The 114,208-nt window shown below is 72.9% G+C and carries 101 protein-coding genes, 1 tRNA gene and 1 pseudogene (2 of these 103 only partly in view); 40 read left to right on the top strand and 63 right to left on the bottom strand.

The window, feature by feature from the left end; all coding sequences use genetic code 11:
• The 3 genes from ACN28A_RS20065 to ACN28A_RS20055 all read right to left on the bottom strand — a co-directional run.
• On the bottom strand, positions 1–332 hold the start of the coding sequence (locus ACN28A_RS20065) for an ABC transporter ATP-binding protein (protein WP_421397045.1). The gene continues 1,402 nt to the left of window position 1, outside the view; 332 of the gene's 1,734 nt are visible here — the first part of the coding sequence; the start codon lies at positions 330–332; its stop codon lies beyond the left edge, outside the window.
• A complete protein-coding gene (locus ACN28A_RS20060) occupies positions 329–2,194 on the bottom strand; it encodes an ABC transporter ATP-binding protein (protein WP_421397043.1) in 1,866 nt (621 codons plus the stop codon). Before ACN28A_RS20060 ends, ACN28A_RS20065 begins: the two co-directional genes overlap by 4 nt.
• Before the next feature lie 136 nt (positions 2,195–2,330).
• Entirely contained in the window at positions 2,331–2,930 is a 600-nt protein-coding gene (locus tag ACN28A_RS20055) for a GNAT family N-acetyltransferase (protein ID WP_421397042.1), read from the bottom strand.
• Positions 2,931–3,088: 158 nt separating this feature from the next.
• On the opposite strand from ACN28A_RS20055, the gene ACN28A_RS20050 reads away from it, so the two are divergent.
• Together ACN28A_RS20050 and ACN28A_RS20045 are read left to right on the top strand one after the other, a co-directional pair.
• Complete coding sequence (locus tag ACN28A_RS20050) at positions 3,089–3,730, top strand: hypothetical protein (protein ID WP_421397041.1); 642 nt, start codon at positions 3,089–3,091, stop codon at positions 3,728–3,730.
• Between the two features lie 216 nt (positions 3,731–3,946).
• Positions 3,947–4,570 (top strand): hypothetical protein, encoded by a 624-nt coding sequence (locus ACN28A_RS20045; protein WP_421397039.1) that lies wholly within the window; start codon positions 3,947–3,949, stop codon positions 4,568–4,570.
• Positions 4,571–4,886: 316 nt separating this feature from the next.
• On the opposite strand, the gene ACN28A_RS20040 is transcribed toward ACN28A_RS20045, so the two are convergent.
• Positions 4,887–5,762, bottom strand: coding sequence for a helix-turn-helix domain-containing protein (locus ACN28A_RS20040; RefSeq protein WP_421397038.1), 876 nt, complete (start codon positions 5,760–5,762; stop codon positions 4,887–4,889).
• Positions 5,763–6,181: 419 nt separating this feature from the next.
• On the opposite strand from ACN28A_RS20040, the gene ACN28A_RS20035 reads away from it, so the two are divergent.
• Both ACN28A_RS20035 and ACN28A_RS20030 read left to right on the top strand, forming a co-directional pair.
• Positions 6,182–6,370 (top strand): hypothetical protein, encoded by a 189-nt coding sequence (locus tag ACN28A_RS20035; protein WP_421397036.1) that lies wholly within the window; start codon positions 6,182–6,184, stop codon positions 6,368–6,370.
• 1,006 nt (positions 6,371–7,376) lie between these two features.
• The gene (locus ACN28A_RS20030; RefSeq protein ID WP_421397034.1) at positions 7,377–8,108 is read left to right on the top strand and encodes a cellulose binding domain-containing protein; all 732 of its coding nucleotides are present in this window, start codon (positions 7,377–7,379) and stop codon (positions 8,106–8,108) included.
• A gap of 56 nt (positions 8,109–8,164) precedes the next feature.
• Here the strand turns inward: ACN28A_RS20030 and ACN28A_RS20025 are convergent, their stop codons facing one another.
• The 3 genes and pseudogenes from ACN28A_RS20025 to ACN28A_RS20015 form a co-directional block, all read right to left on the bottom strand.
• The gene (locus ACN28A_RS20025; RefSeq protein ID WP_421404529.1) at positions 8,165–8,986 is read right to left on the bottom strand and encodes an FG-GAP repeat domain-containing protein; all 822 of its coding nucleotides are present in this window, start codon (positions 8,984–8,986) and stop codon (positions 8,165–8,167) included.
• Between the two features lie 27 nt (positions 8,987–9,013).
• Positions 9,014–9,703 (bottom strand): annotated as a pseudogene (locus tag ACN28A_RS20020) (hypothetical protein); the annotation flags it as partial.
• 391 nt (positions 9,704–10,094) lie between these two features.
• Entirely contained in the window at positions 10,095–10,583 is a 489-nt protein-coding gene (locus ACN28A_RS20015) for a cupin domain-containing protein (RefSeq protein ID WP_421397033.1), read from the bottom strand.
• 106 nt (positions 10,584–10,689) lie between these two features.
• Here ACN28A_RS20015 and ACN28A_RS20010 point away from each other — a divergent pair, with 106 nt between their 5' ends.
• From ACN28A_RS20010 to rocD, 4 genes are all read left to right on the top strand, one after another.
• Positions 10,690–11,343 (top strand): TetR/AcrR family transcriptional regulator, encoded by a 654-nt coding sequence (locus ACN28A_RS20010; RefSeq protein ID WP_421397032.1) that lies wholly within the window; start codon positions 10,690–10,692, stop codon positions 11,341–11,343.
• Between the two features lie 198 nt (positions 11,344–11,541).
• Positions 11,542–12,330, top strand: coding sequence for a thrombospondin (locus tag ACN28A_RS20005; protein WP_421397031.1), 789 nt, complete (start codon positions 11,542–11,544; stop codon positions 12,328–12,330).
• Positions 12,331–12,807: 477 nt separating this feature from the next.
• Positions 12,808–13,665: a dimethylargininase gene (gene ddaH / locus ACN28A_RS20000; RefSeq protein WP_421397030.1), complete on the top strand. Its 858-nt coding sequence runs from the start codon at positions 12,808–12,810 to the stop codon at positions 13,663–13,665.
• Entirely contained in the window at positions 13,662–14,957 is a 1,296-nt protein-coding gene (rocD, locus tag ACN28A_RS19995) for an ornithine--oxo-acid transaminase (protein ID WP_421397028.1), read from the top strand. Before ddaH ends, rocD begins: the two co-directional genes overlap by 4 nt.
• Before the next feature lie 44 nt (positions 14,958–15,001).
• Here the strand turns inward: rocD and ACN28A_RS19990 are convergent, their stop codons facing one another.
• Positions 15,002–16,150 carry an FHA domain-containing protein gene (locus tag ACN28A_RS19990; RefSeq protein ID WP_421397027.1) on the bottom strand — a complete coding sequence of 383 codons (1,149 nt, stop codon included), beginning with the start codon at positions 16,148–16,150 and terminating at the stop codon, positions 15,002–15,004.
• Positions 16,147–16,440: a 4a-hydroxytetrahydrobiopterin dehydratase gene (locus tag ACN28A_RS19985; RefSeq protein WP_421397026.1), complete on the bottom strand. Its 294-nt coding sequence runs from the start codon at positions 16,438–16,440 to the stop codon at positions 16,147–16,149. Before ACN28A_RS19985 ends, ACN28A_RS19990 begins: the two co-directional genes overlap by 4 nt.
• Positions 16,441–16,664: 224 nt before the next feature.
• Between ACN28A_RS19985 and ACN28A_RS19980 the strand changes: the two genes are divergently transcribed.
• A complete protein-coding gene (locus ACN28A_RS19980) occupies positions 16,665–17,447 on the top strand; it encodes a hypothetical protein (protein WP_421397025.1) in 783 nt (260 codons plus the stop codon).
• Positions 17,448–17,492: 45 nt separating this feature from the next.
• On the opposite strand, the gene ACN28A_RS19975 is transcribed toward ACN28A_RS19980, so the two are convergent.
• The 5 genes from ACN28A_RS19975 to ACN28A_RS19955 all read right to left on the bottom strand — a co-directional run bounded on the left by ACN28A_RS19975 (position 17,493) and on the right by ACN28A_RS19955 (position 25,084).
• Positions 17,493–18,551 carry a fatty acid desaturase family protein gene (locus tag ACN28A_RS19975; RefSeq protein WP_421397024.1) on the bottom strand — a complete coding sequence of 353 codons (1,059 nt, stop codon included), beginning with the start codon at positions 18,549–18,551 and terminating at the stop codon, positions 17,493–17,495.
• Between the two features lie 186 nt (positions 18,552–18,737).
• Positions 18,738–22,751, bottom strand: coding sequence for an SCO7613 C-terminal domain-containing membrane protein (locus ACN28A_RS19970; protein WP_421397022.1), 4,014 nt, complete (start codon positions 22,749–22,751; stop codon positions 18,738–18,740).
• A gap of 98 nt (positions 22,752–22,849) precedes the next feature.
• Positions 22,850–23,170, bottom strand: a complete 321-nt coding sequence (gene cutA, locus ACN28A_RS19965) for a divalent-cation tolerance protein CutA (RefSeq protein WP_278058693.1) — start codon at positions 23,168–23,170, stop codon at positions 22,850–22,852.
• 10 nt (positions 23,171–23,180) lie between these two features.
• Positions 23,181–24,242 carry a 1-acyl-sn-glycerol-3-phosphate acyltransferase gene (locus ACN28A_RS19960; RefSeq protein WP_421404527.1) on the bottom strand — a complete coding sequence of 354 codons (1,062 nt, stop codon included), beginning with the start codon at positions 24,240–24,242 and terminating at the stop codon, positions 23,181–23,183.
• A 5-nt stretch (positions 24,243–24,247) separates the two neighbouring features.
• Complete coding sequence (locus tag ACN28A_RS19955) at positions 24,248–25,084, bottom strand: patatin-like phospholipase family protein (RefSeq protein ID WP_421404525.1); 837 nt, start codon at positions 25,082–25,084, stop codon at positions 24,248–24,250.
• Between the two features lie 455 nt (positions 25,085–25,539).
• Between ACN28A_RS19955 and ACN28A_RS19950 the strand changes: the two genes are divergently transcribed.
• From ACN28A_RS19950 to ACN28A_RS19935, 4 genes are all read left to right on the top strand, one after another.
• Complete coding sequence (locus ACN28A_RS19950) at positions 25,540–27,498, top strand: protein kinase domain-containing protein (protein ID WP_421397021.1); 1,959 nt, start codon at positions 25,540–25,542, stop codon at positions 27,496–27,498.
• A gap of 194 nt (positions 27,499–27,692) precedes the next feature.
• Positions 27,693–29,045, top strand: coding sequence for a hemolysin family protein (locus ACN28A_RS19945; protein ID WP_421397020.1), 1,353 nt, complete (start codon positions 27,693–27,695; stop codon positions 29,043–29,045).
• Positions 29,042–30,076: a hemolysin family protein gene (locus ACN28A_RS19940; RefSeq protein WP_421397019.1), complete on the top strand. Its 1,035-nt coding sequence runs from the start codon at positions 29,042–29,044 to the stop codon at positions 30,074–30,076. The genes ACN28A_RS19945 and ACN28A_RS19940 overlap by 4 nt, the downstream gene beginning before the upstream one ends.
• A 322-nt stretch (positions 30,077–30,398) precedes the next feature.
• The gene (locus ACN28A_RS19935; protein ID WP_421397017.1) at positions 30,399–31,436 is read left to right on the top strand and encodes a sporulation protein; all 1,038 of its coding nucleotides are present in this window, start codon (positions 30,399–30,401) and stop codon (positions 31,434–31,436) included.
• A gap of 49 nt (positions 31,437–31,485) precedes the next feature.
• Here the strand turns inward: ACN28A_RS19935 and ACN28A_RS19930 are convergent, their stop codons facing one another.
• The 13 genes from ACN28A_RS19930 to ACN28A_RS19870 form a co-directional block, all read right to left on the bottom strand.
• Positions 31,486–32,814 (bottom strand): ABC transporter ATP-binding protein, encoded by a 1,329-nt coding sequence (locus tag ACN28A_RS19930; RefSeq protein WP_421397016.1) that lies wholly within the window; start codon positions 32,812–32,814, stop codon positions 31,486–31,488.
• A 270-nt stretch (positions 32,815–33,084) separates the two neighbouring features.
• Positions 33,085–34,095, bottom strand: coding sequence for a hypothetical protein (locus ACN28A_RS19925; RefSeq protein WP_421397015.1), 1,011 nt, complete (start codon positions 34,093–34,095; stop codon positions 33,085–33,087).
• Between the two features lie 150 nt (positions 34,096–34,245).
• Positions 34,246–34,461 carry a hypothetical protein gene (locus ACN28A_RS19920; protein ID WP_278058683.1) on the bottom strand — a complete coding sequence of 72 codons (216 nt, stop codon included), beginning with the start codon at positions 34,459–34,461 and terminating at the stop codon, positions 34,246–34,248.
• Between the two features lie 9 nt (positions 34,462–34,470).
• Positions 34,471–37,893: a cyclic nucleotide-binding protein gene (locus ACN28A_RS19915; protein WP_421397014.1), complete on the bottom strand. Its 3,423-nt coding sequence runs from the start codon at positions 37,891–37,893 to the stop codon at positions 34,471–34,473.
• A gap of 155 nt (positions 37,894–38,048) precedes the next feature.
• Complete coding sequence (locus ACN28A_RS19910) at positions 38,049–39,107, bottom strand: glycosyltransferase family 4 protein (RefSeq protein WP_421404523.1); 1,059 nt, start codon at positions 39,105–39,107, stop codon at positions 38,049–38,051.
• 129 nt (positions 39,108–39,236) lie between these two features.
• Positions 39,237–39,914 carry a BON domain-containing protein gene (locus ACN28A_RS19905; RefSeq protein WP_421397013.1) on the bottom strand — a complete coding sequence of 226 codons (678 nt, stop codon included), beginning with the start codon at positions 39,912–39,914 and terminating at the stop codon, positions 39,237–39,239.
• A gap of 272 nt (positions 39,915–40,186) precedes the next feature.
• Positions 40,187–41,923 (bottom strand): trypsin-like peptidase domain-containing protein, encoded by a 1,737-nt coding sequence (locus ACN28A_RS19900; RefSeq protein WP_421397012.1) that lies wholly within the window; start codon positions 41,921–41,923, stop codon positions 40,187–40,189.
• 62 nt (positions 41,924–41,985) lie between these two features.
• Complete coding sequence (locus ACN28A_RS19895) at positions 41,986–43,599, bottom strand: HAMP domain-containing sensor histidine kinase (protein ID WP_421397011.1); 1,614 nt, start codon at positions 43,597–43,599, stop codon at positions 41,986–41,988.
• The gene (locus ACN28A_RS19890) at positions 43,596–44,300 is read right to left on the bottom strand and encodes a response regulator transcription factor (RefSeq protein WP_421397010.1); all 705 of its coding nucleotides are present in this window, start codon (positions 44,298–44,300) and stop codon (positions 43,596–43,598) included. Before ACN28A_RS19890 ends, ACN28A_RS19895 begins: the two co-directional genes overlap by 4 nt.
• Positions 44,301–44,371: 71 nt before the next feature.
• Positions 44,372–45,205 carry a PadR family transcriptional regulator gene (locus tag ACN28A_RS19885; RefSeq protein WP_421397009.1) on the bottom strand — a complete coding sequence of 278 codons (834 nt, stop codon included), beginning with the start codon at positions 45,203–45,205 and terminating at the stop codon, positions 44,372–44,374.
• On the bottom strand, positions 45,205–46,011 hold the full coding sequence (locus ACN28A_RS19880) for a DUF4097 family beta strand repeat-containing protein (RefSeq protein WP_421397008.1): 807 nt from the start codon (positions 46,009–46,011) through the stop codon (positions 45,205–45,207). The genes ACN28A_RS19885 and ACN28A_RS19880 overlap by 1 nt, the downstream gene beginning before the upstream one ends.
• Positions 46,012–46,213: 202 nt before the next feature.
• Positions 46,214–47,194, bottom strand: coding sequence for a lysophospholipid acyltransferase family protein (locus ACN28A_RS19875; RefSeq protein ID WP_421397007.1), 981 nt, complete (start codon positions 47,192–47,194; stop codon positions 46,214–46,216).
• Positions 47,195–47,262: 68 nt separating this feature from the next.
• Positions 47,263–48,066, bottom strand: a complete 804-nt coding sequence (locus tag ACN28A_RS19870; protein WP_421397006.1) for a GNAT family N-acetyltransferase — start codon at positions 48,064–48,066, stop codon at positions 47,263–47,265.
• Between the two features lie 298 nt (positions 48,067–48,364).
• On the opposite strand from ACN28A_RS19870, the gene ACN28A_RS19865 reads away from it, so the two are divergent.
• The 4 genes from ACN28A_RS19865 (at position 48,365) to ACN28A_RS19850 (ending at position 54,619) form a co-directional block, all read left to right on the top strand.
• Positions 48,365–49,303, top strand: a complete 939-nt coding sequence (locus tag ACN28A_RS19865; protein ID WP_421397005.1) for an ABC transporter ATP-binding protein — start codon at positions 48,365–48,367, stop codon at positions 49,301–49,303.
• Positions 49,300–50,127: an ABC transporter permease subunit gene (locus tag ACN28A_RS19860; protein WP_421397004.1), complete on the top strand. Its 828-nt coding sequence runs from the start codon at positions 49,300–49,302 to the stop codon at positions 50,125–50,127. Before ACN28A_RS19865 ends, ACN28A_RS19860 begins: the two co-directional genes overlap by 4 nt.
• A 313-nt stretch (positions 50,128–50,440) precedes the next feature.
• A complete protein-coding gene (locus ACN28A_RS19855; protein ID WP_421397003.1) occupies positions 50,441–54,346 on the top strand; it encodes a multifunctional oxoglutarate decarboxylase/oxoglutarate dehydrogenase thiamine pyrophosphate-binding subunit/dihydrolipoyllysine-residue succinyltransferase subunit in 3,906 nt (1,301 codons plus the stop codon).
• Between the two features lie 93 nt (positions 54,347–54,439).
• Positions 54,440–54,619 carry a DUF6104 family protein gene (locus tag ACN28A_RS19850; protein ID WP_203859024.1) on the top strand — a complete coding sequence of 60 codons (180 nt, stop codon included), beginning with the start codon at positions 54,440–54,442 and terminating at the stop codon, positions 54,617–54,619.
• Positions 54,620–54,629: 10 nt separating this feature from the next.
• Here the strand turns inward: ACN28A_RS19850 and ACN28A_RS19845 are convergent, their stop codons facing one another.
• The 3 genes from ACN28A_RS19845 to ACN28A_RS19835 are packed head-to-tail and all read right to left on the bottom strand — an operon-like array spanning position 54,630 to position 56,525.
• On the bottom strand, positions 54,630–54,818 hold the full coding sequence (locus tag ACN28A_RS19845) for a hypothetical protein (protein WP_421397002.1): 189 nt from the start codon (positions 54,816–54,818) through the stop codon (positions 54,630–54,632).
• Positions 54,811–55,239: a hypothetical protein gene (locus tag ACN28A_RS19840; RefSeq protein WP_421397001.1), complete on the bottom strand. Its 429-nt coding sequence runs from the start codon at positions 55,237–55,239 to the stop codon at positions 54,811–54,813. The genes ACN28A_RS19845 and ACN28A_RS19840 overlap by 8 nt, the downstream gene beginning before the upstream one ends.
• Positions 55,240–55,292: 53 nt before the next feature.
• The gene (locus ACN28A_RS19835) at positions 55,293–56,525 is read right to left on the bottom strand and encodes a helix-turn-helix domain-containing protein (RefSeq protein WP_421404521.1); all 1,233 of its coding nucleotides are present in this window, start codon (positions 56,523–56,525) and stop codon (positions 55,293–55,295) included.
• Positions 56,526–56,986: 461 nt separating this feature from the next.
• Here ACN28A_RS19835 and ACN28A_RS19830 point away from each other — a divergent pair, with 461 nt between their 5' ends.
• Complete coding sequence (locus ACN28A_RS19830) at positions 56,987–57,604, top strand: GNAT family N-acetyltransferase (protein ID WP_421397000.1); 618 nt, start codon at positions 56,987–56,989, stop codon at positions 57,602–57,604.
• A 24-nt stretch (positions 57,605–57,628) separates the two neighbouring features.
• Here ACN28A_RS19830 and ACN28A_RS19825 read toward each other — a convergent pair whose 3' ends face one another.
• The gene (locus ACN28A_RS19825; protein WP_421396999.1) at positions 57,629–57,799 is read right to left on the bottom strand and encodes a hypothetical protein; all 171 of its coding nucleotides are present in this window, start codon (positions 57,797–57,799) and stop codon (positions 57,629–57,631) included.
• Positions 57,800–57,924: 125 nt separating this feature from the next.
• Between ACN28A_RS19825 and ACN28A_RS19820 the strand changes: the two genes are divergently transcribed.
• The 3 genes from ACN28A_RS19820 (at position 57,925) to ACN28A_RS19810 (ending at position 62,562) form a co-directional block, all read left to right on the top strand.
• Positions 57,925–60,246 (top strand): MMPL family transporter, encoded by a 2,322-nt coding sequence (locus tag ACN28A_RS19820; RefSeq protein ID WP_421396998.1) that lies wholly within the window; start codon positions 57,925–57,927, stop codon positions 60,244–60,246.
• A 135-nt stretch (positions 60,247–60,381) separates the two neighbouring features.
• The gene (locus ACN28A_RS19815) at positions 60,382–61,356 is read left to right on the top strand and encodes an alpha/beta hydrolase family protein (RefSeq protein ID WP_421396997.1); all 975 of its coding nucleotides are present in this window, start codon (positions 60,382–60,384) and stop codon (positions 61,354–61,356) included.
• Positions 61,357–61,563: 207 nt separating this feature from the next.
• Positions 61,564–62,562, top strand: a complete 999-nt coding sequence (locus ACN28A_RS19810; protein WP_421396996.1) for an alpha/beta hydrolase family protein — start codon at positions 61,564–61,566, stop codon at positions 62,560–62,562.
• Between the two features lie 93 nt (positions 62,563–62,655).
• Here the strand turns inward: ACN28A_RS19810 and ACN28A_RS19805 are convergent, their stop codons facing one another.
• The 4 genes from ACN28A_RS19805 to ACN28A_RS19790 all read right to left on the bottom strand — a co-directional run bounded on the left by ACN28A_RS19805 (position 62,656) and on the right by ACN28A_RS19790 (position 67,155).
• Positions 62,656–64,011, bottom strand: a complete 1,356-nt coding sequence (locus ACN28A_RS19805; protein ID WP_421396995.1) for a hypothetical protein — start codon at positions 64,009–64,011, stop codon at positions 62,656–62,658.
• Positions 64,012–64,317: 306 nt separating this feature from the next.
• Entirely contained in the window at positions 64,318–65,271 is a 954-nt protein-coding gene (locus ACN28A_RS19800) for a zinc-binding dehydrogenase (RefSeq protein ID WP_421396994.1), read from the bottom strand.
• A gap of 121 nt (positions 65,272–65,392) precedes the next feature.
• Positions 65,393–66,619, bottom strand: a complete 1,227-nt coding sequence (locus ACN28A_RS19795; RefSeq protein WP_421396993.1) for an NAD(P)-dependent malic enzyme — start codon at positions 66,617–66,619, stop codon at positions 65,393–65,395.
• 173 nt (positions 66,620–66,792) lie between these two features.
• A complete protein-coding gene (locus tag ACN28A_RS19790) occupies positions 66,793–67,155 on the bottom strand; it encodes a S24 family peptidase (protein WP_421396992.1) in 363 nt (120 codons plus the stop codon).
• An 83-nt stretch (positions 67,156–67,238) separates the two neighbouring features.
• On the opposite strand from ACN28A_RS19790, the gene sodN reads away from it, so the two are divergent.
• Together sodN and ACN28A_RS19780 are read left to right on the top strand one after the other, a co-directional pair.
• Positions 67,239–67,646, top strand: a complete 408-nt coding sequence (gene sodN, locus ACN28A_RS19785; RefSeq protein ID WP_421396991.1) for a superoxide dismutase, Ni — start codon at positions 67,239–67,241, stop codon at positions 67,644–67,646.
• 123 nt (positions 67,647–67,769) lie between these two features.
• Positions 67,770–68,177 carry an anti-sigma regulatory factor gene (locus ACN28A_RS19780; RefSeq protein WP_421396990.1) on the top strand — a complete coding sequence of 136 codons (408 nt, stop codon included), beginning with the start codon at positions 67,770–67,772 and terminating at the stop codon, positions 68,175–68,177.
• A 47-nt stretch (positions 68,178–68,224) separates the two neighbouring features.
• Here the strand turns inward: ACN28A_RS19780 and ACN28A_RS19775 are convergent, their stop codons facing one another.
• Positions 68,225–68,626: a hypothetical protein gene (locus ACN28A_RS19775; RefSeq protein ID WP_421396989.1), complete on the bottom strand. Its 402-nt coding sequence runs from the start codon at positions 68,624–68,626 to the stop codon at positions 68,225–68,227.
• A 41-nt stretch (positions 68,627–68,667) separates the two neighbouring features.
• On the opposite strand from ACN28A_RS19775, the gene ACN28A_RS19770 reads away from it, so the two are divergent.
• Both ACN28A_RS19770 and ACN28A_RS19765 read left to right on the top strand, forming a co-directional pair.
• Positions 68,668–69,621: a diacylglycerol/lipid kinase family protein gene (locus ACN28A_RS19770; protein WP_421396988.1), complete on the top strand. Its 954-nt coding sequence runs from the start codon at positions 68,668–68,670 to the stop codon at positions 69,619–69,621.
• Between the two features lie 429 nt (positions 69,622–70,050).
• Complete coding sequence (locus ACN28A_RS19765) at positions 70,051–70,308, top strand: WhiB family transcriptional regulator (RefSeq protein WP_278058625.1); 258 nt, start codon at positions 70,051–70,053, stop codon at positions 70,306–70,308.
• A gap of 348 nt (positions 70,309–70,656) precedes the next feature.
• Here the strand turns inward: ACN28A_RS19765 and ACN28A_RS19760 are convergent, their stop codons facing one another.
• Genes ACN28A_RS19760 through ACN28A_RS19745 form a run of 4 tightly spaced genes read right to left on the bottom strand, consistent with a single transcriptional unit; the run spans position 70,657 to position 74,259 of the window.
• On the bottom strand, positions 70,657–71,469 hold the full coding sequence (locus tag ACN28A_RS19760; RefSeq protein WP_421396987.1) for a sirohydrochlorin chelatase: 813 nt from the start codon (positions 71,467–71,469) through the stop codon (positions 70,657–70,659).
• On the bottom strand, positions 71,451–72,212 hold the full coding sequence (locus tag ACN28A_RS19755) for a phosphoadenylyl-sulfate reductase (protein ID WP_421396986.1): 762 nt from the start codon (positions 72,210–72,212) through the stop codon (positions 71,451–71,453). The genes ACN28A_RS19760 and ACN28A_RS19755 overlap by 19 nt, the downstream gene beginning before the upstream one ends.
• Positions 72,209–72,406: a hypothetical protein gene (locus ACN28A_RS19750; RefSeq protein ID WP_278066525.1), complete on the bottom strand. Its 198-nt coding sequence runs from the start codon at positions 72,404–72,406 to the stop codon at positions 72,209–72,211. Before ACN28A_RS19750 ends, ACN28A_RS19755 begins: the two co-directional genes overlap by 4 nt.
• Positions 72,403–74,259: a nitrite/sulfite reductase gene (locus ACN28A_RS19745; RefSeq protein ID WP_421396985.1), complete on the bottom strand. Its 1,857-nt coding sequence runs from the start codon at positions 74,257–74,259 to the stop codon at positions 72,403–72,405. Before ACN28A_RS19745 ends, ACN28A_RS19750 begins: the two co-directional genes overlap by 4 nt.
• 411 nt (positions 74,260–74,670) lie before the next feature.
• Here ACN28A_RS19745 and ACN28A_RS19740 point away from each other — a divergent pair, with 411 nt between their 5' ends.
• The gene (locus tag ACN28A_RS19740) at positions 74,671–76,119 is read left to right on the top strand and encodes a glycosyltransferase family 39 protein (protein ID WP_421404519.1); all 1,449 of its coding nucleotides are present in this window, start codon (positions 74,671–74,673) and stop codon (positions 76,117–76,119) included.
• Between the two features lie 153 nt (positions 76,120–76,272).
• Here ACN28A_RS19740 and ACN28A_RS19735 read toward each other — a convergent pair whose 3' ends face one another.
• Positions 76,273–77,793 carry a histidine kinase N-terminal domain-containing protein gene (locus ACN28A_RS19735; protein ID WP_421396984.1) on the bottom strand — a complete coding sequence of 507 codons (1,521 nt, stop codon included), beginning with the start codon at positions 77,791–77,793 and terminating at the stop codon, positions 76,273–76,275.
• 122 nt (positions 77,794–77,915) lie between these two features.
• Positions 77,916–78,950 (bottom strand): SIS domain-containing protein, encoded by a 1,035-nt coding sequence (locus tag ACN28A_RS19730; protein WP_421404517.1) that lies wholly within the window; start codon positions 78,948–78,950, stop codon positions 77,916–77,918.
• Between the two features lie 199 nt (positions 78,951–79,149).
• Here ACN28A_RS19730 and ACN28A_RS19725 point away from each other — a divergent pair, with 199 nt between their 5' ends.
• On the top strand, positions 79,150–80,991 hold the full coding sequence (locus tag ACN28A_RS19725) for a tetratricopeptide repeat protein (protein ID WP_421396983.1): 1,842 nt from the start codon (positions 79,150–79,152) through the stop codon (positions 80,989–80,991).
• A gap of 247 nt (positions 80,992–81,238) precedes the next feature.
• Here ACN28A_RS19725 and ACN28A_RS19720 read toward each other — a convergent pair whose 3' ends face one another.
• The gene (locus ACN28A_RS19720) at positions 81,239–82,828 is read right to left on the bottom strand and encodes an MDR family MFS transporter (protein WP_421396982.1); all 1,590 of its coding nucleotides are present in this window, start codon (positions 82,826–82,828) and stop codon (positions 81,239–81,241) included.
• A 122-nt stretch (positions 82,829–82,950) separates the two neighbouring features.
• On the opposite strand from ACN28A_RS19720, the gene ACN28A_RS19715 reads away from it, so the two are divergent.
• Complete coding sequence (locus tag ACN28A_RS19715; RefSeq protein ID WP_421396981.1) at positions 82,951–83,547, top strand: TetR/AcrR family transcriptional regulator; 597 nt, start codon at positions 82,951–82,953, stop codon at positions 83,545–83,547.
• Between the two features lie 51 nt (positions 83,548–83,598).
• Here the strand turns inward: ACN28A_RS19715 and ACN28A_RS19710 are convergent, their stop codons facing one another.
• Together ACN28A_RS19710 and ACN28A_RS19705 are read right to left on the bottom strand one after the other, a co-directional pair.
• Positions 83,599–84,132 (bottom strand): GNAT family N-acetyltransferase, encoded by a 534-nt coding sequence (locus ACN28A_RS19710; RefSeq protein ID WP_421396980.1) that lies wholly within the window; start codon positions 84,130–84,132, stop codon positions 83,599–83,601.
• A gap of 82 nt (positions 84,133–84,214) precedes the next feature.
• Complete coding sequence (locus ACN28A_RS19705) at positions 84,215–84,430, bottom strand: biotin/lipoyl-binding carrier protein (RefSeq protein ID WP_278058611.1); 216 nt, start codon at positions 84,428–84,430, stop codon at positions 84,215–84,217.
• Positions 84,431–84,698: 268 nt separating this feature from the next.
• Here ACN28A_RS19705 and ACN28A_RS19700 point away from each other — a divergent pair, with 268 nt between their 5' ends.
• Complete coding sequence (locus tag ACN28A_RS19700; RefSeq protein ID WP_369752275.1) at positions 84,699–84,773, top strand: 50S ribosomal protein bL37; 75 nt, start codon at positions 84,699–84,701, stop codon at positions 84,771–84,773.
• A gap of 156 nt (positions 84,774–84,929) precedes the next feature.
• On the opposite strand, the gene rsrA is transcribed toward ACN28A_RS19700, so the two are convergent.
• The 5 genes from rsrA to ACN28A_RS19675 all read right to left on the bottom strand — a co-directional run bounded on the left by rsrA (position 84,930) and on the right by ACN28A_RS19675 (position 88,475).
• On the bottom strand, positions 84,930–85,214 hold the full coding sequence (gene rsrA, locus ACN28A_RS19695; protein ID WP_278058607.1) for a mycothiol system anti-sigma-R factor: 285 nt from the start codon (positions 85,212–85,214) through the stop codon (positions 84,930–84,932).
• 4 nt (positions 85,215–85,218) lie between these two features.
• Positions 85,219–86,049, bottom strand: a complete 831-nt coding sequence (locus ACN28A_RS19690) for a sigma-70 family RNA polymerase sigma factor (RefSeq protein WP_421404514.1) — start codon at positions 86,047–86,049, stop codon at positions 85,219–85,221.
• A 365-nt stretch (positions 86,050–86,414) separates the two neighbouring features.
• Positions 86,415–87,029, bottom strand: a complete 615-nt coding sequence (locus ACN28A_RS19685; protein WP_421396979.1) for an alpha/beta family hydrolase — start codon at positions 87,027–87,029, stop codon at positions 86,415–86,417.
• Between the two features lie 118 nt (positions 87,030–87,147).
• Positions 87,148–87,552: a WhiB family transcriptional regulator gene (locus ACN28A_RS19680; RefSeq protein ID WP_421396978.1), complete on the bottom strand. Its 405-nt coding sequence runs from the start codon at positions 87,550–87,552 to the stop codon at positions 87,148–87,150.
• A 200-nt stretch (positions 87,553–87,752) separates the two neighbouring features.
• Positions 87,753–88,475 carry an SOS response-associated peptidase gene (locus ACN28A_RS19675; protein WP_421396977.1) on the bottom strand — a complete coding sequence of 241 codons (723 nt, stop codon included), beginning with the start codon at positions 88,473–88,475 and terminating at the stop codon, positions 87,753–87,755.
• Between the two features lie 176 nt (positions 88,476–88,651).
• Here ACN28A_RS19675 and aroA point away from each other — a divergent pair, with 176 nt between their 5' ends.
• Together aroA and rsgA are read left to right on the top strand one after the other, a co-directional pair.
• Positions 88,652–89,962 carry a 3-phosphoshikimate 1-carboxyvinyltransferase gene (gene aroA / locus ACN28A_RS19670; protein ID WP_421396976.1) on the top strand — a complete coding sequence of 437 codons (1,311 nt, stop codon included), beginning with the start codon at positions 88,652–88,654 and terminating at the stop codon, positions 89,960–89,962.
• 169 nt (positions 89,963–90,131) lie between these two features.
• Positions 90,132–91,166 (top strand): ribosome small subunit-dependent GTPase A, encoded by a 1,035-nt coding sequence (gene rsgA, locus ACN28A_RS19665; RefSeq protein WP_421396975.1) that lies wholly within the window; start codon positions 90,132–90,134, stop codon positions 91,164–91,166.
• 79 nt (positions 91,167–91,245) lie between these two features.
• Here the strand turns inward: rsgA and ACN28A_RS19660 are convergent, their stop codons facing one another.
• The gene (locus ACN28A_RS19660) at positions 91,246–91,869 is read right to left on the bottom strand and encodes a DUF2087 domain-containing protein (protein ID WP_421396974.1); all 624 of its coding nucleotides are present in this window, start codon (positions 91,867–91,869) and stop codon (positions 91,246–91,248) included.
• Between the two features lie 51 nt (positions 91,870–91,920).
• Between ACN28A_RS19660 and hisN the strand changes: the two genes are divergently transcribed.
• Together hisN and ACN28A_RS19650 are read left to right on the top strand one after the other, a co-directional pair.
• The gene (gene hisN, locus ACN28A_RS19655; RefSeq protein WP_421396973.1) at positions 91,921–92,712 is read left to right on the top strand and encodes a histidinol-phosphatase; all 792 of its coding nucleotides are present in this window, start codon (positions 91,921–91,923) and stop codon (positions 92,710–92,712) included.
• Positions 92,713–92,783: 71 nt separating this feature from the next.
• Positions 92,784–93,746, top strand: a complete 963-nt coding sequence (locus ACN28A_RS19650) for a hypothetical protein (protein WP_421404512.1) — start codon at positions 92,784–92,786, stop codon at positions 93,744–93,746.
• A gap of 67 nt (positions 93,747–93,813) precedes the next feature.
• Here ACN28A_RS19650 and ACN28A_RS19645 read toward each other — a convergent pair whose 3' ends face one another.
• A complete protein-coding gene (locus ACN28A_RS19645; RefSeq protein WP_421396972.1) occupies positions 93,814–95,013 on the bottom strand; it encodes a glycosyltransferase in 1,200 nt (399 codons plus the stop codon).
• A gap of 344 nt (positions 95,014–95,357) precedes the next feature.
• On the opposite strand from ACN28A_RS19645, the gene ACN28A_RS19640 reads away from it, so the two are divergent.
• Positions 95,358–95,927, top strand: coding sequence for a DUF5709 domain-containing protein (locus ACN28A_RS19640; protein ID WP_421396971.1), 570 nt, complete (start codon positions 95,358–95,360; stop codon positions 95,925–95,927).
• A 40-nt stretch (positions 95,928–95,967) separates the two neighbouring features.
• Here ACN28A_RS19640 and ACN28A_RS19635 read toward each other — a convergent pair whose 3' ends face one another.
• Both ACN28A_RS19635 and macS read right to left on the bottom strand, forming a co-directional pair.
• Positions 95,968–96,600, bottom strand: coding sequence for a response regulator (locus ACN28A_RS19635; RefSeq protein WP_421404511.1), 633 nt, complete (start codon positions 96,598–96,600; stop codon positions 95,968–95,970).
• A gap of 143 nt (positions 96,601–96,743) precedes the next feature.
• Positions 96,744–97,937: a MacS family sensor histidine kinase gene (gene macS, locus ACN28A_RS19630; protein ID WP_421396970.1), complete on the bottom strand. Its 1,194-nt coding sequence runs from the start codon at positions 97,935–97,937 to the stop codon at positions 96,744–96,746.
• 132 nt (positions 97,938–98,069) lie between these two features.
• Here macS and ACN28A_RS19625 point away from each other — a divergent pair, with 132 nt between their 5' ends.
• Positions 98,070–98,537, top strand: a complete 468-nt coding sequence (locus ACN28A_RS19625; RefSeq protein ID WP_421396969.1) for an ATP-binding protein — start codon at positions 98,070–98,072, stop codon at positions 98,535–98,537.
• Between the two features lie 120 nt (positions 98,538–98,657).
• Here the strand turns inward: ACN28A_RS19625 and ACN28A_RS19620 are convergent, their stop codons facing one another.
• The 3 genes from ACN28A_RS19620 to ACN28A_RS19610 form a co-directional block, all read right to left on the bottom strand.
• The gene (locus ACN28A_RS19620) at positions 98,658–99,059 is read right to left on the bottom strand and encodes an MmcQ/YjbR family DNA-binding protein (RefSeq protein WP_421396968.1); all 402 of its coding nucleotides are present in this window, start codon (positions 99,057–99,059) and stop codon (positions 98,658–98,660) included.
• Between the two features lie 37 nt (positions 99,060–99,096).
• On the bottom strand, positions 99,097–99,330 hold the full coding sequence (locus ACN28A_RS19615) for a hypothetical protein (RefSeq protein WP_421396967.1): 234 nt from the start codon (positions 99,328–99,330) through the stop codon (positions 99,097–99,099).
• Between the two features lie 157 nt (positions 99,331–99,487).
• On the bottom strand, positions 99,488–100,054 hold the full coding sequence (locus ACN28A_RS19610) for a hypothetical protein (protein WP_421396966.1): 567 nt from the start codon (positions 100,052–100,054) through the stop codon (positions 99,488–99,490).
• Positions 100,055–100,234: 180 nt separating this feature from the next.
• Between ACN28A_RS19610 and ACN28A_RS19605 the strand changes: the two genes are divergently transcribed.
• The 4 genes from ACN28A_RS19605 to ACN28A_RS19590 all read left to right on the top strand — a co-directional run bounded on the left by ACN28A_RS19605 (position 100,235) and on the right by ACN28A_RS19590 (position 108,298).
• Positions 100,235–104,296, top strand: coding sequence for a hypothetical protein (locus ACN28A_RS19605; protein WP_421396965.1), 4,062 nt, complete (start codon positions 100,235–100,237; stop codon positions 104,294–104,296).
• 104 nt (positions 104,297–104,400) lie between these two features.
• Entirely contained in the window at positions 104,401–105,513 is a 1,113-nt protein-coding gene (locus ACN28A_RS19600; RefSeq protein ID WP_421396964.1) for a ricin-type beta-trefoil lectin domain protein, read from the top strand.
• A gap of 113 nt (positions 105,514–105,626) precedes the next feature.
• Positions 105,627–106,823, top strand: a complete 1,197-nt coding sequence (locus ACN28A_RS19595) for a glycosyltransferase family 4 protein (RefSeq protein ID WP_421396963.1) — start codon at positions 105,627–105,629, stop codon at positions 106,821–106,823.
• Positions 106,820–108,298: a glycosyltransferase gene (locus ACN28A_RS19590; RefSeq protein WP_421396962.1), complete on the top strand. Its 1,479-nt coding sequence runs from the start codon at positions 106,820–106,822 to the stop codon at positions 108,296–108,298. The genes ACN28A_RS19595 and ACN28A_RS19590 overlap by 4 nt, the downstream gene beginning before the upstream one ends.
• Here the strand turns inward: ACN28A_RS19590 and ACN28A_RS19585 are convergent.
• A complete protein-coding gene (locus tag ACN28A_RS19585; protein WP_421396961.1) occupies positions 108,279–109,109 on the bottom strand; it encodes a phosphoribosylaminoimidazolesuccinocarboxamide synthase in 831 nt (276 codons plus the stop codon). The genes ACN28A_RS19590 and ACN28A_RS19585 overlap by 20 nt on opposite strands.
• Before the next feature lie 330 nt (positions 109,110–109,439).
• Between ACN28A_RS19585 and ACN28A_RS19580 the strand changes: the two genes are divergently transcribed.
• Positions 109,440–110,777, top strand: a complete 1,338-nt coding sequence (locus tag ACN28A_RS19580; RefSeq protein ID WP_421396960.1) for an ABC transporter substrate-binding protein — start codon at positions 109,440–109,442, stop codon at positions 110,775–110,777.
• Positions 110,778–110,877: 100 nt separating this feature from the next.
• Here the strand turns inward: ACN28A_RS19580 and ACN28A_RS19575 are convergent, their stop codons facing one another.
• From ACN28A_RS19575 to ACN28A_RS19555, 5 genes are all read right to left on the bottom strand, one after another.
• A complete protein-coding gene (locus tag ACN28A_RS19575; RefSeq protein ID WP_421396959.1) occupies positions 110,878–111,129 on the bottom strand; it encodes a hypothetical protein in 252 nt (83 codons plus the stop codon).
• Positions 111,130–111,259: 130 nt separating this feature from the next.
• The gene (locus ACN28A_RS19570) at positions 111,260–111,754 is read right to left on the bottom strand and encodes a DUF1772 domain-containing protein (RefSeq protein WP_421396958.1); all 495 of its coding nucleotides are present in this window, start codon (positions 111,752–111,754) and stop codon (positions 111,260–111,262) included.
• 44 nt (positions 111,755–111,798) lie between these two features.
• Positions 111,799–113,355, bottom strand: coding sequence for a methionine--tRNA ligase (gene metG / locus ACN28A_RS19565; RefSeq protein ID WP_421396957.1), 1,557 nt, complete (start codon positions 113,353–113,355; stop codon positions 111,799–111,801).
• 109 nt (positions 113,356–113,464) lie between these two features.
• Positions 113,465–113,541, bottom strand: a tRNA-Met gene (locus tag ACN28A_RS19560).
• Between the two features lie 105 nt (positions 113,542–113,646).
• Positions 113,647–114,208 carry the 3' end of a UPF0182 family protein gene (locus ACN28A_RS19555; protein ID WP_421396956.1) on the bottom strand. 2,468 nt of this gene lie beyond the right edge of the window, so the window shows 562 of its 3,030 coding nt (coding positions 2,469–3,030); its start codon lies off the right edge, out of view; it ends in the stop codon at positions 113,647–113,649.

Genomic DNA, 114,208 nt, shown 5'->3' with positions numbered 1-114,208 from the left:
GCCAGCGTCCGCCGGACGAACTCCTCGCGGAGCCGGGCCACCGCCCGCTCCCCGAACCGGTGGCCGGCGTACTGCGCATAGCGGAAGAGCACGGTCTGCACGAGTACGCAGCCGACGATCGCCAGCGCCAACCGGTCCACCGTGGCTGTCCCGGCGCCGGCCACCACCCGGTCGACGATGATGCCGAGCAGCCAGGGTGCGGCCAGCCCGGCGACGGTGGCCGCGACGTGCAGTACCAGGATCACCGCCACCGCCCGCCGGTCTCGGCGGATCAGCTCCAGGGTGGCGCGGCGAACGACGGACAACTCCGCCACCGGCAGTCCGGTCGTCACCACAGCGCCTCGGCCGCGTCGGTGCTGGAACTGCCGGCCCGGACCGGCTCGCCGTCCCGGGAGACCAGCGCCCGGTAGTCCGGGTCACGGTCGAGCAGCTCGGCATGGCTGCCAATGCCGACGATCCGCCCGGCCCGCAGGTGCGCCACCTGTTCGGCGTGCCCGAGCAGCAGCGGCGAGGTGGCGAGCAGCACCGTCGTCCGGCCGGCCCGGGCCGCCCGGAGCCGCTGCGCGATCCGCGCCTCGGTGTGCGCGTCCACCGCCGAGGTCGGGTCGACCAGGATCAGCACCTCCGGTTCGACAAGCAGCGCCCGGGCCAGGCGTACCCGCTGCCGCTGGCCGCCGGAGAGCCGGCGGGCCCGGGTGTCGACCGGGGTGTCCAGCCCGTCGGGCAGGGCGTCCAGCACGTCCTCGGCCGAGGCGACCCGCAGGCCGGTGCGCAGCCGCGCGTCGTCCTGCCGCCACCCAGCGTGCAGGATCTCCCGGAGCGTCCCGGCGAACAGGTAGGAGTCGTGGTCGGCGAGCAGGATCCGCTCCCGCACCTCCGGCAGGGCGACCTCGGCCAGCGGCACGCCGCCCCAGGTCACGTCGCTGGGTGCGTACCGGCCGAGCCGGTCGGCAAGCGCGGTCGCCTCGCCCGGATCGGCGGCGGCGACCGCGACCAGCCGGCCGGCCGGCACGGTCAGCCCGGTGGCCGGATCGTGCAGGTCGGCGGGACCGGCCGGAGCGGACCGCCCGGCGGCGGCGCGGTTCCGTCGCCGCCCGACAGCCGAGTCCTCCGGTCCGGTGGCCTCGTCTGGTCCGCCGGCCGCGTCTCGTCCGCCGACGTCGTCTGGTCCGGCGACCTCGTCTCTTCCGACGACGTCGTCCGGGGTCAGGCGGAGCAGGTTGACGATCCGGCGGGCGGCGACCCGGCCCCGGATCAGCTGGTAACTGCCCTCCAGCATGAACCAGACCGGGACGACCAGCACCGCGACGTACCCGTAGACGGCGACGAGCTGCCCGATGGTGATGTCGCCGTGCACGGCCATCCTGGCCGCCAGCCAGACCACCGCGGCGAGGAACCCGGCCGGGACGGCGGCGGTCAGCGCCTCGATCCAGCTGCCGACCGCGCCGACCCGGTAGCCCTCGCCGCGCAGTTCCCGGGACTGGGCCGCGTACCGGCGGGCGAAGAGGTCCCGGCCGCCGACCCCGGCGAGCACCCGCAGCCCGGCGACGATGTCCCCGGCCCGGGTGGTGAGGACTCCCTGCCGATGCCGGTAGCGGGACTCGGCCCGGTCCAGCCGGCGCAGCAGCGGGCCGACCAGCAGGGCGACCGCCGGCACGCCGAGCAGGACGCAGACGGCGAGCTGTGGGGAGATCGACCAGAGGATGACGGCGACGACCGTGTACGCCGCGATCGCGCCGACGCCCGGACCGGTGAGCGTCAACACGTGCGAGGTGTTCGTGATGTCGGAGCCGCCGACGGTGGCGACCTCACCGGCGGCGAGCTTGCGGGGCAGCACCGCACCGATCCGGGTGAGCTGCCGCAGCAGTACGGCGGCGGAGCGGGCGCTGGCGTCCTCCCGGATGAAGGTCATCGTGCGGTGCCGCAGGATGCCGAGCTGGGCCAGCCCGAACCCGGCGACGACGATCGCGGCGACCCAGAACAGCAGGGCACCCGTGTCACCGGTACGCAGTCCGTCGTCGATCGCCCGGGAGACGAGGTACGGCCGCAGCGCCAGCCCGACCATCCAGGCCGTGCCGATCAGGCTGCCCCGCAGCACCCGGACGGGTTGGCTGCGCACCAGCCACCAGATGTACCGCAGCGGCCCCCGGGTGTCCGGCACCCCTGGATCGGGATGCGGGAGCTGCGGCGGCACCCGCCCAGGTTACCGAGCCGGCCATGGCGGCCCCACCCATTTCAGCGCTGGGCGAAGCGTTCCGGCTGAAGACGCCGGGAAGCATGTCGTCCGGACGAAGCTGCGGGTGCCGGCTTCCTCGACCTGCCGGGATGACTCAGAGCCGCAGGCCGAGATAGGTGAGCCGACCGGAGTCGGCGACCTCGACGACGTGGAAGCCGAGCCGGTCGTAGAAGGTCCGGGCCGGGCGGTTCGCGGTGATCATGCCGACGTGCAACCCGGGTACGCCGGCCCGGCGCAACGCGGCGACGAAGGTGTCCATCATGGCCCGGCCGTGCCCGGCGCGCTGGTAGCCGGGGAGCAGGTCGATGTGCAGGTGTGCCGGATAGTCCTCGAGGCCCGGCACGATCATCCGCTCCGGGGTGTGCAGTTCGTACGCCATCGCCTCGTCCCGGGTCACCGGCTCGCCGGCCGGCGCCGGATAGCGCTCGGCGACCCGGGGCAGCCACTCGGCCCGGAACCGCCGGGCGAAGACGCCGGTGTCGGCGGTGCCGAGTACGTAGCCGACGGCCCGTCCGCCGTCGTCCAGCACGAACGCCAGTTCCGGTTCCAGTTCGGCGTACGGCAGGGCGAAGATGTTCGGCAGGATGCCCGGGTCGGCGTACGAGCCGGAGGCGTCCTGCCCCAGGTCGGCGGTACGGATGCAGATGTCGTGCACGGCGTCCCGGTCACCGGGCCGGTACGGGCGGATCTCCATGTGCGGCAACATATCTGCTGGCACCGCTCTCACACCTCCTCCCGGTGCTCGTACCGTGGAGTCCCGGTGCTCGTACCGTGGAGTCCCGGTGCTCGTACCGTGGAGTCGTTCCGCACCGGCCCGTGCCCCGGCGCCCCGACCTCGCGAAAGGCCGACAGATGCACATCCCCGCCCGGTTCAACGGGCCGCCCGGCTCCGGCAACGGCGGTTACTCCGCCGGACTGTTCGCGCACGGCGAGAGCGGCGAGGTGACGCTCCGGATGCCACCGCCGCTGGACACCCCGCTGTCGCTGCTCGGCTGCCAGGTCCGCACCGGCGACGGCGCCGTGGTGGCCGAGGTGGCGCCGGGCGGCGGGATCGACACCGTGGTCCCGCCGATCGGGTACCCGGAGGCGGTCGAGGCCGCCAAGGGTTACCCGGGGTTCGTCGACCATCCGTTCCCGACCTGCTACGTCTGCGGTCCCGAGCGCACCGACGGGTTGGCGATCTTTCCGGGGCGGCTCGCCGACGGCAGCACCGCGGCACCGTGGACCGTCCCGGACGACGTCTCGACCCCGACCGTCTGGGCCGCCCTGGACTGTCCCGGCGGCTGGTCGGTGATCGGCGCCGGCCGACCGTACGTGCTGGGCCGGATCGCCGTGACGTTGGACCGGCTGCCCGCCACCGGTGAGCGGTGCGTGCTGCGTGGTGCCCTCGCCACCGTCGAAGGCCGCAAGGCCCTGGTGCACACCACCCTGTACGGCGCGGACGGCACCGAGCTGGCACGCGCCCGAGCCACCTGGATCGCGCTGTCCGGCTGACCCCGCCCCGGCTCCCGCCCCGCCCGACGGCGAGCGCCGACGGCGAACGTGCTCACCTGGACATCAGGTGCGTTATGCCGCCGTCGTAACGCACCTGATGTCCAGGTGAAGCTGCGGCGGCAACTTGTGGCGGGCGGGCGGGCGGGGGTGGCGGTTGGTGGGGGTGCGTGACGGAACGCGTTTTCGCGAATGGCGGCGCCTTCGTACGCTACGCCGGTGTCTGAGGTGTCGGGGGACTTCGAGATCCACGTGACGACGTACGGGCAGCACGCCGACCGGCTGGCGGGGCTGGCGGCGGAACGCGGGGTGAAGTTCCTGCACATCCTGCTCGACCGTGGCGAGTTCGCCTCGCAGCCGATGCTCACCCTGACCGGCCGGGGCACCCTGACGGAGCAGCACGCCGTGGTGCGGCGGTGGCAACGGGAGCTGCGCGAGGCGGGCATCCATCCGTGCCGGTCGAAGATCGAGGCGGCGCCGTGGTGTGCCGGCGTACCACGGTCCGACGCCGAGGCGGCGACCGAGCCGGCAGGGCGGTATTTCGAGCATCACGTGAAGCTGCTGCTGCCCACCGCGACCGTGCCGGAACTGCTGGCCGTCACCGACCTGGTCAGCCCGCACGGCGCCCGGCTGTCCCGCAACGCCCGGCGAGAGCGGGCCGACGGCGGGCAGGAGAGGTTCGTGACCCAGCGCTGCCACCGGGTCGGGCTCGACACGGCCAGGTCGCGACTCGACGCGCTCGTCGAGGACCTCCGGTCGGCCGGTCACGAGATCGTCACGGTCGAGCAGGAGTACGTGGTCTTCGACAGCGACCTGGCCCACGACCGGGGTTGGCTGACCTGAGGTCCGGCCCCCGCCGGTCGCGGCCGGCCGCCTCTCCGTCGGTGCGCCTCGGCGGGGCGGAACCATCCGGGTACCCGTCGGGATGGGCGCGGAGGTGGAGCGGGTCGACCACGCTCCACCGTCCGCCGTTCCCGGTCCCGGGCAACGGCGGGTCACCGGATCTCGTCCGTCCTGTCGGCTCGACCCGACGCTGGGCCGGCCCGCCGGTCGCCGCTGTCTCCCCACACCGGCGACGTACGGCAGGCTGCCGACTACCGCTTCTCCCTCCCCGTACCGCCGTCCGGCCGGTCCCGGCCGGACGCTGTCCCGACGGGCGTCAGCCGCCGTACTCCTCGGCCACCGTCGTGATCAGCTTGCGGGACAGCTCCTCGGTCAGGCAGATCTCCTCGAAGTCCCGCCAGACCGCGGCGTGCCTGTCCACCTCGTGCGGCTTCTCCAGATAGAGCGCACCGGTGAGGCCGCCGCTGTAGACGATCGGCGGCTCGGTGCGGCGTCCGAGTCCGTCCTTCGGAAACTCCAGGATCGCGAAGCCACCGTTGGCCCGCTCGGCCCGGTAGAGCCCCGCCGAGAACGGCAGCACCCGTACCGAGATGTTCGGCTGCTGGCTCACCGTCACCAGGTGGCGCAGCTGTTCGCCCATCATCTGCCCGCTGCCGGCGGCCCGGCGCAGCACCGCCTCGTCGAGTACGACGTCGAGCTGCGGTGCCGGTCCCCGCCGCCCGTCGAGGATCTCCTGCCGGGACAGTTCGATCCGGACCGCCCGCTCGCGTTCGGCGGGCGCGAGGTCGGGACTGACTACCCGGGAGACCTCGGTCGCGTACGCCGGGGTCTGGAGCAACCCGGGTACGAACTGTGGCTCGTACATCCGGAGATGACTCGCCGCAGCCTCCAGTCCGACGTACGGCTCGAACCACCCGGGGATGGCCTCGCCGTAGCAGTGCCACCAACCCCGGGCCCTGGTTTCCTTCGCCAGTCCGGTCAGAGCCTCGGTCATTTGCGGTGACGCACCGTATATCCGGCACATCGCCTCGACGTCCAGCGAGCGCATGCTGGTCGCCCCGCTCTCGATGCGCCAGATCTTCGGCATCGACCACTCCAACGCCTCGGCCACCACCCTGATGGTGAGCCGGGCATCCTCGCGGAGCTGGCGTAGGTGCCGCCCCAGCTCTCTGCGAGGAACGGTGGAGTCCACCCCTGCCTGCACTTCACTCCCCCTCTCCGGTATTACCTTTTGGATGAACCTTTCATTCGGCTTGTAATGTCCACCGAGCACTCTCCGTGATTCAGGTAATTACAGATCGTTAGAGGGAAATCGTTCAACCAAGACGTAATATTGCATTGTTTCTCGCTCTAGTAAAGCATCGATTCATGGCAGCCGAACCTCTGACGACCGAAGCGGGGGGAACGGAAATGTGGGAGCACGATCCGGCCACTCCGCTCTGGACCTGCACCGGATGCGGCGACGACTGGCCCTGTACGGTCCGAAGACGACAGCTGCGGGCGGAGTTCGCCGGCAGCATCGTCTCACTCAGGTACTACCTGGCCCACCATCTCGTCAACGCCGCCGAGGATCTGCGACACGTTCCCGCCGGTTGGTTACACAATCGTTTCATGGCCTGGACTGACCGGGCCGCCGATCCGCCGCCGTACACCTCGGCGGACATCCTGCTCAACAGCTATCAGCTGGCCGACTCGCACAGCCCCGATCGGTTCGGGAGATGCCCGGTCTGCGGCGATGCCGCCAACTGCTGGGTACGACTCGACCCGAACGGACCCGGCTTTCTCATCCCGGTCCCCTGATGCGTGAGCCACCCCGCCCCGGAATGGTTGTGCAGGTCGGGGCGGCTGCGAGCGTACAGTTCGCGGGTCGGCGGGGACTGTTGTTCCGGGTGTCGAGGGTCAGCGAAAAACCTACCTATCACGGCTGGTGCTGGCTCACCGGCTACAGCTTGGACGAGTACGGCAGGGCGGTTCGACGCCGGGAAATCTACGTCCAGTTGGCCGGCCTGCAACCGGTACGCCCACGGCCCTCCGAGCCGAAGCGGGCCGTCCCGCCGCCAGTGCGAAGGGCCGAGCCGGTCCGGCGTACCGCCCGGAAGCCGAGACCTCTGCCGGCGGCGCTGATCTGAAGTCGCAAATGACGTACCACCGCCCGCCCGGCCCGACTCCGCGGCGGCCGGGTGGACCGGGGAAATGTCGGCGGAAGGAAGCCTTCCACTCGCCTTCGGCTCGTTGCACTCGCCATACCGATACCTACTACGCATGTTCCACGCCGTTTTCTGGTGATCGGCCCGGCCGGCATTGACCGGATCCGTATCACGACGGCGTCCGGTACCCCCGCAAGCGGTACCGGCGGCCGAGGCGGCGGCGCCCGCACGAGGATCCCGGTCGGAAACCATGGGAGGGGGCGACCGGGGTCCCTGCGGCGCGCCGCCGCCCGGCTGGACGCGACCGCCGCCCGGCTGGACGCGACCGCCGGCCCGCTGGAGGCGACCGCCGGCCGGCGGTGACGACGGCCAGCCGGCCGCGGCGACGAACCACCGGCCGCGCTGCGGGGCGGCCGGTTTTGCTGCCGGGTGCGGCTGGCCTTGCTGCGGGTGCGGCCGGCCTTGCTGCGGGGTGCGGCCGGCGACGGGTCGCCGGAGACGACCGGGTCGTCCGGTACGACCGAACCGGCAGCGACCTTCCGGCCGACCGTGACACATGGGAGGCTGTCGATGTTTCGCGCGGGACGGGCACGGGTCAGGCCGCCGACGGGCAACGGCGGCATCCTCCACATGCCCAGTTCCGTCCCGAAGGGAATCCGATGACCGTCCCCTCCGTACGCCGCTGGACCACCGCCGTCGCCGCCCTGGCCCTGGCCGTCACCGCCGGGCTCTCCGCTCCACCCGCACCCGCCCGGGCCGCGGTCGCCTGCGAGGTCGACTTCACCGCCTCCAACTGGAGTGGTGGCTATCTCGGCAACGCCCTGCTCCGCAATCTCGGCGACCTGCCCTGGGAGCGGGTCGTGGTGGAGTTCACCCTCCCCGACGGCCACCAGCTCGCGTCGATCTGGAACTACAACGTGGTGGTCCTCGGCCAGAACGTGCGGGCGGAGAGCGGCCCCGGCCTGGCTCCGGTGCCGCCGGGCGGAACGACAGCGTTCGGCTTCGTCGCCCGGCACAGCGGCAGTTTCCGGCCGCCGACCAACTGGCGGGTCAACGGCGCGACCTGCTCGGTGCGGGGCTCGGCGCCGGCCGTGCTCGCCGATCCGGCGACGGCGACGGTGCCCGAGGGTGCCTCCACCAGCTTCACCGTACGGCTGAGCCACCCGCCGGCCGGGTCCGTCTCCGTGCGGATGACGACGAGCGGTACCGGCACCTGGGCCGTGCCGCCGATGGTGCTCACCTTCTCTCCCACCGACTGGAGTACGCCGAAGGTGTTCAGCGTCTACAGCGGGCAGGACGCCGACGCGGTCGACGACGTCGTCGTCTTCACCCTGGCCGTGCCGGGCTATCTCTCCGACACCGTGACCATTACGCAGTCCGACGACGACTGATCCCGGCAGGCGCCTGCGGGGGTGGGGTTCCCCCCTGCAGGCGCCTGCCGGTTGGGTTACCAGCCGGCTCGGCCGACGAGAATTCGGGTGTCGGGATTGCCGAGGTTGGCCGCCTGGTTGGTGCCGGGGTAGAGCCAGAGTTCGCCGGAGTTGTCGTCTACGACCACGAGGTCGCTGCGGCCGTCGTGGTTGAAGTCACCGCCGGTGAGGTCGTACATCTTGGTCCAGCCGCCGCGGCCGGCTTCGATCCGGGTGGTGACGTTGCCGAGGTTGGCGGGTTGGTTCGTGCCGGGGTAGACCCACAGCTTGCCGGTGCTGGTGTCCACCACGAGCAGGTCGGCCTTGCCGTCGCCATTGAAGTCGCCGCTGCTGGGGTCGTTCATCTTGGTCCAGCCGCCACCACCGGCTTCGACGCGGGTGGTGGCATTGCCGAGGCCGGCGGGTTGGTTCGTGCCCGGGTAGACCCACAGCTTGCCGGTGGTGGAGTCCACCACGAGCAGGTCGGCCTTGCCGTCACCGTTGAAGTCGCCGCTGGTGGGGTCGTTCATCACATGCCAGCCGCCACCACCGGCTTCGATCCGGGTGAGGGGATTGGCGATGCTGCTGAGTTGTCCGTTGTTGGGGTAGACCCACAGCATGCGGGTGCTGGAGTCGATCGCGGCCAGGTCGGTCCTGCCGTCGCCGTTGAAGTCGCCGGCGGCAAGGCCGGTCATCTTGGCCCAGCCGCCACTGCCGAGTTCGACCCGGGCCGCACCGTCGCCGATGTTTGCGCCGGTGGCGTTACCGGGGTAGAGCCACAGCTTGCCGGTGGCGTACTCGACGGCGAGCAGGTCGAGCTTGCCGTCGCCGTTGAAGTCACCCCGCTCCAGCTGGGTCATTCCCTTGATGACCGGCGCCGGGTTGAGCCAGTCGTCGAGACTCTCGCCACGCAGGACGCTGAGCAGCGCCTCCTTGTTCTCGTAGCTTGCCACCTTGTCGCGATCCTCGCTCAGGTGGATGTGCCACAGGTGCGTGTCATCGGAACTGGCGGAGCGGTTGTACCGGAAGTCCCAGCCCTCGACCGAATTGTCGTTGTCGGCCTGGCCGAAGAACTCGCGCCAACCGTCGAGCCGCGGGTCGTTCGAGTTACGGGCGGACGCCAGCAGGCGGTTGGAGTATCGGGCGATGTTCGTGTAGTTCTCGGCCGCCGCCGCCACGTCGTCCGGCAGGTTCTGATCGGCGGTCCGATCCTCGGGGCGCTGGGCTTCGGGGAAGGTCCAGTCGTAGGCGGCGGCCTTGTCCGAGGGGCCGCCCTTGTCCTCGGCGTCCCGGACGGAGTAGTTGTCGGGGGGGTTGGCCGCGCGGGTGTTGTGATAGCCGTTTTTGAAGCCGGCGTAGATACCGCCGTTCAGCGTGCCCGGTTGCAGCTTGAGGAGTTCCTCCATCAACCACCACGACGCTGCGGTCTGCCTCGACGGGTCGGGATTCGGTGCCGCACTCGCGGGCGCGGGTGCCACGGCGATGCCGAGAACGACCACCGACGAGGCGACCGCCAGAGCTCCACGAAGGACTTGACGCACTGCCGTCGGCCGAACGTCTCGCCTAGTTTGGCTCATCATGCTCCTTTGCTGTCGTCAGTAGACCGGAATCCTGCGCTGCCCGGCTTCGAATCGCCTCCAACCTTTCTGCAAGCAGCCTCAGGGCAGCATCGGAGCACTCCGCGACGGAGGGACTACCGATCTCGGCCGCCAACCCGGCGCGTCGGCGGGGCCGAGCCGCTCGATGCCGTGCCGGCCGCCGGGTGCCAGAGGTGTGGTGGATCAACCATCGACGTACACCGATCCCAACGGCTGCCCCGGGAGATTGACCTGCCGAACGGGTGCGGCGGCTCGGCGCCCGGGGCCGGCCCGGTCGAAGTTCAAGTCGAAGTCAGACCGAGGTCGGGGCCGGGGTCAGCCGGGGCCGGGGTCAGCCGGGGCCGGCCGGGTCGGCCGGGTCGGGACGGCGTCAGTGGGTGGGTGGCGGACCGAGCAGTTCGATGCCGTGCCGGGCCGCCGCGTGTCCGAGGGCGGCGGGGTCGACTGGTCCGGGATCGGGCAGTCGCCGCTCCCGGGCCGGCTGGCCGACCTCGGTGGCGAACCGCTCGAAGCCGGCGGGCGCGGTGATCTGCAGGGTACGCAGCGGCTCGTCGGCGCCGACCAGGAAGGTGTGGGCCAGTCCCGCTGGCAGCAGCACGAAGTCTCCCGGCCCGACCGGGAACACCTCACCGGCGCAGCGGAACTCGGCGGTGCCGGAGATGACGTAGAACATCTCGTCCTCGGCGAGATGACGGTGCACCGGCGGCGCGAAGCCGGGCGGGTTCACGAACTCCACGACGGTGACCCGCCCACCCGTCGCCGCGCCGTCCGCCTTCACCGTCACCAGGCTGCCGAGAAACCACAGGTTCTCGCCCTCGGCCTCCCGGCGTACGAACGGACGGATTGCCGCATCGGTCATGGTGCCGCCTCCTTCACGCCTCGCCCGGGCCGCAGCTGAGGTGTGCCGCCGCGGGCGAATTCAACATACCGCTGTCTAGTCAATATGTAGTTAGTATGACCAAGTCATGAGTGCTGTCAACCCCAGGCCCAGAAGGCGCTACCAGTCGCCGGTCCGCGAGGAGGCCGCCCGGCGTACCCGGCAGGCGATCGTCGCCGCCGCCGCCGGGATGTTCGTCGAACGTGGCTACGCGGCGACCTCGCTGGCCGACATCGCCACGGCCGCCGGAGTGGCCCGGCCGACCGTCTTCGCGGCCTTCGGCTCCAAACCGGCACTGCTGCGCCAGGTACTCGACCAGGCGCTCGCCGGTGACGACGCCCCGGTCGCCGTCGCCGACCGGCCCTGGTTCCGGCCTGTCTGGGACGCGACCACCCCGGCCGAACTGCTCGACGCGTACGCCGAGGTGTGCGTACTGATCGGCGGACGGGCCGCCCGGCTGTTCGAGACCGTACGGCGCGCCGCCGACGACGCCCCCGAGGTGGCCGACCTGTGGCAGACGCTCTGCCGAAACCGGCGGGCCGGCGCCACCATGGCGCTCGACCGCGCCGCCACCCTCGGCCCGCTCACCCCCGACCTCGACCGGGACCGCGCGATCGACGTCCTCTGGCTCTACAACGACCCCGCCCACTACGCCACGCTGGTACACGACCGTGGCTGGTCCGAACGGGACTTCGCCGGCTGGCTGGCCGCCACCATGCGCCGCGCCCTGCTGCCCGGCTGACGCGGCGTCCACCGGACAGCGGCACACCGCAGCGCAGCACACCGATCGCAGCGCAGCACCCGCACCGCACGGACCTGCCGGACCCGAGGTGTGGTGGATCAACCATCGGGGTACACCGATCCCAACGCTGCGTAGGCGCCATCGACGAGGCTCCACGCATGGATCAGGAGGTGTGTTGTGGTCAGGATTCCATCACTGATGCGCCACTCGGAGCCGGCGCCGACGCGGGACGAGAACCGCGACGGTCGGGTCGACAGCCGCGACAGCCACGACGACAGCCACGACGGTCGCGTCGACAGCACTGACAGCCGCGCCGAGCGGGCGACCGCCGGCGCCACCACGACCGACGCCGGTACCCGGTCGGCCGCGGACCGGGACGCCGCCGCGCGTACCGGATCGACCGCCACCGCCCGGACCGAGGAGCGGGCCGACGCCGCCCGGACCGACACCAGCCGCAGCGACACCGTCCGGAGCGACGACACGGCGGGACGCCGGCCCGGCACCGCTGTCGCGGAACCGGAGACCGCGTCCCGGACGGCCCCGCCGGTCGCCCCGGCCCCGAAGACCGAGCCCCGGCGGGACGCCGACGGCACGACCGAACCGGAGCGCGGGCTCGGCGAGAGTACGCCGCAGACCGAGCCCGTCGTGGTGGACCGCGGCCCGCGCCCCCGGGCCAGCATGCTCGCCACGCTGAGCCTGGTCCTCGGGGTGTCCGCGGCCGCGTTCGTGCTGGCCGGCGCCCTCGCCGGGTACGGCATCGTGCTCGGCACCCTCGCCCTGCTGCTCGGCGTCAGCGGTGTCTCCGCGACCGCTCGCCGGCACGTCGCCGGCCGCACGGACGCGCTGATCGGCATCGTTCTCGGCGTCGGCGCCGTCGTCGTCGCGGTGCTGGCGATGACCGGCCAGTTCGACTGGCCCACCACCGACGGCGACACCGTCGTGCGGTTCCGCGAGTGGCTTGACTCACAGTTTGTGGCCCGGTTCTGACCGGGTAAGGATCTGCGCGGAGCGGTGGTGCACCGCTCCGGCCCCGCCGGCCGGTGGTGGTTCACCACCTGAGCGCACGTTTTCGGGGGCGGCGAAGATGCCGCCCCCGAAGTGCGTCCGGGGCCGGGCACCGGTCACCGCCCGCCGCCCCGGTGCGTCAGTCACCGCCCGCCGCCCCGGTGCGTCAGCCCGCCGCGGTGCGTATGGCCCCGGTGCCGTCTCCGCCGCCCGAGCCAGGGTTCGTCGTCACCGCTCGGCCGACCGGTCCCCGTCCGCTGGCCGTCCAGGCCGCCGAGGGGTGTGGCGAGAAGGTCACGCAACGGTTCGCCGTCGCCTACCCTCCCAGACGCAACGATCAGCCGCGACAAGCAATTCTCAACGGTGGTTCCCGCCGGTCGGCCCCGCATAGCGTTGGGGTCCGGCGCCAGCCCGCGAGCCGTACGGAGGCCGGGCGCGCCCGATCCCAGGAGCAGGACCATGACGTTGGACGCCACCGCCATCGGCAGGCGTACCCCGGCCGGCCCGGCACAGACCCGGCACTACCTGATGTGCCGGCCGACGTACTTCACCGTCGAGTACGCGATAAATCCCTGGATGGACCCGACGGCCCCGCTCGACAGCGCCCTCGCACTGCGGCAGTGGGAGACGCTGCGGCAGGTCTACCTGGACCTCGGACACACCGTGGACGAGATCGAGCCGCTGCCCGGCCTGCCGGACATGGTGTTCGCGGCGAACGGCGCGACCGTGCTCGACGGTCGGGCGCTGGCGGTGCAGTTCCGCGACCCGGAGCGGGCCGACGAGGCCCCGGCGTACGCCGGCTGGCTGGACCGGGCCGGCTTCGAGGTGCACGAGGCCAAGCACGTCAACGAGGGTGAGGGGGACATCCTGCCGGTCGGTGGGCTGCTGCTCGCCGGCACCGGGTTCCGGACCTCGCACGCCGCGCACGCGCACCTCCAGGAGGTCTTCGGCCGCCCGGTGATCACCCTGCAACTTGTCGACCCGCGCTTCTACCACCTGGACACCGCACTCTGCGTCCTCGACGACGAGACCGTGGCATACCTGCCGGAGGCGTTCTCCCCGGGCAGCCGCGCGGTCCTGCGCCGGCTCTTCCCGGACGCGCTGCTGGCCGGGCCGGCCGACGCCGAGGTGCTGGGCCTGAACGCGGTGAGCGACGGCCGGCACGTCGTACTCCCGGCCCAGGCCACCGGACTGTCGGCGGCGCTGCGTGAGCGCGGGTACGACACAATCGGTGTTGATTTGTCCGAGCTGCGCAAGGCCGGTGGCGGACCGAAGTGCTGCACCCTGGTGCTGCGGGAACGAGAGGCGACCAAGTGATCGTGGACGACATGCTGCGCCCCGGGGAGGCGAACGGCATCCCCGGCACCCCGGAATCGGAAAACGACTCCCGCACCCCCGCTGCGGGGAACGGCTCCCGCACCCCGGAGGCGCTACGCGAGGCGGAGCGGTGGACCGCGCACAACTACCACCCGCTGCCGGTGGTGATCGCCTCGGCCGAGGGCGCCTGGGTGACGGACGTCGACGGCCGGCGCTACCTGGACTGCCTGGCCGGCTATTCGGCACTGAACTTCGGGCACCGGCACCCGACGCTGATCGCCGCCGCGCACGCCCAGCTCGACCGGCTCACCCTGACCAGCAGGGCGTTCGTGCACGACCAGTTCGCCGACTTCTGCCGGGAGCTGGCCCAGCTCTGCGGCAAGGACCTGGTGCTGCCGATGAACACCGGGGCCGAGGCGGTGGAGACCGCGATCAAGGTGTCCCGGAAGTGGGGCTACCGGGTCAAGGGCGTACCCGACGGGCAGGCGACGATCGTGGTCGCCGACGGCAACTTCCACGGGCGGACCACCACCATCGTCAGCTTCTCCACCGACCGGGAGGCCCGGGACGACTTCGGGCCGTACACCCCGGGGTTCCGGATCGTCCCGTACGGCGACCTCGCCGCGCTGGCCCGGGCGGTCGACGAGACGACCGTGGCCGTACTGCTGGAGCCGATCCAGGGCGAGCAGGGCGTCGTGGTGCCGCCCCCGGGCTACCTCACCGGAGTACGCCGGCTCTGCACCGACCGGAACGTGCTGTTCGTGGCCGACGAGATCCAGTCCGGCCTGGGCCGCACCGGCGAGACGTTCGCCTGCGACCACGAGGACGTCACACCGGACATGTACGTCCTCGGCAAGGCGCTCGGCGGCGGGATCGTGCCGGTCTCGGCGGTCGCGGCCGACGGGGACGTGCTCGGCGTACTGCGGCCGGGCGAGCACGGCTCGACCTTCGGCGGCAACCCGCTGGCCTGTGCGGTCGCCACCGAGGTGGTCCGGCTGCTGTGCACCGGCGAGTTCCAGCGCCGCTCGGCCGAGCTGGGCGAGCGGCTGCACGCCGGACTGCACGGCCTGGTCGGCGAGGGCCTGGTGGCGGTACGCGGCCGGGGACTCTGGGCCGGCATCGACATCGACCCGGCGCTGATGACCGGGCGGCAGGCGTGCGAGCGGCTGGCCGAGCGCGGCGTACTGGCCAAGGACACCCACGGCTCGACGATCCGGCTCGCCCCGCCACTGGTCGTCGAGGCACCCGAACTGGACCACGTGCTGGAGCAGCTCGCCGCCGTACTCCGCTGAGCCGACCCGCGGACGGCGGTGAACGGCGGCGAAGCGCGCCGGGATCAGCCGCGGTCGGGGAGCCGGATCGCCATCGTCGGGGCCTCGGCCATCACCGAGGTCGGGTTGGTCATGCCGCCCGAGTTCCAGGTGTTCGACCGCCCCACCTGCACGCCCGGATACAGCTCCACGATGTCGCCGCCGCGCATCACCCGGGACTGCTGGCGGCCCAGCGCGACCCGCTCGGCCTCGTCCATCGACCCATTCGGGCGTACCCCGGAGCCGTTCGTGCTGACGTCCTGCGCCACCAGATCGGCACCGCGCAGCTCGAACCGGACGTGACTGCGGCTGATCCAGCGTCGCGCCTCGTCGTTGAGCCACTGGCCGAGCCGGATCCCGCCGGAGTCGTCCGGCGCCCGGCCGACCACCACCGGCCGCTCTGCGGTCACCACGAACCGGCGCCGCACCATGCCGCCGATCCGGACCGACAGCACCTCCTCGTTCGGCCTCGGCCCGGCGTCGCTGAGCCGCTGGTCGTGCCGCGGGCACATCGGCGTACCGGCGCGGAGCGTCGGCGGTGGCTGGCCACTCGGCTTGCGGTCGATCTCGGCGAGGTCCGCGAAGGCGCCACCGCCGCCGCCACCGCCGAACAGCACGCAACCGGGCTCCTTGCAGCGCCAGGTGCGGGCCAGCAGCTTCCGCCCGGTCGGGGACGGGCCGGTGGCCGGCACGGTGCCCTTCACCCGCTGCGCCAGCACCGGCCCGCCGGCACCGGGCAGCGGGGCCAGCAGCCGGCCCGGCGTGCTCGTCACCCACGGGAAGCGCCCGGACATGCCGTCGAAGCGGCCCCGGCTCAGCACCGGCAGGCCGAGCAGGTCGGCCACCTCCAGCACCCGGTCGCCGGGGTTCACCAGCACCTCGACCAGGCCGTTGTCGGCCCAGCGCCGCAGCACCATCCGCTCGTTGGAGGTGAGGTCGGCGTCGCTGAGCAGCGCCCGGTGCACCACCGCGTATACCGGGACGTTGTCCTCCTCCAGGTGCCGCCCGAGCGCGTCGATGACCATGCCCAGCCGCATGGTGCTGGCCGGCCGGCCGCCGTCGAGGTCCTGGTAGCGGACCACCTCGGCCAGGTCGAGCACCGCGCGTACCAGCGACGGGTCGGTGCTGACCCGGTCCTCGATCGCGTCGAGGACCTTGCTTATCTCGAATCTCACGCCGCTCCCCGGACTATCTCGTCGATCCGCCGCGCCAGCTCGACGTCCCGTCGGGTGACCCCGCCCACCGAGTGGGTCGCACAGCGGAAGGTGGCCGTACGCCACCGGATGTCGATGTCGGGGTGGTGGTCGAGTTCCTCGGCGACCACCGCCACCCGGTCCACCACGCCGATCGCGTCACGGAACGTGGGCAGTTCGACGGTGCGGGCGATGCCGGCCGGGTCGCCGGCCCAGCCGTCCAGCGCCGCCAGCTCGGTCCGCACCGCCTCCGCATCCAGCACCTCTGCCATGGCCAGACCTTACCGCCGGGAATCCCTCCCGTGTTGTCCAACCCGAACGGGTGCGGGCGTACCCGTGACCCTTTGTCTACCGGGCCGACGCGTGAAGCATCGACACGCTTACGATTGGCGTCCCGGTCCGCTCGGTCGACGCCACCGGGCAGCTGTCTCGGCCAGGTCGGCCGTCCCGCCCGCACCGGCTGGTTGCGGGAAGCGTCCGTCGATGAGAGGAAGCCATGCAGGTGCGTACTGGGCGGTCAGCGTTTCAGGTGTTCGTCCTCGCCGCCGCGCTGAGCCTGCCGGTCGCGGCCTGCGGCATCGGCGCCGGCCCGGTCGACCGGGCCGCGCCGCCTGGTCCGGCTACGCCCACGCCGGCCCAGGCCACCCCGGCGGAAAAGCTGGCGGCCGCGGCCGCGAAGACGAACCAGGGCGCTGTCACCGTCATCATGCGGGCTCCGGGAGTCGTGAGCGATACCAGGCTGGACCCGACCGCCAAGAAGGCCACCATGAGCATCAGGATCGAGGGTCCGGGCGAGGAGGTGGTCCGGGCCGACCTGATCCAGATCGACACCGACGTGTACCTGCGGATGCCCGACCTGCCCGGCGCCGCGAGGAAGTGGATGCACGGTCGGCTATCGGAGCTGCCGACCGGCAGCCCGCTGCACCTGTTGCGCGGCGACGACCACAGCGGCGCGGCCGACCTCGCGGACTGCGTCGTCTCGGCAACACGCAAGGGCGGGCACGACTTCGTCGGGATGATGGACCTGACAAGGTCGCGCACCCTCGACCGCAGCGTGCTCGACGATCTCGGCCCGCTGGCCAGAGCGGTCCCGTTCAGCGCTCGCACGAGTATCGGTGGCCATCTGTTCGAGATCAGCCTCGACGTACCGAGTGTGCAGCCGGAGCACGGCAGGATCACCTACGAATACAGCCGGTCAGAGGGGGTGGACGTCGAACGTCCCGCCCCCGCCGACGTCACCGAACTGCCGCGATCGCTGGCCGACAGCTTCGAGGTGTGACCGGCAGCCCCGACAGCGGTCGGCGGTCGGTCGGAGCGGCCCGCCTCAGCGCGCCGCCCCGACCGGCGTCTCCGGCCGGCGCAGCGCGGCGCCGACCTCGTGCAGGTGCCGCAGCGCCTGCCGGTACGAGCTGAACAGCCCGGTCTGCTCGTACGGGATGCCGTGCTCGGCGCAGTACCGCTCGACGATCGGCTGGGCCCGGCGCAGGTTCACCCGGGGCATGCTCGGGAACAGATGGTGCTCGATCTGGTAGTTGAGGCCGCCCAGCGCGAAGTCGACGACCGCCCCGCCCCGGACGTTGCGCGAGGTCAGCACCTGCTTGCGCAGGAAGTCGAGGTCGTCCTCGGCGGTCAGCACCGGCATACCCTTGTGGTTGGGCGCGAACGAGCACCCCATGTAGAGCCCCCAGAGCCCCTGGTGGACGGCGAGGAAGACCAGCGCCTTCCCCGGGGAGAGCACGGTGAACAGCGCACCGAGGTAGCCGACCGCGTGCAGGGCCAGCAGTACCGCCTCGGCCCGGCGGCGCCGGATCGGCGTACCGTCGGTCAGTGCCCGCACGCTGGAGACGTGCAGCGCCAGCCCTTCCAGCAGCAGCATCGGGAAGAACAGGTACGCCTGCCGCTCCGCCAGCCACCGCCCGAAGCCCCGGGTGGCCTGCGCCTGCTCCTCGGTCCAGACCAGCGCGCCCGCCCCGACGTCCGGATCCTCCTCCGAGTGGTTCGGGTTGGCGTGGTGCCGGTTGTGCTTGTCGATCCACCAGCCGTAGCTGAGCCCGACCGCAAGGTTGCCGGCGAGCAGTCCGGCCACCTCGCTGGCCCGCCGGTGCCGGAACATCTGCCGGTGCCCGGCGTCGTGCCCGAGGAAGGCGACCTGGGTGGTGGCTCCGGCCAGGAAGACCGCCACCGCGATCTGCCACCACGAGTCGCCGACGAGGGCGAAGCCGACCCATCCGGCGACGAACAGCCCGACGGTGAGCGCGATCCGGGCCACGTACCAGCCGGTGCGGCGTTCCATCAGACCGGCCGCACTGATCCGTCGAGATAACCGTGAGTAGTCACTTCCTCGACGCGACCCCGGTGCGTCCACGGCAGCGGTTACCGCCATCTGCAAGCTCCCCACGTCGCCCTCTTGCCCGCCGGTCGGCGGCGCTGATCTCCAAGTCTCCGGACGACGCTTGCGCTCAGTAACCCCGACAACCCCCGTATCCGGGGTGGTGGTAGCACCACCACCCCGGACACCGAGGCGACGTCCGCCGTCCTCCCCGCCTCTCCGGCAGGCGGGGCGATGTCGTCAGCTCATCCGGTGCACCGCCGCGCGGAGCCGGCGCAGGTCCCGGCGCCGCCGCTCGTACGTCATCGCCAGGCCGATCAACGCGAAGCCGCCGACCGCCAGGAAGATCCACCGGGGCAGCAGGTCCCAGACGTCGACCATCTCCCGCACGGCCAGTACGGCGAGTACGGCACCGCCGAGCAGCACCGGCGCCTGCCGCCGCCACCGGGCACCGACAAGTACCGCCGCCAGTGCACCGGCACCGAGCAGCAGTCGTCGCCACGGCTGGTCGGCGGCGACGACCACCGAGACCAGGCTCGGCAGCAGTGCGGCACCGAGCCCCGGCCCGTACGCGACCCAGCTGCTCAGCGCCGGCCAGGCCCGCAGGGCCAGCCAGCCGGCCAGCAGCCCGAGCACCGCCGCCGGCAGCGTGTACGCCTCGACCAGCGCCACCCGGGCCGAGGCGAGCAGCAGCCAGGCGGCGACCAGCTCGGCACCACCCGCCGCTGCCGCCCGAGCCCAACGATGCGGCGCCGGTTCGCCCGGACGCAGGGCGCGCAGCCCCAGTGCCACGCCCCAGAGCGTGCAGACCGCCGCCGCGTACCGGATCTCGCCGACGCTCAGCAGCAGCGCGATCGCGGCGGTGACATGACTGGCTGCCTCGACGGCCACCGCCTCGACCCGCCGTTCCGACCACCCGACCACCCACCGCCGACCACCCACCGGCGCCGACCTGCCAGTTGGATCGGTGGTGTCGGCCCGGCCCGACGGGTCAGCCGAAACCGACGCGCCAGCCCTGGCCGACGTGCCAGCCCCGCCCGACGCGCCAGCCCCGCCCGACGTGCCAGCCCCGCCCGACGCGCCAGCCGGGTCCGGGACGCCAGCCGGACCGGGGGTGCCGGGAAGCGGGCCGGCCAGCAGGGCCGCCCCGGCCAGGGCCAGGGCGGCGACGCCGAGCACCGCCAGGGCGGTGAGCCGCAGCGGCAGGTCGGCGGCGACCGCGGCGGTGGCAGCCAGCGAGGCCGTGCCGGCGACCCCGGTCAGCCATCCCGCTACCCGGGCCGCCGAGGTGCCGCCGCGCGCCCCGGCGGCCAGTCCGGCAACGCCGACCAGCGCCAGCCCGGCGAGCGTGCCGGCACGGGTCGGCAGCAGCCCGGCCAGGCCCGCCGCCGCGAAGCCGACCCCCACCGGCACCGGCCAACGCCGCCACCCGACACCACCACCCGACATCACGGCCGACGCGGTGCGGCCCCCTGCCGCCGCGACGGACGCAGTGGTGCCGGCTGCCGCCGCGACGGACACCGCGCTGCCCCCGGCCGCCGCGACGGACGCGACCCCGCCCTCCGGCTCGACGGCGGAGGCTGCGCCACCCCGCGATGCCACGGCGGGGGCGGTGCCGGGCCGCAGCGCCAGCGCGAGCAGGCCGGCGGCCCCGGCGAGCAGGCTGGACGCGGGTACGACCGGCCACGGCGCCCCGGCGACCGCCAGCCCGACCAGTGCCGTCCCGACCGCGAGCGGAGCCGCCGCCACTGCCGCGGCCCGGACCGTCCGCCGGCGTGCCCAGCCGGCGACCGCCGCCGCGACGGTGAGCAGCAGCAGGGTCAGCCCGTCGGCGGTGTCCAGCCGCCAGTCGACCGGACCGGTGCCGACCGGCGCGAGCCCGACCCCGGCCGGTGGGCCCGACCAGATCCGACCCAGCCAGGCGTACGGGGCGACCAGCACGACCAGCACCGCCGGTACCGCCACCACGGCGGCCCGGACCAGCAGCACCGCCCCGGAGACCAGTGCCGGTACCCCGGCTGGGCTGGGCCACTGGTCGGGCCCGGTCGACCGCGCCGGCCGACCCCGGCCCGCCAGCCAGACGCCGAGGGTGAGCAGCAGCGCCCCGGCGGCGTACGGGCCGGCCGGCTCGCCGACCCCGGGCAGTCCCGGTGCCAGGCCGACGGCGAGCGCGACGGTCGACAGCGCGGCGTTGGCGTACGGCCGGTAGTGCGGGGTCGCCCGGCGCACCGGCACCAACCCGGCGGCGAGCAGTACGGCAGCGGCGAGCACGGCCCGCGCCTGCCACCACGACGGCGCCCCGGCGGCGAAGAGGCCGAGCAGGACGGTCGCCGGAGCGGCGAGTACCGCCACGGCCAGCCCGGTCCCGCCGACCACCCGGCGCAGCGCCGTCCCGGCCGGCACCGCCCGACCGTCGACGGCCCGACCACCACCGACGGCCGGAGCAGCGGTGGGGGCCGGAGCCGGGGCAGCAGCGTCGGTGGCCGGAGGGGTGGTGGGAGCGGGCCGGCGGAGGGCGGCGAGTGCGACCGCCACGCCGAGCAGTACCAGTGCGCCGCAGACGGCGGCCGCACCGGCCGGACGGGCCAGGCCGACCAGCAGGGCGTGCCCGGCCAGCGGCACGGCGGCGACGGCCGCCGGCAGCACCGGGCGCCGGCCACGGTGCGGCCAGGCGGCGACCAGCGCGAGGATGCCGGCCGCCACCAGGTCCTGGGTGGCGACCAAGCACCAGGGCAGGGCCAGCCCGGCCGGCGCCGCCAGCACGGTCAGCGTCGCGGCGACGATCGCGACGAGCGACCGGTCCCGCCGCCGGCCCAGCACGGCCAACGCCCCGGCGGCCAGCAGCAGCGCCACCGGAAGCTGCCAGTCGAACGGGCCGGACCGCGCGGTCAGCTCCGCCCGCCAGGCCGGTTGCGAGCGGGCCGCCACGGCGAGCGCGACCACCAGCGCCATCGAGCCGGTCAGCACCGCCAGGGCGCCGGCCACCACCAGCCCGCCGGCCCGGGGACCGAGCCGGATGCCGGCCGGCAGCAGCCGGGCGGTGGCCGTGACGGCGGCGGCGAGCAGTGCGACGATCACGGCGGCCGGGAGGAGCAGCGGCCAGGACGCCTCGGCGGCGGCCCGGACCAGCGCCACCGCCAGCACCACGACGAAGAGGGCCGCCGCGCCGGCTCCGACGGCGGTGCTGCGCAGCCGCACGGCTCCGGCGATCGGCAGCAGGGCCGCCACCAGCAGTGGAACACCGGCGAACACCGCCAGCGGGCCGTCGGTGGTGACCACGGCAAGCGTCCCGCAGAGCGCCGAGGCGAGACCGGCCAGCCCGTACCCGACCCAGGCGACGGACCGGCGGACCACGATCACCGGGTCCGCCGGTCCGTCGCCACCCCGCCCCCGGGTCAGGATGAGGTTGACGGCCGCCAGTCCGGCCAGCGCCACCGTCCAGCCGGCCGCGCCGAAGCCCGCGTCGTAGGCGAGCAGCGGCACGACCGGCTGGAGCAGCAGCAGTCCGGCGAACGCGGGCGCGGCGAGCCGGGTCAGTCGGTGGTAACCCCCCGCCACCACCGCGCCGACCCCGAGCACCAGTGCCGCGTACCGGACCGTCGGCCAGCCGGCCACCCCGAACAGGTCGACGGCCCAGCCGGCGTACCCGTCGAGCACCACCAGGAGCAGGCCGATCGCCGCGAACGTCTCGGCGGTGGCGGTCAGCCCGCGCCGCCGGGCGAGCAGGGGAGCCGCCAGGGCCAGCCCGGTCAGCACCCCGAGGATCAGCGCCCGGCCGCCGACCCCGACAGTCGCCCAGGCGACCACCGTGAAGACGACCGCCGCCGTGCCGACCAGCAGCCCGCCGAGGATGAAGAGCACGTTCTGGACGGTCCGGGTGGAGGCTTCCGGGCGTACCGGTGCGGAAGCCTGCGGACCCGGCGTGCCGGCGGGGCCGGACACTGCCGCCGGTGCGCCGGGGGAGCTCTTCGCCGGGCCCTGCACGGCGGCGGCCGCGGCCGCCCGGACCTGCTCGGCCAGCGCGTCGCGGCGCCGCCGGAGCTGCCACAGGGTGGCATCCAGTCCGAGGTACGCCCGCCGCGCCTGCTCCACCCGCCCGGCCAGCGCGGCGATCTCCGCACCGAGCCGGACCACCTCGGCGGCGGCCGGATCGGGTCCCCGGCCGCAGCCGGGACAGCCGGTCGCCAGGTCGGCACCGGCACCGCACACCGGACAGGGGTACGCGGTCGGGTTCGGGTTCACGGACGCGGTCACGGTGCCATGTTCGTACCCGTGCCCGACCGGTCGGCAGAGTGCGCGTACCTACTCCGGGTTGGGTGTCCGGACCGGCCGGGCGGTCGGTCCGTCCCCGGTCAGGGACGGGTCTGCTCGTGCAGCCAGGTCGAGTAGTCCGGGTTGCCGCCCTGAACCCAGGTCACCAGCACCTCCGGCACCTCGTACGGGTGCGCCGCCCGCACCTGGTCGACCAGCGCCTCCATCCGGTCCGGGGCGGTCTTGAAGACGACGGTCCACTCCCGGGTGGTCTCCATCCGCGACTCCCACCAGTAGGTGCTGTCCACCGGGCCGGTCACCTGGGCGCACGCGGCGAGCCGGCCGGCCACCGCGGCGGCGGCGAGTACGTCGGCGACCGCCCGCGCGTCCACCACCGTGGTCACGATGCAGATCTGGTCCACGCCGCGCACCCTATGCCCGATCGGTGCCGGCCCGGTGCGTATCGACCCAGGCGTCGATCCGGGCCCACCAGTCGAAGAGCCAGTCGATCCGCTCCTGACGGTCCTTCGGCACCTCCTCCGGCGGCACCGACCAGAACCGCATCACGATCCGCTTGTCCATCGGCAGTTCCCGCCACACGTCGGCGACGGTGAGCATCCGGTCCAGCCCGGTGTGCGCGACGAAGATGACCCCTGCGTCGGGAGCGGCGTCCAGCGCGGCGATCACCCCGCCCGGCTGCGGGGCGACGACGTGCCGCATCGCCTCGGCCCGCTCCGCCATGTCGGTGAGGCCCCGGGCCCGGAGCAGATCGATGGCGCGGCGCCGCCGCTTCGGGGTGAAGTTCCCGCCCTCCGGAAAGATCACGAAGGCGTCGTTCTCGTCCAGGTTGCGGGCGAGGTGGCCGATCTGTTCGACCAGGCTCTCCCGGGGCGGCCCGGCCCGCTCGGTCGGCCCGACCCGGGTCCGCCGGCGGTGGTGCGGCGCGATGAACCGGTTGGGCAGCCGGTTGAGGAGTACGTCCACCGCCGGGTCCCACTGGAGGGTGTCCTTCAGCACGATCCTCGGTTCCCGCTTGAACCAGTTGACAAGTGCGTGGATCAGGATGAACGAGTCGCCGGGGCCGGCGTGCCGGCTGAGCACCAGCTCGGGGCGGCCGGGCAGCGCCGTGTCCGGGTCGGTGCCGACGACGTCGATGCGCAGCCGCAGTGTCCACCGGGCCTGCCAGAACAGCGCGGTGAGGAACCAGCCGGCCAGTACGTAGTGGGCGCGCTGGAAACCCGGGGACCGCTTGTGCCAGCCGAACCCCGAGCCGACCCAGAGCCCGAACATCGCCACCAGCGCGGTGGCGTCCCAGACCAGGTAGACGATCCCGACCCAGAGCACCCGCAGCGGGCGCAGATAACCGGGTACCAGCGGCGAGGCGGCCGCGGCGACGATCAGCCACACCGGCAGCGTCGTCACCACCAGCAGGGCGAGCAGCACCGTACCCGGCGCGACCACGACTCGCCGGATCCATCTCGGCGGCAGCGGCAGCGGCATCAGCCGGGGTCCAGGTGTTCGGTGAGGTACCGCCGGGACGCCGTGTACGCCCGGCTGATCCGCCGGCCCACCGCCGCCATGTCCCGGTACGCCCACGGACTGTCGTCCCGGAGGCCCAGCCCGCCGGTCGGCAGCACGTGCACGTCCACGTCGTCCGGCAGCGCCGCCATCTCCCGCGCGAACCGGTGCCGGCGGGCGATCTCGAAGGCCACCTGGGCGATCTCCCACGGCCGGCGCGGCGGGCTGAGCGGCCGTTCGATCCGGCCGACCTGGAGTACGAAGATCTGCCTGGCGCCGAGCTGCACCGCCTCGCCGATCGGGATCGAGTTGACGATCCCGCCGTCGACGAAGTGCTCGCCGTCGATCTGGGCCGGCGGCAGCAGCCCTGGCACGGCCGCCGAGGCGAGCACCGCCGGCACCAGCGGGCCGCTGCGGAACCAGTGCTCGGCGGCCCGCTCGATGCTCGCCGCACAGCACCGGAACGGCACCTTGAGGTCGGCGAAGGTGGTCTGCTCGCCGAGTTCGGCCTCCAGCAGCCGGCGCAGCGGGCGCGGCGAGTGCAGGTGGGTCCGGGCGGCGAACCGGCGCAGCTGCCGGGCGATGGAGTCGCCGTACACCTCGCTCGCCTCCGGCGAGGCCCAGAGCCGGACCAGCCGGTCGGTGACCGCCTCGGACGGGTCGGCCGCGACCAGGGCGCCGTTCACCGCCCCGATCGAGGTGCCGAGCACCAGGTCCGGATAGATGCCGGCCCGGAACAGCGCCCGCAGCATGCCCACCTCGACGGCGCCGAGCACCCCACCGCCGCCGAGCACGAACGCCACCGGACCGCTGACCATGTCGTTCATCCTGGCACGGGTCGCCCACTCCGACCCGGCGGGCCGGCCGCCGTACCGGTCCGGCGGGCCGGCATATCCCGGCCCGGCGGCCGGCCGGCGGGGCAGCGCATCGACGGGGTCCGGGCAGCGGATCGACGCCCGTTCGCGGCAGCGCATCGACAACCGTTCGCGGCAGCGCATCGACGCCCGTTGCAGGCGACGCATCGACGACCGTTCGGCGCACGGACGGTGCCGTCCGACGACACGTGACATTCGCGGCCGGCCACACCCGACATTCCGGCCGGTGGTGCCCGGCGGACGGACCGGTCGGGTCGCCCGGCGGGGATGTCACGAAAAACTGGGCTGTGTCCGGCTGCTGATCCGTCGTTGACAGGAGGTATCCAGTCACGGAGCCTGATACGACCCCCCACACGGCCTGACGCGACCCCCGACTTCCCAGGCAGGTGCGACCGACAATGGCAGCGTTGCAGGCGGGCGGCCTGCTCGCCCGCAGATACCGGCTCATCGACCGGATCGGCGCCGGCGGTATGTCGGTGATCTGGCGGGCCCGCGACGAGGTGCTCGACCGGGTGGTGGCGGTGAAGGTGCTCGCCGCCGCACTCGCCGCCGACGCGAAGTTCCGGGAGATGGTCCGGGAGGAGGCGCGAGCCGCCGCGCAGCTCGTACACCCACACGTCACCGCCGTGCACGACTACGGCGAGACCCTGGGGCCGGACGGCGGGATCACCGCGTTCGTGGTCATGGAGCTGCTGACCGGCGAGGAGCTGAAGGCCGAACTCACCGCCGGTCCGCTCCCCTGGCCGACGGCGGTCGAGATCTGCGCCCAGGTGGCCGAGGCACTGGCCGCCGCACACCGGCTCGGCATAGTGCACCGGGACATCACCCCGGCCAACATCATGATGACCGCGATCGGTGCCAAGGTGCTCGACTTCGGCATCGCCACCCAGGTCGGCGCCCCGGACGAGGACGAGGACGGCGAGACGTTCGGCACCCCGGCGTACGTCGCGCCGGAGCGGCTGGACGGTCTTCCGGCGCAACCGGCGACCGACACGTACTCGCTGGGCGTGCTGCTCTACGAGACGCTGACCGGCCGGGTGCCCTTCCCGGCCGACACCTGGGACGAGCTGACCCGGGCGCTGGCGACGGGAACGGAGCCGACGCTGACCGGCGTACCCGACCTGCCGCCGGCGGTGGCGGACGTCTGCCTGCGCTGCCTGGCCCGCGACCCGGTCGAGCGGCCGACGGCGGCCCAGGTCGGTGAGTTGCTGCGCCAGCAACTCCTGGTCGCCGACCCGCGACGCGCCATGTCGGGCCACACCCGGCCGGGGACGCTGCCGATGCCGATGCCGGCATCCGGCCCCCCGAGATCCGCGGACCGGGCATCGGCGGACCGGGCATCGGCGGACCCGACACCCGTGGGGGCGCCGCGGCCGCAGCCAGCTCCGGCGGGCCCGGAGAACGCGTCCGAAGCCCACCGACGGGACGATGCACCGGCAGGGCCGGGCGGCCGGCCGGCGGCTGCGGGTCTTCCCGCGGCTCCGGCAGCGGGTCCGGCCCCCGCGACGGGTCCGGCTCTCGCCGCAGGTCTGGCTCCGGCGACGGGTGTCGGGCTGGCTGCGGGGGCGGCGACGGGTGCGGGTGTGACGGATCCGTCGGGGCCCTCGGGATCCTCGGGCCCGTCGGCGTGGTCGGCTGCGGCGCGTGGGCCGGCGATCGCGCCACGGGATCGACCCGCGACGGACCCGGACCGGCGGGTGTCGCCGCCCGGTCAAACGCCTCCGGGACGGACCGCGCCGCCACCTGGACCGGGTCCGGAGCCGACCGCGTCGCCGTCCCGGCCGGGGCCGGAGCGGAGTGCGCCGCCGCCCCGGCCGGGCCCGGCCGGCGAGCCACCCCGGGGCGGCCGGGTCCTGCTGGTCGCCGCCGCCGTGCTGGTCGCGCTCACCGCCACCGTCGTGCTCGTCTCCACAATGGGGGACGGGCCGGAATCGCGGCCGAACACCGGACCGACGACCGCCGGACCGGATCAGGTCGAATCCCCTGCTCCGACCGGTACCCCGGCGCCGGGGGTCTCGACCGCCGGGCCACCCGCCAGCACCGCCCCGGGCCGGCAACCGGACGTCCGGGACAACCCCAACATCCCGCCGCCGCCGGTCAGCGAGGTGATGGCCCAGCTCTACCAGATCGTCGACGACGGGGTGGCGACGGACGAGATCCAGGACCACGCGGGAGTGGACCTGCGCAACCATCTCCGCAACCTGCGGGCCGACTCGGGCGGCGCAACGGCGGACCTGGCCGGCCAGGTCTCACTGCTGCGTGACAAGGTCACGGTCCGCCGGGACGAGGGTTCGATCTCACCGGAGTACGCCGAACTGCTCGACGCCGCCCTGCTCCGGCTCGCCAGGGCGGTCTGAGCGCCCAGGCGGCCGCCGAACCCGTCGTCACGAGCACGACGGCGGGCGCTGTCGGGTCGGGGCCGCTCCCAGCATTCTCCCAGCACAGGTCGGTAGGCTCGGCAGGATTATGGACGACCCTCCCTCTCATAGTCCCTGGCCCCTCTGTGCCCTGACCGCCCGTGCGGCGGCCATCGCAGGAGAGGGGCTCACCGATGCATGAGTGGGTCCTGCTGGGGATCGGGCTGGTCCTCACCGTCGGGACCGGCATGTTCGTGGCATCCGAGTTCGCGTTGGTCAATCTCGACCGAGGGGACCTGGAGGCCCGCCGGGCCCGCGGTGAGAAGCGACTGGGTCCGACCATCTCCGCCTTGAAGATCACATCCACTCACCTGTCCAGCGCCCAGCTCGGCATCTCGCTGACCACGCTGCTCACCGGCTACACCTTCGAGCCGGCCGTGAGCGCTCTGCTCGCCGGTCCGCTGCGCGGCGTCGGGGTACCGGAGTCCGTGGTGCCCGGAGTGGGTGCGGTCGCCGGCATCGGGCTGGCGACGCTCTTCTCGATGGTGATCGGTGAGCTGGTGCCGAAGAACTTCGCCCTCGCGGTGCCGCTGCGGACGGCGAAGTTCGTGGTGCCGTTCCAGTCCGCCTTCACCACCGTCCTGAAACCGCTGATCCTGCTCTTCAACAACACCGCCAACGCCGTGATCCGTGCCTTCGGGATCGAGCCCAAGGAGGAGCTGTCCGGTGCGCGCAGCGCCGAGGAACTCAGCTCGCTGCTGCGGCACTCCGCGCGGGCCGGCGTGCTCGATCCGGAGCATGCCACGCTGCTCCACCGGACTCTGCGGTTCTCCGGTCGGGACGCCTCCGACGTGATGACTCCACGGGTGCGCATGACCTCGGTCACCTCCGCCAGCACGGCCGCCGAGATCCTCGAACGGGCGAGCGCCACCGGCGTGTCCCGGTTCCCGGTGATCGGCCGCGACGCCGACGACGTCATAGGCGTCCTGCACGTCAAACACGCGTTCGCGGTACCTCTGGAGAGGCGGTCCGAGGTACTGGCGGGCGACCTCATGGTCGAGCCGATGCGGATTCCGGAGACGATGGGTCTGGACAGGTTGCTGCCGGCCCTGCGCGGCGAAGGGCTGCAGTTCGCCGTGGTCTACGACGAGCACGGCGGTACGGCGGGCATCGTCACCCTCGAGGACCTCGTCGAGGAGATCCTCGGCGAGTTGGAGGACGAGCACGACCGGGCACGGACTCGGGTACTCCGTCGTGGCCGGTCGGTAATCTTCGACGCCTCGCTCCGTCCGGACGAGTTGTTCGACCGGGCCAGGATCGTGATCCCGGAGGACGACGACTACGACACGGTCGCCGGATTCGTGACAGCGCGGCTGGAGCGTATCGCCAGAGTCGGCGACGAGGTCGCCGTCGACGGGGGCCTGCTCCGGGTCGAGCATGTCAGCGGCGTACAGGTCGACCGGCTGCGCTTCCTCCCCGCCGAGAGCGGTGCCTGCCCGGAATCGACCCGACCCGCGGTTGTCCGGGCTGAGGAGGCGGCCCGATGAGCGGGTACCTGCCGGGCATCGTCTGGCTCGTCGTCCTGCTGGTGGTCAACGCGTTCTTCGTCGGTGCGGAGTTCGCAGTCATCTCCGCGCGGCGGTCGCAGATCGAGCCCCGGGCCCAAGCCGGCAGCCGGGCGGCCCGGACCACGCTGTGGGCGATGGAGCACGCCACGCTGATGCTGGCCACCAGCCAGCTCGGCATCACCGTCTGCTCGCTGCTCATCCTGAACGTCTCCGAGCCGGCGATCCACCACCTCCTGGAGATCCCGCTCGCGAAGACCCCGCTCTCGCCCGAGTCGGTCACCGTGCTCGCGTTCGTCATCGCGCTGGTAATGGTGACGTTCCTGCACGTGGTCTTCGGCGAGATGGTGCCGAAGAACATCTCGTTCTCCGTACCGACCGGGGCGGCCCTGGTTCTCGCCCCGCCGCTGGTGTTCGTGGCCCGGCTCCTCAAGCCGGTGATCCGGAGCCTGAATGGGGTCGCGAACAGCATCCTGCGGCTGTTCCGGGTCACGCCCAAGGACGAGGCCAACAGCACCTACACGTTGGACCAGGTGGCGACCATCGTGGCCCAGTCGACCCGGGAGGGCGTGCTCGTCGACGGTTCGGGCACGTTGAGTGCGGCCTTCGAATTCACCGCGAAGACGGTCGGCGACGTGGAGGTGCCGCTCGACGACCTGGTCGTGCTGTCCGCGCGCGTGACACCGGCCGAGATCCAGTCGGCGGTCGCCGAGCACGGGTACTCCCGCTATCTCCTCAGTGACAACGGCGAACCGAGCGGGTACCTGCACATCAAGGACGTCATGGACCTCACCGGCAGCGACTACACCGCCGCCGTGCCGGCCAAGCGGGTACGCCGGCTCGCCTCGGTACGCCGTGGCGACGAACTCGAGGACGCCCTGGGCACGATGCGACGCGGCGGCTCCCATCTGGCGCGGGTACTCGACGGGGCGGGAAACACCAGCGGGGTGATCTTCCTCGAGGACATCGTCGAGGAACTCGTCGGCGAGGTCCAGGACGCAACCACGCGCTGACCGCTGATTGACCGAATTGCCGGTTCCGGTGCGGACCGCCACGACGAGGGGCCTGCGACGGACGACCTGTTCGTGCCCGAGCCTGCTCATCGGCGACGCGATTCATCCTGCGGTCGCGACTGATCTGGGCGTCCGGACCAGTCGCCCCAATCAGGATGAATCACATTCACGCCATGGCTTTGCGTAGTCGAGACACAACTTTCAGCAAGCTCTCAGACCGAATCGCTAGTCTGCTCGTCGACCGAGGGTCCAGAGTGGATTTCCGAGATCATGGCTCCGCTCGACGGACCGCGAGCGATCGTACGTCCCAGGGAGAGAGTGCGTGGTCTTCAAGAAGATGCTGGGTGCCTTCGGCGTCGGTGCGCCCGCGGTCGACACCGTCCTGTCCAACCCCAACACCCGACCCGGGCTGCCGCTCGCCGGGCAGGTGAACCTGACCGGCGGCAGCCACGATGTCGAGATCGACCACGTCTCGGTCGGACTGGTCACCCGGATCGAGATCGACGGCGCGGAAGAGGACTACGACTCCTTCGTCGAGTTCCACCAGCAGGGTGTGTCCGGCGGGCTGCACCTGCGCGAAGGCCAGCAACTCGTCCTGCCCTTCCAGATCGTCATGCCGTGGGAGACCCCCGTCACCGACCTGTACGGCCAGCGCCTGCCCGGCATGACGATGGGCCTGCGCACCGAGGTGTCGATCCGCAGCACGGCGGACAAGGGCGACCTCGACCCCGTGTACGTGTACCCGCTACCGGTGCAGGAGCGGATTCTGGAGGCTTTCGGCGCTCTCGGCTTTCCGTTCAAGGGTGCCGACCTCGAACACGGCCAGATCTACGGCCTACACCAGAGTCTGCCGTTCTACCAGGAGATCGAGTTCTTCGCCGCCCCCCAGTACGCGCACGGGATCAGCGAGGTCGAGCTGACCCTCGTCACCGACCCGCACGGCGTACACGTCGTGCTCGAGTTCGACAAGCGGGCCGGGCTGTTCACCGGCGGGCACGACTCCTACGGCCGCTACCGCATCGACCACACCGAAGCCGAGCACACCGACTGGAGCCGAGTCGTCGACGGCTGGCTGCGCGAAGCCCTCGAACAACACCACGCCCACCGGGGTAGCCTGGGCGGCCACGCCGCCGGCGGCTACCCACCACCGGGGTACGGCCACGACCACGGTTACGCCACCCCGGCCTACGGGCACCACGGCGGCGGGCACGGCCACCACGAGGAGCACCACGACCGGGGTTCGGGCATGGGCGGAGTGCTCGCCGGTGCCGCCGGTGGGGCCGCGCTCGGGTTCGGCGCCGGCATGATCGCCGACGAGGTCTTCGACTTCGGCGGCGACGAGGAAGAAGCCGAGGAGTAGTGACAGAGGGGGGCGCTGGCGCCCCCTTCCGGATGGTCACCGGATCCGGTCAGCCCAACCGGATCCGGTCCCCGGAGCTGTCGAAGAGCAGCAGTTGGTCCAGGTCGACCGCGAGCGTGACCGGCTCGCCGACCCGGGGCAGTACCGGCATCGGTACCCGGACCACCACCTCGCCGGCCTCGGCCGGGGTGTCCCGAAGCTCCGGGTCGTACACCGGATAGAAGCCGTACTCGGTGCGGGCGGTGGCCGGCGGCTGTTCCGGCCGTGAGTGCGGCATCATCCGGGCCAGCCGGTCCCGCACCGGGTGCCCGCTCGGCAGCTCGTCGGCGAGCAGGTCGGAGAGGTGCTGCCCGCTGTCCGGGTGCTCCAGGCGGGCCTGCGCGGACGAGGTCGGAACGGTGTCCGTGGTCACGTGCACCAGCGCCTCGTGACCGAGGTTCTCGACCAGCCGGACCACCCCGCGCAGCACCGGCGCCTGGCCGGACGGCTCCGGCACCGGCCTGAGCGCGTCGGCCCGCAGGGCACAGGTCACCCGCTCGGTGTGCCGTTCGCGCAGCGGGCGTACCCGGGGGTCGTCGGGGGGCAGCTCGATCAGTTGCGATCCGAGGTCGAGCAGTACGCCTCCGTCGGGTGCGTAGATGGCGGCCTGCAAGAGATTGGCCCGGGGCGTGCCGAGGAAGGCCGCCACGAAGAGGGTGTGCGGGTCCCGGTACACCTCGCCGGGCGGGCCGATCTGCTGGAGCCTCCCCCGGCGGAGCACCGCGACCCGGTCGGCCATGGTCATCGCCTCGACCTGGTCGTGCGTCACGTAGAGGGTGGTCATCTCCAGCCGCCGGGCCAGGGCGGCCAACTCGGTACGCAGTTCGGCCCGGAGCCCGGCGTCCACGTTGGAGAGTGGCTCGTCGAGCAGGAAGGCCCGGGACTCCCCGGCCATCGCCCGGGCCATCGCCACCCGCTGCCGCTGCCCGCCGGAGAGCTGCCCCGGCCGGCGGTCCAGCAGGTCGGTGATGCCGAGCTGGTCGGCGATCTCGGCGACCCGGGCGGAGGCGGCGGTCGGGGAGTCCGGGCCGAGGCTCAACGGGAAGCGGATGTTCTCGGCGACAGTCAGATGTGGATAGAGCGCGTAGTCCTGGAAGACCATCGACAGTTGGCGGTGCGGGCCCAGCCCGGCGGTCACCGGCTCGCCGTCGATGAGCACCCGTCCGCTTGTCGGTTCCTCCAGCCCGGCCACCAGCCGCAGGATCGTCGACTTGCCGCAGCCGGTCGGTCCGAGCAGGGTGACGAACTCCCCCGAGCCGACGTCGATGCTCACGTCGTCCACCGCGACGGTGCCGTCGGAGAACACCTTCGTCAGCCGGTCGGTGGCGATGCTGACCACGGCGACCACCTCCTGACGCCATCGTCCGGGGCCGGCGGGGTACGCGCCAGTCCCGTTGCGCCGGACGGCCACGCGCGGTGCGCCGGACGGCCGGACCCGGTGCGCCGGACGGCATAATGTCACGGCCCCCCGTGCTCTGCTGTCCCGGCCGCCGCACGCCTACGGCCGCCGCACGACCATTGCCAATGTACGGCCACGGCCGGTGTACGACCACGGCCGGTGCGTGGGCGCGACCGGGTGTGGGTGCGACGCTGCGCGGCCGTGGCGGGGTCAGTGGGTGCTGCCGGCCGGCGGCGGGTCGACCCGTACCGTCCGGTCCATCCAGCCGTCGCCGTCGTCGTCGTACATCCGCTTCTCGAAGAAGCCGTCCCGGTTCTTGTCGTACTCGCTGATCTCGACCAGCCCGTCGGCGTCCAGGTCGTGCCCGACGAAGTCGGTCCGCCCGTCCCGGTCGAGGTCGACCAGGATGTCCACCCCGCCGTCGGCCCGGCCCCGCAACGTGTGCCTGTCCCAGTCGCCGTCGCCGTCGACGTCGACCCGGGTCCGGTAGCCCTCCGGCACGGCCGGTTCGGCCTCCGGCGCGCCGGGAGCCTCCGCCGGGCCGGAAGGTGGTCCGGCCGGTCCGAAGCCCGCCTCGGCCGGCGTTCCCGGCTCGGGCGCGGAGCCGAACCCGACCTCGGCCGGCGGCCCGAACCCCGGTCCGGGCGCCGATCCGAACCCGGACTCGGCGCCGGCCAGCGCGGCGGCGAGGCCGTCGTCCGGGTCCGCCAGCGCGCCGGCCAGGCCGCCCGCCGGCTGCGCCAGCGCCCCGTCGGTGGCCGCCCCGATCTCCCGGCCGATTTCGTCACCGAGCCCGCTCAGCCCGCCCGCCGGTACGCCGGCGGCGCCCGGTCCGACCGGCGCCGCGCAGCCCGTGGGCACCCCTCCGGCCGTGAGGGACGCGTTCGCCGTGGGCAGCCCTCCGGCCGTCGGCAGCGCGTTCGCCGTGGGCAGCCCTCCGGCCGTGGGCAGCGCGTTCGCCGTGGGGATCTCGCCGGGGGTGGGCAGCGCGCCGGCCAGCCCGGCGAGCGGGCTGAACATGCCGAACAGGCTCGACTGGTTGGCCCGGGTCTCGACGCCGTGCTGACCGCCACCGCTGCCGCCGACCTGGAGCTGGAGCAGCGCCAGCTCGTCGGGGTCGAGCCGGTAGCCGGCCAGGGTGTGCACCGGATCGGCGGCGAGGGCGGCGGCGAACGCCGGATCGCCTACCAACCGTTCGAGTACGTCGTCGAAGTCACTCACGTGTCGCCTCCTCGCACCCGCCGGGGCGTCCCCAGGCTATCCGGGCACCGCCAGCCGGGACATCGGCCCGACGGACCGGACGGCGGCCTCTGCGACGAGCGAGGAAGGACGACGGGGTTCCCGAACGCGACCGACGGCCTGCGGACGGGCTCAGTCCAGTTCCGGCATCGGCACCGGCTGCGGCCGTGGCCGGCAGGTGCCGCACTGGAGGGCATCCTCCACCACCAGCGCCTCGGCCCGGCCGCGCGTCTCGGAGCGGTGCACCTGCAACAGGTACGGGCCGAACCGGGCATGGTCCTCGCAGAGGCCGCGCCCGCAGAACCGGCACCCGCCCCGGGCCGCCTTCGGACAGAACCAACAGAGCACTGCGTCTCCTCACCTGATGGTCACCTGGGTGCAGCCGGCCACCGTGATCGGACTGCCCGCCAGGGTGGACTCGGCCTTCTGGCTGTCCGTCGCGGTGACCCAGACGTTGAGCGTGCCGCCCCGGTTGTCCTGCCCGGGGTACGGCACCGGCCCGACGGTGCCGTAGTAGGCGCCGTCCGGGGACATCCGGGCCGAGCCGCTGGCGAAGCCGCTCCAGTGCACGGTCACCACCAGGGACTGGCCGGCGTCCCGGTCGTCCGAGACGTTCACCACCGCCGTCGTGGTGGTCGGATGCTCGGTGCAGCCGCCGCTCGCGGTCTGCTGGCTCAGTGTGCCGCCCGGATCGCGCTGCCAGGTGATCACCGGTGGCCGGTTGGCCGGCGGGGTGGTCGGGGCGGCGCTGGTGGGCGGGGGTGTGGTGCGCGGCGGGGTCCTCGGCGGGCCGGTGGTCGGGGCGGTTCCCGGGGTGCTGGACGTGCCGGTCGGGGTGCTGCCCGGGGTGGTCGGGGTCGGCCCGGGAGTGCCGGGGGTCGCGCTCACCGACGCCGTCGGGGTCGGCACCGGCAGGCCGGCCGTCGGATCCGGCTCGTCCGGGGTGTGGGTCGGGGACGAGCCGGTACCGTCCGGCGCCGTGCCGCCACCGCAGCCCAGCGGGCGGCGCTGTTCCGGCTGGCGTACTCCGGTGACCCGCACCTCGCCGGTGGAGACCTCGATGCCCCGGGTCCAGGCGGCGTACCGGGCCGCTCCCCGGTTGCCGATCCCGCCGCCGGTCCGGTCCACGAGCAGCGCCAGTGGCTCGAAGGCGCCGCTCGGGCTCCCGGTGTCGGCGATCATCCGGCCGGTGTCCAGGGTCAGCCGGCCGTGCGGGGTGACGGTCCGGCCCCCGTCGCTCCACAGTGGTCCGAGCACGGCCCGGGAGCCGGCGCAGAACGTCACCGTCGCACCGCCCCGGAAGGTCAGTACGGCACGGGACCGGGCCGGTAGCCGGATCTGGTCACCCTCGGAGACGTAGCTCCGCTCCCCCTCGGCCAGCAGCAGGTTCCGGCCGTCCACCGTCGTGTCGACAGGTCCCGCCTCGGCGCTGAGCAGTGCCCGGTCGGCGGGCATCTCCGCCCAGGCCGGGCCGGGGACCAGGTTGGCCGCCGTGCTGAGCAGGGCCAGCAGCAGCAGGAGCAGCACCAGCCACCAGAGCCGGCGCTCGAAACGACGGTCGACGTCGGGGTCCGCCTGCGGCGGAGGCGGTCCGGGCGGGGCGGCCAGCGGCGGATAGCCGCCGTCGGGGTGCACGCCGACCCGGGGCGCGCTGCCCGGCGTGCCGCCGCCGGGCGGAGCGGCCGGCGTCGCGCCGCCCGAGGTGGCGAAGAGCAGCGGCAGGCCGGTGACGGCCGGCAGCGCCCAGACCCGGACCGGCGTACGCGCCGTCGCCACCGTACCCGGTTCGCCCTCTCCGGCCGGGCCGATCAGGGTGCCCCGGCGCAACTGGGTGCCGTCCGGCAGCTCGATCACCCCGGACTCCACCACCACCGCGTCGTTCGGCCCGGCGAGCACGATCGGGTCACCGGCGGCGACCGACGAGACCAGGGCGCCGGAGACCAGCCCCATCCGGTCCTCGGCGCTGAGCCCGCGCAGCGCCGGAGCCTCGGCGAAGAGCCGCTCGGCGGCGGCCCGTTCGCTGGGCGGCGGGCCGGGCAGCGGGCCGACCCCGACGACCACCGCCGGTGCCGGCACCCCCAGCAGCAGGGTTCCGGCGGTGTGCCAGTCGAGGGTGGCCGGGGTGCCGGTGAGCGCGTTGGCCAGCCCGACCACCCCGCCGGGGCCGAGCCGTTGCCGGACCAGCCCGCCCGGGTCGCCCGGCTGCCGGCCCTCCATCGCGCCGTCGACCACCACGAAGACCGTCGACTGCGCGGCACCGGCGAAGACCAGTTGCTGACCTGTGCGCGGACGTACCCAGTGGGCCCGCCGGGCCAGCTCGGCCAGGGTCGCCTCGGGCAGCCGACCCAGCGGCGAGTTGCGCAGCGCGTCCAGCCGGCGGGGCAGGTCCAGTTGCTGTCGCCGCTCCGCCCAGCGGGCACGCAGCCGCCGGAACCGCCGGGCGAGCCAGCCGGCGACCAGGTAGACCAGCGGGGCGGCCAGCCCGGCGACGACCGCCACCAGCAGCAGCCGGGCCGGCCAGCCGGAACGCCACAGCCCGAGTACCAGCCCGGCGACCCGGTCGGTCCAGATCCGCCAGCCGAGGTTGACCGCGACGACCACCCAGAGCAGGGCCAGGGTGCCGTACAGGGCGACGATCCGGCCCTCCCGGTCCAGTTGCGCCCAGCCCGGTGGGCGGCGGCGCAGCCGGGCCAGCAGCCAGGCGAGGCCGCGGGCACGCAGGTTGGGGATCTCCAACCAGTCCATCAGCAGGTAGTAGCCGTCGAGGGCGAGGAACGGGTTCAGGTTGAACAGGGCGTTGAGGTACCAGGCGAAAGCGAGCTTGAACGTCCACGGCGCCGCCTCCGGCACCAGTACGCCGACGAGTTGGGCGAGACCGGCCAGCACCAGTCCGGCCGCCGGACCCGCCGCCGTGGTCAGCATCCGGGCCCGGCGACCGGCCATCCAGACGTCTGTGGTGTCGACGAAGACCGACGGGATGCCGAAGTAGACCAGGAACCCGGCGGCCGGTACCCGCCGACCGGCGTGCTTGGTGGCGAGCGCGTGCCCCAGCTCGTGACAGGCCAGCGCGAGTACGTTCAGCCCGAGCAGCACCGCCGCGCCGGCCGCGTACGAGCCGTCGGTGAGGAAGAGGGACTGGCTGCCGGCCCACCACGTCCAGCCGAAGAGCAGCAGCCCGGCCAGGGCCACCGCGCCGAGCAGCCCGGCGGCGACCCGGGTGAAGAGCAGCCGTCCGCCGGCCCGGTAGACCCGCTCGACCAGCGGGTCCACGTCGGCCACCACCGTGCGCTGCCCCCTGGCGGCGGCGAGCAGCCCCCGGCCGAGCCGCACCGGCCAGGGTCGCCGGTGCACCCGGTCCAGTGGCCGGAACGCGTCCACCGGCAACTCGGCGAGCATCCGGTTGCCGGCCAGGTCCGCGACGACCCGGGTCACCTGCTCCGGGGCGAGCCGGCCGGCGATCCGGGCGAACTCGGCGACCAGCCGGGCGACCGTACGGGTGCCGTCCATCAGCTCGGCGAGCCGCCACTCCTCCGGCGACAGCCGCAGGTAGCAGGCGTTGCCCCCGGAGTCCGGCGAGCGGAGCATCACGTACGGCACGCCGCGCACCGAGACCAGTTCGGCGCGCTCGATGCCGGGACGGAGCACCGGGCGGGCCCGCGCCGGATTCAGCCGTTCGACGACGGCGGTCCACAGTCCACGGTCGGCCGGCCCGACCGGCCTGCCCGGGGCACGACCGGCCAGAGCCTCCCAGACGCTCACCCGGCTCTCGACGACCGCCACCGACCCCTGCCCCTCCGCGTCCTGCCGCGGGATGCAGAGTAAGGCGTCGATCCCACCCTGACGCCCGCGCGTCCACTACCCGACAGGGAGCGTGGCTGACGTCGTACCCGAAATCAAGCGGTGGCCGCGACCGACGCGGTCCGGGCCCGGCGGTCTCACCAGGCGACGGTCGGTGCCGACGCCGGCCGGACCGGGTTCCCGGGTGCCGGCGCGAGCACGGACCGGTAGACCCGCTCGTAGTCGTCGGCCATCCGCTCGGCGGAGAACTCCCGGCGCACGTGCGCCGCGCAGGCCGCCGGGTCCAGCCCGGAAACCTCGCGCAGCGCCGGCCCCAGCTCGGCCGGATCGTCGCAGATCAGGCCGGTCTCGCCGTGCCGGACCAGCTCCGGCACGGCACCCCGGTCCAGCGCCACCACCGGGGTACCGCTGGCCATCGCCTCCACCATCACCATGCCGAACGGCTCCTCCCAGCGGATCGGCATGATCAGGCAGCGGGCGGCGAGCATCAGCCGGACCGTGGCGTCCCGGTCCGGGTTGCGCAGCACGGTCACGTCGGGGCCGAGCATCGGCTCGACGACCTGTTCGAGATAGCGGCGCTCGGACCGCTCGTCGCACTTGCCGGCCAGCACCAGCGGCAGACCGGCCGCCCGGCACGCCTCGATGGCCAGGTCCGGGCCCTTGTCGGCGTCGAACCGGGCCAGCCAGAGCACCGGGCCCATCCCCGGCGACGACTTCGTCACCAGGTTGCCGGTCGAGATTCCGTTGTGCACGGTGGCGACCCAGGGCAGTTCGGGGGCCAGTCTGCGCTGGGTGTGCGAGATGGCGACCAGCCCGACCTTCGGGTCGACGTCGGCGAGCACCTCCCGCAGCTCCCCGGTCGGCTTGCCGTGCACCGTGCTGACGGTCGGCACCGCCCGGTCGGCGACGTACGGGCCGGCGGTGGTGTGGTCGTGCACGATGTCGAACGACTCCGGCGTGATCATCCGGTTGACCCGGGACAGGTGGGCCAGCTCCGGCAGCGTCTCGCCCAGCCGGGAGTGCTGCAACTCCCCGACGGTGGCGACGAAGTGCGCTGCGGTGCCCGTACCGCTGCCCGCGCCGAAGAGGGTCACCTGGTGTCCCTTGGCCACCAGGGCGTCGACCAGGGCCGAGCAGACCTGTTCCAGCCCGCCGTAGCCGGGCGGCGGCAGCTCGTACCAGGGCGGGACGATCATCGCGATGCGCAGCGGGCGTTCCGGCCGCGCCCGATCGGACGGGTCCTGCGCCCGCTCGGACGGGTCCTCAGCCACGGGCTTCGACGGGTCGTCGGTCACGCCAGCGGTCCTCCCCTCGGAGTTGGCCGGTCACGTCGTCAGGCGCAGCCGCAGCTCGACCTCGCCCACCCCGGGCGCGGCCCAGGCCACCCGCTCCGCCTCCTCCCGGGCGAGCCACGACCGCACCTCGCCGGAGAGCACCACCGTCGCACCGGCGACGTCGATCTCGATCAGGTCGGCGTCGACGTCGATCCGCCGGGCGAGCGCGACCCGGATGTCCCGCTTCAGGTCCTCCTCGGAGAGGTCGCCGGCCGGCGTCACGGTGATCAGGTTCGTCACACCGCGTACTCCGGTCAGCCGGCGCAGCGCCCGCTCGGCGGCGCGTTTCTGGTAGCCGCGCTCCACCTCGCCGCGCAGCGTCAACCAGCCGTTGCCGGCGGTCACCTGAATCCGGTCGACCGGCACGAAGGCGTCCCACTCCAGGGCCCGGCTCGCCGCCGTGGCGATGTCGGTGTCGGTGCGCTCGGCGGTGCCCGGCAGGCGTACCTCGATGTCGTTGGCGACCGCCCGGTTGCCCCGGACCCGGTGCGCGATCCGTTCCGCGGCCCACTTCTTCGCGTAGCTGTCCACCCAGCCGGTAAGGGTCACGATGCCGCCGGTGACCGAGACACCCACCTCGCTGGCCCGTACCCGGGCGTCCCAGGCCAGTTCGGCCAGCACGTCCCGCTGGATGTCGGTGTCGCTGCGCGCCATGGTCGCGGTGCTCATCAGCACTCCTCCCCCGGTCCTCCTGGTCGCCGGCCCACGGCCTTCGTCGTCGACGGTGCTGACGAGCGGGAGACCGGGTCCGTGCCGGACCAACCCCGATGTTCGCCCTGGTCCGGGTGAGCCGGGCTCACCCGGACCAGGTGAAGCGGGAAAAGGAGGAGCGGCGGGCGACCTGACCAACCCCCTTGGTCACGTCGCCCGCCGCTCTGGGGAGGAGGCTCTCACTTCCGGTCCGGAAGGGCTACCCGCCAAGCGTACGGTCGTCCTTCTTCTTACGACGTTTCGGCGAGCGTGACGGTTGCCGTCTTTTCGACTCCGTTTCGGGTGTACGTCACCTGCACCTGGTCACCCACCTTGCCGGCCTGTACCGCGCCGACCAGATCGTCCGCGTCGCCGATCTTCTTGTCGCCGAACTGGGTGACCACGTCGCCCTGCTGGAGGCCGGCCTTCGCGGCCGGGCTGCCCGGCACGACCCCGCCGATCAACGCCCCGCCGTTCTCGGCCGGGGTGACCTGGACCCCGAGCGACGGGTGGCTGACCTTCTCGCCGCGCTGGAGCGCCTCGGCGACCGCCCGTGCCTTGTTGCTCGGGATGGCGAAGCCGACGCCGATGTTGCCGTTGCCCTGCCCGCCGGTGAGGATCGCGGTGTTGATCCCGATCACCTCGGCCTTGGTGTTGACGAGCGCGCCGCCGGAGTTGCCGGGGTTAATCGGGGCGTCGGTCTGCAACAGTCCGGCGATCGAGCTGGCGCCACCCTGCTGCGGCTGCTCGAACGGGTTCTCCTGCTCACCCCCGCCACCGGCCCGGATGGTCCGGTCCCGGGCGCTGATGATGCCGGCGGTCACCGAGCCCTGCAGGCCGAGCGGGCTGCCCAGTGCGAGCACCTGGTCGCCGATCTGCATCGCGTCGCTGTCGCCGAACTTCGCCGCGGTCAGCCCGGAGACCCCGTCGACCTTCACCACGGCCAGGTCGCTCTTCGGGTCGGTGCCGACGACCTTCGCCTCGGCGTTCCTGCCGTCGGCGAAGAAGACCTTGACTCTGCCGGCGTCGGCGCTGGCGACCACGTGGTTGTTGGTCAGCACGAAGCCGTCGGCGCTCATCACCACGCCGGAGCCCTCGCTGCTGCTGGTGCTGATCGACACCACGCTGGGCTGCACCTGGGCGGCGATCTTCGGCAGGTCGGCGGCGTTGATCACCGGGGCGGCCGAGTAGGTCCGGTTCGTCACCGTCGGCGAGTTGTCGTCGAGTGCCGTCACGATCGCGCCACCGGCGATGCCGGAACCGAGCATCAGGGCCAGCGCGGCGACGCCGACCGCCACGGCCCGGCCGACCCGGCCGGAACCGGAGGGGCTCGGTGCCGGCGTACCCGGGGTGGCCCAGGGCGGTACCGGGCCGCCGAAGTGCGGCGGCTGCTGCGCCGGTGCGCCGGTGTGCCCCGGCGCCCAGGGCGACTGGGTACGCCCGTCGGTGGGCGCCTGCCACGGGCTGCCGCCGGACTGCCCCGGTACGCCACCGGGCCGGCCGGTCGGCGGAAGGCTGTACGGCTGCCCGGAGGCGGGCGCGGCGGCGTAGGGGTTGCCACCGTAGGGGGTACCGGAGGCCGGCGCGCCGGCGTAGTGCGCACCGGAGGCGGGGGCGCCACCGTAGGGCTGGCCCGCGGCCGGCGCCCCCGCGTACGGCTGGCCGGAGGCCGGCACGCCGCTGTAGGGCTGGCCGGAGGCCGGCACGCCGCTGTAGGGCTGGCCGGAGGCCGGCACGCCGCTGTAGGGCTGGCCGGAGGCCGGCACGCCGCTGTAGGGCTGGCCGGAGGCCGGCACGCCGCTGTAGGGCTGCTCGGCGGTCGGGTCGGTGGAGCTGGCGGGGCTGGCGGCCGGGGTGACCGCGTCGGCGCCGGAGGCGCCGGAGTCGGACTGACCGCGGTCGTCACGCGGCAGCTCGGCGGTGTGGTGCGAGTGCTCGCGGTCGGCGGTCACCGGCCGCCGCTGCGGGTCGGTCTCGAAGTCGTTCATGCCCTTACCTTGCCCCCTCGCTCTGCGACGTACCTGGAGCCCGCCTGGATGTTGGCTGTGAATTACTGTACGTCGATTGATTCGGCGGTCTCCGACTCCTCGGAGACCTCGGGTGCGCGCGGCAGCCGGACCCGGAAGGTCGCGCCGCCGCCCGGGGTGTCAACCACCTCGACGCTGCCGTTATGCCCCGCGACCAGGGCCGCGACGATGGCCAGGCCGAGCCCGGTGCTGACCCCGCCGCCCGCACTGCGGGTCCGCGCCGCGTCCGCCCGGTAGAACCGCTCGAAGACCCGCTCGGCCTGCTCCGCCGAGAGCCCCGGGCCGGTGTCGGCGACCTCGATCACCGCGTCGTCCGGTTCGGCCCGCAGCCGCAGCGTCACGGACGCCTCCGTCGGGGTGTGGTTGAGCGCGTTCGTCATCAGGTTGCCGAGCACCTGCCGCAGCCGGGCGTCGTCGCCGAGTACCACGAGCGAACCGGCGCCCGGCTCGATGTCCAGGCCGATCGCCCGGTCCGGCGCGACCGCCTTGGCGGCCTGCACGGCGTCGCTGGCCAGCACCGGCAGCTCGACCGGGGCCAGGGTGAACGGCCGTTCCCGGTCCAGCCGGGCCAGCAGCAGCAGGTCCTCGACGAGCAGGCCCATCCGGGCCGCCTCGTCCTCGATCCGGCGGATCAGCCGGGCGGTCTCCTCGGGCGGCCCGGCCGCCGCGCCCTGCCGGTAGAGCTCGGCGAAGCCCCGGATGGTGGTCAACGGGGTGCGCAGTTCGTGCGAGGCGTCCGCGATGAACTGCCGCATCCGCTCCTCGGAACGCAGGGCCCGCGACTCCGACGCCTGCGCGGCGAGGGCGGCGTGCCGGGCCGCGGTCGCCGCGCTGCGGGCGTTCGCCTCGGCCGCCCTGGCGGCCGACTCCGAGGCGGCCCGCGCGGTGAAGGCCATCTCGATCTGGCTGAGCATCGTGTTCAGCGCCCGGGAGAGCCGGCCGAGTTCGGTCTTCGCCTCCGCCTCGCCCGGCTCCGGATCGGGTATTCGTCTGGACAGGTCGCCGCCGGCGATGGCCGCCGTGGTCCGCTCGATCTCGACGAGCGGTTTCAGACTGGTACGCACGATCGCCGCGCCCGCCGCGGCCAGGGTGATCAACACCGAGCCGCCGACAAGTACGTCGATCCAGATGAGTTCCTTGACCGCCAGGTCGACGTCGGTCAGGTGCTGCCCGACCGCCAGGTAGGTGCCGCTGGGCCACTGCACGACCATCATCCGCCAGCGGAACCGGTGGTCGGCCGAGGAGACGGTGAAGAAGTCCCCACCGGCGTGCCGCTCGTACCACTCGGGGTCGTCGAGCACGCCGGGCAGGTTGCCCTGGTTCAGCGTCCGGTCGTAGAGCGGGTCGTAGATCCCGGCCTTCCGATCGGCCCGCACGATCAGGTAGTCGGTCGGCAGCGCGCTGCGGCCGGCCGTGACGGCGTCGTAGAGCCGCTGGACCTCTTGCGCGTTCGCGTCGCGGGCGAAACTCGCCAACTGGTCGTCGATCCGGCCGACCAGATAGCTGCGCAGGAAGAAGGCGGTCATCACGCTGATCACCACGAGCGCGGCGGCGACCAGCACGAGTACGGCGGCGACCAGCTTGATCCGCAGCGGCGTGGCGCGGAGCCGCCCCTTCAGCGGCAGGGCGACATTCACGCCGCCGGCTTGCGGAGCACGTAACCCACCCCGCGCAGCGTGTGGATCAGCCGGGGCTGGGTGGTGTCGACCTTGCGCCGCAGGTAGGAGATGTAGGACTCCACGATGTTGTCGTCGCCCCGGAAGTCGTAGTTCCAGACGTGGTCCAGGATCTGCGCCTTGGAGAGCACCCGGTTGGCGTTGAGCATCAGATAGCGCAGCAGCTTGAACTCGGTCGGCGAGAGCTGCACCCGCTTGCCGGCCCGCTGCACCTCGTGGGTCTCCTCGTCCAGCTCCAGGTCGGCGAAGGTGAGCCGGGACGGCGCGTGTTCCCCGGTGGCGGTGCGCCGCAGCACCGCCCGGATCCGGGCGGTCAGCTCCTCCAGGCTGAACGGCTTGGTGACGTAGTCGTCGCCGCCGAGGGTCAGCCCCCGGATCTTGTCGTCGGTGGCGTCCCGGGCGGTGAGGAAGACCACCGGGGTGCGGGTGCCACCCTCGCGGAGCAGCCGGATCACTTCGAAGCCGTCGAGGTCGGGCAGCATGACGTCGAGCACGACCAGGTCGGGTCGGCGCTCCTTCGCCGCGCTGACCGCCGCGCTCCCGCTGGTGGCGGTGGCCACGTCGAAGCCGGCGAACCGCAGGCTGGCGGAGAGCAGCTCGAGAATGTTCGGGTCGTCCTCGACCACGAGTAGCCGGGCCTCGCTCTGCGTTGTCGCTGCCATCTGGACATCATCCGCGCTTCCGCTGCGGCGTGGCTGAGCATCACCTGAAAGTTTTCTGAGAACGGCTGCGGTCAGCGCAGCAGTCGGCGCAACCCGTCCAGCGCCCCGTGCAGCAGCCGGGCCGCCGTACCCAGTTGGGCTTCGGTGAACCGGCCGCTGCGGGCCAGCGCGCGTACCTCGTGCACGAAGAGCAGGAGCTGCCGCTCGAACTCGGCGCTGGGCCCGTCGCCCTGCTCCGCCGACGCACCGCCCGCCGACCCGCCGGAGCCTGACCCGCCGGAGCCTGACCCACCGGCGCCGGGCCAGCCCGCGCCCGGCCAGCCCCCGCCGGGCCAGCCGCCTGCCGGCCGCTCCCCGGGACGTGCCCCCGCCGGCCCGCCGCCGGACGCCGCCCCGCTCCCCGCAGACGCCGGGGAGCCCGCAGAGCCCGGCGGACCCGCCGACCGGCTGCCCTCGGCCGTGCCGGCATCCGGGTACGCCGCACCGGGGCCCGGCCGCCGGTCGCCCAGCCGGCTCTCCCGGACCGCCGCCCGCAACTCCTGTTTCAGGTCCCGCACCGAGCCGCGCACCTCGGAGCGGATCTCACCGGCCAGCTTCGCCAGGTCAGAGACCGAGGTGCGGATCTCCGACTCCAGGCTGGCCACCTCGTCGGCCCGCTGCCGCAGCTCGGCCCGGCCCGCCTCGGTGATCCGGTAGACCTTCCGGCCGCCGACCGCGTCGTGCGCGACAAGCCCCTCCGCCTCCAGCCGGGCCAGCCGGGGATAGATGGTGCCGGCGCTCGGCGCGTACAGGCCGAGGAACCGCTCCTCCAGCAGCCGGATCAGCTCGTAACCGTGCTTCGGCCCGCCGTCGAGGAGCTTGAGCAGATAGAGCCGGAGCCGGCCGTGGCCGAACACCGTCGTCATCAGATGCCACCCGACCGCCGGGCCAGCAGCACGATGCTCCCGGACATGGTGGTGGCGCGCAGACTACCGCCGCCCGCGCCGAGCCTCCCCCGGCGGTCGCTCGACCAGCTCGGCGCGGCACCCGCCTGGAGCTGGGGGAAGTCCGTGGTGATCTTTCCCGAGGTGGTGTGCAACCGGACGTCGAGGTCACTCTCCTCGGGCACCCGCACCATGACGCTGCCCGAGGCCGCGCCGAGCTGGATCTCGCCGCTGCCCGGGTTGCCGAGATCGCAGGTGATCGCCCCGGAGACCGTACTGGCCCGGACCCGTTCGGCGGTGCCGTCGGCGAGGACGAGTTCACCGGAGACCGTCTCCATGGTCAGGTCGCCGGAGACGCCGAGCGCCTCCACCGGCCCGGAGATCAGCCGTGCCGTGGTCCGCCCGGCCAGCCCCATCAGGGTGACCTGGCCGGCCGTCACGTCGACCCGGGTCGCCCCGGTCAGTCCGGACGCCACCACCGCACCCTCGTGCAGCCGCAGGTCCACCCGCACCCGCGCCGGTACGCCGATCGAGATCTCCGGACCGCTGTCACGCCCGAACAGGCGCAGCAGCAGGGTCCAGTCGCGTGGCGTCCGCTGCCGGACGGCGAGCTTCCCGTCCTGGTGCTCGACGACCAGGGGCCGCCCGTCCGTCCGGGTCACCTCGATCCGGGCCGGGCCGTCCGTGCCGAAGACGTTGACCCGGCCGGAGTCGAGCCGTACGACGAGCTGGTCGACCGGCTCGACGAGGGTCAACCGGCGCGGGCCGTCCACGGTCCAGCTCGGCATCGCGACACTCCCTGGTGCTGGCCGGTCCGTCCCCGGTCGGGCGGCACCGGACCGGAGGGCGGAGGTGGGTGCTGCCACGATAACGCGATACATCGCGTTTCCGGAACGCCCGTCGACCCGCCCCCGGGGCACGGTCGGCCGGCCGGTTCCGCCGCCACCCGTTCCTCCGCCTGACCGCCGGCACCCGCACCGGGGCCGGCGGTCAGGCTGCCAGTTCCAGCGGTACCGGGCCGGCCGGCTGCCGCGACGGGACCGGTCGGGCCGCCGCCCGTACCGCCGACTCGGCCGCCTCGGCGAGCCGGCGACGGAGCGCCGGACCCTCGTACCACGGCTCCTCGACCACGGTCATGGTCACCACCAGGCCGCGCAGGGCCAGCACCCGGCGTACCGAGGTGTAGAGGCTCTCCTCGGCCAGGAAGGCCGCGGCCGTGGTCCCGGTGGGCGCGGACCCGGCCGGGATGCCCGCCGGGCCGCTCGGCCGGCCGCCATCTGGATGTTCGATGCGGTACCCGAGATGCACCGGCACCACCGGGGCCGCCGCGTCGACGGCGGCCTGGAACAGCGCCGGGCGGAACCGGACCGCCCAGCCGCAGCCGCCGGCCGTCCTCGGCATGCCGCACCAGGTCGTACCCTCCGGGAAGACCGCGACCACCGCGTCGGCGCGCAGCGCGTCCGCCACCTCGGCGACGGTCCGGGGCAGGGTACGCGGCCTGGCCCGGTCGACGAACAGGGTGCCGCCGAGCGCCGCCAACGGCCCGATCAGCGGCCAGCTCCGCACCTCGTGCTTGGCCAGCAGCCGGGCCGGGGTCACGGCGAGGATGGCGACGACGTCCAGCCAGGAGACGTGGTTGGCCACCAGCAGCGCCCGGCGCAGCGGCGGCCGGCCCCGCACGTCGAGCCGGATCCCGCCGGCCCGCAACACGGTACGGGCCCAGGCCTGCCCGGCGACCTGCCTGCCGGCCGGGGACAGCAGCGGCAGTACCGGCAGCAGCAGCCCGCCGAGGATCAGCGCGCCGGCCAGCGCCAGCAGCCGGGCCAGCTGGCGCGGCGCGGACGCCCGTGGCGTCTGGTCCGGATCGGGCAGGCAGGCCGGCCCGCAGATCGAGTGCGGCCGCCAGAGCGACCGGCCGGCACGCTCCCCGGGACGCCCGGAACTGCCCAGCCCGGGCCGGGCAGAGTGCACCGAACCAGGCTCACCGGACTTCGGCGGGGCGGTCCGAACCGAGGGCACCCGGCCGGGCCGACCGGAGTTCACCGGTCCGTCCCGAGGAAGTGCCGCCGGTACCGGTCGGGCATCCGGTCCATCGGGAGCAGCACGTAGAAGTCGGCCACGTCGAACTCCGGGTCGTACGCCGGCTCGCCGCAGACCCAGGCGCCCAGCCGCAGGTAGCCGCGGAGCAGCGGCGGCATCCCGGCCCGGCCCCGGCCGGTCGGGGCGCCCGGGTCCGCCCCGGCGGCTGCCAGCGCGGCCACGCCGGTCGGCTCGGCCAGCCAGGGCCGGTGCGGCCGGACCCGCAGCGGGGGCGGCGACAGGTGCCGGCGGCGCACCTGGGACCAGACCTCGACCGCCGTCGCCCCGGCGTCGTCGAGTGGCACCGAGGTGCAGCCGCCGAGCCAGCGCAGACCCCGTAGTTGCAGGTAGCGGGCGATCCCCGCCCACATCAGGTTGATCACCGCGCCGGTCCGGTGCGCCGGGTCGACGCAGGACCGGCCGATCTCGACGAGTTCGTCGCGCAGCGGGGCGAGCGGGGAGAGGTCGAACTCGCCCTCGGCGTACCGCCGGCCGGCCTGGGCGGCCCGGTCCGGTGGCAACATCCGGTACGTGCCGACCACCGCACCCGAGGCGTCCTCCCGGACGATCAGGTGCTCGCAGTACGGATCGAACTCGTCGACGTCGAGTCCGGTCACCGGGGTACGGAGATCCGCACCGAACTCGTCGACGAACACGCTGTGCCGGAGGCGCTGAGCGGCGGCGACCTGTGACGCGCTGTCCGCGATCAGCAGGGTGTATCCGCTGGTCCCGGTTTGTGCCGGGGCGGTGAGCAGAACGGCCATGGTCTCTGTGTAGGCCCCCGGACTGCCCGGCACGTGTCGGCCGTCGACCGGTGGCGTGTCGATCCGGTGAACGGGATGTGGTGCCGCGGCCCGTCGCGTTGTCCCACCCGTGGCCCGTCCCACCTGGTACATTCGCCCCTCCTCCCCAAATGCCGCGCGGCTCGTGCTGTAGGAGGACGGGCTCCTGCCCAGGTATGACGACGGGTTCGGCAATGATCCCGGTTGACCGCGCAGCCCACAATGTCGACGCTGGGTGACGGCGTAACCGGCACGGCAGCGCCACACGGAGGGGAGAGAGATGTCCGACGGGCGAACAGGCCCAACGGCCGGAAGTGGCCAGATAGTGGTCTCCGGTCTCACGAAGGTCTATCGCAATGTCCGGGCGGTCGACGACCTGTCGTTCACCGTCGAGCCCGGCCGGGTCACCGGCTTCCTGGGCCCCAACGGTGCCGGCAAGACGACCACCTTGCGAATGCTGCTCAACCTCGTCACTCCGACGGCGGGCAGCGCGACGATCGGCGGCACCCGCTACGCCGACCTGCCGCAGCCGCTGCGGCACGTCGGGGCGGTACTGGAGGCGTCGAGCGCGCACAAGGGCCGTACCGGCGTCAACCACCTGCGGGTGACCTGTGCCGCGGCCGGGCTGCCGAAGCAGCGCGCCGACGAGGCGCTGGCGCTGGTCGGGCTCACCCCGGCGGCCAAGCGGAAGTTCAAGGGCTACTCGCTCGGCATGAAGCAGCGGCTCGGTATCGCCGCGGCGATGCTCGGCGACCCCCGGGTGCTGATCCTGGACGAACCGGCGAACGGGCTCGACCCGGAGGGCATCCGGTGGATGCGCGGCTTCCTCAAGGCGCTCGCCGCCGAGGGGCGTACGGTGCTGGTCTCCAGCCACCTGCTCTCCGAGATGCAGCTGCTCGCCGACGACGTGGTGATCATCGCGGCCGGCAAGCTGGTCCGGCAGGGCCGGGTCGAGGACGTGGTCGGCTCGATGGCCCAGACGGGCCGGGTCCGGGTGCGGACCCCGCAGGGTGACGAGCTGGTCGCCGCGCTGACCGGGGACGGTGTCCAGGTGACCCGGGGCGAGGACGGCGTACTGCTTGTCGAGGGGGCGGACGCCCCGTCGGTCGGCCGGGCGGCGCTGGCGGCGAAGGTCGAGCTGCACGAGCTGACCACGGAGCGCCCCGACCTCGAAGGGGTCTTCCTGGAGCTGACGGCCGGAAAGGCGGGGATCCGATGAACCTGGTCCGGTCCGAGCTGTTGAAGATCCGCACCACGAACACCTGGTGGATCTTCGGGCTCATCACGCTGCCCCTCTGGGGGCTCACGCTGCTGATCAACTATTTCCAGTCCCAGGCTCTGCTCGACCCGGCCAGCGTCGGTGTGCCGGAGTCGGAGCAGAACGCGCAGTTCCAGGCGGCCGGGGAGCACGTGAACGTCGCGGCGAACCTCTACACCAACGGCCAGTTCTTCGGCGTGTTGATCGTGATGCTGCTGGGCGTGATGGTGGTGACGAACGAGTTCTTCCACCAGACCGCGACGACCACCTTCCTGACCACGCCGCACCGTACCGCCGTGGTGTTCGCGAAGTTGGTCGCCGCCGGGATCCTCGGGCTGATCTTCTGGGTGGTCACCACCGCCCTGAACCTGATCTTCACGCCGCTGATCCTGAGCAGTCTGGACGTGGCCAGTCAGCTCGGCGAGGGCGCGATCTGGCAGGCGATCGGGTTGAACGGCCTGGCGTACCTGCTCTGGGCGGTCTTCGGGATCGGGTTCGGGGTGCTGATCCGCAGTCAGATCGGTGCCACCGTCACCGCGCTGCTGGTCTACCTCGCCGGTTACATCGGGGCGATCATCGTGCTGTCGATCCTGGCCGACCGGTTCGGCGACTGGATCAACAACCTCCAGTTGATCGTCCCGTCGCTGGCCTCCCAGTTGATGGCGACCGGCACCGACCTGCCGGGCAGCCCGCCGCGCTGGGCGGGTGCCGCCGTCATGGTCGCGTACGCCCTGGTCACCGGCACGATCGGTACCTTGATCATGCGCAAGCGGGACGTTTCCTGACGGCTGCGGCCAGGGTCCGCCGAGCGCGGCGACCGGAGCCTCCACCGCCGCGACGAGGATCGTCGAGTCGCCGGGTGAACCCGGCCGGGCCCACCGCCCGGCCGGGTTCGGCGTTGGTGGGCCGGCCATCTCGGCGTTACCGAAAGGCCGACAACTCGCAAAACCTGTGAAACACGACACGGGCCCGATGCGACAATGCTGTCGGTTACCGCACGGCGTAGCCTTGGACCCGTCTTTCGACGCAAGCCCCCCGGCCCAGGTGGGCAGGAGACCGCGTGACACACACCCCGCGTGAAAGAGGCGATTACCGGCCGTGTCGACCCAGCAGACTTCGCAGGAAAATCCACTGGCGGGGTTCGGCCCCAACGAGTGGATCGTCGAGGAAATGTACCAGCGGTACCTCGCCGACCCCGCCAGCGTCGATCCCGCCTGGCACGACTTCTTCGCCGACTACCGCCCCGGCGGGCAGCCCACCCCGGACGGTGGCGGGGCCGGTGAGCCGAAGGTGACAAGCGACACCTCCGTGACCGGCGACACGACGGCCACCACCCGCGACACCACGGCGACCGGCGACAAGACGGCGACCGGCGACAGGACGGCAACCGCGGCCGGTGCCGGGAGGTCCGGGGGCGCTGCCGCCACCGCCGCCGAGAAGCCGACCGGGAAGGCCACCGGGAAGACCGCCGCGACTCCGCGTACCGCCGTGAAGACCGAGACCGCGCCGGCCAGGCGCGACGACCAGGCACCGGACGGCAAGGCCGCCGCCACGCCGAAGCCGGCCGGCAGCGCGCCGAAGGACGCCCCGGCGAAGCCGGCCCCGGCGAAGTCCGCCGCGCCGACCGACGGCAAGGGCGGTGCGTCCCGGCCCGCCGGTCCGCAGACCAGCCCGCTGCGCGGCGTGGCCGCGCGGATCGTGCAGAACATGGACGCCTCGCTGGCGGTGCCGACCGCGACAAGCGTCCGGGCGGTACCGGCCAAGCTGCTGGTGGACAACCGGATCGTCATCAACAACCACCTCGCCCGGGGCCGGGGCGGCAAGGTGAGCTTCACCCACCTGATCGGCTGGGCCCTGATCAGGGCGCTCGCCGAGCACCCGGAGATGAACAACTCCTTCAGCGAGGTCGACGGCAAGCCGGCACTGGTCAAGCCGGAGCACGTCAACCTGGGCATCGCGATCGACCTGGCCAAGCCGGACGGCTCGCGCACCCTGGTGGTGCCGTCGATCAAGGCCAGCGAGCAGATGGACTTCCGGCAGTTCTGGCAGGCGTACGAGGACGTCGTCCGGCGGGCCCGCCGCAACGAGCTGACCATGGAGGACTACGGCGGTACGACGATCTCGCTGACCAACCCGGGCGGGATCGGCACCGTGCACTCCCAGCCGAGGCTGATGGTCGGCCAGGGCGCCATCATCGGGGTCGGCGCGATGGAGTACCCGGCGCCGTACCAGGGGATGTCCGAGGAGACCCTCGCCGAGCTGGCGGTCAGCAAGATCATCACGCTGACCAGCACGTACGACCACCGGATCATCCAGGGCGCGCAGTCCGGCGAGTTCCTCAAGACCGTGCACGAGCTGGTCCTCGGCGAGCACGGCTTCTACGACGAGATCTTCACCTCGCTGCGCATCCCCTACGAGCCGGTGCGCTGGATGCGGGACGTGGCGGTCAGCTCCGAGGGGCAGATCAACAAGACCGCCCGGGTGATCGAGATCATCCACGCGTACCGGGTCCGTGGACATCTGATGGCGGACACCGATCCGCTGGAGTTCAAGATCCGCAAGCACCCGGACCTGGACGTACTCCAGCACGGCCTGACGCTCTGGGACCTGGACCGGACCTTCCCGGTCGGCGGCTTCGCCGGCAAGCAGAAGATGAAGCTGCGCGAGGTCCTCGGGGTGCTCCGGGACTCCTACTGCCGTCGGGTCGGCATCGAGTACATGCACATCCAGGACCCGGAGGAGCGGCGCTGGATCCAGGAGCGGATCGAGCGCAAGTACACCAAGCCGGCGCCGGACGAGCAGAAGCACGTGCTGAACAGGCTCAACGCGGCCGAGGCGTTCGAGACCTTCCTGCAGACCAAGTACGTCGGTCAGAAGCGCTTCTCGCTGGAGGGCGGCGAGTCGCTGATCCCGCTGCTCGGCGAGGTGCTGGAGTCGGCCGCCGAGCACGACCTGGACGAGGTCGTCATCGGGATGGCCCACCGGGGCCGGTTGAACGTGCTGGCAAACATCGTCGGCAAGCCGTACGAGAAGATCTTCTCGGAGTTCGAGGGGCATCTCGACCCGCGCTCGACGCAGGGCTCCGGCGACGTGAAATACCACCTCGGCCAGGCCGGCAAGTTCACCACGCCGGACGGCGAGCACTCGATCAAGGTGTCGGTGACCGCGAACCCGTCGCACCTGGAGGCGGTCGACCCCGTGCTGGAGGGGATCGTCCGAGCCAAGCAGGACCGGATCGACCTCAAGCTCGAGGGCTACACCGTGCTGCCGGTGGCGGTGCACGGCGACGCCGCCTTCGCCGGACAGGGAGTGGTCGCCGAGACGCTCAACCTGTCGCAGCTGCGCGGCTACCGCACCGGCGGCACCGTGCACGTGGTGGTGAACAACCAGGTCGGCTTCACCACCGCGCCGGAATACTCGCGGTCCAGCCTCTACAGCACCGACGTGGCCCGGATGATCCAGGCGCCGATCTTCCACGTCAACGGCGACGACCCGGAGGCCGTGGTCCGGGTGGCCCGGCTGGCCTTCGAATACCGCCAGGCGTTCAACAAGGACGTCGTGATCGACATGGTCTGCTACCGGCGGCGCGGGCACAACGAGGGCGACGACCCGGCGATGTCCAACCCGTTGATGTACAAGATCATTGACTCGAAGCGGTCGGTCCGGAAGCTCTACACCGAGGAACTGATCGGGCGCGGCGACATCACCCTGGAGGACGCGGAGGAACTGCTGCGCGACTTCCAGGCCCAGCTCGAACGGGTCTTCAAGGCCACCCGGGACGCCGCCTCGTCGGCCCGGCCGGCCGCCCGGCCCCGCCGGCAGGCCGAGCCCGAGCCGCAGGTGCAGACCGCCAGCACCGTCGAGGCGCTCCGCGCCGTCGGTACGGCACACACCTCGCTGCCGGACGGCTTCACGCCGCACAAGCGGATCCAGCAGTTGCTGGACCGGCGGGCCAAGATGGCCGAGTCCGGCAACATCGACTGGGGCTTCGGCGAGATCCTCGCCTTCGGCACCCTGCTCCAGGACGGCGTGACGGTCCGGCTCGCCGGCCAGGACTCCCGGCGCGGCACCTTCGTGCAGCGGCACGCCGTCATCGTCGACTCCCGCACCGGCGCCGAGCACACCCCGCTGGGCACCGTGGCCGGCGACCGGGCCCGGTTCTTCGTGCACGACTCACTGCTCAGCGAGTACGCGGCGATGGGCTTCGAGTACGGCTACTCGGTGGAGAACCCCGAGGCGCTGGTGCTCTGGGAGGCGCAGTTCGGCGACTTCGCCAACGGCGCGCAGACCGTTGTCGACGAGTTCATCTCGTCCGGCGAGGTGAAGTGGGCCCAGCAGTCGGCGCTCACCCTGCTGCTCCCGCACGGGCACGAGGGCCAGGGCCCGGACCACACCTCCGGCCGCCCGGAGCGGTTCCTCCAGCTCTGCGCCGAGGACAACATGCGGATCGCCATCCCGAGCACCCCGGCGAACTACTTCCACCTGCTGCGCCGGCAGGCGCTCTCGGCGAAGCGCAAGCCGCTCGTGGTCTTCACCCCGAAGTCGCTGCTCCGGCACAAGCTCTGCGTCTCCAGCGTGCAGGACTTCACCACCGGCGGCTTCCAGCCGGTGATCGCCGACAGCTCCGACGTGGCGCCCGAGGCGGTCAAGCGGGTGCTGCTCTGCGCCGGCAAGGTCTACTACGACCTGCTCCAGGCCCGCACCGAACGGAAGATCACCGACACCGCGATCGTCCGGATGGAGCAGCTCTATCCGCTGCCGGTCGACGAGGTCCGGGCCGCGCTGGCGCAGTACCCGAACGCCGAGGACTTCGCCTGGGTCCAGGAGGAGCCGGCCAACCAGGGCGCCTGGTCGTTCGTCGCGCTCAACCTGCTGGAGCACCTGGAAGGCGTACGCCTGCGCCGGATCTCTCGGCCGGCGGCGGCGGCCCCGGCGGTCGGCTCGGCGAAGATGCACGACGTCGAGCAGACCGCGCTGATCGAGGCGGCGCTGCCCCGCCCCTGATGTGTTGTCAGGAAGGGCCCCTTCATATACAGAAAGCGATATGAAGGGGCCCTTCCTTTCGTCGCCGACTCATCGCCGTCGAGAGAGGACGCCGTGTACTTCACCGATCGAGGAATCGAGGAACTCGTCGAGCGCCGGGGCACCGAGACGGTCACCCTGGAGTGGCTGGGCGCCCGGCTGCGCGACTTCGTCGACCTGAACCCGGATTTCGAGACGCCGGTCGAGCGGTTCGCCACCTGGCTGGCCCGACTCGACGACGAGGACGACCTCTGACGGCGTGAGGTCAGGCAACGCGGGGATCGGTGAGGCCGAGCCGTACGCGGAGTTCCTGCCGTCGCTGCGGGGTCCAGTGCCGGTCGGCGTCGGCGAGTTTCCGCCGGATGTCTTCGCGAGCCAACTGTCGGCGGACGGCCTCGGTGACGTACGCGTCGGTGCCCGGCTCGGGTTCGAGTGAGGCGGCTTCTTCAGTCACGGTGGGCACCGGCCGGCCAGACCACGGAAACAGGAACGCCCTTTTCTCGCGCATACTGCACGACGTCTGCGGTTCCGCCGTACGCACGGGCCGGTTCGCCATCCCACACCGCGATGAGATGATCGGCACCGTCCACCATGAGTCGGCTCGCGTCCATGTGAGCCTCGGCCGTCGATGCTCGATGCGCACATCTTTGTACGACAACCGCGCGAGCGAACAGTTCGTCGTACTCGGCCCGTGCGTTCTCGGGAAGGCCGTCGCGGTATTCGTCGGCAGGCACCACCGCTTCGAGGCTTCCACCTCTGTCCAAAACGGCACGGGCGAATATCTGGTCCGCGCCGTCGGCTAGGCAGGACACCCCGATCAACGGTGGACCGCCAGACGCGAGCTGGGTCAACAAGCCGTTGATCCCGTCGGCCACCAGCTCCGCGACGTGAGGGGACAGTCCTCGATGACCACTTACGGCTACTCGCGTCAAAGGTCCTCCCGATAGCTGGAGTACAAGCGTTCGTCAAGGGCGGCCACTGCCCGACCCGAGCGTTTGCCAAGCCTGTTCCGGAAGTCTGCTACGGCACGCGTGACGCGCTCCGAGTCGTAGGTCTTCCCCACGTCGAACGCCTCGGCGGCAACCCGGCACGCCTCGTCCAGGTTGCCCGACTGGGCAAGCACGTCGGCTCGCAGCAGATCCATCACCGCGCGCGGTTTCGGCGCCTGAGCGGGGTCACTTGCGATGCGCAGCGCCTTTTCGGCGACATCCACTTGCCCCAGAGATCCGGCGGCCTGCGCCCGAAATCCGGCCAGCTTCCGTTCGTCGAAGCGGAAGATCCACGGCCACACGGGTTCGTCGGTAGCTGCGCGAGCAAGTCGGGCCTCCGCGTTGTCCAACTTGTTAAGTGCGTTCCGGTCTCGCGCCTGTGCCAAGGCCAGCGCCTCGATTGCGTCCATCCAGATGCCAGCGATGACGGGCGCCGACCTGGGGAGCCGGTGCCGCGCACTCGCGACCAGTCGTACGCTCTGCGCCGCATCTCCACAGTTGGCGGCGAACTGCCCCATACTCGCCTGCATGTACGCCGGTAGGAGCGGATGCCCTGAGCGCTCGGCCGCCCGCACGGCGAGTTGGTAGTGGCGCCGGGCGCTCGCCCGATCCTCCACGTCCACGTACAGCCACGCCGCGAGTCCGGCGGTTTCGCTGAGTACTGCGAACAACCGGCGGACATGTGCTGGCGAGTGCCCATTACGCGCGGCAAGTTGGCGGATCAGCGCAAGGTGTGCGCTGACCGGCGCGATCAGGCTCCGCGAGGGAAGCCGCTGTTCGAGCCGGCGGTACGTGGCAGACGGAATCGTCAGTAACCGTTCCTCGTCTTGAGATTCGACGGGAACGGCACCCGCGACGGTGCCGACGAGCGCGATCCCCGAAGCACCTGCGGTGCCCGCTAGAAACTGGCGGCGGTTCGTGTCGTCCTCCTGGTCATCAAGCAAGCCGGCGAGCGGCCTCGGTATGCCCAAGCCGTCGCATAATGCCCGCACCGTACGGATGCCCGGCTCCTTGCTCTGGCCGTTCAGCAGCCGCGATACGTGCGGCTGCGAGATGCCGACCGCTACCGCGATGTCGGTCTGCGATGCTCCCGTCTCCCGGACGAGGACCTGAAGCACGGTCGACCAGTCACCGGAGCGGAGCGCACGTCTGATCTCGGCCCGGTCGAGCATCTCCACCGGCGCCCTGATCACTGAAGTACGCCCGTGAAGTGCAGGAACATCGCGGGCACCGCAGGTGTCACCGGTCTGGTAGCACCTCCTGGCTCGGAGTGGTGCTGGACTCTTGCGCTTCCACTATGCCCCTCCCCGAATTGATCGATATACATCCAGGTATAGCCGGGTGACTCATATTCCTCCATGAGTGGCTGTCACGGCCAGTGATCTGCACGCTTCGCATTGTCGTCCGAGGTCGCGCCGGCAGAAAACCTCCGTCAGCGCCTCAGCCTCGCCGCCGGTGCCAACCGGATCGGCTCCCTGCCGTCACGTGACGAGGGCTCCGTGCCGGTAGGTGAACGGTGGGGCGTACGTCCCACAGGCGTGCGCCCCACCAGAACGTCCGCCTGTCGATTTCGATTGCACCCGACTACCGCCACGCTCGTCCACCCGTGTGTCCTGAGCCCAGGGAGTGCCCGATGCGTCAGCTACCGAGGATCGTGCCGGTCGAGTCGGACGACGACGTCCGCCGGGTCGCCCGGCTGGTCGCCGAGGCATGGTGCGAGTTCGACCAGGCCGGCTGGCTGGTCCCGAACCGGCTCCAGCGGCGGATGATCCTCGGCGAGGTTGCCCGCATCCACATCGAACACGCCACGTTCTACGGCACGGTCGGCATGCTCGCCGACGGCACCGCCGCGACCGTCTGGTTCGACCGCTACCGTCCTATGCCGCCGCCGCTGGACTACTGGTCGCGGCTGGCCGACGTCGCGGGCGGCAACCTGTCCCGGTTCATGCTGCTGGACAAGCTGCTCGACGGAACCCGGCCCGGCGAGGGGCACGAACAGTTGGCGTTCGTCGCGGTGGCGTCCGGCTTCCGGAAGGACGGCCGGGGTCGGTGGCTGGTGCGGCAGCATCTGGCCAAGCTCGACCGGGCCGGGATCACGACGTACGCGGACGCGGACGCGGCCACGACCGTCGCCCGGGAGTTCTACCGGAACCTCGGATACCGCCCGGTGCACGCGATCCCCGTCCCGGACGGCAGCCGGATCTGCCTGCTGCGGCGGACGCCGGACACCGTCGACGACACGGAAGCGTGACCGCGCACGCCGGTATCGAGCCTGTCAGCGGAGGGCGAGCCAGCCGACCAGTGCGACCACCACGACGACGGCGAGCGCGATCCCGATGATGAGCGGCAGTCGGGACGGCGGTTCGGCGGCGGCTGCCTCCGGGGACTGGGCGAACGCCCGGAACGCCTCGGTGTTGCCGCTCGGGTCAGGGTGCTGATCAACCATGCCGAGCACGATAGCGAACCGGCGCACGGTCGGGCCTGCCCTACCGGCGTCGTTCCGTAGTCCCTACCCCTGACCAGGGTGCCCGCCGGATCGATCCCGCTCGCTCCGGCTCATAGCGTCGGGGCATGACGACGCCGACGACTCTGCCGCCACCGGGCACCGGCCCCGCGCCCTCCCGCGAGGGCGGCCCGAACCTCGCCGGGGACAGTGGCCCGGCCGCCGACTCCCGGCAGAGCAATCTGGCCGGGCGGATCGCCGGCTGGAGCGCCCGGCACCGGCGGGCCGCCGTACTCGGCTGGCTGTTGTTCGTGGTCGCGGCGACCGCGCTCAGCGCCGTCGTCGGGACGGTCGAGGCGAAGAGCAGCGAGTCGGGGCACGGCGACTCGCGCCGGGCTGACGAGATCATCGCCGCTGCCGGCTTCCCGGACCGGGCCGCCGAGATGGTACTGGTGCAGAGCGACACCCTGGTCGCGGACGACCCCGCCTTCCGGGCCGCCGTCGCCGGCACCACCGCCGCCGTCGAACGCACCGGCCTGGTGCTGGACGTACGCTCCGACGCGGTCTCCGGCGACCGGCACGCCGTACTCGTCACCTTCGAGCTGACCGGTCCGGCCGAGGACGCCGCCGACCGGGTCGGGCCGGTACGCGACGCGGTCGCCGCCGTGCAGCGCGCGCATCCCGAGCTGTACGTGGCGCAGACCGGCGGGGCCAGCATCGGCGAGGCGATCGGCCGGACGCTGGACGCCGACATGCACCGGCTGTCGATGCTCTCCATCCCGGTGACGCTCGGCATCCTGGTCATCGCGTTCGGGGCGCTGCTCGCCGCCGTACTGCCGATGGGGTTGGCCCTGACCGCGTTCCTCGGTTCGCTCGGGCTGCTCGCCGTGGCCAGCCGGATCGCGCCGGCGGTCGACACCACGATGCACCTGATGCTGTTGATGGGGCTCGCGGTCGGTGTCGACTACTGCCTCTTCTACCTTCGCCGCGAGCGGGAGGAGCGGGCCCGGGGCGCCAGTGCCGAGCGGGCGCTGGCGATCGCCGCCGCCACCTCCGGCCGGTCGGTGCTGATCTCCGCGCTGACCGTGATCATCGCGATGTCCGGGATGTTCCTGACCCAGGACACCACGTTCGTCAGCCTGGCCACCGGCACCATCCTGGTGGTCGCCACCGCCGCCGTCGGGTCGCTGACCGTACTGCCGGCGGTGCTGAGCAAGCTCGGCGACCGGATCGACCTCGGTCGGGTACCCGGGATCTACCGCCGGCAGTCGAGCGGTCGGTTCTGGCGGGCGACGATGCGGGTGGTGCTGCGCCGGCCCGGGGTCTCCGCCACGCTGGCCGCCGCCGCCCTGCTGCTCCTGGCGGTGCCGCTGCTCGGCATGCGGACCGCCGAGGAGGACGTCACCGCGCTGCGGAACCCGGCCCCGGCGCTGAGCGCGTTTCTCCGGGTCAAGGCCGCCTTCCCCGGCGGCGCCGAGCCGGCGGTGGTGGCGATCCGGGCGGACGACGTGACGACTCCGGCGCTGACCGCCGCGATCGCCGAGCTGAAGAACCGGGCGCTGGCCACCGGGCAGCTGCACGAGCCGGTCTCGGTCGAGGTCAACCCGGACCGGACGGTCGCGGTGGTCAAGGTGGGACTCGCCGGCTCCGGCGTCGACGCCGCCTCCGAGCAGGCGGTACGCACCCTGCGCGAGCAGGTCGTGCCACGCACCGTGCAGGGCGTCGACGGCGCGGAGGTACTGGTGACCGGCCTGGCCGCCGACTCGGTCGACTTCAACGCGGCGTTGGGCCGCAGCGTGCCGCTGGTCTTCGGGTTCGTGCTGGGGCTGGCGTTCCTGCTGATGCTCGTCTCGTTCCGCTCCGTGGTGGTGGCGGCGACCGCGATCGTGCTGAACCTGCTCTCGGTGGCCGCCGCGTACGGGCTGCTGGTGCTGGTCTTCCAGCACGGTTGGGGCGAGGCGCTGCTCGGCTTCGAGTCGGTCGGCGCGATCACCAACTGGGTACCGCTGTTCCTCTTCGTGATCCTGTTCGGGTTGTCGATGGACTACCACGTGTTCGTGCTGAGCCGGATCCGCGAGGGGCACGAGCGGGGCTGGCCGAGCAGGCTCGCGGTCTCCCGGGGCATCCGGGGTACCGCCGGGGTGATCACCAGCGCCGCCGTGGTGATGGTCGCGGTCTTCGCCCTCTTCACCACCGGGACCCTGGTCTCGATGAAGGAACTCGGCTTCGGTCTGGCGGTCGCGGTGCTCATCGACGCGACGGTGGTCCGGGCGGTGCTGCTGCCCGCGGTGATGGTGCTGCTCGGCGAGCGGAACTGGTACCTGCCGAGGTGGCTGGGCTGGCTGCCCCGGCTCTCGTCCGAGGAGCCCCCGAACGCACTGCCGCCAACCGAGCCCGTTGGCACCGATCCCATTGGCATCGAGCCGGTCGGGGCCGGGCCGGGACGCTGAGACGATCTTTCGGGGGGACGGGTTGCCTGGCAACCCGAATCGGGGGCGGACGGCGGGACAAACCGTCCGGGTGGACGCCGTACGGGGGCTGGAAAGCTGGCCTCGTACGGCGTTCCACCATCTAGCGTCGACGCTGTGCGCGTGAACCGCTTGGTCGCGGGGCTCTTCGCCCTGCTGCTGCCGATCGCGCTCACCGTCAGCGGGTGGGTGGTCGCCGCTCCGGCTCCCGCGGCACCGCCCGGGTCGGCCCCGAATCGGACGTACGCGGTCGGCGTGCGTACGCTCGATCTCGGTCGCGGCACCGCCCGCCCGCTCCCGGTCACGGTCTGGTATCCGGCCAGGGACGACAGAGCGAGGGACGACAGAGCCAGGGACGACGGCACCCGCGACCCGGCAGCCATCCCGCGCCGGGACGCCCCGGTCGCGGCCGGCAGGTTCCCGATCGTCCTGTTCAGCCACGGCCTGCACAGTCTGCCCGAGTTGCACGCCCCGCTGACCTCCCGGTGGGCCGCCGCCGGTTTCGTCGTCGCCGCACCGGCCTATCCGCACACCAGGCGCGCGGCCCGCCGGTTCGACCGGGGCGACATCCGCCGCCAACCGGGTGACGCCTGGCGGGTGGTCCAGCATCTGCGCCGGCTCGACCAGGTCGCCGGGGACCGGTTCGCCGGGCGTCTGGCGGTGACCCGGATCGGTGCGGTGGGGCACTCCGCCGGCGGCTACACCACGGCCGGTCTTTTCGCCCCGGGCCACTCGGAGTGGCTGCGCGGCGGCATCGTGCTCGGTGGTGCCGGGATGCCCGGGGCCAGCTTCGGCGGGCCGGCGGCACCGCTGCTCTTCGTGCACGGCGACTCGGACCGGGTCGTACCGGTGACCCGGAGTCGGGACGCCTTCCGCCGGGTGCCCTGGCCCAAGGCGTTCCTCACCGTACGCGGCCAGGGGCACGGCGAGTACCTGATCCCGGGCCGGCGCGGCTTCACCCAGGTGCTGACCGCGACGACGGAGTTCCTGCGCTGGACGCTCTACGGCGATCCTCGTGCCCGGCGCGACCTCCCCACCGGCGCCGCCGCCCCCGGGATCACCATCTTCACCGACCGCCTGCACGCACCGTGAGCCGACCGCCTGCACGCACCGTGAGCCGACCGCCTGCACGCACCGTGAGCCGATCTCCTGCGCGCACCGTGAGCCGACCGCTCCACGCACCGTGAGCCGACCGCTCCACACACCGTGAGCTGGCCGGCAGCACGCACCGTGAGCTGGTCGCCCCGGTGGGGGTGCGGAACGGGTCGACAGGTCGGTGGGCGGGGCAGAATCGGGGTCATGTTCCGACGTCCCCTCCGGGCCGCGCTCGCCGCCGCGACCGCCACGACGATCATGGCCGCGGGCCTGGCCGGCTGCTCCGCCGGGTCGGACCGTCCGGCTCCCGGCCGCCGGGCCGGGCCGCCGGCAGGAGCCACTCCGGGCGCCACCGCCCCGGCCAGCCCGGCCCCGCCCGGTGTCGCACCGAGCCGCCGCTTCGCGGTCGGGGTACGGGAGCTGAGCTACAACCGGGGCGGTGACCGGCGGCTGCCGGTCACCGTCTGGTACCCGGCCACCGGTGCGCCGGGCGGCTCGCCGGACCGCGGCGCCCGGGTCGCCGTCGGACGGTTCCCGGTGGTGTTGTTCAGCCACGGTCTGACCGGCCGGCCGTCGGACTATCAGGCCCTGCTCACCCGCTGGGCCGCCGCCGGGTTCGTGGTGGTGGCGCCGCGCTATCCGCACACCAGTCGGGGTGCCTCGGAACTCCAGGTACTCGACGTGGTCAACCAGCCGGCCGACGCATCCTTCGTGCTGACCCGGGTGCTGGCCCTGAACCGCGCGGCCGGTGATCCGCTGCGTGGCCGGCTCGCCGTCGACCGGGTGGCCGCCGCCGGGCACTCGGCGGGTGGCGTGACCACGATCGGGCTCTTCACCGTGGGCCGGGACGAGCGGCTGGACGCCGGCATCGTGCTCGCCGGCACGGCGCTCGGCGTCGGCACCGGGTTCACGGGTACGCCGGCTCCGCAGCTCTTCGTGCACGGCGAGCGCGACGACGTGGTCTCGTACCAGGCCGGCCGGGCGGCGTACGACCGGGTTCCCTGGCCGAAGGCGATGCTGACGCTGCCGGACGGCGACCACCGTGGCGCGCTGCTCGGCGACGACGAGCGGGGCCTCGACGTGGTTGCCGACACGACCGTCGAGTTCCTCCGCTGGACCCTGTACGGCGACGACCGGGCCCTGCGCCGGCTGCCGGAGCAGGCCACCCGGGGTGGCCTGGCCAGCCTCGACGACCGGTTCTAGACGGTACGGACCGGGCGCGCCTGTCCGGCCGGGACAGGCGGGCGCGGCCGGTCCTGGCCTGACCGACCGCGCCCTGGGTGGGGGTGGGCGGAGCTAACCCACCACCGGCTTCCGGTTGTCCGCGTAGAGGTTCGTCGACCGGTCCCAGCGGATACCGGCCTGGTCGGGCCGGGCTATCACGCCGTACCTGTGGTTGCGTCCGAAGACGTTGCTACTCAGCCGGATGTTCGCGGCGTTGAGGTCGGGTCGCACGCCGATCGAATAGTTTCCGCCGTTGCAGTAATTGCCCTCGAAGACCAGATTCGACACGATCGGTCCGGTGGTGGACCCGATCATCAGACAGGCGTTGAACGGATCCTTTGTCACCGGGTTGTACGCCTCCAGCGAGTTTCCCCGGATCACGATGTTGGCGGCGCCAGTGGTCTGGAGCGTGTCGTTGTGCGATCCCGGCCCCCGGGTCAGGTGGTGGATCCAGGAATCCTCGACGACCACGTCACTGCCGAGCCGGGGCCCGTCGATGACGTTGCTGATGTCGACCCGGCGCAGCGTGTATTCGCCGCAACAGACCGCCGCCGAGTTCTTTCCCATTCCGTTGATCTCGACGTCTTCCACGACCAGGTTGACGGCGTCGATGGTGCGGATCGAGTAGTTCCCGCCGCAGGTGATCCGGGAATTGCGGAGCACGACGTTCTTCGCGGTGACGGTGACGCAGCCGGTGATGTTCAGGCCACTGACCACCTGGCCGTCCTGGGTTAGCTTTAGCGAGCCGGAGGCGCGCAGCGCGGTGCCGGCCGGCACGCCGGTGTTGTCGGGGCCGGGGAAGGTCGACGGCGCCTGGCCGGTCGGTGCCCTGGTCACGGTCGCGGAGGCGGCCGAGTCCGCGGCGTCCGGCGAGCCGTCCGGGGTGGGCGTTGCGGGGTCGGGGGCGGGCGTCGGCTTGCCTGCCGACGGCAGATCCCCGGCGGCCACCGGCTTGCCGTTCCAGGTCGACAGAACGATCGTGGCGGGTGCCTCGGGCGAGTGCACGAAGCCGTTCCGGCACCCGACCACCCGCACCTTGCGGGCCGTGTAGTTGCCGAAGACGATGCCATTCGTCCTTGCTTCGGTGCACTGGATCCTGGTGTTCTCGACCAGCGCCCCGGTGAATCCGTCGAAAATGCGTACGGCGTGCGCACCGCCATACCTGATCGTGCTGTTTCTGATCGTGACGTCGTCGGCCTTGATGTGCACGTACCCTTCGATCTTGCGGCCGTCCAGCACGGTCCCGTCGCGGGTGATGGTCATCGAACCGTCGCCACTGCCGGCGACCGCCACACCAATCCCGGCGAGAATGATCCCCAGCGTCACCGAACCCACCACCAGGGATCGCGGGGTACGCCAGCCGCGCCCGGGGGCACGACGGGATGGCGGTGTCTGTCGATTATGCTGACCCGCCACAGAGAAACTCATCAAGATCCGACTCCTTCGCCGTACAGATCGTCCTCGATCACCAGGGGCGGAACGGGACGACTGTACCCGCCGGGCCCAAGCGGATTGAGAACGCGAAGGAAAGGACGAGAATTGAACCTTTATTTTTCCTGAAGTCAGGCTTTACCCCGACTTTCCGGTGCATTGTGGAGAACTTATCCTGCCCCGCTGTCCGTTTTCGAGCGGGGCGGAACGTCCGGATTTTCAAATACTGTCACCGCGCGTGTTCACGGCGTGTCTGACCGTTGACCATGCGCGGACGGACCAGCGGCGCGTCGAGACCGGGCGCTACGCGGTGTGGTCCAGCACCACCTTGCCGAAGGCCGCACCGGAGAGCAGCCGGGCGAACGCCGGACGCGGCTCGGAGAACGGGTACGTCCCGTCGACCACCGGCCGGATGCCCTGCCGCACCAGGAGTCCGAGCAGCTCGGCCAGTTCCGCCGGGGTGCCCATGGACGAGCCGAGGATCTCCAGCTGCATCGCGAAGACCCGGCGGAGGTTCACCGGTGGCTCGTACCCGGCGGTGGCGCCGGAGACGACGATCCGGGCGCCCGGGGCGGCCGACTTCAGCGAGTGCTCGAAGGTCGCCGCGCCTACGGTCTCGACCACCACGTCCACCCGCTCCGGCAACCGGGCCCCCGGCTCCACCGCCGTGGCGCCCAGCGCGGCGATCCGCTCCCGCTTGCCCGGGTCGCGGCTGGTCGCGTACACCCGCTTGCCGAGCGCCACCGCGAGCAGCACGGCGGCGGTGGCCACGCCGCCGCCCGCCCCCTGGACCAGCACCGACTCCCCGGTCTCCACCCGCCCACGGGTGGTGAGCATCCGGTACGCGGTCAGCCAGGCCGTCGGCAGGCAGGCCGCGTCGGCGAAGGAGAGCTCGGACGGCTTGGCCACCAGGTTGGCCCGGGGCACCGCGACCCGCTCGGCGAGCGTGCCGGGATGCCGTTCGGAGAGCAGCGACAGTCCACGGGGGTCGCCGGGATCCGGGATCACCGGATACAGCACGACCTCGTTGCCGTCCGGGTCGACACCCGCCGCGTCACAGCCGAGGATCATCGGCAGTCGGTCGGCGGCCAGCCCGACACCGCGCAGCGACCACAGGTCGTGGTGGTTGAGCGAGCTGGCCCGCACCTGCACTGTCACCCAGTCCGGCTCCGGATGGGCCGGCTCGGGCTGCTCCCCGACGACAAGCGCGGCAAGCGGATCGTCGGCGTCGAACTTCGAGGCGTACGCGGCACGCATGATCAGGACGTTACACCCGGCCCGGAACCACCGCCCGGCGCCGGCCTCCGCCCTGTCGCCCCGCGAACCCGCGGCCCAGCGCCTCGGGCAAGGCGGACACGGGTCGGGCGGGGCCGGCAGGTCAGGCGCGGGCCACGCCGTCGCGGCGGGCCGCCTCGGACACCGCTTCGGCCACCGCCGGGGCGACCCGGGGGTCGAGCGGGGACGGCACGATGGCGTCGACCCGGAGCTGCCCGCTCCCCGTACCGGCCTGGTGTGCACCGTCCGACCAGGCCGCCTCGACCGCGACCGCCGCGATCGCGTCCGCCGCCGCCACCTTCATGCCCTCGGTGATCCGGGTCGCCCGAGCCGCCAGGGCACCCCGGAAGATGCCCGGGAAGGCGAGCACGTTGTTGATCTGGTTGGGGTAGTCGCTGCGGCCGGTGGCGACCACGGCGGCATACCGGGCGGCCACCTCGGGATGCACCTCGGGCGTCGGGTTCGCCAGGGCGAAGACGGCCCCGCCGGGCGCCATCCCGGCGACCGCGTCCTCCGGGATCTGTCCACCGGAGACCCCGACCAGCACGTCGGCGTCGCGCAGCGCCTCGGTGATCCCGCCGACCCGGCCGGCGGCGTTGGTCAGCTCGGCCAACTCCCCCTTGACCGGTGTCAGGTCCGGCCGGCCGCCGTGCAGGATGCCCCGGGAGTCGCAGACCACCAGGTCGTCCGGGCTGACCCCGCCGGCGATCAGCATCCTGGTCACCGCGACGCCGGCCGCGCCCGCGCCGCTGACCACCACCCGCAGGTCGCCGAGCTTGCGACTGAGCAGCGTCGCGGCGTTGCGCAGCGCGGCGAGCACCACCACGGCGGTGCCGTGCTGGTCGTCGTGGAAGACCGGGATCGGCAGCGCCTCGTCCAGCCGGCGCTCGATCTCGAAGCACCGGGGCGCGCTGATGTCCTCCAGGTTGATACCGCCGAACGACGGCGCCAGCGCGGTCACCACCGAGACGATCTCGTCGACGTCCTGGGTGTCCAGACAGATTGGCACCGCGTCCACTCCGCCGAACTGCTTGAAGAGCACCGCCTTGCCCTCCATCACCGGCATCGCGGCGCGCGGCCCGATGTTGCCCAGCCCCAGCACCGCCGAGCCGTCGGTGACCACCGCGACGGTGTGCGGGACCCAGGTGTACTCGTCCACCAGCGCGGGGTCGGCGGCGATCGCCTCGCAGACCCGGGCGACCCCCGGGGTGTACGCCAGGGAGAGGTCCTCCCGCGTGCCCAACGGTACGGTCGAGGCGACCGCCAGTTTACCGCCCCGGTGCAGCTCGAAGGCGGGATCGGACGGATCCACGGCGGCGGTGGATGACATGGTTACTCCAGGGATCGGGATCGCGAAGAGAGAATTCGGTAGCGGCCGGTGGGACGCGAGATCGGCGGTCGCCGGCAGCTGTGCGGGGATCACCCGGGTATGGACTACAGAGCATAGTGGCGGCCCGACAGCGCTGTTGCCCCGCAGGGCTCATCCGGTTGCCCCGCAGGGGGTCATCCGGCCCGACGGTGGAACCACGTCGGGCGGGGCCAGTAGCGGGCCACCACCCGGCCGATTACGTCGGCCACACCGTGCGCCCGGGAGTCGTCGGTGGCCAGCGGGTTGTCGCCGTGCAGCTCCCAGCCACCGTCGCACCGGCGTACCGCGCGCTTGACCACCAGCAGGTCCGGCCGGGTACGGAAGACACCGACGACCAGGTCACCGGCGCGGACGGCGCGACCTCCACGGCGGACCAGCACCGCGTCGCCGTGCCGCAGGGTCGGCACCATCGACGGCCCGACCACGAGTACGGCGAAGACCGGTGCACCGGGTCGGCCACCGGCGGCCGGCGGTCGGGCGGAGGCGCCGCTGGACACCCAGTTTCACCTCCGTCCCTTCGGGGACATATCGCAGGAGTACTGTCATCCTGGATCATCACAGACGTGCCTTGGAGGGTCCCATGCGGCTTCCACGCATCCTTACACCACGCATCGTCGCGCATGCCCACTGCGACCTGCCCTGCGGCGTATACGACCCGGCGCAGGCCCGGATCGAGGCTGAGTCGATCAAGGCGATCGACGAGAAGTACGCGGCGAACACCGACCCCGAGTTCCGCACCCGGGCTCTGATCATCAAGGAGCAGCGCTCCGAGCTGGTCAAGCACCACCTGTGGGTGCTCTGGACCGACTACTTCAAGCCCCCGCACTTCGAGAAGTACCCGCAGCTGCACCAGCTCTTCAACGAGGCCACCAAGCTCGCCGGTGGTGGCGGCGGCACCAAGGCCAGTACCGACGCGTCAAAGGCCGACGAGCTGTTGCAGAAGATCGACGAGATCGCGAAGATCTTCTGGGAGACCAAGCAGGCGTGAGTTCCGCCACCCGCCCGGCCACCGGGCCCGGCGGGATCTCGTCGGCGACGTGCCGGCCGGAGTGGTCCGGTCGGCACGTCGGCGCGACGGGCCGGTAGAGTCCGAGACGGGGGGACAGGCCTGGTGACTTCACTGAGCACACCGCCGACGACCGGCGACGACGTCGTCCTGCTCACCGTGCCCGCCGACGGTGGTTTCCTCGGCGTACTGCGGACGGCGACCGCCGGCCTCGCCGCGCGCCTGCACTTCGCCCTCGACGAGATCGAGGACCTGCGCATCGCCGTCGACGAGGCGTGCGCCATGCTGCTGGCGGTCGCGACCCGGGACGCCGAGCTGGACTGCCGGTTCTCCGTCACCGACGACGCGCTCACCGTCGAGGTCTCGGTGCCCACCGCCCGGGGAGCGCGGCTGCCCTCGGAGTCGTCGTTCGCCTGGAAGGTGCTGACCGCGCTGACCACCTCCGCCTCGGCCGCCGCGACCGGCGACCGGGCCACCATCACACTGCTGACCCGACGCGCCGCCGAGGTCTGAACCCGCGCCCGTTGGACCTGCGGCCGTCGAGCCCGCTTCTCCGCCGGTCAGGCCCGTTCGGTGTCGAAGCCGAGCGCGCGGTTGGTGGCCGTGCTGATCAGCAGCCCGACGACGACCAGCCCTAACGCGATCAGCGGCGCACCCAGCCAGGCGAGCCCGCCCAGGATCATGAAGTAGCCGACCGGCAGCAGCATGAGCTGCAACACGATCGCCGGAGCCCGCGCCGCCGGTCGGCGACGGTCGAGCGCGGTGCCGAGCACCCAGAGCAGCACCGCGCCACCCGCGGCGAAGAGGATGACCAGGAGCGCGGAGAGCAGGTCGGTCGCGGTCGCCGTGATCAGCTCGTAGACCAGGAAGAGCGTCAGCAGGGCCAGCCCGACCGCTTCGGCACGCAGCAGCCACACCGCCCAGCGCAGCGGGCCGGGTGCCGGTTCGGGGTCGCTCGTCACGGGCGCCACGATACCGGGCGGCTCGCGGTACAGTGCCGCCCATGCGGGCCATCCTGGTGGTCAATCCCAAGGCCACCACCACGACGGGCCGGGGCCGGGACGTTCTCGTCCGCGCGCTCCGCAGCGAGGTGGACCTGACCGTCGCGTACACCCGGCGGCGCGGACACGCGGTCGCGCTGGCCCGGGAGGCCGCCCGGCAGGGTGTCGACCTGGTGGTGACGCTGGGCGGGGACGGCACCGTCAACGAGGTGGTCAACGGCCTGATGACCGCCGGCCCGTCGAACAGTGCCGCCGACGACCGGCCACCGGCCGAGGAGTTGCCGGCGCTCGCCGCCGTACCGGGTGGGTCGACGAACGTCTTCGCCCGGGCGCTGGGGCTGCCGCGCGAGTGGCCGGAGGCGACCAGCATGATCCTGGAGGCGCTGCGGGTGGGTCGGGTCCGCACCATCGGGCTGGGCCTGGCCGACGACAGGTACTTCACCTTCTGCGCCGGGCTGGGCATGGACGCGGCGGTGATCCACCGGGTGGAGCGGGCCCGCCACCGTGGTCGGGTCTCCACCCCGGGCCTGTACCTGCGCTCGATCGTCGGCCAGTTCCTGATCGGGGCGGAACGGCGGCACCCGGCGATCCGGCTGGAGCAACCCGGCGAGATCACCGAGGGTGAGCTGGCCACGGTGATCATCCAGAACACCGCGCCCTGGACGTACGTCGGGGACCGGGAGGTCAATCCGAACCCGGACGCCTCGTTCGACCTGGGCCTGGACGTGCTGGCGCTGCGCCGGCTGCGGGTGCCGAGCACCACCCGGATGGTGACCCAGAGCCTGTCCCGGCGCCCCGACCCGCGCGGCCGGCAGATCCTGCGGCTGCACGACCTGGAGGAGTTCACCCTGGTAGCGGAGCAGCCGCAGGCGTTCCAGCTGGACGGTGACTACCTCGGGGAGCGGAACAAAGTTCGATTCACCTCCGTGGCGGCCGCACTGCGAGTAATCTGCTGAGCCTGGGGTACAGCACCCGGTAGCGGACCTCTACAGCATGCCACGAGGGCGGTGCCGGAAATGCCAGCAATGTCGGGCGGACTGTACTATATTGATTCTCGGCTGTGGCGCACCGGGTGCCGGCAAGGGCGGAAATCCGGACAAATGGGCCGTGACCTGTCTCACCTGCCCAGAGTTTTTCCGGGCGCTACCCTTGACATCGCGGGAGTTCGTGAAAGTATTCACAAGCGAACTTGAGTTACCGGGACATTGCGTGGGCGCGTTCGTCCGACGACCGCCGCCCCGCGGGGTTCCGCAACACAAAGCCTGCTCTCGCGCTGCCGAACCGATGGGCTCCAGATCGTCGTGATCGGCACCGCGGACGCATATAGAAAAGATCCACGAAGCACGAAGCACTGCCGCCCACCCAGATTGAGGAGTGTTGCCGCCATGGACTGGCGCCACCATGCTGCCTGCCGCGACGAAGACCCGGAGCTGTTCTTTCCGATCGGAACGTCCGGTCCGGCCGTCCTGCAGGTCGAGCAGGCCAAGGCCGTCTGCCGGCGTTGCTCCGTGACCGATCAGTGCCTCCAGTGGGCGCTCGAATCCGGTCAGGACGCCGGCGTCTGGGGCGGAATGAGCGAAGAAGAGCGGCGCGCCGTCAAGCGCCGTGGCGGCCTCCGGGTCCTGCGTGCTCACTCCGCCTGACCGACCACACCACGCACAGAACGCTCCGGGGCTCGTTCCCCGGGGCGTTCTGCGTTCCGGCCTAACACGTTCCGTCGTTCGCGGAACGCGTTCCGCTGTCGTCGTGACGATGGATAGTGGATCGACGACAATCCGCTGATCAATTTGCCGCCCGCTAAGCCGGGACGAATTCACATCCGCCGGTCGCGATTCCGAAGGCGATTCACCACCCGGGTACGGCCATCGCCGCCCGGCCCGCGCCTCGCGGCGGCGGGCCCGAGGACGCCGACTCGGCGGCGACTACCCAGAGTGGTGGCGGATTATCACGCTGTGTCACTGGCCTGCCCGGCCGCAGGGCATCGACGACCACTACCGTGAGTCACCGCTGACTGCCGCGTCGACCCGCCCGAGAACCAGCCGCACCAACTCCGGCGCATCGCCCAGCGGGTCGGCCAGAGCCACCGCGCCGGCCTCCCGGGCCGATCCCAGAGCCGTGTCGCAGAGCCGGCCGGGAGCCAGGAAGTAGGTGGCCACCGCCACCCGCCGGGCGCCGGCCGCCCGGAGTGCACCGACCGCCGCACCGGCCGTCGGCGGGGCTGCGGAGGCGTACCCGACCCGGGTCGGTAAACCGGTCGTCCGGCCGAGCGCCTCGGCCACCTGCACGACGGTGTCCCGCGCGGCGGCGTCCCGGGTGCCGGCCGCGGCCAGCACCAACCCGTCGACGCCGCCGTCTGCCGGGGTGGCCGCCCCGACGGCCTCGGCGAGCCGGCGCAGCAGCCCGGCCAGCAGCCGTGGGTCGACCACACCCGCCGTCGGACCGAGCACCTCGGCACTTCGCACCGGAATGCGCAGCCCCGCCTCCCGGGCCACCGCCACCGCACCGGGAATGTCGACCCGGCCGTGGTACGCGGCGGTCAGCAGCAACGGCACCAGTACGGCCGACCGGTGCCCGGCCGCCTCCAGTTCGGCCAGTACGGCGCCGGGCCGGGGCGGCCCGTGGTCGAGATAGCTCGCCCGGACCGGCAGGCCCGGCCGGGCCGCCGCCACGGCCCGGGTCAGCGCCTCGGTGGCCCGGGCCGCCCGGGGATCGCCGCTGCCGTGCGCCACCAACAGCACCGGAGCCAGCCGACCACCCCCGGCTCCGCCGGCTCCGACCTCGTCGGTCACACGTGCAGGCCGCACTCGGTCTTCTCGAACATGGCCCAGCGACCGGCCCTGGCGTCCTCGCCCGCCCTGGTCCGGCGGGTGCACGGCCAGCAGCCGATCGAGGTGTAGCCCTGCCGGAACAACTCGTTGACCGGCACCGTCCACCGGGAGATGTAGGCGTCCACCTCGGCCTGGGTCCACGCCGCGATCGGGTTCACTTTGACCTTGCCGCGCCGGGCGTCGAAGCCGACCACCGGAGTGTTGGCCCGGGTCGGCGACTCGTCCCGGCGCAGCCCGGCCGCCCAGGCGTCGTACTCGGCCAGGGCCCGCTCCAGCGGCTCCACCTTGCGCAGCGCGCAGCACTCGTCGGGCGCCCGGGAGAAGAGCCGGGGACCGTACTCGCCGTCCTGCTGGCCGACGGTCTGCCGGGCCCGGATGGTACGCACGTTGACCGGCAGGGTACGGGCCACGGTGTCGCGTACCCGCAGGGTCTCCGGGAAGTGCAGTCCGGTGTCCAGGAAGACCACGTCCACCCCGGGCACCACCCGGGAGACGACGTGCGCGAGTACGGCGTCCGCCATCGAGCTGGTCACGCAGAACCGCTCGCCGAACTCGTCCGCCGCCCAGCGGACGATCTCGCGGGCCGGTGCGCCCTCCAGTTCGCGGTTGGCCTTCTCGGCCACCGCCCGCAACTCCTCCGGGTCTCGCCGGGACGGGCTGGCCGGCACGACGGGACCGAGCTTGACCAACCCGAGGTTGGCCGCGGCGACCGGACTCATGGTTGCCCTCCTTCGAACGCGGCGGGGACTGTCGACTCGAACGCGGTGGGGGCGAGCAGGCCGGTGAACTTCACCGTGAAGACCCGGGCACAGGCCCGGCACTCCCAGGCACCGTGCGACGCCTCGTTGGGCCGCAGGTCCTCCTCGCCGCAGTACGGGCAGTACATCGGTGCGGCTCGGGTCTCACCGCTCATCGCAGCTCCTCCTCGTCGACTCGCACGACCCAGTTCGCGAAGCTCTCGCCCTCGGCGCGACCGTCCAGATAGCGGCGGGTGAGCCGCTCGACGTACTCGGGAAGCTCCGCGGCGGTGGTCTTCAGGCCGCGCAGCTTGCGGCCGAATCCGGCGGACTGGCCCTGGGCCATCCCGAGACCGCCGCCGAGGTGCACCTGGAAGCCCTCGACCTGGCGCCCGTCCGGCCCGACCACGAGCTGGCCCTTGAGCCCGATGTCGGCGGTCTGGGTCCGGGCACAGGCGTTGGGGCAGCCGTTCAGGTGGATGCTCAGCCCCTCGCCGAGGTCGGCCCCGGCGAGCCGCTCCTCCAGCCGGGCGACCAGCTCCTGGCCCCGGGCCTTGGTCTCGACGATGGCGAGCTTGCAGTATTCGAGGCCGGTGCAGGCCATGGTGTCCCGCCGCCACACCGAGGGGAACGCCTCCAGGCCGATCCGGCGCAGCGCCGCCACCAGCGAGTCGGTCCGCTCGGCCGGCACGTCCAGGACCAGCAGTTTCTGGTACGGCGTGAGGCTGACCCGGCCGCTGCCGTGCTCGGCGGCGGCGTCGGCCAGTTCGGCGAGCTGGCTGCCGGAGATCCGGCCCACCACCGGGGCGGCCCCGACGTAGTGCCGCCCGTCCCGCTGCCGGTGCACCCCGATGTGGTCGATCGGCTTGGCCGGCAGCTCCGGCGCCGGCCCGTCCAGCAGGCCCCGGCCCAGGTATTCCTTCTCCAGCACCTCGCGGAACTTCGCCACGCCCCAGTCGGCGACCAGGAACTTGAGCCGGGCCCGGTGCCGCAGCCGACGGTAGCCGTAGTCCCGGAAGATCCCGACCACTCCGGCCCAGACGTCCGGCACCTCGGAAAGCGGCACCCAGACGCCGAGCCGCTGCGCCAGCATCGGGTTGGTGCTCAGCCCGCCGCCGACCCAGAGGTCGAAGCCGGGGCCGTGCTCCGGGTGCTCGACGCCGAGGAAGGAGATGTCGTTCACCTCGTACGGCGTGTCGACCAGCCAGGAGATCGAGGACTTGAACTTGCGCGGCAGGTTGGAGTACTGCAGGTCGCCGACGTAGCGCCGGACGATCTCGTCGATCGCCGGGGTGGGGTCGAGCAGCTCCGCCTCGGCGATCCCGGCGACCGGGCTGCCCAGCACCACCCGGGGGCAGTCGCCGCACGCCTCGGTGGTCTGCAGGCCGACCGCCTCCAGCCGGCGCCAGATCTCCGGCATGTCCTCGACCCGGATCCAGTGCAGCTGGATGTTCTGCCGGTCGGTGATGTCGGCGGTGTCCCGGGCGTACGTCTGCGAGATGTCGGCGATCGTCCGCAGCTGCTCCAGGTTGAGCTGGCCGCCGTCGATCCGCACCCGGAGCATGAAGTACTCGTCCTCCAGCTCGTGCGGCTCGAGTACGGCGGTCCGCCCGCCGTCGATGCCGGCCTTGCGCTGGGTGTAGAGCCCCCACCAGCGGAATCGCCCGCGCAGGTCCTGCGGGTCGATCGAGGCGAAGCCCCGGTGCGCGTAGATGTTCTCGATCCGGGCCCGTACGTTGAGCGGGTTGTCGTCCTTCTTGGTCCGCTCGTTGGGGTTGAGCGGCTCCCGGTGCCCGAGTGCCCACTGCCCCTCGCCGCGCGGCCGACGAGCCGGCCGGGCAGCGCCGCGCGCTGCCGCACCGCCGCGCGCTGCCGCACCGCCGCGCGCTGCCGCACCGCCGCGCGCTGCTGCCGCGCTGCCGTCAGCGGGTGTCGCGCTGCCGCCCGCCGGTGCGCTGCCGTGGGCGGGTGTGGCGTTGGTGGTGTTGGTGGTGGCGGCGGGCCGGGCCGGGGTGTCACTGACCGCCATCGCGGCGTCCTCCGTAGTTTCGTTAGACCAGGTGGACGCGCAGCGCGACGACCTCGGCCACAACGGGCCGGAAGCGACGGTGCCGGAGGGGCCGGCGCGCTGGGCGCCCGGGACGGAAAGGTCCAGGCGGCGTCAGTGGGCCGGACAGATCGCGCTGCGCACGCGGCCGTAGTCCACGTGGCGGCGGGAGGTGAATCCCGGCCTCGCGAAGCGGCGCACTGCGGCGGTCATACCCGTCATGCTGCCACATCAGTACCGGCCGGACCACCGCCCGCGACCATCGATCCCGCCTGGCGGACCCGCTGTGGCGGGCTTCACGCTACGATTTCGGACATTGGAACGAATGCGACAAATCGTCGCCTACCAGCCACACCCCGCCGGATCGTCCTGGCCGCCGGCCGGCGGATCGTCCTGCCGACCCCGTTCCGCCGGCAGGCGACCTGGCTCTGGCCCGGCCTGGCCACCCTGCTCGGCACCGCCGTCCAGCTCGACGGAGCCCCACTCTGGCGCGACGAGCTGGCGACCTGGAGCGCCGCCACCCGCCCGTTCGGCGACCTGCTCCGGCTGGTCGGCAACGTCGACGCGGTGAGCGCCCCCTACTACCTGCTGATGCACGGCTGGGTCGCGGTCGCCGGAGACTCCGTCGTCGCACTGCGGCTGCCGTCCACCCTGGCCATGGCGGGTGCCGCCGCGCTGACCGCCGTACTCGGCGCCCGGCTCTTCGGCCGCCGGGCCGGGCTGCTCGCCGGACTGCTCTTCGCACTGTTGCCGAGCACCTCCCGGTACGGCCAGGAGGCCCGACCGTACGCCCTGGTCACCCTGCTCGCGGTGCTGGCCACCCTGCTGCTGTGCCGGGCGCTGGACCGGTCCCCGGGCCATCCATCGCCGCGTCCGGCCGCGACCTGGCCGCGCTGGGCCGGCTACGCGGCTGCGCTCGCCGGGGTGGGCCTGGCCAACCTCTTCGCGCTCAGCCTGGCCGCCGGGCACGCGTTCGCCGCCCTCGGCGACCGACGGACGGGGGTACGGCAGCGCTGGGCGGTCGCGGCCGGCGGGGCGGTGCTGGTGCTGGCGCCGCTCGCCGTGCTCGGCCGCAGCCAGCAGGGCCGGCAGCTCGACTGGGTCGGCCGGCCCGGTCTCGGTGACCTGCTCGGGCTGCCCGGCAGCGTCGTCCAGGCCGGTGTGGTCGGCGGGCTGCTGTTCGGGCTGGCCGCCGTCGGGGTCGCCACCCGGGGCCGCCCGGGCGTGCCGCTCGGGCTGAGCGTACTGCTGCCGGCCCTGCTGCTCTTCGTCGCCGGGCAGGTCACGCCGCTCTTCGTACCCCGTTATCTGGTCTTCGTGCTGCCGTTCGCCGCCGTGCTGGCCGGCGCGACCCTGGCCCCGCTCCGGCTGCCCGCCGGGCTGGCGATCGTGCTCGCCGCCGGCCTGCTCGGCGCCCCCGAACAGGCCGCCCTGCGCCGCACCCACGAGTCCCCGCGCAGCGCCCCGGTCGACTACCCGGCGGCGGTACGCGTCATCGCCGCACAGCGGCGGCCGGGCGACGGCATCGTCTACGCGCCCCGGGACGGCTGGGCGTTCCTCGACCTCGCCACCGCCTACTACCTGCGCGACGACCGCCCCAGGGACGTGCTCCTCGTCGCCGACCAGGTGCGCCGGGCCGACTTCTGGGCCACCGAGTGCCCCCGCCCCGAGCCCTGCCTGGCCACCGTGGACCGACTCTGGCTGCTGGTCCGGGGCGAACACCCCGATCCACTCGCCCACCTGCCCGAGGACCGGGCAGCCCCGCTACGCGCCCGCTTCCGCCCCACCCGGACCTGGACGGTCCCCGGCCTCACCGTCACCCTCCTGACCCACCCCTCCTGACCCACCCGCCGCTCCCTGCCCTGCCGGGCAAAATCGCACTAGTTCCGGGAAAGAGTGGCCTCGGTCCCGGCGGAGGGGACTCTTACCGGGAAAGAGCGCGATCTTGCCCGGCAGAGCACGAGGGAGGGCAGCGGCGAGGGAGGGGACGGGGGCTCAGCGGGCCAGTGGGACGACGAGGAGGGCCTCGGTGCCGGTGTCCGCGCGGTTGCGGAGTTCGATGGTGCCGCGCAGTTCGCCGGTGGCCAGCGCCCGGACGATCTGGAGACCGAGCCGGCTGCCCTGGTCGGCGTCGAAGTCCGCCGGCAGGCCCCGGCCGTTGTCGGCGACCGTGACGTGCAACTGCTTGCGGAACCGGTGCGCCGAGACGACCACCTCGGCCGGTTCGGCCGGCGGTGGCACCGCCTCGCCCTCGGCCGGCTCCGGAAAGGCGTGCTCGACGGCGTTGAGCAGCAACTCGTTCACGACGATCACCAGCGAGGTGGCGATCTCCGCCGGCAGCACCCCGAAGCTGCCCTGCCGGCGTACCCGGACCGGGACCTCGGTCGCGGCAACCTCGGCGGCGGCCACCGCCACCCGGTCCACGATGCCGTCGAACTCGACCGCCTCGTCGCTGGACATCGAGAGGGTCTCGTGCACGAGCGCGATCGAGGCGACCCGGCGTACCGACTCCTCCAGGGCGGCGCGGGCGGCCGGGATGCCGACCCGGCGGGCCTGCAGCCGGAGCAGCGCGGCGACGGTCTGCAGGTTGTTCTTCACCCGGTGGTGGATCTCCCGGATGGTTGCGTCCTTGGTGATCAGGGCCCGGTCCCGGCGGCGTACCTCGGTCATGTCCCGGACCAGCACCAGCGCGCCGATCGGCACCCCGGCCGGCATCAGCGGCAGGGCCCGGGTCAGCACGGTGGCGCCCCGGGCCTCGATCTCGCGGCGCGGCGGCGCCTCACCGCGCAGCGCGGCGAGTACCCGGTTCGCCGCCTCGGTCCCCTCCAGCGGGTCGGCGGCCAGCCGGCCGTTCAGCGCCGCCAGGTCCTCGCCGACCAGGTGCGAGGCGAACCCGAGCCGCCGGTACGCCGACTGCGCGTTCGGGCTGGCGTAGGTGACCTTGCCGTTGGCGTCCAGCCGGACCAGCCCGTCGCCGACCCGGGGTGCCGTGGTGGTCTCGCCGGGGTGGCGTACCGGCGGGAACGTCCCGTCGGAGAGCATCTGGGCCAGGTCGTCGGCGGTGGTCAGGTAGTTCAGTTCGAGCTGGCTCGGGGTGCGTGCGGTGGAGAGGTTGGTGTCCCGCCCCACCACGGCGACCACCTCGCCCGCTTCCCCGTCGCTTGACCGCAGCCGGACCGGGATCGCCTCGTGCCGGGCCGGGGTGTCGCCGTACCAGACCGGGTCGCCCTCCCGCCAGATCCGGCCCTGGCTGTACGCGATCGCCAGGTGCGCCACCTCGGGCCCGCCGACGATCCGCCCGACCTGGTCGTCCTGGTACGCCGTCGGCGCGGTGGTCGGGCGTACCTGGGCGACGCAGACGAAGCCGTCGGTGTCGTTGACCGGCACCCAGAGCAACAGGTCGGCGAAGGAGAGGTCGGAGAGGAGTTGCCAGTCGCCGGCCACCCGGTGCAGGTGGTCGACGTCGACCGGGCGCAGCCCGGTGTGCTCCTCGGCGAGATCGCGCAGCGTGGACACCGGGCAAGCCTGCCACGCCCACGCCCGGGGCGGGGTGTAAGGAAGGGCCCCTTGTTATCGCATTCTGTTGTAGAAGGGCCCCCGCGAAGGGCCCCGCCTTACCGGCAAGCCCTGGGCGTGGGCTAGAGCGTGGAGGTGACCTTGTGCAGGCCGCGCGGGGCGTCCGGGTCCTCGCCCCGGGCCAGTGCGAGGGCGAGGGCGAGGCGCTGCACCGGCAGGATGTCCAGCAGCGGGGCGTACCGCTCGTCGACCTCCGGTACCGCGAGCCGGGCGGCGGCGCCGTCGACCCCGGCCGGCCCGACCACGACCAGGTCGGCGCCGCGCTCGCCGACCTTGGCCAGTACCTCGCGCATCGAGGTGCCGCCGGCACCACCGCCGACGACGGCCAGCACCGGTACGTCCGGGTCGGTCATCGCCAGCGGGCCGTGCAGCAGGTCGGCGCCGGAGAAGGCGAGCGCCGGCAGGTAGGAGGTCTCCATCAGCTTCAGCGCGGCTTCCCGGGCGGTCGGGTACGCGTAGCCCCGGCCGGTGGTGACCATCCGGTCGGCGAACCGGTAGCGGGCGGCCAGCTGCTCCGGCGCCGGGTCGGCGAGGGTCTGCGCGGCCAGCTCGGGCAGTGCCGCCAGGCCGGCGCGTTCCTCGGCGGGGATCGCGCCGTCCCCGGCCCGGATCCCCTCGACAAGCATCAGCAGGGCGAGCAGTTCGGCGGTGTACGTCTTGGTCGCGGCGACCGCCCGCTCGTGCCCGGCGGCCACGTCGATGGCGAGTTCGGCGACGCCGGTCAGCGGCGAGTCGGGGGCGTTGGTGACCGCCAGGGTGAGCGCCCCGGCGGACCGGGCCACCCGGAGCACCTCGGTGAGGTCCGGTGACCCGCCGCTCTGACTCACCCCGACGACGAGGGCCTGGGAGAGGTCGGGGCGGGCGCCGAAGACGGTGATGGTGCTCGGCGAGGCGAGCCCGGCCGGCAGCCCGAGTCGGATCTCGGTCAGATAGGCGGCGTAGAGCGCGGCGTGGTCCGAGGTGCCCCGGGCGGTGAAGACGACGTGCTTCGGGCGGCGTTCCGCGATCACGGCCGCCACCTGCGCGATCGCCGCCGTCGAGGCTGGTTCCAGCAGTCGCGCGAAGCCCTCCGGCTGCTCGGCGATGTCCGCCGCCATGCCGGCTCCCGGTTGCGCCACGATGACCTCCTCGACCTCCTCGTGCGCGATTCCCGCGCGTTCCATGCTCAGCTTTGCACGATTGGACGCGTCTGAGCAATCTAACGAGCAGCTTTGCGCAGTAGATCACCACCCGCCGCCACCATGCCCTAGGCTCCCCAACCCAGGGGAAATTCCACGTACGTGAAGGGTCGACTCGGTGCCCGAGGGAACGGACGACCCCCGGCTCTCGGCCGAGGGGGAACTCGCGCTGGCCCGGCTGGCGCTGGACGAGGGAGATCTCCGGCACGCCGCCGGGCACCTGGCCGGGGCGATCGCGTACGCCCCGACCATGCCCGAGGTGCACGAGGCGCTCGCCCAGCTCGCCGCCCGGTCCGGTGGCGGGGTGGACCTCTTCCCGCTCGACCAGCACCCGTTCATCGGTACCGTCGTGGCCCGCGCGCACCTGCTCGCCGCCGCCGGACGCCCCGGCGACGGGCTGGAACTGCTGGCCGCCGCGACCGGGCACGTCCCGTCGGCCGACTGGGCCGGTGTGCCCTGGGTGAGCGCCCCCGAACTTCCCGGCAATCTCGACCCGGACCGGATCGCCCGGGTGTTGATGCAGGTCTGCGCCGGCATCCCCGACCCGGTGCCGGAGCCCGCCCGCGAACCGCTCTGGCCCTACCTGCGGCTGGCCCGGCACGCGGTCGCGGCACATCCCCGGCACGGCCTGCTGCTCGGCGCGGCGTCCGCGCTGGCCCGCCGGGTCGGCGCGGTCGGCCAGGCCGTCGAGTGGGCCGGCCAGGGTGCCCGGGAACTGCCGTCGAAGCTCTCCGAGGTGTGGCTCGGCTACGCCTACCGCAGCGCCGGGCGGACCGGCGAGGCGCTCGCCGCGCTGCGCCGGGCCGTCGAACACGACCCTGACGACCTCTCCGTGTACGCCGACATCGCCGGCACCCTCGCCGACCACGGCCGCCTCGACGAGGCGCTGGAGTGGATCGACCGGGCACTGGCCCGCGACCCCTCCTTCGACTGTGCGGTGCACACCGGGCACCGGCTGCGTTACCGCCGCGACGGCGACCTGGGCCACCTGGTCGCGCTGGCCGACTTCCAGCGGGACCACCCGGACGACTCGCACGAGCACAGCGACCTCGCCGAGTGCTGCCAGAGCCAGCCGTGGCTGGGCAGGGTGCCGCCGGCCACCGAGTTGGTGGCGACGGCGCTGCGGCAGCGGCTGGCCACCGGCGATCCGGCCGACGGGGTACGGCTGTCGCTGGCCGGGCTGGAGCCGCCGAGTGCGATGCGGGCCCTGCACGACGCCGCCCCGGCCCTGGACGTCGCGGTCGCCACCACTCCGGAACCGGATCCGCGCGAGCCGCGCCGGCCCGTCGGGCACCAGCTCTGGCGGTACTCCGGGACCACCGCCGTACCGGCCGTGCCGCCGCCGGCCGACGCGGCGGTACGCCGGATCCAGCAGTTGGCGCACCCCGCCTGGCCGCACCCGCCGGCCGCCTACGACGCGGCGGTCGGGTTGGCCACCCTCGAACTCGACGACCTGCTCGGCCTGCTGGTACATCCGCCGGCCCCGCCGCCCACCGAACTGGGCCGCACGCTGGGCCGGCACGATCCGACGCTCTGGGTGCGCTGCGTCCAGGTCTGGGCCTGCCTCGGGCTGCTGCACCACCGCACCGACGAACCGTGGCCGGACTCGACCCGGCGACGGGTGCTCCTCGACCTGGTCTGGGGTGTGGAGGACTGGATCACCGAGGCGGCCCTGTTTGCCCTGGTCACCGCCGCCTGGGTGGACCCGTCGGTGCGCGCCGAGGTGGCCCGGGTGATCGCCGAGCGGCTCGGCGACGCGGTCGAGGTGGCCCAGCGGCGGCCGGTAAGCATGCTGCGGTCGCTGGCCCACCTGGTGCTGGCCACCCCGTCCGCCGAGCCGGCCGCGCTGGACACCGCCCGGCTGCTGCTCACCCGGGACGGCACCGCGGTGGCACCCCGGCAGCGCCGGTTCGGCCGGCTGCTGGACCGGATGTGGCGACGCCTCACCCGGCAGGACTGAGCCGGGTGACGTCCGGCAGGACTGGGCCGGGTCTCGTCCGGCAGGACTGGGCCGGGTCTCGTCCGGCAGGACTGGGCCGGGTCTCGTCCGGCAGGACTGGGCCGGGTCTCGTCCGGGAAACTGGGCCGGGTCTCACCCGGCAGGACCTGGCCGGCGGCGGGATGGCTGGACGGGTGTGCCCGGCGGCTCTGGTCGGGATAGGCGGCGCCGCCGCCCCGGAATGGGGGCGACGGCGCCGTGCGGATGGTCAGCGTACGGGTGGTCGGGCCAGGGCGATCTCGGCCTGCTCCTCGGGCGTTTCGGCCGGCGCCGTGGCGGCCGGGCCGCCACGCAACGGGATCTCCTTGACGAACCAGGCCAGCACCGCGACGACAAGCGCGAACGGCACAGCCCAGACGAAGACCGTTCCGATCGCGTCGGCGAGTCCGCCGAGCACCGCATGCTGCTGCTCCGGCGGCAGTGCCCGCAGCGTCGCCGGGTCCACTCCGGCGCCCTCGCCGCCGCCGGCGATCATCGGCCCGGCGGCCGAGTCGGCCAGCCGGTTCGCGAAGACCGCGCCGAAGAGCGAGATGCCGAACGAGCCGCCGATCGACCGGAAGAAGGTGGCGGCACCGCTCGCCGCGCCCAGGTCCTTCTGCTCGACGCTGTTCTGCGCGATCAGCATCGAGGTCTGCATCAGGAAACCCATCCCGACGCCGAGCACGATCATGTAGAGCGACGACTCCAGCTTGCCGGTGTCGACGTCGAGCATGGCCAGCAGCGCCATGCCGGCGGTCATCACGATCCCGCCGACGATCGGGAAGGCCCGGTAGCGGCCGGTCCTGGTGATCGCCCGGCCGACCACGATGGACACCACGAGCATGCCGAACATCAGCGGCAGCAGCAGCAGGCCGCTGTTCGTGGCGGAGGCGCCCTGCACGGTCTGCTGGTAGAGCGGCAGGAAGTTCATCGCGCCGAACATCGCGAAGCCGAGCAGGAAGCCGATCACGGAGATCACCGCGAAGTTGCGGTTGGCGAAGAGGCTCAACGGCAGGATCGGCTCGGCGACCCGGCGCTCCACCAGGGCGAAGGCGAGCAGCGAGACCACGGCGAGGGCGGCCAGCCCGAGGATCTGCCCGGAGGTCCAGTCGTACTCGTTGCCGCCCCAGGTGGTGACCAGCACGATCGCGGTGATGCCGACCGAGAGCAGCGCGGCGCCGAGCCAGTCGATCCGGTGCTCGGTGCGGTACTTCGGCAGGTGCATCCGGGTGGCCAGCAGGATCAGCGCCACGCCGCCGAGCGGCAGGTTGACGTAGAACGCCCAGCGCCAGGAGAGGTGGTCGGTGATGAAGCCGCCGACCAGCGGACCGGCCACCATGGCGATGGCCATGATGCCGGCGATCATGCCCTGGTAGCGGCCCCGCTCCCGGGGCGGGACCAGGTCACCGATGATCGCCATCACGCCGACCATCAGGCCGCCCGCGCCGAGACCCTGCACCGCGCGGAAGGCGATCAGTTCCGCCATCCCCTCGGCGGGGCCGCCGAGCAGCTGCGAACCGGCCATCCCGCAGAGGGCCGAGCCGAACAGGAACAGCAGGATCGAGGTGAGGAAGATGCTCTTGCGGCCGTACAGGTCGCCGAGCTTGCCCCAGATCGGTGTGGAGACCGTGGAGCCGAGCACGTACGCGGTGACCACCCAGGTGAAGTGGTTCAGCCCGCCGAACTCGCCGACGATCCTCGGCAGCGCGGTGCTGACGATCATGTTGTCGAGCATCGCGAGCATCATCGCGATCATCAGACCGCCGAGGACGACCCTGATGTTGACTGGTCGTTGCGGCGCTTCCGCCATGGTGGTCATCGGTAGGCTCTCTCCCCCTGAGTACGTGGCCCACTTACTTGCCGACCGGCTAGTGAATTCTACTTGCCGTACGGTAAGTTGGGTGCCTGGTGCCCGTCAAGCGATAACGAGAGGTGGTCCTGGTGACCGGCAGCACAGGTGACACACGGTCCCGGATCCAGGCCGTCGCGCTCGAACTCTTCACCGAGCAGGGTTACGAGAAGACCTCGCTGCGGGAGATCGCCGAACGGCTGGGCGTGACGAAGGCCGCCCTCTACTACCACTTCAAGAGCAAGGACGACATCGTCGAGAGCTTCGTCGCCGACCGGGTCGACCGGCTCGACCGGCTGATCGAGTGGGCGGCGGAGCAGCCGGCCGACGCCACCGGCCGGCGGGCCACGCTGCGCCGATACTCCGCGGAGTTCTTCGGCGACGACGGCGGCAACGTGATGCAGTTCTTCGAGCAGAACCGGACGGTGGTCAAGCACCACCCCGCCGGCCAGATGATGCGGGACCGGATGCTGCGGATCGCCGAACTGCTCTCCCGGGCCGACCCGTCACCGGCCGGACAACTCCGGGCGATGCTGGCGCTCTTCGCCGTACACGGCAGTCTCTTCGCGCTGCGCGGCGAGATCAGCGGCGAGGAACGGCAGGCGCTCGCGCTCGAGGTCGCCAACGAGATGCTCGACCGGATCGGCGAGACTACCGGCGGGTCCGGTCAGCCCTCGCCTCCGGGTTAGTTCCCGCCTGCGGGTTGGCCCTCGCCACCGGGTTGGCCCTCGGCGCCGGGCTCAGTGGCCGGGCTCGGCCAGCACCGCCGGTGCCGGTTCCAGGTCGAGGCGGAGTGCGTACAGGTCCACCCCGGGGGCCGGGGACCAGTCCCGGTCGGGGGTACGCACGAAGCCGAACCCGTCGTAGAGCCGGTGCGCCGGGGCGGAGAAGCTGCGGACGCAGATCACCACCCGGGAACAGTCCTGCGCCCTCGCCCGGTCCAGGCAGGCCCGGACCAGCGCCTTGCCGACGCCCCGGCCCTGCGCCAGCGGGTCCACCGCCAGCATCCGGAACTCGGCCTCGCCGGCACCGCAGAGTTCGGCGTACGCGGAGCCGGGCAGCACGAACAGCACCGCGCCGAGCGGTTCACCGGTCGCCGGGTCGGTGGCGACCAGCAGTTCGCCGGCATCGACCCGGGCCGGTACGTCGGCGAGAACCTGTTCGTAACCGTGTTCGCCGTCGAGCTGCCCGTCCGCCCGGTACGCCGCCACGGTGAGCCGGGCGATCGCGTCGAAGTCGGCCGGCTCGGCGACCCGGACCAGCAGGTCGGTCATTCCGCTCCCTCGTTCCGTCGAGTAGTGCCGCGGTCGTTCGTCGCCGGCCCGGTGGTGTCGCGGTTGTCCGATGACGGCGCGGTTATTCGATGACGGCGATCAGGTCGCCGTCCTGCACGACGTCACCCTCGTTGACACGCAGCTCCCGGAGCACCCCGTCGGACTCGGCCAGCACCGGGATCTCCATCTTCATGGACTCCAGTATCACCAGCGTGTCACCCTCGGACACCGAGTCGCCGGCCGAGGCCACGACCTTCCAGACGTTCGCCACCATCTCGGCGCGGATCTCCTCGGCCATGGGTTTCCCCCTCGTCGTCACCGTTGTCCTGCGAACGGTATCCAATCATGCGCAGGCCACGGGCGTGGGCACTGTGCAGGCGACAGGGGTCGGCACCGTGCAGGCCACGGAGGTCGGCACCGTGCAGGCCACAGCCATGGGCACCGCGCCGCCCGTCGGCACTGCGCCGGCCGGTCGCCCGGGGACCATGAAAGGATTGCCGGCGCGAGCAGAACGGGCGGCCGGCGACTCCTGCCGGCACCGCCGCAAGCAGACCGAGGAGGACAGCATGGCGAAGAAGGCACGGAAGAAGAAGGCGCGGAAGAAGAGCTCCGCCAACCACGGCAAGCGCCCCAACTCCTGAGTTCGGCGCCGGGCCCGAGCGGCCGGGCGGGGCACGGGACGCGTCGGCGATCGCGGCAGAGCGCTCGCCACCACCCGGCCCGCCCGGCGATCCGGCCGGCCGGCACCGCGCCCGAGAACGGGCGCGGCCGGCGACCTCACCGGCGCGGCCGGCGGCTCAGTCGGGTAGGTACTCCCGGGAGTCGGTCTCGAAGACCAGTTCGGCCAGCCGGACCCGCAGCCGCTCGCGAAGCTCGGCGGGGGCGGTCTCGTTGCCGCAGCAGCGGGCCACCAGGGCCTTGACCTCCTGCTCGATGCCGTACTCGCGCAGGCAGGGCGAGCACTCGTCGAGATGGTTCCGGATCAGGTCGCGCCGCTCGTCCGCGCACTCCAGGTCGAGGTAGAGGTACACCTCGGTGAGGACCTCACGGCAGTCGGTCTCGTGCGGGTCACCGCAACTCATTGGCTCACACCTCCCGGCCAGCCGCAGCGGACCTGGTCGACGGGGCGGACGAGAAGCCCCGCTCGGCAGCGTAACGCTCCAGCAGCTTCCGTAGGTTCCGCCGGCCACGGTGCAGCCGGGACATCACGGTGCCGATCGGCGTACCCATGATGTCGGCGACCTCCTTGTAGGAGAACCCCTCGACGTCGGTGAGATAGACGGCGAGCCGGAACTCCTCCGGGAGCTGCTGCAACGCCTCCTTCACGTCGGTGTCCGGAAGCCGGTCCAGCGCCTCGGTCTCGGCCGAGCGCAGTCCGCTGGAGGTGTGCGACTCCGCCTCGGCGAGCTGCCAGTCGGTGATCTCCTCGGTGGGCGCCTGCACGGGCTGCCGCTGCCGCCGCCGGTAGGAGTTGATGTAGGTGTTGGTCAGGATCCGGTAGAGCCACGCCTTGAGGTTGGTGCCCTCTTCGAACTGGTGGAACGCGGCGAACGCCTTCAGGAACGTCTCCTGGACCAGGTCCTCCGCGTCGGCGGGGTTGCGGGTCATCCGCAGGCCGGCGGCGTACAACTGGTCGACGAAGGGCAGCGCGTCACGTTCGAACCGGGCCCTGCGCTCGTCCGTCTTCTCCGCTGTCAACCGGCCGTCTCCCTCGCCTCGGTACCGAACCGGCGCGGTGACCTTCTTCCCCATCACCGCAGCGTTATTCGGCTGTCCCGCCGAGGATACGCGGAAAGCGCGCGGCTGCGACTCCGTTCGGAGGGTGCTGGTACCCACTCCGGGCCGGCCCCCCGACGACCGGGTGGGCGGGCCGTTCCGCCTCCGGTCCGGTGACCGCGCATCGCGGTCGTGCTCCAGGCTCCGTGTCTCGGTCGACACCGGGCAAACCCCCTTGTGGCTTCACTGGCTTCCGGGAGTTGTAACCGCCGCACCGGGCGGGGCATTCCGGCACCGCCCCATCCCTGGCCCCGCCGTGACCGATCCGAGGCGGACCGTCCACGGCTGGGACCAGGAAGGGCCTGGGAGGATGAAACCGGGCGCCACGTCCGATTCGCGCATCTCGGTGGCGTCCGGCATCAGTTGGAGCAACGATCACCCTGCTGCGACAGAAACGGCCGGGCCGGCCCGGCCTCGGCCCAGCGTTCCGGTGCGCCTCGGCACAGCGTTCCGGCGCACCTCGGCCCAGCGTCCCCGCCCGGCTCGGTGAGCCCGAGCACGGCCGGTCAGTCCGCCCAGCCATGCTCGCGGAGCCAGTCGAGCACCAGCTCGGCCGTGCCCGCCGGGTCGACGCGCAGGTCGTGCCGCTCGCCGGGCCGCACCTCGACCCGGACACCGGGCCCCGGTGCCGGTACCCCGAACGGGTCCCGATCACCGTTGAGCACCAGGGTCGGCAGCCCGGTACGCAGCTCCGCCGCCCGGGACCGCTCCGGCCGGCCCGGCGGATACAGCGGGAACGCGAGCGCCACCACCCCGGAAGCGCCCACGGTGCCGGCGGTCCGGCAGGCGACCCGGGCACCGCTGGACCGGCCGCCGACGACGAGCGTGCGGGTCGAGGGCCACCGGTCCAGCAGTGCGGTGACGACCGCCACCCACGCCTCGTCGAGCTGCCCGGCCGGAGCGGGCGCCCGCCGCCCGGCCACCCGGTACGGCTGGGTGACCCTGGCCACCGCGACCCCGGCCGCGACCGCCACCCCGCGCAGCGCCACCAGGTCCGGTGCGTCCACGCTGCCGCCCGCACCGTGGCCGAGCACCAGCAGGGTCGTCGAATCGGAGCCCGGCAGGTCGACGTCCACCCGGGCCGGGCCGCGTGGAGTGTCGATCTCGTTCCCGTGCCGCACGGCGCAACTGTATGGCAACGCCGGTCGGCCGAGCCCGGATCACCGGCCCTACCGTCCAGCTGACCCGCCGTGACCGTGACCCGCCGTGACCGTGAAGATCCGGTACGCCGGTGGACGGTCAGCGGCGGCTCGAACTGAGCGGTACGAGGGTCAGCAGGCGGTCCCGGACCGGTGGCCCGGCGTCGCCGACCGCGTCCGGATCGTGCTCCACCTGGTCCCGCCAGGCGACCAACATCGCCCGGCGTTCACGCGGTGTGGTCGCCCCCCAGACACCGTGGCAGTCGCCCACCTCCAGGGCCCAGGCGAGGCAGGGGCCCTGCACGTCACAGGTCCGGCACAGCGCGACGGCCGAATCGGCCGGCTCGCTCGGCGCCGGGAAGAACGTTTCCGGGTCCACGCTCTGGCACACCCCCCGGGTACGCCAGGCATCGTCCAGGCTCCGCTCGCTCAGAGCCCGAAGCAGTCTCGGGTCTCGTCGCGCCGCGGCAACCTCGTGCGGGCGTGGCATCCGCGCCCGTGTCATTCACCCACCTCCCCCGTGGGACCGACGAAGATCGGTGAGTGCCGCTCGCCCGGTGCGAGCCGACACCCACTGTCGGCGCTGTGTTCTATCGCACCAACACGATGCGTGACAAGTGCTCTCAGCAAAGGTGTGGAAAAGTCCCGTCGACGTTTCACCCCGAACGGTGGCAAATCGGTGCAGGCAAATGCGCGGTTCCGCGTTCAGAACAGCGTCGTCGCCATCGGCCCTTCTGGTAACGCTCCCAGCGGCGCGGCGGGGACCCGGGCGACGAGTTCCGGGCCGTCGTTGCGGACGTCGCCGACGGCCCTGCCGACCGGCCGGATCTCGATCTCGGCCAGCCATTTCCCGTCCGGCGGCGCGAGCAGCACGGCCGGATCGTCGTCGCCGTCCAGCCAGTCGGCCCAGCGATCCCGGGGCAGCAGCAGCGGCATCCGGTCGTGCACCAGGGCCAGCTCGCCGAGCGCGGCCGTGGTGACCACACTCGTGGTGAGCAGCGGTTCGGCGGCGCCGTGCCAACGCGACCAGAGGCCGGCGAAGGCGAGCACCCCACCGTCGCGCGGAGTCATGAAGTACGCCTGCTTGCCGCCGTCCCGGCGGACCCACTCGTACCAGCCGTCGGCCGGGACGAGGCAGCGGCGCCGGGCGAACGACTGCGCGTACGCCCGGGTGGTGGCGACCGTCTCCGCGCGGGCGTTGATCATGCGGGCCGCACCCCGGGCGTCCTTCGCCCAGTGCGGCAACAACCCCCAGCGGGCCACCGAGAGGACCGGAGGGTCCGAGTCGGCGTCGCGCCGCACGACCGGTACCGGATCGGTCGGCGCCACGTTGTAGTCGGCGGCGAGCCGGCCACCGGTTTCGTCGAACGCCTCGAAGAGGGCGCTCAGATCGGCCGCGCTCCGGGTGGTGGCGTACCTGCCGCACATGGGAGCAACGCTAGCGCCTCCGGCGCCGGCCGGCCGTCCCGTACTCCGGCCCCGGCGGCCCGTCGCGCCCGGCGAACCCGGTCACGCCGGTGCTTCCGGCCCGATCGGTCGTCCCGCCAGGCGGGAGGGGCCGGAACCCGGATCCGGTCCGACCGGCGAGGGGGCAGGATGTACGGGTGCCGAACCTGACGGCGGTCCGCCCGCTCGAACCCTGGACCGCGCCGACCGCGACCGACCCGGTCGCCTCGACGCTGCGACTGCCCGGCTCCAAGTCGCTGACCGCCCGCGCACTGGTGCTCGGCGCGGTGGCCGACGGCCCCTCCACACTGCGCCACCCGCTGCGCGCCCGGGACACCGAGCTGATGGCCGCCGGGCTGCGCGCCATGGGCGCAGACGTCTCCACAGTGGACGACGAGCGCTGGCTGGTCCGGCCGCACCCGTTCCGCGGCCCGGCGCACGTCGACGTGGGACTTTCCGGCACGGTCATGCGATTCGTGCCGCCGGTCGCCGGGCTGGCCGAGGGGCCGGTCACCTTCGACGGCGACCCGCACACCCGGACCCGTCCGCTCGGCCCGCTGGTCGAGGCGCTGCGCTCCATCGGGATGGGCATCGACACCACCGAGGGCGCCAGCCTGCCGCTGACGGTGCGCGGCGCCGGGCGGGTGGCCGGCGGCGAGGTGGTGATCGACGCCTCGGCCTCCAGCCAGTTCGTCTCCGGGCTGCTGCTCGGCGCCGCCCGGTTCGAGCGCGGGATCGTGGTCCGGCACGTCGGGCCGCCGGTGCCGTCCGCGCCGCACCTGCGGATGACCGTGCAGATGCTCCGGGCCGCCGGTGCCGCCGTCGACGACGCCGACCGGGACGTCTGGACGGTCGAGCCGGGTCGGCTCTCCGGGCGTGACTGGGACATCGAACCGGACCTCTCCGGCGCGGTGCCGTTCTTCGCCGCCGCCCTTGTCACCGGCGGCGGCATCACCCTGCTCGGCTGGCCGGGCAGCAGCCTGCAACCGGTCGACACGCTGCGGGACCTGCTCTCCCGGATGGGCGGCGAGGTGACGCTGGGCAGCGACGGCCTGACGGTGCGCGGCACCGGGACGATCCACGGGCTGGACGCCGACCTCTCCGACGTCAGCGAGTTCACACCGGTGCTGGCCGCCCTCGCCGTACTCGCCGACTCGCCGTCCCGGCTGCGCGGGGTGGGGCACATCCGGGGGCACGAAACCGACCGGCTGGCCGCGCTGGCCCGGGAGCTGAACGGGCTCGGCGGCGAGGTCACCGACACCGCCGACGGGCTGGAGATCCGGCCCCGACCGCTGCGTGGCGGCACCTTCCGGACCTACGCCGACCACCGGATGGCGCACGCGGCGGCGGTGATCGGACTCACCGTGCCGGGGATCGAGCTGGACGACGTGGCGTGTACCTCGAAGACAATGCCCGAGTTCCCGGCACTATGGTCGACGATGGTGACCGGCGGCGACGGGCGGCGATAGCCGGGAGGCGGCACGTTCCCGCGCCGGTCGCCGCCGATTCGACGCCGACGACGGAACGGGGGCGGAACTGGCCGGCAAGCGGCGGGAGTACGACGAGGACGACGTACGGGTCCGGCCCGGGCGCTCGTCCCGTCCGCGTACCCGCACCCGGCCCCGGCACTCCGACGCGGTGGACGGATTCGTGGTCGCCGTGGACCGGGGCCGCTACACCTGCGTCACCGGCGACGACCCGGCGGGCGGCCGGGGTGACCGGTCCGGCCCGGGGAAAGGTGCGGGGGCCGGCGTCGAGGCGGCCGGGGGCGCGGGGACGGTGACCGCGATGCGGGCCCGGGAGCTGGGCCGCAAGTCGGTGGTCGTCGGCGACCGGGTGGCCCTGGTCGGGGACACCTCCGGCACGGCCGGTGCGCTGGCCCGGATCGTCCGGATCGCCGAGCGGACCTCGGTGCTGCGGCGGACCGCCGACGACGACGAGAGCACCGCCGAGGGGCGGCTCGAACGGGTGGTGGTGGCCAACGCCGACCAGCTCGTGATCGTCAGCTCCCTGGCCGACCCGCCGCCCCGGACCGGGTTCATCGACCGTTGCCTGGTGGCGGCGTACGACGCCGACATCGAGCCGCTGCTCTGCCTGACCAAGTCCGACCTGGCCACCCCCGAGGGGGTGCTCGGCTACTACGCGGAACTGGACCTGCCGCACGTACTCGTCGGACCCGACTCCGACCTCGACGAGCTGCGCGGGCTGCTCGCCGAGCGCCTGTCGGTGCTGGTCGGGCACTCCGGGGTGGGCAAGTCGACGCTCGTCAACCGGCTGGTGCCGGAGGCGGACCGGGCGGTCGGCACGGTCAGCGCGATCGGCCGGGGCCGGCACACCTCCACCAGCGCGGTCGCGCTGCGCCTGCCGTCGCTGCCCGGGCCGGCCGGGTCGAAGCCGACCGGGCGGGGCGGCCGGCGCACCCCGCACCCCGGCTGGATCGTCGACACCCCGGGGGTACGCAGCTTCGGCCTGGCACACGTCTCCGCCGCAAGCCTGCTGCACGGCTTCCCCGACCTGGTGCAGGGGACCGTGGAGTGCCCGCCGAACTGCGAGCACACCCCGGACGAGGCGGACTGTGCGCTGGACGCCTGGGTGGCGGCCGGCAACGCCGACCCGCGCCGGCTGGCGTCGTACCGCCGGCTGCTGGCCTCCCGGGCCGGCGAGATCGAGTAGGCCGCGCCGGGGCGATCGGCTAGGCCGCGCCGGGGCGATCGGGTGGCCACCCGCCCAGGGCGATCGGGTGGCCGGAACGCTAGCCGGGAAGGCCGTCGGGGTCGCTGGCGGTCGGGCCGGGATCGATGTCGACCGGGCCGCCGCTGCGCCAGTAGACGCCGTCCCGGCGGGTCAGCAGCACCTCGTCGACGAGATGGCGGCGCAGTGCGGCGTAGTCGTCGTGCCAGGCCCGGAGCAGGGCGTTCACCTCCCGCTCGGAGTAGCGCACCCCGGGGACGAAGGTCGTCACGACGTGCTCCAGCAGCAGCCGGCGCTTGCCCTGCGCGGCCGGCAACCGGGTGATCCGGCCGTCCCGGACGAAGGACCGGAGCACCGCCGCGGTGGCCCGGTCCGGGTCCAGCTCCGCGTCGGGCACGGCCGGGGTGGGCGGATGGGCGCGGACCACCTCCTTGAACGCGCCGATCAGCGCGACCGTGCGGCCGTCCACCGTCTCGACCAGGCCGCCGGACTCCAGCCGGCGCAGTGCGGCGTGCACGGTCCGGGCGGGTAGCCCGGTCCGCTCCGCCACCTCGGCCGGACCGCCCGCGCCGAGCACCACGGCGGCGAAGGCGGCCAGCCGGTCCGGCTCGGCGAGCAGGCCGACAAGCACTTCGGGAGAGAGGTCTACTTCGGGAGAGACGTCGGAAATCGGTTCGGTGGCCACGGCGCGGGATGCTAACGCACCCGGCTCGACCGGATCGAGTAGGTTTCCGCCATGGCCCGGTACGCGGACGACCTGTCCCTGGCGCACATGCTCGCCGACACCGCCGACTCGATCTCGATGGCCCGGTTCCGGGCCCTGGACCTGCACGTCGAGGCGAAACCGGATCTGACCCCGGTGACCGACGCGGACACCGCGGTGGAGAAGGCGCTCCGGGCCACCCTGGCCCGCACCCGCCCCCGGGACGGCGTGCTCGGCGAGGAGTACGGCGCCTCCGGCCCGGCTGCCGGCGCCGGCAGCCGGCAGTGGGTGATCGACCCGATCGACGGGACGAAGAACTTCGTCCGGGGCGTACCCATCTGGGCCACCCTGATCTCGCTGATGGAGGGCGACATCCCGGTCGTCGGGCTGGTCTCCGCACCGGCCCTGGGCCGCCGCTGGTGGGCGGCGACCGGCCTCGGGGCGTACGCCGGCCGGCACCAGGCCGCGGCCACCCCGATCCGGGTCTCCGGGGTCGGCCGGCTCGCCGACGCCAGCTTCTGCTACTCGTCGCTGAACGGGTGGGAGGAGACCGGCCGGCTCGATCCGGTGCTGGACATCATCCGGAAGGTGTGGCGGAGCCGGGCGTACGGCGACTTCTACGGCTACATGCTGCTCGCCGAGGGTGCGGTCGACGCGATGGTCGAGCCGGAGCTGTCGCTGTGGGACCTGGCCGCGCTGATCCCGATCGTGACCGAGGCCGGTGGCACCTTCACCGACCTGCACGGACGTCCCGGCCCGGGTGGCGGGAGCGCGGTCGCCAGCAACGGGAAACTGCACCAGGATCTGCTCGACCGGCTCGGCTAGCCGGCCGAGCGAAGCGGCGCGGCAGCCTCTATCCTCGCCAGGTGTCTACCGGCTGGTGCTTCCTCGCGGCCATGATCGCCGCCTATGGCGTGGCCAACCTGCTCCAGTCGGTGGCCGCGACCCGGACGACCCTGCACCACACCTTCGACCCCGGGCTGCTGCTGCGGCTGGCCGGGCACCGCAGCTATCTGGTCGGGCTGACCTGCCAGATGCTCGGCTTCGTCCTCGCCTTCATGGCCCGGCGGGACCTGCCGCTCTTCCTGGTCCAGGCGAGCGTGGCGGCCGGGCTGGGCGTGACCGCCGTACTCGGGGTGCTGGTGCTCAAGTGGCGGCTGCCGGCGGCCGAGGTGGTGCTGCTGGTGCTGCTGCTGGTCGGGATCACCGCGCTGGTGCTGGCCGCGAAACCGGCGCCGTCCCGGCAGCTCGGGACCGCCGGGGTGGTCGGGCTGGTCGTCGCGCTCGGCGTGATCGGCGCGCTCGGTTTTCCCGCCGTACGCCTGCACGGCGTACCAGGCTCGGTGGCCCTCGGCGCGCTGGCCGGGCTGGCGTTCTCGGCCGCCGCGGTGGCCGCCCGCCCGCTCGCCTCGGTGCACTCGTTCGAGGCCTTCCTCCGGGACCCGCTGCTCTACCTGCTGATCGTCCACTCGATCGTCGGTCAGCTGCTGCTCGGCCTGGCGATGCAGCGCGGCTCGACCACCGCCGCGGTGGCCGCGATGGACGCCGCCGGGGCGGTGCCGGCGGCGATCGTCGGGTTGCTGCTGCTCGGCGACCGGATCTGGCCGGGCCGGGAGTGGCTGGCCGCGGTCGGCTTCCTGATCACCCTGGCCGCGGTGCTCGGCCTGACCCGGTACGCCGAGCCGCAGCACCAGCACACCCTGCTGCCCAGCCAGCGTGAACTGCCGGACCGGCGCGGCCGGGAACGGGGCTCGGGTTCCCGGGCGGCCCTGCCGGCACGCCCCGCGGCGGGACTGTCCCGGTCGCCCGCACCCGGCCGGCGCCGGTCCACCTCCGTCGCGCCGCTCCCCCGCCGCTGAGCGCCGGACGCGAACTGCGCGCCGGACGGGACTGGACGGACGTGTCGGTTCGGTCGGTTCGGTGGGGTCAGCTCGGGGCGGGCTGGCGGCGGCGTACCACGCGCTCGTACAACCGCTCCAGCGCGCCGGCCGTACGGTCCCAGGTATAGCTGCACCGCACCCGGTCCACCGCCGCGTGCCCGTACGCGAACCGCTCCGCGTCGGCGGCGAGCAGCCGGCGCAGGGTCACCCCGAGGCCGCGTACGTCGCCGGGCGGGACGAGCCGGCCGGTGACCTCGTCGACCACGGTGTCCACGATGCCGCCCATCGAGTAGCCGACCACCGGCACCCCGCAGGCCATCGCCTCCAGCGGGATTCGGCCGGCGGAGGCGTACCGGGGGGTGCAGGCCACCACGTCCGCCGAGCGGTACCAGGCGGGCATCTGGTCGTGTGGCACCGTGCCGACCAGCCGGACCTGGTCGGCGACCCCGCTGGCCTCGGCGATCTCCCGCAGCCGGCGGGCCTCGGCGTGGTTGTTCAGGCCGTCGGCGGACGGACCGCCGGCGATGACCAGCTCGACGTCCCCGACCAGCCGCATCGCCCGGATCAGGTCCTCCTGCCCGTGTCCGGGCTCCAGCCCGCCGGCGGCCAGGATGCGCGGCCGCCGGTCCCGGGGCACCGCCTCGCCCTCCGGAGCGAAGAGTTCGGTGTCCACGCCCGCCGGGACCACCACCACCGAGGCGCGCTGCAACCCCATCCGGGTCAGCTCGTCGACCTCGTCGGTGCAGCCGGCCACCGCCATGTCGACCGCCCGGGTCAGCGCCAGCTCCAGCGGGATCCGCTCACCCGGCCCGCGGTACGCCTGGCCGAGGTGGCGCTGCTGCTCGACGCCGAGGGAGTGGAAGGTCTGCACGACCGGGATGACCGTCTCCCGGACGGCGCTCGCCGCCGCCAGCCCGCCGACCCAGAAGTGCCCGTGCACCACCTCCGGCGCCCACTCCCCGGCCCAGCGGTCGGTGAGCCAGCGACCGAGTTCCGGCACGTACGGCACCAGTTCGGCGGTGGCGGCCCGCCGGGACGGCCCGACCGGCACCCGTTCCACCCGGTACCCGCCGATCTCGGTGGTCGGTGGCGCGTCCGGGTCGTCGAGCCGCTCGTACACGCGTACGTCGTGGCCCCGTTCGGCCAGCTCCACTGCCACCCGGGCAACGTGTTGGTGCGTGCCGGCGAACTGACGGCGACGCTCCTGCGGCGGGCCGGCGTGTGCGCAGACGAGGCCAACGCGCATGGGTCACCTCCAGCGACGGCTACGGCAGGCTAGGGCCGTTCGATCAGAGGCTCCCATTAACCGCGACGGGCCGAGCGGAAACCTGGCAAACCGGCCCCGTCGACCCGAGCGGCCCGCCCACCGGACGCGTCGACGCCCCGGGTGGCGGGAAGTCACCGCCCGCGCCGTCGCGGTCCTTCCCGTTCCGCCGCCGGCTAATCCCGCGCCGGCGGGCTTCCGGCGGCGCACCGGCGGAGCGCCGTCCGGGCCCGCCCGGCCGCGGCGCCGGCCGGCGGTCCACCGGCGGAGCGGCTGGTCCGCCTTCGCCCGGTTACGGGTACCCGGGGAGCGGGTAGTGGTCCGTCATGCGCGATGACGAGTTTCCGACGCCCGTGTCCGACCCGGAGGCGGAGGGTCTGCCCGACACCGCCGACGACGACTCGACGGCCCGTGACGACGTCGAGACCGGTCGGGAGGCGGACGGCCGGAATCCCGCCGCACTCCCCACCGACCGAGCGCCCCTCGGGGTGGACCGGTACGGCAACACCGCCGAGGAGCAGGCCGACGGTGAGCCGCTGGACTACAAGCTCGCCCAGGAGCGGCCCGACACCCCGGTCGAGGAGCCGCTCGCCGGCCCGGCCGACGAGGCGATCTCCGGCGAGGCGGACAGCGAGGAGGCGGCGGCCGAGGCACAGCTCGACGCGGACGTGCTGGACCCGGGTCCGACCTCCGACCCGAACTCCCCGGTGTCGATCTACGACCACGGCAACCTCGGCGACGCGCCCGGCGGCGGGCCGGTCGGCCGGCTGGTGGAGCCGGACGAGGGGGTCCGCGACGACGACGAGACCGACTCGGTCGCCTTCGACCGGGGCGCCGCGGGCGGCGGTGCCAGCGCCGAGGAGTTGGCGATCAACGAGACCCAGCCACCGCCGTGATCCCGGCCGCCCGGCTCTCGTCCGCTCAGCCGCCGGCTGCTCAGCCGTCGAGCCCCTGCTCGATGGCGTAGCGGGTGAGTTCCACCCGGTTGTGCAGTTGCAGCTTGCCGAGCGTGTTCTGCACGTGGTTCTGCACCGTACGGTGGGACAGCCCGAGCCGGCCGGCGATCTGCTTGTAGGACATCCCCTTGGCGACCAGCCGGAGCACCTCGGTCTCCCGGTCGGTGAGTCGGGGCAGCGAGTCACCGGGGGGTGCCGGCGCGGCCGCGATCCGCCGGTACTCCCCGAGCACCAGCCCGGCCAGCCCCGGGGTGAAGACCGCGTCGCCGGCGGCGGTACGCCGCACCGCGTCCAGGAACTCCGCCGGCCCGGCCGACTTGAGCAGGTAGCCGGTGGCCCCGGCCTTGACCGCGTCCAGCACGTCCTGCTGTTCCCCACTGGCCGAGAGCATCAGTACCCGCACCCCGGGCAGTTCGGCGAGCAGCGCCCGGAGCACCTCCACGCCGGAGACGTCCGGCAGTTGCAGGTCCAGTACCACGACGTCGGGCCGGGTCGCCGGGGCCACCCGGATCGCCTGCCGCCCCTCGCCGGTGGTGGCGACGATCTGGTAGCCGGCCTCGGTGAGGTCGCGGGCCACCCCTTCCCTCCACATCGGATGGTCGTCGACCACCATCACCCGGACTTCCGGCACGCCCTCGTCGGTCACACCGGCGAGCCTAGACGAGCCCGGCCGCGCTCCGGTCGAGCCCGTGCCGAGCAACCGGGCAAGCCTGGAACGGCACCCGGCTCTCCGCCTCCCGGCGGGCCCGCGTCGGGTCAGCGGTCCGCACGCTGCCCGGGCACGGACGGGCCACGGGGTACCCGGAGTTCCACTTCGGTCCCCTCGCCCGGGGCAGAGCTGATCCGGACCGTGCCGCCAAGGTCGGCGATCCGGCCCTCGATCGACTGGACCACGCCGAGCCGCCCCTGACCGGCCGCCTCGGTCAGCCGCCCCGGCGGGATTCCCGGCCCGTCGTCGCGGACCGAGACGGTGACCGCGTCCGGATCGTCCTCGACCAGCACCCAGCCCCGTCCGCCGCCGTGCCGGGCCACGTTGTCCAGCGCCGCACCGACGGCCGCCGCGACCTCACCGGCGACCCCGGCGGGCAGCGGCACCGAGGTCGCCGGAGCGGCGATCGAGACGGTCGGCGAGGCGTACCCGGCGAGCAGCGAGCGCAGGTCCACCTCCTGCCGGTCCAACCCGTCCGGTGCCCGGCTGGCGATCAGCGACCGCAGCGCCGCCTCCTGTTCACCGGCGAGCCGGGCCAGTTCGCCGGCCTCGCCGTCGAGGTGCGCGCCCCGGCGCTGCACCAGGGCCAGCACCTGGAGGACCGAGTCGTGGATCCCCCGGGCCAGCCGCTCCCGTTCCCGGGTCGCCGCCTCCAGCTCGACCGCCCGCTGCAACCGCTCCTCGGCGATCACGGCGAGCCGGACGACGTGCCCGACGGCGATCCCGGCCAGCAGCATCAGCGCGGCGCCGGTGAGCGACGCCTGGGCGAACCGCTCCCGGGCCACCAGGTCGGTGACGCCGATGACAAGCGCCGCCACCACACCACGCCGCCGCCCGCCGGAGACCGCCCAGGCGAGCACCGGCCCGGCCAGCCAGGCGACGCTGGGCGGGGGCACCCCGTCGTTCATCACCTCCCGGCCGACCACCCGGGGGGCGGCGACCACCACCGCCAGCACCACGGCCAGGTCGGCCAGGAGCAGCGGCCAGCGCCGCCAGGTTGGATCGGCGTACGCGTACGCGCTGAGCACGGTCCAGCCGGTCATCGCGAGCAGGAGTACCGCACCCGACACCGGATGTGTGTAGTCGCCCAGGTTGCGTACCGCCAGCACGGCGACGTACGCCAGGGCGGCGAACCGGTAGACGGCGATGGACCGCCACAGCGGCGCCTGGAGGCTGCCCGGCGGGTCACGGCGGCGCCCGCCCGGCGCGTCGCTCGACGAGTCCGGCACGGCACCGACCATCGCACAACCGCCCTCGGCGGGACGACCCGTGCACCCGTCCTTCCGACCCCGGTGGCCCGGATGCGCAGCTACATACCCTGACGTAGGGTGGGAAAGCCACGAAAGGACTCGACGAGCAGCAGTGGGACGGCCATGAGCGACACAGATCCCCTCTCGCCCACGGCTGTCGCCTCCGACAAGTCACCGCCGCTGCTCGCCGAGACCTTCGACGGTGACCGGGTGACCGAGATCCGGCACACCGTGACGGCGTGCGCCGGCCAAGCCGGTCTCGACGGGGCGCGGCTGGACGACTTCGTGCTCGCGGTCAACGAGCTGATCACGAATGCGGTACGACACGGCGGCGGGCAGGGCTGGCTGCGCCTCTGGCGTACCGGTGAAATTCTCTACTGCCTCGTCTCCGACACCGGTGCCGGCATCCGGACCGAACGGCTCGACGACCGGCGGCGGCCGGCCCCGGAGATCGCCGGCGGCTGGGGGCTCTGGCTGGCCCGACAGCTCAGCGACGAGATGCTGGTGCGCAGCGGTCCGGAGGGCACCACCGTGCGGATCAGCGCCAGCCTGACCGACGGCGGCGCCGGTGCCGGTCACTCCGGCACCTGACGACGGCACTCCCACTCCCCGGCGCGGCAGAGCCGGCTCGGCGCGACCTCGTCAACCGGCCCGACACGACTACGTCAACCGGCCCTACGCGATCACGCCAACCGGCCCGACACGACCTCGTCAACCGGCTCGGCGGGCGTCGAGCACGGCGACCCTGCGTGACCCGGCCGTCCGGCGGTAGCTGGCGTCCAGCAGCTCGCCGACCTCGTCCCAGTCGGTGTCGTCGGTGAGGTCCACCCCGACCCAGCCGTAGGCACCGAGGTACATCGGCAGGTAGCAGTGCGCCTCGGTGAGCAGCGCCACGCGTTCGTCGGGCTCGACCAGGACGAGCAGCGACCGGTCGTGCCGCCGGTAGCCGCCGTCGACCTTCACCGATCCGCCGTAGTAGCCGAAGACCTTTGTGGTGTAGAAGGTGGGACGCCCGTGCGAGACCTTCTCGGCCGCGTCCGGGAAGGCCAGCGCGAGCGACCGTACCCGGTGCAGCAGTGGATCGGACTCGTCGAACATGACCGGATGTCCCATCTCCGCAGCTAAGCACACGTCGCCGGTTGACGGCCGGCTACTCCTGGTCGAGGGCGGCCACCAGGGCTCCGGCCAGCTGTTCGATGCAGTCGATGGTCTGGGTCGTGGCCGCCGCGTCGATCGGACGCTTCTTCGGGGCGTTGTCGGGGTCCTCGTCGTACTCGTGCGCGATCTTGTTGCGTCGACGGACGATCTCCCGTAGCTGTTGCTGCACCTCGGTGCCGGAGATCTTGACACCGTCGCCGGCCTGCTCGCTGCTCGCGGTGCACACGAGCGAGCTGGAGTGGACGCGGCTCGTGGGCGCACAGGCGGGGCAGCTCGACAGTCGACGCACCGCGTTACCCGCCCCGGCACGACCGGAGGCGCCGCTCCCAGTTCCGGGAGCGGCGCCCTCGCCGACGACGGGCCGTCGGCGCCGTGTCGACGACTCAGGTGACGCAGAGGATGCCCAGGTCGTCGACCCAGGTTCCCTTCTGCACGCCGTTGGCGCCAATCAGCGAGACCCGGACCAGGATGTCCGTGGGGCCGTGGTTCCACGAGGTGGAGACGAAGGTGTACGGTGCGTCGCCGCTGAGCACCACCGTCTTCAACGCCACGTACGTGAAACTGACCGGCTCGATGATCTCGAAGTTGATCTGCTGGGTGGCCAGTACCGGGTTGACCCAGATGCCCGCCGTGCAGCTCGTGGTCGCCGGCAGGAAGACCCGCCGGCCGACCGAGGAGAACCCGGCGCTGCGCATCGAGAGGAACCCGTCCTTGACCCCGTTGTGGGTCTGCAACGAGCTGATCCCGCCGGTGCCGTCACCGGTGTGGGTGAAGCTCCAGTTCGCCGCCTGGTTGCCCTCGAAGCCGTCCTGCACCGTGATGATCGCGGCGCTGGCCGGCGAGGCCGTACCGGCGAGCAGGGCCACGGTCAGTCCGAGCAGGACCGCCGCCGCCCGGAGCGAACGGAGCGAACGGAGCCGGAGCGGGCTGTGGAGGAAAGTGGAACGCATTTCTGACCACCTCGTGATCTGGCTGGTGAGGCGCCTGTCGCACCCCTGTTGAGGAGATGTCTAGTCGGCGACTTGTTGTCCGGCTTCGGGCCGCCGACCCGGACAATCAACTCCGGACAGTCGCCGGACCGACCACGACGAGTGATCAACGGCCGGGCCGGCGAACGACAGGCGAGAGCGATGGCGAGGGCAGAGGTGCCGCGACCAGAGGGCGTACTGGGGCCCGGGACCCCACAGGTGCGGGAGTTCGCGGCCGGGCTGCGCCTGCTGCGGGAGAAGGCCGGCAGCCCCGGCTACCGGGAGCTGGCCCGCCGGGCGCACTTCTCCGCGACGACCCTCTCCGAGGCGGCCGGCGGGCGGCGGCTGCCGACCCTGGCCGTCACCCTGGCGTACGTCCGTGCGTGCGGCGGCGACCCGGACGAGTGGGCGGACCGGTGGCGCCGGATCGCCCGGGACGAGCCGCCGACCCCGTCCCCGGCACACCCCGACGACACCCCCTACCAGGGCCTGCTGGCGTACGGACCGGAGCGGGCGGAGTGGTTCTTCGGCCGCGAGGAGGTCGTCGACGACCTGCGGCAGCGGCTCGCCGACCGCCGGTTCGTGGCCTTGTTCGGCGCCTCCGGCAGCGGAAAGTCCTCGGTGCTCCGGGCCGGTCTGGTGCCCGCCGTCACGAGCCGGCCGGAACACCCGCCGGTGCTGGTGCTGACCCCGGGCGCCGATCCGCTCGGCGAGCTGGCGGTGCAGCTCGCCCGGCTGCTCCGGATCCCGGCCGGCGCGGTACACGCGGACCTGGTCACCGCCCCGGACCGGCTGCACCTGGCGGTCCGGCAGGTGCTTGCCGACGCCCCGGACGAGGCCGACCTGTGGCTGGTGGTGGACCAGTTCGAGGAGATCTTCACGCTCTGCCGGGACGCCGAGGCACGCACCGGCTTCGTGGCGGCGCTGTTGGCCGCCGTCGCCGCACCGGGAAGCCGGCTGCGGGTGGTGCTCGGGGTACGCGCCGACTTCTACGGGTACTGCACCGAGCTGCCCGAGCTGGTGGCGGCGCTGGCCGACGCGCAGGTACTTGTCGGGCCGATGACCGCCGCCCAGGTCCGGGACGCGGTGGTGCGACCGGCCGAGCGGGCCGGTGCGATGGTCGAGGGTGCCCTGGTCTCCACGATCGTGGCCCAGGTCGCCGGTCGGGCCGGTGCGCTGCCGGTCGCCTCGCACGTGCTGCTGGAGGCGTGGCGGCGGCGCCGGGGCAGCGCGGTGACGCTTGCCGGTTACCAGGCGGCCGGCGGGATCGACGGCGCGGTGGCGCAGACCGCCGAGCGGATCTGGCAGGAGTTCGACGCCGGGCAGCGCCGGGCGGCCCGGCACGTACTGCTGCGGATGGTGGAGATCGGCAGCGTGGACGAGTCGACGGCCGCCCTGGACCGGGCCGGGTTGCCGACCGCCCGCCGGGTGGACCGGGCCGAACTCGCCGAGGCGGACGCGCTGACCTCGGGCGTACTGGAACGGCTTGCCGCCGCCCGACTGGTCACCCTGGACGACCGCTCGGTGCGGCTGGCCCACGAGGCGCTGCTGGACGCCTGGCCCCGGCTGCGCCGCTGGCTGGAGGAGGACCTCGACGGGGTACGCGTGCACCGGCAGCTCACCCAGGCCGCGGCGGGCTGGCGCTCGCTCGACCACGATCCGGGCGGGCTCTACCGGGGGCTGGCGCTGTCCCGGGCGCAGGCGTGGGCGCAGGCGCACCCGGAGAGTCTGACCAGCCTGGAGCGGGATTTCCTGGACGCCAGTCGCCGGGCCGAGGACCGCTGGGCGGCCGGGCGGCGGCGCCGTCGCCGGCTGCTCGGGGCAGCGTTGGCGGCGGTCGTCTCGGTGGTGACCGTGCTGGCCTCGGTGGCGGTGGTGCAGGCCCGGCAGGCGCGGGGGCAGCGGGATCTCGCCGTACACCGGCAACTGGTCGCGGCGGCCCGGGCCCAGATGTCCCGCGACCCGCAGTTGGCCTTCCTGCTGGCCCGGCGGGCCTTCGATATGCGGCCGGACGCCGAGGCCGAGGCGGTGTTGCGGCAGGCGACACTGCACTGGCGCGGTGTCGACGTGCGGCAGGTCTTCACCGCGCCGGTCAAGCAGGCCGCGCTGACCCCGGACGGCCGGTACGCGGTCGCCGCCGGGGAGCGGAAGTCGGTGCAGCTCTGGCAGCCGGCCGCCCCCGACCGGCCGCCGGTGACGCTGGCCCGGCCCGGCCCGGAGGTGCTGACCGCCCTGGAGATCAGCCCGGACGGCCGGTGGGTCGCCGCGGCCGGCGACACCGACTCGGTGCGGCTCTGGGACACCACCGACCCCGGCCGGGCACCGCTGCTGCTTCCCGGGCACCGCGGGCCGGTCCGCGACGTCGCGTTCAGCCCGGACGGCCGACGGCTGGCCACCGGGGACGCGGCCGGGGTGGTCCGGATCTGGGACCTGGCCGGCCCACCCCGGGGCCGCCCGCTCCCGGCGGGCAGTCCGCCACCCGCCGGCAGCCCGCCACCCGCCGGCAGCCCGCCACCGGCGGGCAGTCCATCACCCGCAGGCAGTCCATCACCGGCTGGCAGTCCATCACCGGCTGGCAGTCCGCCACCGGCTGGCCAGCCGTTTCCCACCGTCCGCGCGCTGCCGGCGGCGCGTGGTGCCGTGCACTCGCTGGCCTGGTCGCCGGAGGGCCGGCGGCTGGCCGCCGCCACCACCGACGACCCGGCGAGGATCTGGCCGGTGGCCGAGCCGGGTCGGGCGCCGACCCTGCTCGCCGACTCCACCGGTACCGCCGACGCGCTGCTGTTCAGCCCGGACGGTGCGCGGATCGTCGGCGCCGACAACGCCAGCACCGAGGACGGCGGCGTGCTGCGGATCTGGCCGACCGGCGGCAGCGGCCAGCCGACGGTACTCGGCCGGCTGCGAAGTGCCTTTCCGGCCGTGTTCAGCCCGGACGGGCGGCGGCTGGTCACCAAGAACGCCTACGGCGTGATCACCGTCTGGGACCCGACCGGCGCCTTCGACCCGCTGCCGCTGCGCGGGCACGCCGGCACGGTCTGCGCGGTCGCGCTGACCCCGGACGGCCGGCTGCTCAGCATCGGCCAGGACGGCACGGTCCGGCGCTGGGACGTCGACGGCCCGTTCGACCCGGTGGTCGCGCGGCCACACCAGGGTCTGGTGCACGCCGCCCGGTTCAGCCCGGACGGCCGGCACCTGGCCAGCGCCGGCATCTTCGACGGTACGGTCCGGATCTGGCCGGTTCCCGAGCGGACCGGACTCGCCCGTGCCACCGGTGCCGCCACCCCGGTCGCCGGTACCACCGCCCCGGTCGTGCTTCCCGGGCACGCCGGGATGACCATGGACGTCGCCTTCGCACCCGACGGGCGGCGGCTGGCCAGCCTCGACGCGGCCGGCACGGTCCGGCTCTGGGACTGGCCGACCGGTCGGCGGCTCGGCTCCTTCGAGGCCGGCCCGGCGACCCGGGTCGGGTTCGGACCGGACGGCCGACGGCTGCTTACCAGCGGCAGCGGCGGCGTCCGGCTCTGGGACCGGCTCGACAATCGGCCGGTCGCCGTCGAGCTTGCACCGACCGGTTCGGGCGCGGCGTTCAGCCCGGACGGCTCCCGGGTGGCGACCGGTGCCGAGGACGGTGGCGTACGGGTCCGGGACGTCACCGCCGGGCAGAGTCGACGAGCCGACGGGACCGACGGCAGTCGGGCGGACCCGCCCGGGGACGACGGCGCGGGAGACGCGGTCGCCACTCTGGACGGCGGTGCCGATCCGGTCAGTTCGGTCTCGTTCAGCCCGGACGGTCATTCGGTGGCCGGGTTGAGCCGGGACAGCACCATCCGGGTCTGGTCGGTACGCGGCGGTCCCGCCCGGGTGGTCCTGCCCTCGGCCGGTCAGGGCGCCGCGACCACCCGGCTCGCCTACACGCCGGACGGACGGCACCTGTCGATCCTCGGTGGCGGTGAGGAACTCGTCGGCATCCAGCTCTGGGCCGCCGGCGGCGCGACCGAACCGGTGACCGTGCGCACCCTGGGCCCCGGACCGCTCGGCTTCGCGTTCGCTCCGGACGGCGAGCGGGTCGCCACCGTGCACTCCGACGGCTCGGTACGGGTCTGGCGCTGTGACGTCTGCGGTTCGGTCCGGCTCCTGCTGGCCACCGCCGCCACCCGGGTCACCCGGCCGTTCAGTCCGGAAGAACGGCGTACCTTCCTGCTCGACGGCGGGCGTCGGGGCTGAACTGACCGGTTCGCGCCCGGGGTTGACTGATCGTTGTGACCAGGATCAGAATTCATCCATCCAGATCATTGTTAGCGCTAACATGACACTCGGGGAGCAGCCGAATGCGCACGAGGGTGAGATGGTTCGCGGCAATCGCCGCACTGGGCATCGTGGCCGCCGGTGTGGCGGTACGACCGGACGCGGCCAGCGCCGAGTCCAACGGCGGGGTACGGGTGATGCCACTCGGCGACTCCATCACCGAGGGCACCCAGATACCGGGCGGATACCGCATCGGTCTCTGGCAGCGCCTGGTCAACGGCAGGTACACGGTGGACTTCGTCGGCTCCCAGTTCAACGGGCCGGCCAGTCTCGGCGACCACGACCACCAGGGACATCCCGGTTGGCGGATCGACCAGATCGACGCGAACGTGGTCGGCTGGCTGAACACACAGCGGCCACGGAGCGTCCTGCTGCACATCGGCACCAACGACATCCTGCAGAACTACAACGTCGGCACCGCCCCGAACCGGCTCTCCGCGCTCATCGACCGGATCACCGGCACCGCCCCCGAGGCGGACGTGTTCGTCGCGCAGATCATCACACTCTCGAACAGCAACCAGGCCGCGGCGGCACGCACCTTCAACGCCGCGATCCCCGGCATCGTGCAGAGCAAGAGAGACGCCGGCAAACGGGTGCACCTGGTCAACATGAACAGCGCCCTGACCACCGCCGACCTGATCGACGGCGTCCATCCGACCGCCGGCGGCTACGACAAGATGGCCGCGGTCTGGTACAGCGCGCTCCAGTCGGTGGCCGGCAGCATCGGCTCCCCCGGCACCGGCACCCCGACCGCTGGCGCGATCGTCGGCGCCGCCTCCGGCCGGTGCGTCGACGTCCCCGGTTACAGCACCACCAACAGCACCCAGGTGCAGCTCTGGGACTGCCACGGTGGCACCAACCAGCAGTGGAACCACACCTCGGGGCGGCAGCTCACCGTCTACGGCAACAAGTGCCTCGACGCCGAGGGTCGCGGCACCACCGCCGGCACCCGGGTCACCATCTACGACTGCCACGGCGGGACGAACCAGCAGTGGAACGTCAACCCCGACGGCACCATCACCGGCGTACAGTCCGGGCTCTGCCTGGACGCCGACGGCCGGGGTACCGCAAACGGCACGAGGATCGTCCTCTGGACCTGCACGGGCCAGGCCAACCAGCAGTGGAGCCGCCGGTGACCGGACCCGACCGGACAGCGGAGCCGACGCGCTCCTCGCTTCGTCGCTGACAGTTCGCCGGCAGGTCATGACGGCGTGACCTGGACGGTGGGGACCTGCACGACGGTGGGCGCATGCGGATCGCGATCGTCACGGAGTCCTTTCCGCCGGACGTCAACGGGGTGGCGAACTCGGTCGTACGGGTCGCCGAGCACCTGGTACGGCGCGGTCACCGGCCCCTGGTGATCGCCCCGCAACCGGCGCCCGGCACCCGGTACGCCACCGACGCGCTGCCCTACCCGGTGGTACGCCTGCCCTCGGTGCCGATGCCCGGGTACCCGCAGTTCCGGCTCGGACTGCCGGGGCGGGAGCTGGCGGCGGCGCTACGCGGCCACGACGCCGACCTGGTGCACCTGGCCAGCCCCTTCGTGCTCGGCGCCCGGGGCGTCGCGGCGGCCCGGGCGCTGGGACTGCCCTCGGTGGCGGTCTACCAGACCGACGTCGCCGCCTACGCGCGGGCGTACCGGGTGCGGCTGACCGAGGCGGCGGCGTGGCGCTGGCTGCGCCGGGTGCACAACGCGGCGAACCGCACCCTGGCCCCGTCCAGCGCCACCGCCGCCGCCCTGGCCGATCACGGCATCGGGCGGATCCGGCTCTGGCAGCGCGGGGTGGACAGCGAGCGGTTCCGGCCGGAGCAGCGCAGCGCCGCGCTGCGTCGGGTCCTCGCCCCCGGCGGCGAGGTGCTGGTCGGCTACGTGGGCCGGCTGGCGGTGGAGAAGCGGGTGGAGCTGCTGGCCGGGGCGAGCACCCTGCCCGGGGTCCGGGTGGTGGTGGTCGGCGACGGCCCGGCCGCCCCGGCGCTGCGCCGGGCACTGCCGCACGCGCTGTTCCTCGGTGCCCGGCACGGCCGGCAGCTGGCCCGGATCTACGCCAGCCTCGACGTCTTCGCGCACACCGGGCCGTACGAGACGTTCGGCCAGACGGTGCAGGAGGCGATGGCCAGCGGGGTGCCCGTGGTCGCGCCGGCCGCCGGTGGGCCGCTGGACCTGGTGCGGGAGGGCCGGACCGGTCACCTCGTGCCACCGGACGCCCCGGAGGCGTTCACCGCTGCGGTCGCCGGGTTGGCCGCCGACCCGCGACGCCGGGCGGAGTACGGCCGGGCGGGGCGGGCGGCGGTGCGCGGGCGGACCTGGGCGGCGGTCGGCGACGAGCTGCTCGGACACTATTCGGCGGTGCTCGCCGAGGCCCCGGCGGTGCCCGCTGTCCGGCCGGGCCGGCTGTTCCGGCTGCGGCAGGCGGCCAGTTCCGCCGTGGACGGCAGGGCCGCATGAGGATCGTGCGGCTGGCCAACTTCATCACGGAAAGTTCGGGTGGGCTGCGTACCGCACTGCGCCAACTCGGCGCCGGGTACGCCGCCGCCGGGCACGAGCCGGTGCTGGTGATGCCCGGCCGGCACGACAGCGACGAGTGGACCGAGCAGGGCCGGGTGATCACGCTCGCCAGTCCGGCCGTACCGGGGATGGGCGGTTACCGGGTGATCGTCGACCGGGTACGCCTGGCCCGGCTGCTGCGCCAACTGCGCCCCGACCGGCTGGAGATCTCCGACCGGACCACGCTGCGCTGGACCGGCGCCTGGGCCCGCCGGCACGGCGTGCCGAGCATGATGGTGTCGCACGAGAGCCTCGACGGCCTGCTCCGGCTGCTCCCCGGCGGCCACGCCCGGCTGGCTGCCGGCAGCCCGGCTCCGCTGATCAACGCCGAACGGACCCGGTTCAGCGGCGGAAAGGCTCGGCTGACCAACGCCGAACGGACCCGGTTCAGCGACCTGGAGGGTCGGCTGGTCAACAGCGGGCAGGCCCGGCCGGTCACCGAGGGGCAGCACCGGCCGGTCACCGACGACGGGGTGCGTCGGGTGGCCGACCGGCTCAACAGGCGCACCGTCGCCGGGCACGACCGGATCGTCTGCACCACCGCGTGGGCGGCGGCGGAGTTCCGGCGGATCGGCGCCGGCAACCTGACCCAGGTACCGCTCGGCGTCGACCTCGACCACTTCCGGCCGGACCGGTACGACCCCCGGCTGCGCGCCGGCCACGCCGGACCCGACGAACTACTCCTGTTGCACTGCGGTCGGCTCTCGCCGGAGAAGCGCCCCGAGCGCTCCCTCGCCGCGCTGGCCGGGCTGCGGGACCGGGGCGTACCGGCGGTGCTGGTGGTGGTCGGCGACGGGCCGCGCCGGGACCGGCTGCGTGCGGCAGCCGCCCGGTACGACCTGCCGGTCCGGTTCCTCCGGCACGTCGCCGACCGGGACCTGCTGGCCCGGCTGCTCGCCACCGCCGACGTGGTGCTGGCACCGGGGCCGGTGGAGACGTTCGGCCTGGCCGCGCTGGAGGCGCTGGCCAGTGGCACCCCGGTGGTGGCGAGCGACCAGAGCGCCCTGCCGGAGGTGCTCGGTCCGGCCGGGCTGGCCGCGCCGGGCGAGGGACCGGGCTACACCGATGCCGTGCTGGAGCTGGTCGGCCGGCCGGCGCCGGAACGCCGGGCGGCGGCCCGCCGCCAGGCCGAGCGCTTCCCGTGGTCGACGGCGGTGGCCGGCTTCCTGGCCGCGCACGACCTACCGGTAAGCGCCCAGCTCCCGACGGCCGCCACGGCCACCGCCACTGCCACGGCCACCGCCACTGCCACTGCGACCGCCACTGCCGTCACCACGACTACGGCCACTGCCACGGCCGCCGCGAGGGCCGGGGGCACGGCCGCCGCGAGGGCCGGGGGCACGGCCGCGCCGTCGGCTACCAGTGCCGGCCGGTGAGCTGCTCGTACACCTCGACGTAGCGGGTCCGGGCCACCTCGACGACCTCGGGCGGCATCTCCGGGGCCGGGCCGGTCCTGTCCCAGCCGGTGCCGACCGCCCAGTCCCGGACGAACTGCTTGCTCAGGTTGAGCTGCTCCCGGCCGGGCTGGTAGGAGTCGGCCGGCCAGAACCGGGACGAGTCGGAGGTCAGCAACTCGTCACCGAGCACCATCGTGCCGTCCGGCGCCCAGCCGAACTCGAGTTTGGTGTCGGCGACCAGGATGCCGCGGTCGGCGGCGAGTTCGGCGCCGCGCCGGTAGACGGCCAGGGTGGTCTCGCGCAGCCGCTCGGCGGTCTCGGCACCGACCTTCGCCACCACGTCGGCGAAGGTGATCGCCTCGTCGTGCTCGCCCTGCGGCGCCTTGGTGGTCGGCGTGAAGATCGGCTCGGGCAGGATCGACGCCTCCACCAGCCCGGTCGGCAGCGACACGCCGCAGACCGCACCGGTCCGCTCGTACTCCTTGATTCCGGATCCGGTGAGGTAGCCACGCGCGATGCACTCGACCGGGATCATGTCCAGCCGGCGTACCCGGATCGCCCGGCCGGCCCACTCGGACGGCACGTCGGTGGCCGAGACGACGTGGTTCGGCACCAGGTCGGCGAGCTGCTCGAACCACCAGAGCGAGAGTGCGGTGAGCAGTTTGCCCTTGTCCGGGATCGGGGTCGGCAGCGCCACGTCGTAGACCGAGACCCGGTCCGAGGCGACCAGGACCAGGTCGTCGCCGTCGGCGTAGACGTCCCGGACCTTGCCCGAATGCAGCAGTTCCACGTGCCCAAGTACATCACGGTGGCCGGATCGGGCCCGGTCCGGCCCGAGCCGCCGGCCCGGCGGACGCGTCCGGCCGACCGGACGGGGCCGGGCCGCGACGCAGCGGCTTCCGGGTCCCCGCGCCGGGTCGGACAGCCGGGCCGGACAGCCGGGCCGTTCCGGGTGGCGGTTGGGCGGATCTTGCCCGTACGGGCGTTGACACCCGCCGAGGTCGACTGTGTAAATGATCCGGTTGCCGCCACAGCTGACCCGCTGTCGTCAGGAGTTGTCGTGCCCCTTCCCTCCCCCTCCCCCGTGGCCAACGACCCCCCCGGGCCGACCGGCGCCCACGTGTCCGACAGAGTCCCCGTCCCGGGCGGACGTTCCACTGCGGGCGGACCTGCCGGCCGCCGGCTGCGCCGTCGGCTGGGTGCCGCGCTGCTCGTGGTCGTCACCGCGCTCGCCGCCGGCTGCACCGGCGAGGAAGCCGCGCCCAGGGACAAGAGCGTGAAGATCTCCGTCTTCTGGTGGGGCGGCGAACGGCGGGCCGAGCTGACCAAGCAGGCGCTGGACATCTACACCAAGCGCTACCCGCACGTCACGTTCAAGTTCACCCACCAGGGCAACGCCGGCTACTTCGACCGGCTCTCCATCGAGGCCGCCGCCGGCAACGCCCCGGACATCTTCCAGATCGACGACAACTACCTCACCGAGTACGCCCAGCGGGAGATCCTGCTGGACCTGACCGACTATGTCCGGACCGACGTACTGGACCTGCGGAAGCTGCCGGCCGGGCTGGCCCAGTCCAGCCAGGTCACCGGCCGTACGGTCGCCGCCGCGGCGGCGGAGAACACCCCCGGCCTGATCTACAACAAGAGTCTGCTCGACCGGCTCGACATGCCGGCGCCGACGATCGGAATGTCCTACCAGGAATACCTGGCCTGGGCCGAGCAGGTCTCCGAGCGCAGCGACGGCGAGGTCTTCGGCACCATGGACCCGTCGGCCGACTACAAGGCACTCTGGCTCTGGCTGCGGTCGCAGGACAAGGAGCTGTACCGGGGCCGCCAGGTCGGCTTCACCGAGAACGACCTGACCCGCTGGTTCGAGCTGTGGGCCGGGGCCCGGCAGCGTGGTGCCGCCCCGCCGGCCTCGGTCACCCAGCCCGCGAACAGCGGTGACGTGACGAAGCAGCTGGTGACCAGCGGCCGGGCCGCGACCTCGTTCGTGTGGTCGAACCAGCTGCCCGAGTTGCAGAAGCTCACCAAGGACAAGCTCGGGGTGGTGAGCTATCCCGGCGACCCGGCCGCGCACTGGGCCCGGGCCTCGCTCTACTGGGCCGCCTACCGGGGGACCCGGCACCCGGACACCGTCGTGCACGTCATCGACTTCCTGGTCAACGACACCGTCGCCGGCGAGATCCTCGGCACCGAGCGTGGGCTGAGCGCCAACCTGGACGTACGGCGGGCCGTGGAGGCGTCGCTGACCGACGAGAGCATGAAGCAATCGGTCGCCTTCGAGACCACCATGACGGAGAAGTTCGGGTCGGCGCCGGTGCCGCCGCCGAAGGGGCACGCCACGATCAAACAACTGCTGATCCGGGTGGCCGAGGACGTCCAGTTCGGCCGGTCCTCGCCACGGGCGGCGGCGGCGTCCTTCATCAACCAGGCGAACGCCGCGCTCACCAGCTGAGCGGGGTTCCCGTCCGCCGTCCGGTGGACGGCGGACGGGACCTCTCGGCGACGGCACGCCCGAGGGGTGCGTGCCGGACCGGGCAGGCCGACCGGGTCGGTCAGCCCTTTCCGCCCCGCCCACGGTTGCGCATCACCAGGACCAGGACGGCGACGATCCCGCCGACCACGATCAGACAGCAGACCAGGCCCCATATCCCGAAGCTGCCCCGACCCCGGCGCCCCGGGGCGGCTTCCAGGAGCAGCTCGCCGGGTCCGCTGGACGCCCAGGCCACGGCCGGTACGAACACTGTCAACGCCGCCGTACCGAGCACTGCGGTCAGGCGGACCCACCAGTTGCGGAAAATCTCCATGCCTACATCCTCGGGGCTGCCGGCAAGTCCCGCCGGCAACCCGGCCGCTCGGCGGGGCGGAACCCCGCACCGCCGGTCCGTCGCGCCGCGCCGGCCGCCGCCGGGGTCAGCCCTGCCCTCCGGCGCCGGGTCAGCCCTGCCGGCCGTAGCTGACCAGTGCGACGAGCAGGCAGCCGAACGCCGTGCCGGTCAGGACGACCCGGAGCAGGTTCCACGCCCGCCACCGCGCCTCGCCGAAGTCCCGGCGTACCCGGGCGAGGTCGGCGATCCCGTCCGGGTCACCGGCCGCCTTCAGCGTGTCGTTCGCGGGTACGTTCACCGCCAGGGTGATCACGAGCACCGCCAGGTACAGCAGGAACGCGGCGGCGATCCACGGCAACCCGCCGTCGGTGCCCGCCCGCAGGTGCAGGACGGCGGAGGCTCCGGTGAGGATCGGCGCACCGAAGAAGCACGACATGAACCACGGGTTGATGATCGCCCGGTCGACCGCCTGGAACGCACCCACGAAGGTACGGTCGTCGGTGCGGCCCAGGCCCGGCATGATCGTGTGTGCGTACAGCACGAAGACGCCGGCCACCAGTCCGGTGGTCATCGCGGCGCCCCCCAGGACGATTCCGGTAAACACCTGTCCGCCTCCCCGTCGCTCCCGCCGGCATCCGCTGTGCCAGGCTACGTCGCCAGACGTGGGAAGAGCGCCGGCGGCTTGCTGACGGTCGTCCCCGCGACGCCGTCCAGCCAGGCCGCCGCCGGGGGCACGGGTGCCGGGGACGAGCCGACCGCCGCCAGGATCGCCGCACCCGGGCCGGGCAGGAACGGCGAGACGAGCGTCCCGAGCTGCCGAACGGCTGCCACCAGGTGGTGCAGTGTGGTGTCCAGCGCGTCCGAGGCGGCGGCGTCGCCCGCGTCGGCGGCCTTCGCCAGCTTCCACGGCGCGCGTTCGTCCACATAGGCGTTGGTACGCCGGACGAGGTCCCAGACGCGGGTCAACGCCTGCTTGTGGTCGTAGCCGGCCATCGCTTCGAGCGATCCCGCCGCGCTGTCGCGCACCTGCCGCGCCAGCGACGCCTCGGGCGCACCCGCCTCGCCGGCCGCCGGCACGACGCCGTCGCGATAGCGCAGCGTCATGCTCGTCGCCCGGCTGAGCAGGTTGCCGAGGCCGTTCGCGAGATCGGTGTTGTAGCGGGCGACCAGGCGCTCCTCGGAGAAGTCCCCGTCGCCGAACGGGGAGAAGTCCGCGAGCAGGAAGTACCGTACGGCGTCGACGCCGTACCGCTCGATCAGCTCTGCCGGGTCGACGGCGTTGCCGAGGCTCTTGCTCAGCTTCTGGCCGCTCGCGGTGATGTAGCCGTGCACCACGACCTCGGTCGGGGTCGGCAGGCCGGCGGAGATCAGCATCGCGGGCCAGTAGATGGCGTGGAAGCGCAGCACCCCCTTGCCGACGACGTGGACCCGGCGGGCGGCGTCCGCCCAGTACCGCCGGTAGTCGTCCCCGCCCCGCGCCCACCCGAGCGCGTTCGTGTAGTTGGTGAGCGCGTCGATCCAGACGTACATCACCTGCGAGGGGTCGTCCGGCACCCTGATGCCCCAACCGCGGGCCCGGTCCATCGAACGCGAGACGCTGATGTCGGCCAGCCCCGCCCGGATGAAGCTGGTCACCTCGTTCGACCGGGTCTGCGGCACCACCCGGATCTCGCCCGTCTCGATGGCTTTGCGCAGGGGCTCGGCATACCGGGACAGCCGGAAGAAGTAGTTGGTCTCACTTACCGGTTCGGGCTCGACGAGATGCTCCGGGCACTTTCCGTCGACCAGTTCGGCCGGGGTGTAGAACTGCTCGCAGCCGACGCAGTACAGGCCCTCGTACTTCCGGGAGTAGATGTCGCCGGCCGCGCTCATCCGTTCCCAGATGCGCTGGGCGCCGTCGAGGTGGTCGGCGTCCACCGAGGTCCGGATGAACCGCCGGTACCCGATGTCGAGCCCGTCCAGCAGTTGGACGAAATGGTCGACGTTCCGGTCCACCAGTTCGCGCGGCGACAGACCCGCACGTTCGGCGGCGAGCACGTTCTTCAGCGAGTTCTCGTCGGAGCCGGTGAGGAGGTAGACGTCGACTCCCAGGGAGGCCATGTGCCGCGCGTAGGCGTCGGTCTGCACGTACTCCAAGGCGTGTCCGAGGTGCGGGCGCGCGTTGACGTACGGGATGGTGGCGGAAATGAAGGCCGTCTCTACCACGATTTCCCCCGGCATTCTACACGTCTGGGTGTTCCGGACATTCGGCAACCAGAGTCTGCCAGAGATACGAAAACGGCCCGTCAGATTTTCTCTGACGGGCCGTTCTCTGTGGTAGCGGGGACAGGATTTGAACCTGCGACCTCTGGGTTATGAGCCCAGCGAGCTACCGAGCTGCTCCACCCCGCGTCGGCTCGTTAACACTAGCGCACTCCACCCACGCCCCGCAAAACGGGGGGTGGGCCACCCGGCGGTGGTTGTCGCAGCACCGCCGGGTAGCCACGAAACCCCTGCTCAGCCGCTCGGCAGGGCCGGTGACGGAGTGGGCGTACCGCCGCCGGCCACCGGTGAGCCGGTCGGGGCGGCGGACCCGCCCGGAGCCGGTGCCCCGCCAGCGGCCCGCTGGGCGTTCTGGAACTCCGTCATCGCGTCGTCGAGCGCCTTGAGCGCCCGGCCGTACCGCTCGAAGTCGCCAGAGGTCTGGGCGGCCTTCACCTCGGCGATCGCCGCCTGCACCTTGCTGGCGGCGGCGGCCAGCTCCGGTGTGAGCTGCGGATCGCCCGTCGGCGGTGCCGTCGGGGTGGGTGTCGGGTTCGGGGACCCGTCGGTGTTCGGCGGAGGCGTCGTCGGCGTGGTCGGCGCCGCCTTCTTGCCCTGCTCCACCAACTGTTTGATGCCCTCTTCGAGGCTGTTCGCCAGGACGACGTACTGGCCGCCGTCGCCGTACGAGATGAGCACCCGTTGCAGCAGGGGATAGGCGTTCGTCTGGTTGCTCTTCACGTAGACCGGTTCGACGTAGAGCATGCCGTTGCCGAAGGGCAGCGAGAGCAGGTTGCCGTACTGCACCTGTGCCTGG

The sequence above is a fragment of the Plantactinospora sp. WMMB782 genome, assembly GCF_049179135.1.
Classification (GTDB): domain Bacteria; phylum Actinomycetota; class Actinomycetes; order Mycobacteriales; family Micromonosporaceae; genus Plantactinospora.
Note: the sequence above shows the minus strand (reverse complement) of the source record. Positions and strands in the feature narration are given on the sequence as shown.

What these genes read in the sequence shown, in the direction of transcription:
- ACN28A_RS20055 (WP_421397042.1), bottom strand. Translation starts at nt 2,930, where the DNA reads ATGGAGATCCGCCCGTACCGGCCCGGTGACCGGGACGCCGTGCACGAC.
- ACN28A_RS20050 (WP_421397041.1), top strand. Translation starts at nt 3,089, where the DNA reads ATGCACATCCCCGCCCGGTTCAACGGGCCGCCCGGCTCCGGCAACGGC.
- ACN28A_RS20035 (WP_421397036.1), top strand. Translation starts at nt 6,182, where the DNA reads ATGGCCTGGACTGACCGGGCCGCCGATCCGCCGCCGTACACCTCGGCG.
- ACN28A_RS20030 (WP_421397034.1), top strand. Translation starts at nt 7,377, where the DNA reads ATGACCGTCCCCTCCGTACGCCGCTGGACCACCGCCGTCGCCGCCCTG.
- ACN28A_RS20025 (WP_421404529.1), bottom strand. Translation starts at nt 8,986, where the DNA reads ATGACCCAGCTGGAGCGGGGTGACTTCAACGGCGACGGCAAGCTCGAC.
- ACN28A_RS20015 (WP_421397033.1), bottom strand. Translation starts at nt 10,583, where the DNA reads ATGACCGATGCGGCAATCCGTCCGTTCGTACGCCGGGAGGCCGAGGGC.
- ACN28A_RS20010 (WP_421397032.1), top strand. Translation starts at nt 10,690, where the DNA reads ATGAGTGCTGTCAACCCCAGGCCCAGAAGGCGCTACCAGTCGCCGGTC.
- ACN28A_RS20005 (WP_421397031.1), top strand. Translation starts at nt 11,542, where the DNA reads ATGCGCCACTCGGAGCCGGCGCCGACGCGGGACGAGAACCGCGACGGT.
- ddaH (WP_421397030.1), top strand. Translation starts at nt 12,808, where the DNA reads ATGACGTTGGACGCCACCGCCATCGGCAGGCGTACCCCGGCCGGCCCG.
- ACN28A_RS19985 (WP_421397026.1), bottom strand. Translation starts at nt 16,440, where the DNA reads ATGGCAGAGGTGCTGGATGCGGAGGCGGTGCGGACCGAGCTGGCGGCG.
- ACN28A_RS19980 (WP_421397025.1), top strand. Translation starts at nt 16,665, where the DNA reads ATGCAGGTGCGTACTGGGCGGTCAGCGTTTCAGGTGTTCGTCCTCGCC.
- ACN28A_RS19975 (WP_421397024.1), bottom strand. Translation starts at nt 18,551, where the DNA reads ATGGCGGTAACCGCTGCCGTGGACGCACCGGGGTCGCGTCGAGGAAGT.
- ACN28A_RS19955 (WP_421404525.1), bottom strand. Translation starts at nt 25,084, where the DNA reads ATGGTCAGCGGTCCGGTGGCGTTCGTGCTCGGCGGCGGTGGGGTGCTC.
- ACN28A_RS19950 (WP_421397021.1), top strand. Translation starts at nt 25,540, where the DNA reads ATGGCAGCGTTGCAGGCGGGCGGCCTGCTCGCCCGCAGATACCGGCTC.
- ACN28A_RS19945 (WP_421397020.1), top strand. Translation starts at nt 27,693, where the DNA reads ATGCATGAGTGGGTCCTGCTGGGGATCGGGCTGGTCCTCACCGTCGGG.
- ACN28A_RS19940 (WP_421397019.1), top strand. Translation starts at nt 29,042, where the DNA reads ATGAGCGGGTACCTGCCGGGCATCGTCTGGCTCGTCGTCCTGCTGGTG.
- ACN28A_RS19910 (WP_421404523.1), bottom strand. Translation starts at nt 39,107, where the DNA reads ATGATCGTCCCGCCCTGGTACGAGCTGCCGCCGCCCGGCTACGGCGGG.
- ACN28A_RS19905 (WP_421397013.1), bottom strand. Translation starts at nt 39,914, where the DNA reads ATGAGCACCGCGACCATGGCGCGCAGCGACACCGACATCCAGCGGGAC.
- ACN28A_RS19900 (WP_421397012.1), bottom strand. Translation starts at nt 41,923, where the DNA reads ATGAACGACTTCGAGACCGACCCGCAGCGGCGGCCGGTGACCGCCGAC.
- ACN28A_RS19890 (WP_421397010.1), bottom strand. Translation starts at nt 44,300, where the DNA reads ATGGCAGCGACAACGCAGAGCGAGGCCCGGCTACTCGTGGTCGAGGAC.
- ACN28A_RS19885 (WP_421397009.1), bottom strand. Translation starts at nt 45,205, where the DNA reads ATGACGACGGTGTTCGGCCACGGCCGGCTCCGGCTCTATCTGCTCAAG.
- ACN28A_RS19880 (WP_421397008.1), bottom strand. Translation starts at nt 46,011, where the DNA reads ATGCCGAGCTGGACCGTGGACGGCCCGCGCCGGTTGACCCTCGTCGAG.
- ACN28A_RS19870 (WP_421397006.1), bottom strand. Translation starts at nt 48,066, where the DNA reads ATGGCCGTTCTGCTCACCGCCCCGGCACAAACCGGGACCAGCGGATAC.
- ACN28A_RS19865 (WP_421397005.1), top strand. Translation starts at nt 48,365, where the DNA reads ATGTCCGACGGGCGAACAGGCCCAACGGCCGGAAGTGGCCAGATAGTG.
- ACN28A_RS19860 (WP_421397004.1), top strand. Translation starts at nt 49,300, where the DNA reads ATGAACCTGGTCCGGTCCGAGCTGTTGAAGATCCGCACCACGAACACC.
- ACN28A_RS19835 (WP_421404521.1), bottom strand. Translation starts at nt 56,525, where the DNA reads ATGCTCGACCGGGCCGAGATCAGACGTGCGCTCCGCTCCGGTGACTGG.
- ACN28A_RS19830 (WP_421397000.1), top strand. Translation starts at nt 56,987, where the DNA reads ATGCGTCAGCTACCGAGGATCGTGCCGGTCGAGTCGGACGACGACGTC.
- ACN28A_RS19825 (WP_421396999.1), bottom strand. Translation starts at nt 57,799, where the DNA reads ATGGTTGATCAGCACCCTGACCCGAGCGGCAACACCGAGGCGTTCCGG.
- ACN28A_RS19820 (WP_421396998.1), top strand. Translation starts at nt 57,925, where the DNA reads ATGACGACGCCGACGACTCTGCCGCCACCGGGCACCGGCCCCGCGCCC.
- ACN28A_RS19810 (WP_421396996.1), top strand. Translation starts at nt 61,564, where the DNA reads ATGTTCCGACGTCCCCTCCGGGCCGCGCTCGCCGCCGCGACCGCCACG.
- ACN28A_RS19805 (WP_421396995.1), bottom strand. Translation starts at nt 64,011, where the DNA reads ATGAGTTTCTCTGTGGCGGGTCAGCATAATCGACAGACACCGCCATCC.
- ACN28A_RS19800 (WP_421396994.1), bottom strand. Translation starts at nt 65,271, where the DNA reads ATGCGTGCCGCGTACGCCTCGAAGTTCGACGCCGACGATCCGCTTGCC.
- ACN28A_RS19795 (WP_421396993.1), bottom strand. Translation starts at nt 66,619, where the DNA reads ATGTCATCCACCGCCGCCGTGGATCCGTCCGATCCCGCCTTCGAGCTG.
- sodN (WP_421396991.1), top strand. Translation starts at nt 67,239, where the DNA reads ATGCGGCTTCCACGCATCCTTACACCACGCATCGTCGCGCATGCCCAC.
- ACN28A_RS19770 (WP_421396988.1), top strand. Translation starts at nt 68,668, where the DNA reads ATGCGGGCCATCCTGGTGGTCAATCCCAAGGCCACCACCACGACGGGC.
- ACN28A_RS19765 (WP_278058625.1), top strand. Translation starts at nt 70,051, where the DNA reads ATGGACTGGCGCCACCATGCTGCCTGCCGCGACGAAGACCCGGAGCTG.
- ACN28A_RS19755 (WP_421396986.1), bottom strand. Translation starts at nt 72,212, where the DNA reads ATGAGTCCGGTCGCCGCGGCCAACCTCGGGTTGGTCAAGCTCGGTCCC.
- ACN28A_RS19750 (WP_278066525.1), bottom strand. Translation starts at nt 72,406, where the DNA reads ATGAGCGGTGAGACCCGAGCCGCACCGATGTACTGCCCGTACTGCGGC.
- ACN28A_RS19745 (WP_421396985.1), bottom strand. Translation starts at nt 74,259, where the DNA reads ATGGCGGTCAGTGACACCCCGGCCCGGCCCGCCGCCACCACCAACACC.
- ACN28A_RS19730 (WP_421404517.1), bottom strand. Translation starts at nt 78,950, where the DNA reads ATGGCGGCGGACATCGCCGAGCAGCCGGAGGGCTTCGCGCGACTGCTG.
- ACN28A_RS19720 (WP_421396982.1), bottom strand. Translation starts at nt 82,828, where the DNA reads ATGACCACCATGGCGGAAGCGCCGCAACGACCAGTCAACATCAGGGTC.
- ACN28A_RS19710 (WP_421396980.1), bottom strand. Translation starts at nt 84,132, where the DNA reads ATGACCGACCTGCTGGTCCGGGTCGCCGAGCCGGCCGACTTCGACGCG.
- ACN28A_RS19705 (WP_278058611.1), bottom strand. Translation starts at nt 84,430, where the DNA reads ATGGCCGAGGAGATCCGCGCCGAGATGGTGGCGAACGTCTGGAAGGTC.
- rsrA (WP_278058607.1), bottom strand. Translation starts at nt 85,214, where the DNA reads ATGAGTTGCGGTGACCCGCACGAGACCGACTGCCGTGAGGTCCTCACC.
- ACN28A_RS19680 (WP_421396978.1), bottom strand. Translation starts at nt 87,552, where the DNA reads ATGACACGGGCGCGGATGCCACGCCCGCACGAGGTTGCCGCGGCGCGA.
- ACN28A_RS19675 (WP_421396977.1), bottom strand. Translation starts at nt 88,475, where the DNA reads ATGTGCGGCAGGTACGCCACCACCCGGAGCGCGGCCGATCTGAGCGCC.
- hisN (WP_421396973.1), top strand. Translation starts at nt 91,921, where the DNA reads ATGGCCCGGTACGCGGACGACCTGTCCCTGGCGCACATGCTCGCCGAC.
- ACN28A_RS19650 (WP_421404512.1), top strand. Translation starts at nt 92,784, where the DNA reads ATGATCGCCGCCTATGGCGTGGCCAACCTGCTCCAGTCGGTGGCCGCG.
- ACN28A_RS19645 (WP_421396972.1), bottom strand. Translation starts at nt 95,013, where the DNA reads ATGCGCGTTGGCCTCGTCTGCGCACACGCCGGCCCGCCGCAGGAGCGT.
- ACN28A_RS19640 (WP_421396971.1), top strand. Translation starts at nt 95,358, where the DNA reads ATGCGCGATGACGAGTTTCCGACGCCCGTGTCCGACCCGGAGGCGGAG.
- ACN28A_RS19635 (WP_421404511.1), bottom strand. Translation starts at nt 96,600, where the DNA reads ATGGTGGTCGACGACCATCCGATGTGGAGGGAAGGGGTGGCCCGCGAC.
- macS (WP_421396970.1), bottom strand. Translation starts at nt 97,937, where the DNA reads ATGGTCGGTGCCGTGCCGGACTCGTCGAGCGACGCGCCGGGCGGGCGC.
- ACN28A_RS19625 (WP_421396969.1), top strand. Translation starts at nt 98,070, where the DNA reads ATGAGCGACACAGATCCCCTCTCGCCCACGGCTGTCGCCTCCGACAAG.
- ACN28A_RS19620 (WP_421396968.1), bottom strand. Translation starts at nt 99,059, where the DNA reads ATGGGACATCCGGTCATGTTCGACGAGTCCGATCCACTGCTGCACCGG.
- ACN28A_RS19610 (WP_421396966.1), bottom strand. Translation starts at nt 100,054, where the DNA reads ATGCGTTCCACTTTCCTCCACAGCCCGCTCCGGCTCCGTTCGCTCCGT.
- ACN28A_RS19605 (WP_421396965.1), top strand. Translation starts at nt 100,235, where the DNA reads ATGGCGAGGGCAGAGGTGCCGCGACCAGAGGGCGTACTGGGGCCCGGG.
- ACN28A_RS19600 (WP_421396964.1), top strand. Translation starts at nt 104,401, where the DNA reads ATGCGCACGAGGGTGAGATGGTTCGCGGCAATCGCCGCACTGGGCATC.
- ACN28A_RS19595 (WP_421396963.1), top strand. Translation starts at nt 105,627, where the DNA reads ATGCGGATCGCGATCGTCACGGAGTCCTTTCCGCCGGACGTCAACGGG.
- ACN28A_RS19590 (WP_421396962.1), top strand. Translation starts at nt 106,820, where the DNA reads ATGAGGATCGTGCGGCTGGCCAACTTCATCACGGAAAGTTCGGGTGGG.
- ACN28A_RS19575 (WP_421396959.1), bottom strand. Translation starts at nt 111,129, where the DNA reads ATGGAGATTTTCCGCAACTGGTGGGTCCGCCTGACCGCAGTGCTCGGT.